This window comes from Teichococcus globiformis, assembly GCF_042646265.1.
Taxonomy (GTDB): Bacteria; Pseudomonadota; Alphaproteobacteria; order Acetobacterales; family Acetobacteraceae; genus Pseudoroseomonas; species Pseudoroseomonas globiformis.
Window position 1 is genome coordinate 360,361 of record NZ_JBHRTN010000008.1, and the last position, 112,210, is coordinate 472,570.

Sequence of the window (112,210 nt, forward strand, 5' to 3'; positions counted from 1 at the left end):
GCTCGGCCGCCAGGGTGCGGAGATAGGCCACCACGTCGGCGCGCTGCTGCGTGTCGCGAATACCGGCAAAGGCCATGCGGGTGCCGCGGATGGCGCGCGCGGGCGCCGCCAGGAAGTGGTTCAGCGCCTCGTAATCCCAGGGCTTGTCGGACAGGCCCTTCATGGCCGGCGAGTAGTTGAAGTTGTCGAGGTGCGCATGGTGGTTGCCCACCACGCCGTAGAGGTTGGGGCCAACCTTGTTGGCACCGCCCTGCTCGAAGGTGTGGCAGGCGGAGCAGAGACGGCCCGCCACCTGCCGCCCGGTATCCACATTGGCGGCGGCCAGCAGCGGCGTGATCTCCTCGATCTGCGGGCCGGCATCGGCCGGGGCGGCACCCGGCGTTTCGCCCACACCCTCGATGGTGATTGCGGTCTTCTCCAGCCGCTTTGGATGGATGATGGTCTCGCCCACGAAACCGGCAACCATGAAGACGACACCCGCCGTCAGGATGGCCGCGAAAGCCTTGTTGGTCTCCAAGCTCATGCAGCCGATTCCATCCCTGAACTCGTCCCGTTCCATCTGACATGCGGGTGAATTTGCACCCGAACTTGGCCTCGACTAGAAGCTCTGGGACCATAAGCGGTGGATGCCGCCGCATCAACCCGTCGCCACAGGGATGAACGGGGTCCGCACCGCTACACCAGGATGGAACACGAGAATCCCATGAGCGGTGTCATCGCCTTCCAGGGGGTGCCGGGCGCCTATTCGGACCTGGCCTGCCGCAGCGCCTATCCCGGCTGGACCACCCTGCCGTGCCCCAGCTTCGAGGCAGCGATGGAGGCGGTGAGTGAATCCCGCGCCGACCTTGCCATGCTGCCCTGCGAGAATTCCCTGGCAGGACGCGTGCCGGACATCCACCGGCTGCTGCCCGATTCGGGCCTGTTCGTGGTAGGCGAGCACTACCAGCGCGTTGAGCACTGCCTGCTGGCCCACAAGGGCGCGACGCTGGAGGGGCTGAAGCGCGCCCACAGCCACCCCGTGGCGCTGGGCCAGGTGCTGAAGCTGCTGCGCGAGCGGAAGCTGACGCCGGTGATCGAAGCCGACACGGCCGGCGCCGCCAAGTTGCTGGCCGAGGCGCACAGCCTGGAAGACGCGGCCATCGCCTCGTCCCTGGCGGGCGAGATCTACGGGCTGGAGGTGCTGCTGCGCAACGTCGAGGACGAGGCGCACAACACCACCCGCTTCTACGTCATGGCCCGCGCGCCGCAGCAGCCCGATGCCGCGGCGCCGGACACGGTCACCACTTTTGTTTTCCGCGTCCGCAACATCCCGGCGGCGCTGTACAAGGCGCTGGGCGGCTTCGCGACGAATGGCGTGAACATGACCAAACTCGAGAGCTACATGCTCGACGGCCATTTCACCGCCACGCAGTTCCTGTGCGACGTGGATGGCCATCCCGACCACCCGCCGGTGAAGCGGGCGCTGGAGGAACTGGCCTTTTTCTCGCGCGAGTTGCGGGTGCTGGGCGCCTATCCGGCGCATCCTTACCGGCTGGGCCAGGCGGCAGCGCAAGGCGCGGATTGAGGCGCGGCGAGAGCGGCTCCGCCCGCCTCCCGCACCAACCCCGCTAGGGAGCGGAGGCCCCCCCCCTGCACCCAACTGCTGGCACGATGCTTCGCAAGCTTGGCGAGTCGTTCCGGCAGGAGGTTGCTGATCGTCTTGTTGCCTGCACCGACTGCCTGCACCGGGCGGCGCTGATCCTGGAGGCGGCACCGCACCGATCGCGGGTGCGGGGGATCATATCTCCTGTTAGCGGGAGTGGGGGACTGCGTCCCCCTTTGGAGGAAGCAGCTTACGCCGGCTCCTTCTCCCGCTCCGCCATCATCTCCTTGAAGGCTGCCCGCGACTGGCAAGCAGCGATCCAGGCCGCGATCGCCGGGAATTTGCCGAACAAAGCCGTGTCACCCTGGGCGTAGCGCAGCACCTCGGCCGTGTTGAGGTCGGCCACGGTGAAGCGGCTGCCCACCAGGAAGCCGCCCCCGGCGCTCAGCGCGCCCTCCAGCACCGTGAACGGCCTTTCGAGGGCCTGCGCCGCCGCCTCGGCACGGGCAGGGTCATGCTTCGGCCCCGGCCCCCGATGCGTCAGGATCGCCAGGCTCTGCGCCTCAACCTCGGTCGCGGCCCACAGCGCCCACTGCTCCATCAGCGCATCCTCGGCCCCGTCGCGCGGCGCCAGAGGGCCGCCATTCTTGCGCGCCAGGTACAGGTTGATGGCCAGCGACTCGTAGAGCACAAAACCGTCATCCACGATGGCCGGCACACGGCCGTTCGGATTCAGCTTCAGGAACTCGGGCGAGGCGGTGTTGAACGGCGCATCAGCCGCCTGCGGATCGGGCAGGCGGTAGGACTGGATGACCGGCACATGCTCAAAGGCGAGGCCCAGCTCCTTCGCCAGCCAAACGTTGCGCGTGGCGCGGGAGCGCAGCACGCCGTAGATCGTCAAAGCCATTGCGGGGTTCCTCCGTCATCCAGACGCCGTGCAGCCTGCCGCCGGCCCGGCCGGGCGGCAAGCCCGGCACCTCGCGCCGCACGCCGGTTTCTGGCAAGAGCGACAGCGATCCACAGCGGCTCAAGGAGACCCCATGGCCGACATCACCATCGACATCGGCGGCGAGATCTTCCACGCCTTCTTCGAGGACAAGGCCGCGCCCAGCACCTGCGCCCGGTTCCGCCAGCTTCTGCCCTACAAGGACCGCATCATCCATGTTCGCTGGTCTGGCGAGGCCTGCTGGATTCCCATGGGCGAGCGCGACCTGTCCATCGGCTACGAGAACGCCACCTCCTACCCGGCGCCGGGGCAGGTGATCGTGCATCCCGGACACCTGAACAACATGTCGGAAACCGAGATCCTGGTGGCCTACGGGCCCTGCTGCTTCGCCAGCAAGGCGGGCCAGCTCGCCGGCAACCACTTCCTGACGATCCGCGAAGGGCTGGACCGGCTGGCCGATACCTGCCGCTCCGTGCTGTGGGACGGCAACAAGCCGATCACCTTCTCGGCCGCGCCCTGAACGAGGCTCGCAGGGGAAAGGCGCCGCCCTCGCGAAGAACCGGGTGACCCGGGCCATCAGGCGTGATCCCGCATGGTTCCTCGACGGATCGCGATAGGCTCCGGCGAGGCATTGCCTCGCCGCTTCGGAAGCTCAGCCCGGGGAGAGTGGGCCGGGCCGCGCCTTGCGCATGAACCGGTGCGGGATCCCGGCGTCCGGAAATTCCTCCCCCTCGGCCACATAGCCCAGCTTCTCGTAGAAGCGCAGCGCATGGGTTTGCGCTTCCAGCACGAATTGCCGCACCCCGCCGAGCGAGGGCTCGGCTTCCACCGCCCGCATCAGCGCTGCGCCGAGGCCTGTTCCGCGCGCTTCCCGGATCACCGCGACGCGGCCGATCTTGGCCGTTGCGCCTCCATCCTTCAGCATCACCCGCAGCGTTGCCGCCGGTGCCCCACCGGCCAGCGCCAGCAGATGCAGGGCGGTGGCATCGTGTTCATCGTATTCCAGCTCGAGCGGGACGTTCTGCTCGCGGACGAACACGGCCTCGCGGATGGCGCGGCACGCGGCAAACTCTTCGTCGCCGGTGACGCGGCGGATCTCGGTCTGGTTCATGGGGCGGGAGGGATGGCCCAGCCAAGCCCGGAAGGAAAGGGCCTGGCTCGATGTTTTGGACGAGGTGCCGGGCCTTACCTATGCTGTCCGCCTCGTCGCCAAGAACGAGAACGAAAACAGGGAGAGAACGATGCGACATGCCGGGATCGCGGCTGCTTTCGCTTGCCTTGTGGCGAGCCTGCAGCCTGCCGCCGCGCAAAATGCCGTCACCATGATCGTCGGCTATCCGCCGGGTGGAGCCTCGGACCTGATGGCCCGCATCCTGCAGCCCGAGCTGGCCACGGCGCTCGGGCGGCAGGTGGTGATCAAGAATGCGCCCGGCGCCAACGGCACGGTGGGGGCGATGGAACTGGCTCGCGCCAGGCCAGATGGGGAGACGGTGCTGTTCGCGCCGGGCGGATCGCTCGTGCTGACGCCGCACACGCGCGGCGCGCCGTTCCAGCAATCCGATTTCACCCCGGTGTGCCAGATCTCTGCCGCGCATGTGGTGATGATGACGCAGCAGGATTCCGGCCTGCGCACGCTGCGCGACGTTATCGCCCGCGCTCGCGAGAACCCCGGCGGCTTCGCCTATGCCAGTACCGGACCCGGCGGGACACCGCATATCAGCATGATTTCGCTGGAGCGGCTGGCCGGCATCGAGATGAACCACATCCCGTTCAAGGGTTCGGGCGAGGTGATGCAGGCCATGGCCGGCAAGCAGCTCTCTCTGTTCACCGATCAGGGCAACCTCGTCCGGCAGTACAACCTGCACCCGATCGCCCTCTTCAGCGAGCAGCGGGCCAGCGAGTTTCCGGACACGCCGACCATGCGCGAACTGGGATTCGACATGACCTTCACCATCTGGTCCGGCCTTTACGCCCCTGCCGGCACCCCCGAGCCGGTGCTCGACCGGCTGGAGGAGGCCTGTGCCAAGAGCGTGGCGACAGCCTCCGTGATCGAGGGCTTCCGGCGCATGGACATGCCTCTGCAGCTGCGCCGCCGGGTTGAGTTCACCGCCTACAACAAGGCGGAGTACGATCGCTTTGGCGAGCTGGTACGGTCCTACAATCTGCAAGTGCAGTAACGAAGGCTAGGCCGGGCATGGTGCCCGGCCCTTTCAGCGCGGAAACAACGGTGCCAGTCGGGCGCGGATGCGCTCCAGCACCGTTTCGCCATCCAGATCGGGGGTGAAGCTCTGCCCGGTGATGGTCTCGAAGGCTTCGATGTACACCGCCGCCGTGTCGAGGATGAGTTGCTCCGGGATCTCCGGGATGGCGTCCTTGTAGGGATCGCAGCGCGCCGCAACCCAGGAGCGGACGAAATCCTTGTCGAAGCTTTCGGGCTTCTCTCCGGCGGCGAAACGGGCGTCGAAGCTGGCCGCCTTCCAGTAGCGGCTGCTGTCGGGGGTGTGGATTTCGTCGGCCAGCACGATGCGGCCCGTCTCATCCGTGCCGAACTCGTACTTCGTGTCGGCCAGGATCAGCCCGCGCTCCGCTGCCAGCTTCTGCCCGCGTGCAAACAGCGCCAGGGCATAGGCGCTGAGCTGATCCCACTGGTCCGGTGTCAGCAGCTTGCGCTCGAGGATCTCGGCCGGTGTCAGCGGCGCATCATGGCCGCCGTCGAATTCCTTGCTGGTGGGGGTGATGATCGGCGCCATCAGCTTCTGGTTGTCGCGCATGCCGTCCGGCAGGATGTGGCCGTACATCTCCCGCTGGCCCTTCTTGTAGAGCGTCAGCACGGAGGTGCCGGTGGTGCCCGCCAGGTAGCCGCGGACCACGATCTCCACCGGCAGGATGGTCAGACGCTTTGCCACCACCACGTTGGGGTCCGGATAGTCCAGCACATGGTTGGGGCAGATGTCGCGCGTCTGCTCGAAGCAGTAGCGCGAGGTCTGGGTCAGCACATGGCCCTTGAAGGGGATGGCGCAGAGGATGCGGTCGAAGGCGCTGAGCCGGTCGGTCGCGACAATCACGCGGCGCCCGTCGGGAAGGTCGTAATTCTCCCGTACCTTGCCGCTGTAATGGTTGGGCAGTTCCGGGATGGCGGCATCGCGGAGGATGCGGTGCGCCTGAGCGCGGAGGGTGGCGGGGTCCATGGGCGGAGGTCCGTGTCGGAAGGCGGTGCCTATTCAGCGCATGCTCTAGAGCATCGCCATCCCTGAGGGAACTGCGTGGAACCCGAAGGGGGGCCTCGACGCTTGTTGCGGGAAGCCACCGATCGCCAGGGATCCTTGATGACAGCACCGGAGGCGCTGGGCGCCATCCTGGCCAGGGCGGAAATGCTGATGCGCAGCCGTGGCTATGCCGCCTTCAGCATGGACGACCTTGCCGCACCGGAAGGGCTTGGCAGCTTCCTTTCGAGCCAGGAAGCCCTGGGCCTGGCGGTGGTCCGTAGGTACCGGGAGGGTTTCACCGCGACGCTGCGGCGGATCGAGGTCACCGTACCCGCCGCGCCCGCCCGGCTCCGCGCCTATGCCCATGCCTTCACCGATCGGGCGGGAGACGGGCTGATGCCGCTGTGCTGTGCGCTTTTGGCCGAGCGTTCCGCCTTGCCGGCCAGCCTGCAGGAAGAAGTGGCCGATTTCTTTCGAGAGCAGCTGGGCTGGCTGGCCGGCATTGTTGCCGAAGGTTTACGGGCCGGCACCCTGCGCCACCCCGACCCGCCGGAAGAGGTTTCCCTGACGCTGCTCGACCAACTGGAGGGCGGCAGCCTGATCGGCTGGGCCCTGCGCGATCCGGCCCCCGTGCTGCGCGCCTTTGAGAGCTACCTCGCGGCCCTGCAAGGCTGAGCGTTCCGGTCATGCCCGCCCATCGCCTAGCGCGACGATTTCGCGATCACCGACAGGGCGGCCGCGCTGATGGAAAGCTGCCCCAGGGTTTGCGTCAGGTCACGGATGAAGCCCCATGTTTCGTAGGGCGAGGGATCCTGCGGCACCACCACGAGGCTGCCAGGTGGAATGGGCGGCCCGCCGGCCTGCCAGGCACCCAGGCCCGCCGGGACGCTTTGCCCGTTCGGCAGCACCACGAAGGCGCGCCCGCCATCGGCGAAGCGTTGCTGCCCGCCGGAGGCGCGCACGTATTCCACCGCCTTCCAGCCGGTGGAGAATTGCAGGCTGCCGGGGTTCAGCACCGCGCCCACCACCGTGACCTCGTTCGGTCGCTTGGGGATCGCGATCAGGTCTCCCGGCTCCAGCAGCACGTCGAGCTCAGGGCGGGCGGCCAGGATCACCGGATTGGCCTCCACCACCATGCGCCCGGCGGCGCGGCCCTCCCGCAGGGCGTTGGCCATCTCGCGCCCGGCCGTGATGGCATTGCCGAGGTCGAGTCCGCCCGCCTTGGAGCCGGCCACCGCCTGTCCGGAAGCGACCTGGATCAGACTCTGCTCCAGTTCGCGCGCGGTGCGGGCGAAGCCTTCCTGCTGCTTCTGCCGAACGCTTTCCCGCGTGAACACGGCGCCATAGGGATAAGCCTGAGGCGACAGGCCGCCTGCGCGGGCGATCAGCTCCGACAGGCGCTCACCGCGCCGGATGTCGTAGATGCCGGGGCGCAGGAACTCGCCGGTCAGCACCACGGGTCCGCTGTCGCGGTCGCCGAAGCCGCGGGGAATCCGGATGCCGTCGCGCGGCGACAGCCGAACTGCGGCGAAATTGCCCGAGCGCAGATCCAGCAGAGTGCGTTGCAGGGCGATGGCGCCCGCCTGCTCCAGCGGCTCGCGCGAAAGCTCCACCGCCGAAAGGTCGGCCGTGTCGGTCACGCCTCCCGCCGCCGCCAGCACCTGGTCGAGCCCCGTATCGTCCAGAATGGGGTACAGGCCGGGCAGACGGGCCTCGCCCGAGATGAGCACCGCCTGATCCAGCAGGAAGGGCAGCAGGGCGGGGTAGTCCAAGAAGACCTGTGGGCAGGGCGGCGCGCCCAGGTCTGGAAACCCCGCGCCGCGCACATGGGCGAAGCGTACGGGGGAAGATCGCGCGGCGATCGCCAGCGACTGGAGCGCCGGGCATTCGCCGCCCACGGCCACGGCATGGCCCGCTCCCTGGGGCGCGGCGGCGGGAATGGCGAGAGCCGCTGGTGCCTCGCCGCGCAGGGCGCGCTGCACCGGCGGGCTGGCCAGCCACAGGATGTCCGACTGCGACAGCAGGATGACCTCGTCATCCTCATGCAGCGGCAGCTCGGCCTGGCGCTGCAGCACCCGGCCCAGGTCAAAGGCAAGGAAGCGTCGCACGCGGGTCGAGGGATCGACGCGCCAGACCACCCCCAGCCGGACATAGGGATCGGGCCGCACCAGGCGGGAATCCGTCAGCACGCCGCGTAGCCCGGACCGGCCGGCTGGGCGCAACAGCGGCTGCACCACATGGCCGACCACCCGAACCTGCCCCGAAACGACATCCAGCCCCGGCTGCACCACCACCGCATCACCGCGCCGGAGCCGTGACTGCGGCCCGATCTCGGACAGGGCGCGGCGGCCGGTGCCATCCGTGCCGTGCAGCAGGAAGCGGTTACCCGCCGGGCGCAGCGCTTCTCCGGCCAGGCGCAGCAGCGCCGCCAGCGGCAGCGCGGCGGTGCCGGCCGGAAGCTCGTAGATGCCGGGCCGCGTCACCTCGCCCGCGACGGCGACGGTCGGGCCCAGCGGCGGCACCACCACCCGTTCCCCTTCGCGCAGCCGCAGGTCGGGCTGACCGGGCTCGGAGCCGATCACCGAATACAGGTCGATGACGCGGCTGCCGCGCGGTCCCTCGACGCGGATGGCGCGCAGCGAGCCGCTTTTGCGGACACCCCCGGCCTGGGCCAGGACGTCCAGCACGGAGGCCATGGCCGGCAGGGATTGCAGCCCTGGCCGCATCACCTCGCCCGCCACGAACACGCCGATTTGCCGGAGTTGCCCGATGGAAACAAAGGCTTCCGATCCGCCCAGCTCGCGCGCCACCCGTTCCGTGATCTCGGCGCGCAGCTCGCGCAGCGTACGCCCGGCGGCGGAAAAGGGGGCGAGGTCGGGCAGCACCAGCGTGCCGTCGCGGGTGATGCGCAGGGTCTGGTTCTGCCGCGTGCGGCCGCGGATCGAGATCAGCACCTCGTCATCGCGGCCCAGCACGTAGTCGTCCGGCAGGGCGGCGGTGGCGGCCGGAGCGGGTGCCATGGCCTGCATGTCACGAAAGGTGTCGTAGCCGAATTGGCGTAGCAGCCCGCCGCTCACCGCCGGAGCCTCCAGCCGTGCGGCAAAGAAGTTCTCGATCTGCGAAGGCGGGTCTGCCTGGTGCGCGAGAGGCAGGGTCTGCGGCTGTCCCGCCGGCGGTGCGGCCGCTCGGGCGGGGGGAACGGCGATGGCCGGCAATTGCGGCGCCGGGGCGTTGTTTCCCGCCGCCTCCATGATCCGCTGCATGATGTCCTGCTGCAGGGCGGGGGGCAGGTTGGGCAGCGGCATTCCGCCCGGCAGGGTGGAAGGCAGCATGGGCGGTGACAGTAGCGGGCTCGGCACTTGTCCGCCGGGCGGCCCGCCGCCGAAGGTGCCACCGTATGCGCCACCGCCGGCGGGGGCAGGGGCCGGCTGAGCCAGAACAGGCCGGGGGGCCAGCGCCGGCAGGAGCTGCAGGGCCAGCAACAGCCCCGCCATGGCCATGCGGCCGGGATGAGGGGCAGACCGGAGCGGGCGGCCCAGGCGTCCACGCCGTTCTGGCGGGATGGCCCGGAGGGCTGGGCGGTACACTGTTTTTCGGCGCCACCAGAATGGTGCGGCGACCCCAAAGTCGCTCGCAAAAACGTGAAGATTGGATTAGCATGATCTGCGATGCCGATCCAAGGCCGCAATTCAGGACCCCCCCGAGTGCTACTGCTGGTCGATGCGGCTTGGCGGCTAGGCCCTCGTCCGCTGGCCTCCTACTTCGTCCACCGGTTGAGCCACGCTGCTGGCCTTCCGCGTCGTCGGCTGCGCCTGCGCGGACCGGAAGGGGCGCCGGTTCCCGGAGCAATCCTGGCGCCGCACCTGCCGGCACCGCCACGCCTGCCCTTCACGGACCTGGCGCGCCTGCGCGCGGTGCTGGCCAGCTTGCCTCCGGCCACTTGGCACGGCCCCTTCGACCCTGCCGCCGGCGCGCTGGGAATGGATCTGTTCCGCCCCGGCGATGTTCGCCCGGTGTGGGAAGCGAATCGCCTTTCATGGCTGCCATGGCTGGTCCAGGCCGCCCGCCTTTGGCCGGAGGAAGGGCATGGGGCGGAGTTGCAGTCCCGTCTGACCGAGTGGCAGGCCGCAAACCCACCTTTCCAGGGCCCCAACTGGGCCTGCGGCCAGGAAGCCGCGCTGCGCGCCTTGCACATGGCGCTGGCCCTGGTGCTTGCCGGCCAGGCGCGGGAGCCATCGCTGCCGGCCCAGGGCTTTCTGGCGCTGCATGCCCGCCGCATCGGCGCCACGCGCTCCTATGCGCGTGCACAGGACAACAACCACGGGATCAGCGAGCCTGCCGGGCTGCTGGTCTGCGCCTGGCTGCTGGGCGAGGAAGGCCGCGCCCGCCGTGCCGCGCGCGACCTTTCGGCCGCCGTGGCCCGGCTGGTGGCGCCCGATGGAGGCTTTGCGCAACTTTCCACCGGCTACCATCGCCTGCTGCTCGACACGCTTTCGGTGGTGGAGGTGCTGCGCCGCGCCCTGGGGCGGCCGCCTCTCCCTGCGCCTTTCGCCTCGCGCGCCGCCGCCGCGGCCACTTGGCTCGCGCGGCTGGTGGCGGAAAATGGCGCCATGCCGATGTTGGGCCACCAGGATGGCTCGACCCTGGCGGACCTGTCGGTCGGTGGTGCCGGCGACGCCCGCGGCAGCGTGGAGCGGGCCATGCGTCTCTTCGCCGGACGCTCAGCCGGGTTCGGCGAGGATGCGGGCTGCTGCTGGCTCGGCCTCGCCACCATGCCGGCGACCCCGCGCGAGCTCGTCTGGCGCGGTGGCGGCTGCCTGGGCTGGGAAAGCGCCGGGGCGCGCGGCTTGCTGCGCGCCGGGCCACTGCGCTTCCGGCCTGGCCAGGCGGACCTGCTGCATTTCGAACTATGGGACGGCTCGCGCCCGGTGCTCGCCGATGCCGGCACCGGTGCCTACAATCCGCCGGCCGAGAAGGCCTGGTGGCTGGATTATTTCCCCTCCGCCGCCGCGCACAACACGGTCACCTTTGACGGGCGGGAGCCGATGCCCCGCCTGTCGCGCTTTCTTCTGGCGCGCTGGCCGCGAATCCGCCCCCTGCCGTCCGGCGAAGCCACCGGCGCGGCGCTGCGCGATCACCATGGCAACCGCCATATGCGGCTGGTGCGGCCGGAAGGCCGCGAATGGCTGGTGGAAGACCGGGTCGCGGGGCGCTTTCACGAGCTGGTTCTGCGCTGGCGGCTAGGTTCCGGAAAATGGCGCCTGATGGACGGGGCAGTGGAGTCGGAGGGGGCGCGCATCGCCATCTCCGCCGATGCGCCGCTCACCCTGTCCCTGGAAACGGGCTGGGAAAGCCCGGCCTATGGCGAGGCACGCCCCTGTCCCGTGCTGGTGGCGCGTGCCGCCGCCCCAGTGCGCCGCCTGTTGACCCGGATCGCCTTGCGGTGAGTGCCGTCTGATGCCGCTGCACCTGCTGCTGCGCGGGGTGCTGGGGCTTTGGCGCTGGCTGCTGCCAGCGGCGCTGCTGCTGCTCGGCCTGGGCGCCGCGCTGATCCTGTCCATGCCGCGCGCCTACCTGGCGGAGATGGTGATTGCCCCGTCGGAAACCTCGGGTGTCGCCGTATCCAGCCTGATCTCGGCCAATGCGCTGGCGCCCGGGAGCCTGCTGGACACCCGCCCTGGCGGAAATTTCGCCGTCTACCTGTCCGCCCTCCGCAGTCCGGAGGCGGCAGCCATGCTGATGCGCGAGACCACCCTGCTGGCCGACCTGGCGGGGCAAAAGGATGAAGGAATGCTGGCCGCCCTGAAGCAGGCGCTGGATCTGGACCGACCGCCGGACGAGGACGATGTGGGGCGCTGGCTGGACCGCAACCTGGCCGTGACGCAGTCCCTGGCCTCCGTCACCTGGACGCTGCAACTGGCGCATCCGCGGCGCGAGGCGGCGCTGGATGCCCTGGCAAGGTTGCATGGCTTTGCCGAGTCGCGGGTGCGGCAGGATCTGCTGAGCATGGCCGAGCGTCGCATCGCCGCGCTGGAAGCGCGGCTGGGCCAGGAACGCGACATCTACCTGCGCACCCCGCTGTTCGAGCTTCTGGCGCAGCACCAGCGCGTCGCCCTGGTGTTGCGGGCGGATCAGGCGGTGGCGGCACGGCTGGTATCCGGCCCCGGTGCCGGGCTGCGCCCCGCCCTGCCGAACCGCCCCTTGCTGCTGGCCATGCTGCTGTTCACGGTGCCCATGACCTGCCTGTTCCTGGCGGCCTGCCTGGTGCTGTTGCGCGGGCCCGGGTGGGTTGCGGCCCGCTCGGCACCGCGCCCAGCCATTGCGCCATCCTCGCCTGTGGGGAACGTTCGCTGAACGCCACCGCCGCCATGGCACGTTTCGGCGCGCTGCGGGTGGATGCCGCGGCGCTGGGCAGCCTGGCCGGAGCCGCCGCCGCAGCGCTGCATTTTGCCGGGGCGCTGAAATCCACGCCGCCTGGTGCGGCCCTGCCGGTGGACCTGACACTGCTCGCCGCCGCCGCCCTGGTGCCCTTGCTGGCGCTGCTGCTGCTGACGCGGCGCTGGTGGCTGCACCCGATGCTCGCCCTGCCGCTGGGCACTGCCGCGCTGCTGTGGCTGTGGCTGGTGCTGGCGGGAGGCTGGAGCCGATCCGCCACGATCCTGGCGCAGAAACTGCCGGAGATCGTGCTGCTCGGCCCGGTGATGCTGCTGGCTGGCCTGGCTGTGGGTGCCGATGGCGCGGCGCGACGCTGGCTGGTGGCGGTGACGCTGGCATCGGGCCCGCTGGTCGCCGTTTCCGTGGCCTGGGGTCTGGCCAACGGCAAAATCGTGCTGGGCGGCGCGGTGGGCGCCAATCCTGACCTGTTGCGCGTGCAGTATCAGCTTGCCGGTCTGGCCATCGCCTGCGCCGCGGGACTGGGCGCCGTGCGCGTGGTGGAAGCCGATGGCTGGCCGGCGCGGCTGTTCTGGTCCGGCTTCACCCTGGCGCTGGCCGCATCGGCACTGCTGCCCGGCGGGCGCATGGGGCTGATCTCGCTGGCGTTGTCCGTCCTGCTGGTACCCGCCCTGCGCTGCTGGTCGGCCGGCTCTCCCCGCGCCGCGCTCCGCTGGCTGGGGCTGGCTGCCTTGGCCGGACTGCTGGGGGCAGTGCTGCTGCTGTTGCAGGCCGAGGCGATGGAGGGGCTCCGCACGCTGGAGCGTCTGACGCAGGGCGGCATGGAGGCCTCTGCCCGCCCGGCCTTGTGGCGCGCGGCGCTGGATTGGGCCGGGGCCACCATGCCCTGGGGCCTCGGAACCGGCGGCTTCACCATCGCGGCCGGGCATGGCGAGCGGCGTGGGCTGTACCCACACAACCATGCGCTCGAAGCCTTGGCCGAAGGCGGCCCGATCGGTCTGGCACTCTGGCTCGGCTGCTTCGGCGGCGGCGCGGCGATGCTGCTGCTGCGGGCGCGGCACGTGGCACCGGGGCGGATGGCGCGGATGGCGGCGCTGGCCCTGCCGGTGGGCATGGCGGCAATGGTTTCAACCGACCTCGGCAACCGGATGGTCTGGTTCGCCCTGGGGCTGGTGCTTTCCGTGGGAGCGGTGGCGAAACGTGGCTGACTGGTATGCGCGATGGGGCAAAAGGGTCCTGGACGTGGCGGGGGCAGGGCTTGGCCTGCTGCTTCTCTCGCCCCTGCTGGGAGGCACCGCGCTGGCGGTGCTGCTGTGCCTGGGACGGCCGATCCTGTTCCGCCAGGAACGCGCCGGGCATGGTGGCGTGCCCTTCACCCTGCTGAAGTTCCGCTCCATGCGCGACGGACCGGGCGACGATGCCGAGCGCCTGACGCCTTTTGGCCGACGTCTCCGCGCCAGCGCCCTGGACGAGTTGCCCCAGCTTCTGAACGTGTTGTGGGGCGAGATGAGCCTGGTCGGGCCGCGCCCCCTGCCGATGGCCTACAACGCACGCTACACACAGCGCCAGGCCCGGCGCCTGATGGCACGGCCCGGGCTGGCGGGCGTGGCACAGGCCGCCGGGCGCAACGCCCTGCCTTGGACGGAGCGGCTGGAAATGGATGCCCGGTATGCAGAGGCCATCCGCCTGCGCACCGATCTGCACGCCATCGCCGGCACGGCCCTGATCCTGTTGAGCGGCCGGGGCGTTTCCGCGCCGGGGCACGCGACCATGCCCCGTTTCGATCCCGCTATGGACACGGCATCAAAAGAGTCCAGCAGGATTTTGTAACTCTCGGTTGAATTATGGCCTTGCTTACGTCGCCTTCGCCTGTCTTGTTAACGTCATTCAACTAATTGTGAGGCGAGCGATGGCGGCCATCCCTCTCCGCGTCGGCGGCGAAGATGCCCAACGCGTCCTGGAAAGTCCTGGCATCCTGGTTTTTCCGAGCCGCGCGCCCGCCAGGGCGCCACGCCTTCGCCTGCACCTGTCACCGCCAAGCCTGGTGGGCGGAGAGTTGGCCGTCCTGAGCCGGACCCTGACCGATGGCTGGATTGCCCCCGCCGGTCCGGTGCCGGAACAGTTCGAGGAAGCGGTGGCCGAGGCCGCCGGCTTCCGCCACACCGCCGCCGTCGCCTCGGGCACCGCGGCGCTGCATCTCGGTTATCGCGTGCTGGGGGTGGAGCGCGGGGATGAGGTCTGGACCCAGAGCCTGACCTTTGTCGCCACCATCGCGCCAGCGGTGCAGATGGGCGCGCGCCCCCGCTTCCTGGACGTGGCGGCCGAGTCCTGGACCATGGACCCCAACATCCTGGAGGACCAGCTCCACAAGGCTGCGACCAAGGGCAAGTTGCCACGCGCCGTGGTACCGGTCGATCTCTACGGTCAGCCCTGCGACCTCGATGCCATCCTGGCGGTGTGCGGCCGCTGGGGCGTGCCGGTGCTGTGCGACAGCGCCGAGGCATTGGGCGCGCAATACCGCGATCGCCCGGTGGGGAAGGGCGCGGCGCTGGCTGCCTTCTCCTTTAACGGCAACAAGATCATCACGGCGGGTGGCGGCGGCGCCCTGGTTTCGGACGACCCTGCCTTGATCGCGCGGGCCCGGCACCTGGCCACCCAAGCCAAGGAAACCGCGCCGCACTACCAGCACGAGACAACCGGCTACTCCTACGGCATGTCCTCGGTTCTGGCGGCGGTGGGGCTGGCGCAGATCGGCGCCCTGCCGGCCCGGGTCGATGAGCGGCGCGCCATTTTCGATCGCTACGCCGCGGCGCTGTCCGATCTTCCCGGCCTGTCGCTGATGCCGGAGCCGGCCTGGGCCCGGTCCTCGCGCTGGCTGTCGGTGATCCAGATCGATCCCAAGGCTTTCGGTGCCACGCGGGAGGCGGTGCGCCGCGCGCTGGATGCCGCGCAGATCGAGAGCCGCCCGGTATGGAAGCCGCTGCACATGCAGCCGGCCTTCCGTGGCGCGCGCTTCCACGGCAGCGGCGTGTCCGGCCAGCTTTTCGAGCGCGGCCTCTGCCTGCCCAGCGGCAGCATGACGGCCGAGGAACAGGGCCGCGTCACCGACGTGATCCGCCAGTGCTGCAGGGGATGAAGCCGATGCGGCTGCTCTACCTGCACCAGCATTATTCCGGCCCCGAGGGCACCACCGCCACCCGCAGCCATGCCCTGGCCACCGCGCTGGCGGCGCGCGGTCACGAGGTGACGCTGGCCTGCGGGCGCTATGATGGCGCCGTGACCGGGTTGGACGGCGTCTTCCGCCAAGGTCGTCGCGAGGGGCGGGTGCGCGGCTTCCGCGTGGTGGAGCACGACATCCGCTGCGGCAACGCCATGGGCTTCGCCGCCCGCAGCGCCGCCTTTCTGCGCTTCGCCGGCCGCGCCACGCATCTGGCCCTGGCCGAGCCCTTCGACCTGGTGATCGCCTCCTCGACCCCGCTGACGGTGGTGCTCCCGGCGCTGGCGGCGCGGCGGCTGCGCGGCACGCCCTTTCTGTTCGAGATCCGCGACCCATGGCCCGAGTTGCCGCGCGCCATGGGTGGAGTGCCTGCGCCGGCCCTGGCCGCCATGGCGGGCATGGCCAACGCCGCCTGCCGCCAGGCCGCCGCCGTGGTGGCGCTGAGTGAAGGCATGGCGCAGACGGCGCTCGTCCGTGGCGCGGCGCGCGACCGGGTGCACGTGGTGCCCAATGGCTGCGACCTCGACCTCTTCGGTCCGCACATCCCCGCTTGGCGCCCGGCCGAGGCTGCACCATGGGAAATGCTGGCCGTTTATGCCGGCGCGCACGGCCGCGCCAACGGCCTGGACCAGCTGCTGGACGCCGCGGCCCTGCTGCTGGCACGCGGCGAGGCGCGCATTCGACTGCTGCTGGTGGGCGAAGGATCGGAAAAGCAGCGGCTGCAGGAAGCCGCGGTGCAGCGCGGGCTGCACAACGTTTCCTTTCTGCCGCCACTGGGCAAGCGCAAGCTGGCGACCTTGCTGGCCGGCGCCCAGGCCGGTCTCCATTGCCTGGCGCCTGTGGGCGCCTTCGCAGAATGGACGGCCCCCAACAAGCTGATGGACTACCTAGCCGCCGGGTTGCCAGTGATCTCCAACCTGCCCGGCCATGGCGCCCGGCTGCTGTCCGGCGCCGAAGGGGCTGGCGCCTGCGGCATCCCCGTGCCGCCAGGCGACACGGCGGCACTGGCGGAAGCCCTGGGCTGGATGGCCACCAACCCTTCGCTGCGTCTGGCCATGGGCCGCGCGGCGCGGGAGCAGGCGGTGCGCCGCTGGGATCGCCGTCTGCTGGCCCATGATTTCGTCGGCATCGTCGAGTCCCTGGCCGAACCCGCCGCCGAGGAGGCGCTGCTCGCCGCATGACCCACTCTTTCTGCGGGTCTCCCATGGGGTCTTCCATGCCGCTCCCCGAGATTCATCTGGTGGCCGCCGCACGGCCCAATCTGCCCAAGCTCGCCGCCCTGTGGCACGCGCTGGCAGCGGGGCAGCCCTTTTTCTGCCGCCCCGTGCTGCTGCACACGGGCCAGCACCAGGACCCGGCGATGTTCGCCGCGCATCTGGCCGACCTGGCCTTGCCCGAGCCCGAGATCGGCCTCGGCGTGGCAGCCGGCGGCGGCCATGCGGCGCTGACGGGCCGCACCATGATGGCCTGTGCCGAGGTGTGGTCGGCCCGCCGCCCTGCCCTGGTGGTGGTGGCGGGCGATGTGGACGGCACGCTGGCGGCGGCGCTGGCGGCGCGCAAGCTAGGCATCCCGGTGGCACATCTGGAGGCCGGCCTCCGCTGCAACGACCGCGACATGCCGGAGGAGATCAACCGTCGCGCCGTGGATGCCGTCAGCGACCTTCTCTGGGCGCCCGACCACGGCACCGCCGAGCGGCTGCTCCAGGAAGGACATGACGCGCACGCGGTGCGCGCGGTGGGCAATGCGATGATCGACACGCTGCTGGCGCGGCTGCCGGTGGCCCTGTCGGAGGATCTGCCGCACGGCCTGGCCGCGCATGTGACGCCGGGCGGCTACGGGGTCGTTACCCTGCACCGCCCGGCCAATGTGGATGACCGGGCGCCGCTCGCCACGCTGCTCTCGTCGCTGACGCGCGTCACGGCGCAGTTGCCGCTGGTGTGGCCGATGCATCCGCGCACGGCGCAGCGGCTGCGCGAGTTCCGGCTGGACCTGCCTTCCGGCATCCATGTGCTGCCGCCGCTGGGATACCTCGACTTCGCCGGGCTGCTGGCCCGTGCCTCGCTGGTCGCCACCGACAGCGGCGGCGTGCAGGAAGAGGCTGCGGTGCTCGACATTCCCTGCCTGACGCTGCGCCCCTCCACCGAGCGTCCGGTGACGCTGGAATCGGGTGCCAACAGGCTTGTCGCCCCGTCCTGCCTGCCGCAGGCGGTGGCCGAGGTGCTGGCCGGCGCCTGGCCCCCCGCCCGCCCGATCCCCTTGTGGGACGGCATGGCCGGGGCACGCATGGCCGAACACCTGCGCGAGGTGATGGGCGGCGCCCCGGCGCGCAGCCCTGGCGGCTTCGCGGCCGTTGCGCCCGGCAACCTGATCGAGGCGGCGCGCGACGCGGCGCGCTATGCCACGGCGCTGGTGGGTGCCCATGGGCGGGCCAAGCCGAGCCGTGCTTCGGGCGGCGGCACGACGCGGGTGCTGGAACCGGCCGGTGCGGACCCTGAGCGGCAAGGCGCCGCCCGATGATCGATTCTGCCGGCTTGGGCGGGCGGGCTCCTCTGGTCTGCATGCTGTCCGCCGCGCATCCGCCGGCGGATGTGCGGGTCGTCGCCAAGGAAGGCGCCGCGCTGGCCGAGGCTGGCTGGCGCGTGATGCATCTTTGCCCGCAAGGCACCACCCCGGCCCCGACGGCGCATGCCGGGGTGTCGATCTGCACCTACCGGCGCGGCGGCGGCTGGCGAGGACGGGTGGCCAACATCCCCGTTCTGGCCCGGCGCGCCGCGGAAAGCGGTGCCGCCGTGCTGCATGCCAGCGAGCCGGATGCCTGGCTCGCCGCCATTCTTGCTGCCCGCCGAACCGGCGCCAGGGTGGTGCTGGACGTGCACGAGCATTATCCGTCTCGCCTGGATAACCGGCTGCCGGCGCCGCTGCGCCCGCTGGGCCGGACGCTGATACGCGCCGCCTGCCGTGCCATGTCGCGCCACGCCGACGCGGTGGTGGTGGCCAAGGACGGGCTGGACGGCGACTTCGCCGATCCGCTGCGCATCACCCCGGTGCGCAACTACGCCACGCCCGCAAAGGTCTCGCCGCGACGCCACGCGCCAGGGCCGCTGACCCTGGTGCATCTGGGCGCGCTGGGGCGGACGCGCGGCTCCGTGGAAATGCTGGAGGCGCTGGCGCTTTGCCCGCCCGGCACGCGGCTCGACCTTGTCGGCCGCTTCACGGATGGATCGGAGGATGCCTTTCGGGCCCACGCGGCAGTGCTGGGCCTGTCCCGCGCCGTGACACGGCCGGGCTGGATGCCGCACGAGGCGGCTCTGGCCCGCGCCGCGACGGCCGATATCGGCCTGGTGCTGTTCCAGCCGGGCATCGAGAACCATCGCCTTGCCCTGCCGCACAAGCTGTTCGACTGCATGCTGGCCGGGCTGCCTGTCATCGCTCCCGCCTTTGCCGAGGAGGTGGCCGCCGTGATCCGCGAGGCCGGCTGCGGCATCCTGGTGGATACCGCTGATCCGGCGGCGGTGGCGTCGGCGGTCTGCAGGCTGGCTGATCCGGTGCTACGGGCCGAGCTGGGCGCGGCAGGCCGCGCTGCGGCGCTGGGCCGCTTCGGCTGGGCCGCCGAGGCGGCGCGGCTGGTGGCGCTGTACCGGCGCCTCGCGCCGCTGCCGCCTGCTCGCGGCATCGTCAGCCACACGACTGCGGAAGCCCTGCCGGCGTGAGTGACGCCGGCGCCATCGCCTGTGCCGCCGCACAGCCTGCGGGAGGTGGCGCGCCGCGCCCCGCTTCACCCCGGAAGGGCAGGCGCTTATACGCGGCAATCATGGCCCTTCCCCGCATTCTGCTGAACCTTGGCCTCGACTCGGCGCTGGCCGCCCTGGCGTTGCCGCCCGCGATCTGGATGGCGTCGCCCGGCGCCTGGCCCACGCCCTCCTGGTGGCTGGGCGCCATTCCCGGCGCCGTGCTGGCCCTGCTGCTGGCCGGGCTGCCGGTGCGGCTGCCGCAGCAATACTGGCGCTTCGCCTCGCTCCGCGACCTGGTGGCCGTGGTCGGTGCCGGCATCGGCGGCGCGCTGCTCTTCGCCCTGGGCCTCTACGTCACCGGCGCCTGGCGGCCGGGCAACATGGCCTTTCCGCTGATCCACGCCTTCAGCCTCACCGCCTTTCTGCTCGCCCCGCGCATCCTGGCGCCGCTGAAGCAGGCGCACCGGGTGGGCGAGCCATCGGAGGCCCCGGCCCAGCCCGTGCTGCTGGTCGGTACGGGCGATGCCGCCGACCTGTTCATCCGTGCCCTGCAGCAGCAGCGCGCCCCCGCTTTCCGGGTGGTGGGCATCCTGGCGCGTTGGCCGCGCTCGGCCGGGCGGCGCATCCAGGGCCATCCAATCCTGGGCGGCATCGAGGAGGCGGCGGAAGTGCTGGAGCGGCTGCGGGGCGAGAACCGCATGCCCGGCGCCATCGTGCTGGCCGATCCCGACCTGCATGGTCCCGCGCTGGAGGAATTGCTGGACGTCGCCGACCGCGAGGGCGTGGCGGTGAAGCGCGCCCCGCGCCTGACGGCGCTGGATCCGGCGCGGCGCGATGGTCCCGTGCGTCGCTTCGACCTCCGCCCCGTGGCCATCGAGGACCTGCTGGACCGCCCGCAGGTGCCGCTGGACCGCGAGGGCATGGCCCGGCTGGTGCAGGGCCGGCGCGTGCTGGTGACGGGTGCCGGCGGCACCATCGGCGGCGAGTTGGCGCGGCAGGTGGCGGCGCTCGGGCCATCGCAGCTCGCGCTGCTGGACCATGGCGAATTCGCCCTCTACGGCATCGACCTGGAACTGGCCGAGACCCATCCCGGGGTGCCGCGGCGCGCCCTGCTGGCCGATGTGCGCGACGCAGCCCGTATCGCCCGGCTGATGGAGGAGATCCGCCCCGAGCTGATCTTCCACGCCGCGGCCCTCAAGCACGTGCCCATGGTCGAGAACGACCCTATGGAAGGGCTGCTGACCAACGCCCTGGGCACGCGCGTCGTGGCCGATGCGGCGCGCTCGATCGGCGCCAAGGCCATGGTCTTCATCTCCACCGACAAGGCGGTGAACCCGACCAGCGTGATGGGCGCGTCGAAGCGTCTGGCCGAAATGTACTGCCAGTCGCTCGACATGCAGGCGCGGCATGGGCAGGGCGGCATGCGCTGCGTCACGGTGCGTTTCGGCAACGTGCTGGGCTCGACCGGTTCGGTGGTGCCGCTGTTCCGCCGCCAGCTGGAGCGCGGCGGCCCGCTGACCGTCACCCATCCCGACATGCGCCGATACTTCATGACGGTGCGGGAAGCGGTGGGTCTGGTGCTGCAGGCCTCGGTGGTCGGCGCCGAGGATACCTATTCGCGCGACGGGGCCGCCCAGCCGCCGGAACTCGCCGATGGCGGCATCTTCGTGCTCGACATGGGCAACCCGGTGAAGATCGTGGACATGGCCAGGCGGATGATCCGCCTGGCCGGGCTGCGGCCCGACGAGGATGTGGAGATCCGCTTCACCGGCCTGCGCCCGGGCGAGAAGCTGTACGAGGAGCTGTTCCACGGGCAGGAGCCGCCGCGCCCGACGCAGTTTCCCGGGCTGCTGGTCGCGACCCCCCGCACGGCCGATGCCGCGCTGGTCGGCCGCGCCATCGACGAGATCGCCGCCGCCGCCCGGCAGGGCCACGGCAAGGCGGCGCTGGCGCAGCTGTCGCGCCTGGTTCCCGAATTCGACCACAACCCCGGCACGGCGCCGGCGGCGAAGGCATAAGCCATGCCTCTGCCGGCCTGCCTTGCCTCGATGAGAGTTGAGACATGGAAGGTCCGGCCCTGCCCGCACGCTGGTGGGGGCGCGCCCGCGCCCTCGACCCCGCCGCCCCGCTCGCGCCCGCCCTGATCGAGCGGATCGCCGCCCGCACGGCGCGGATCGGCGTGGTCGGCCTCGGCTATGCCGGCCTGCCGCTGGCGCTGCGCTTCGCCGAGCTGGGCTTTGCCGTGTCGGGCTTCGACATCGATCCGGCCAAGCGCCGGGCGATCGGCGCCGGGCGCTCGCCCGTGCATGGCATCGACGATGCGCGCGTTGCCGCCGCCGGCATCGTGGCCGAGGTGGACATGGGCGCGGCGGCGGATTGCGACGCCATCCTGATCTGCGTGCCGACCCCGGTGGGGCCGCACAAGGAACCCGACCTCGGCCCGGTGCGCGACACGGTGGCCGCCCTGGCACCGCACCTGCGCCCCGGCCAGGCCATCGCGCTGGAAAGCACCACCTATCCCGGCACCACCGAGGAATTCCTGATCCCCGCGATGCAGGCGGCCGGGCTCACGGTCGGGCGCGACGCCTTCGCCCTCTACAGCCCCGAGCGCGAGGACCCGGGCAACCCCGAGGGAACGGTGGGCCGCGTTCCCAAGCTGATTGCCGGCCACACGCCTGACTGCCTGGCGGTGGCCGAGGCGCTGTACGGCCCTGTCGCGGGCACGCTGGTGCCGGTCTCCTCGCTGAAGGCGGCCGAGCTGGTGAAGCTCTACGAGAACGTCTTCCGCGCGGTGAACATCGGGCTGGTGAACGAGCTGAAGCGGATCAGCCACGCCCTCGGCCTCGACGTGCACGAGGTGATCGACGCCGCCTCCACCAAGCCCTTCGGCTTCATGCCCTTCCGCCCCGGACCCGGGCTGGGCGGCCACTGCATCCCCGTCGACCCCTACTACCTGGCCTGGAAGGCACGCGAGCTCGGTGTCCCCAGCGATTTCGTGGAGCTGGCGGGGCGGGTGAACGACGCGCAGCCGGGCTATGTGGTGGGCCGCCTGCGCGATGCGCTGGATAGCCGCGGCAAGGCGTTGCGCGGCGCCCGCATCCTGCTGATCGGGCTGGCCTACAAATCCGGCGTGCCGGACACGCGGGAAAGTCCGGCCTCGGAGATCTTCCGCCTGCTGGATGAGCGCGGCGCCGCAGTTGCATATCACGATCCGCTGGTCCCCCGCTTTCCCGTGACGCGTCGCCTGGGTGGCGCCGCTCCTGCGCTGGAGAGCCAGGCGCTGACGGAGGATTTCGTTGCCGCGCAGGACGCCGTTCTGGTGGTGACACCGCAGCCCGGCGTGGATTTCGCGCTGCTGCGCCAGCATGCACGGCTGATCATCGACACGCGCGGCGTCTACCGCGATGCGCTGGTGGAGACAGGCGTCACATTGCCCTTTGAAATGCAGGGTGATTTCCCACATCCGGCCGAACCGGCCTATCACGCCGTCATCCAGGCCTGACCCGCGGCACGCGCTGCGGGCCGGGCCGCAGCCTTGAACCACCGCCGGGGCGGCGAACTGCCCCGGCTGCCCGGAGCGATCCGCCGACCATGACCGAAGCCAACCAGTCGCCCATCAACCTGTTCGACATGAAAGCGCAGCAGGCGTTGATCCGCCCCGAGATCGACCGCCGCATCGCCGCCATCTTGGACAGTGGTGCCTTCATCAACGGCCCGGATGTGCGGGAACTGGAAGAGAAGCTGGCCGAGTTCGCCGGCTGTGGCCACGCGGTGGGCGTGTCCTCCGGCACGGATGCGCTGCAGATCGCGATGATGGCCGAGGGAATCGGTCGTGGCGACGCGGTGTTCCTGCCCGCCTTCACCTACACCGCGACGGCCGAGGTGCCGCTGGTGCTCGGCGCCACGCCGGTCTTCGTGGATGTTGAGCCGGACAGCTTCAACATCGATCTCGAAGACCTGAAGCGCCGTATCGCCCTGGTAAAGGAAGAAGGCCGGTTGCGCCCGCGCGCCGTGGTAGGCGTCGACCTGTTCGGCCGCCCGGCGGATTGGCCCGCCATCCAGGAGATCTGCCGTGCCGAGGGCATGTTCGCGCTCGACGACGCCGCCCAGGCGTTTGGCGCGGCGCTGGATGGCAAGCGGCTCGGCCAGTGGGGCGACGCGGCGGCGCTGAGCTTCTATCCGACCAAGACGCTGGGCTGCTACGGCGATGGCGGCGCCATCCTGACCAACGACGCCGGGCGGGCTGAGCTTTACCGCTCGCTCCGCACCCATGGCGAGGGCAAGACCCGCTATGCCGTGGAGCGCACGGGCATGAATGGCCGGCTGGACTCCCTTCAGGCGGCCATCCTGCTTTGCAAGCTGCCGCTGCTGGAGGATGAGCTGAAAAGCCGCGCCCGCATCGCCGGCTGGTATGCCGCACGGCTCTCCGGCCATGTGGTGGTGCCGGGCGAGCAGGCGGGCGCCACCAGCGCCTGGGGCCTCTATTCAGTGCTGCTGCCCGATGCCTCGACGCGCGAGCGCGTCCAGGCCACCATGCGCGATCGCGGCGTGCCCAGTGCGATCTACTACCCGAAGCCGCTGCATCACCAGCCCGCCTATGCCGCCGCCCATGCGGAAGGACTGCGCGCGGCGCCGCCCTTGCCGGTCAGCGAGGCGCTCTGCGATCGCATCCTGGCCCTGCCGATGCACCCTTATCTGGACAAGGCACAGGCGGCCCGGGTGGCGGAAGCGCTGACCGCCGGCCTCTGATCAGGCCATCCCAGGAAAACGGAAGGACCCCATTTCATGGCCTATGCGTTGCTTGGGTCCAGCTGGGCCGACCGGGTGATCTCCTGGTCCTTCGCGGCGCCCGGTGCGGGCGCCGGTGCCCGACCGGCGGTGACAGGCGCGCCTTCCGATGCCGCCGGGCTGCGCATGACGCAGGATGCGCTTGACCAGTGGGCTTCGGTATCAGGGCTCAGCTTCGTGCAGGTGCCTGACGACACCGGCGCGTACGCGCCCGATCTCCGTATCGGCTTTGCCGATTTCACCCGGGGCGGAGCCGAGCCGCGCAGCGTTACCCTCGGCATGGCGTATAATGAGTGGATCGGCGATGATTTCGTCCCTGGCTCGCTGGCCGCCATCCAGGACCCTGCGCTGCGGCCTCTGGACAGCGATCCGGAAGGTGCGGCGGTGTATCGCGGCACCTGGACCACCCCGGCCCAGACCCTGCTGCACGAGGTCGGCCATACCCTCGGCCTCGCGCATTCCGACTCGGCCGACGACGTGATGTATTCCTGGATCGGCATCGAGAACCGGGTCTTCTCCGCCGATGACGTGGCCGGCATCCAGGCCCTGTATGGCGGGCCGCGCATGCCCGAATGGGTCGAGGGTTCGGCAGGGCTGGGGGGTGTGGGCGACGGCGCCCTGCAATTCGCCTCGGCCGGCTACCTGATGGCCAACCCGGACGTGGCGGCGGCCGGGCAGAACCCCCGGCTGCACTATGCCGAACATGGCTGGCGGGAAGGACGCGATCCTTCGGCCGATTTCGACACGGCCTATTATCTCCGCATGAACCCTGACATTCGGGCCAGCGGGGCCGACCCCTTCGATCATTATCTGGTCCATGGGCAGGCAGAGGGGCGGATGATCGCCGCTGCCGTGGTGTCGCCTGACGCGCGCGGCTTCGATGCCGGATACTATTATCTGGCCAACCCGGATGTGGCGCGCGCCGGGGCTGACGCCTGGACGCATTACAACAGCTTTGGGTGGCGCGAGGGGCGCGACCCGAACGGCTATTTCGACGGCGCGCGCTACCTGGCGCGAAACCCCGACGTCGCGGCCGCCGGCCTTGACCCCCTGAACCACTACATGCTCCACGGTGCCGCCGAGGGCCGCCCGATGGGCAACGACTTCAACGGGGTTGCCTATCTGGCGGCCAATCCGGATGTGGCGGCCGCAGGGCTGAACCCGCTGATGCACTTCCTGGAATGGGGATTGCTGGAAGGCCGCTCGCCACAATCCGAATGGCTGGCCTGATCAGTTCTCCAGGGCAGCGCTCCAGGCGAAACGCCGCTGTCCGCCGGGCGGCAGCACCACCAGGCCCGGCTTCTCGGCAAAAGGCCCATCCCAGCCGGCCGGGCTGGCGGTGCCTTGCCAGGGCTCGATGCACAGGAAATCCGCGCCCTCGGGCTTGGACCACAGTCCCAGATCCGGATAGCCGTCCCAGCGCACCCGCAAGGCTGGCCCGCCCGGCCCCTCGTAGCGGACGGAACGGCTGGCGACGTCCTTCAGGATCACGGCGTCGCGCGCGAACAGCGCCGGCGACAGCGGCCATTCCCGAGCGAGGCAGGGCGCCGGCTCGGCCGGGCCGAGCAATCCGCCACAGAGGTAATGCGCCTCGCCTTGCTCGTCCGCTTCGAAGACCAGCCGGTGCGCCTTCTTGTCGGTTCCCGGTCGCAGCGGCCAGCGAAAGGCCGGATGGGCACCCAGGCTGAACGGCAGCGGCGCCGTGCCCGGATTGGACACGGTGGTGACGACGGAAAGTCCTGCCGGTTCCGCCGCATAGGCCACTTCCAGCCGGAAGGGGAAGGGAAAGCGCGCCCGGCTTTCCGCATCTTCGGCGAGGGCCAGCACCGCCCGGCCTGCGTCGCGTGCCACCCAGCCGAAGCGACGGTCGCGGGCGAAGCCGTGCTGGGTCATGCGATACTCCGCCCCGGCATGACGCAGGGTGTCGTCCGCCAGGCGCCCGACGATGGGAAACAGCACCGGTGCGTGGCGCGGCCACGCCGCACCGCCATCCCACAGCAGATCGGCGCCATCCGGCCCGCGCAGCCGCACCAGCTCCGCCCCATCGGCGCTGATCGTCGCGGAGAGCCCGCCGCCGCTGATCTCGTGCCGCTCTCCGCTCATGCCGCCTGTTCCCGGGCCAGTTCCTCTGCCCGCCGCTCCTCATAGGTTCTGGCGTGCAGCCAGGCCAGGGCGTGCAGGGTCGTGTCCACGCCGGCCTCGCGGCCCAGGCGCAGCAGCGTGCCCAGGATGGCCTGCGACTCGATGCGCCCGCCTGCCTCCAGGTCGCGCAGCATGGAGGCGGTGTAGCGCCCGGTGCGATCCGACAGCAGCGTATGGTATTCGGCCAGGAACTCCGGCGTCACCGGATGGCCGTGATGCGCCGCAATGGCGGCGTTGCGTTCCAGCAGGGTCAGCATGAAATCGGTGCCGCCTTCGGCGCGGGCGATCTGCCCGGTGGAGCCGCGCAGCAGCACCGTGCCCGCCGCGACCGTGCCCAGATGCACCAGCTTGGCCCACATCGCGCCCTGGATGTCGGGCACCGCCTTGGCCTCGATGCCGCCCCGCCGCGCCAGGGCGGCGAAGCGTTCGCACCGTTCCGAGGTTCCGCCGCGCCACTCACCAAGGGTGATGGAGCGCCAGTCCGACAGGTTGTGCACGACGCCGTCGGCGCCCAGCGTGGCGCGGATCTTCGCCGTGCCCCCCAGCACCGCCGCTTCCCCAAAGGCCGCCTGCAGCCGGCCGATGTGATCCAGGCCGTTCAGTACCGGAAGGATCGCTGCCCCCACTGCCGCAGGCCGCAGCGCCTCGATCGCCGCTTCCAGGTCATAGGCCTTGCAGCTCAGCAGGATAAGGTCCCAGCCCGGCCGGGCTTCTTCCGGCAGCAAGGCGGTGACCGGCTGCCGCCACCCCCCGAAAACCGGGCATTCCACCGACAGCCCGTGGCGGGCCAGATGCTCCTGCCGCTGCGGCCGGACCAGAAAGGCAAGGTCGGCCCCCGCCTCGATCAGCCGCGCGCCGAAATAGCCGCCCAGCGCACCTGCGCCGAGAACCAGGATCCGCATTGTTCCTCCGAAGGGTGCCGTTGCGCGATTTTGCCGGCACCCGCCCGCCCTGCCGAGACGTTTTGTGCCAAGCGCACCCGCAGGGTTGCGTCAGGGTGAAGCGAAACCAGATTTGGCCATGGCTGGGCCGGAATGTGCCAGCCGGAGAATGGATGGCGGTGCGGGCGGATCAATGAGCGAATCGGAAAAGCCCGACCAGATGGCGGCGCGTGACGCCGCTTCCATCGACAAGCGGCCGGTGCGGCGCGGCACCCCGCCGCGTGTCGATCCTGCACAAGGCTATCATCACGGCTCCCTGGGCGCGCAGCAGAGCGACATCTTTTTCGCCGCCGTCGAGACGACGCGGATGCCGATGATCGTCACCGATGCCCGCGCCGAGAACCAGCCCATCATTTTTGCCAACCGGGCCTTCCTGGAGATGACAGGCTATTCGATGGAGGAAATCCTCGGCACGAACTGCCGCTTCCTCCAGGGACCGGACACGGACCGCGACACGGTGGCCGGCGTCCGCGCCGCCATCAACCAGCGGCGCGAGATCGCCACCGAGATCCTGAACTACCGCAAGGACGGCTCCAGCTTCTGGAACGCGCTGTTCATCTCGCCCGTGTACACGGCCGATGGCGAGCTGATGTACTTTTTCGGCTCGCAACTCGATGTCAGCCGGCGTCGGGATGCCGAGGACGCACTGCGCCAGGCGCAGAAGATGGAGGCGCTGGGACAGCTCACCGGCGGCATCGCGCACGACTTCAACAACCTTCTGCAGGTGATGGTCGGCTATCTGGATATTGCCCAGTTCGACCTGGAAAGCCCGCGGCCGGATCTGGGCCGGCTGCGCCGGTCCCTCGGATCGGTGCAATCGGCGGCGGGACGCGCCACCACCCTGACGCAGCAATTGCTCGCCTTCGCCCGCAAGCAGCGGCTGGAAGGGCGGACGCTGAACCTGAACCAGCTGCTCGAAAGCGTGCGGGACCTGGCCTACCGCACCCTGGGCGAGGAGATCGCCGTGGAGATGCGGCTGGACCCGGCCCTGCCGAATTGCCGCCTGGACCCCAACCAGGCCGAGGTCGCGTTGCTCAATATCCTGATCAACGCGCGCGATGCCATCCAGGAGCACCGGAAGCGGCTTGGCGGCGGGCGGCTCACCCTGGCCACAGCCCGGCGGGAGCTGGACGAGACGGCGGCGGCCGAGATCGGCAATCTGCGCCCAGGCCCCTATGTGGAATTGTCGGTTGCCGACAATGGCGGCGGCATGCCGCCCGAGATCCTGGCCCGCGTGATGGACCCCTTCTTCACCACCAAGGAGGAAGGCAAGGGGACCGGGCTCGGGCTGTCCATGGTTTATGGCTTCGCCAAGCAGTCCGGGGGGTCGCTGCGCCTCGAATCGGAGGAAGGGGTGGGCACCACCGTGCGCTTCTTCTTTCCGGTCCATGCCGAGGAGGACCGGCCACAGCCGAGCCGCTCGACTCGTGCCATCGATCGTCAAGGCAGCGAGACCATCCTGGTGGTGGATGACCGTGCCGACGTGGCCGAGCTCGCGCGCACCATTCTGGAGGATTTCGGCTACCGCATCCTGACCGCCGGGAACGGCCAGGAGGCGCTGGCCCTGCTGGATGGGGCGGAGCAGGTGGATCTGCTGTTCTCAGACCTGATCATGCCCGGAGGCATGAACGGGGTGATGCTGGCACGCGAGGCCCGGCGCCGCCGGCCGCACCTGCGCGTGCTGCTGACCACGGGTTACGCAGAAGCCTCGCTGGAGCGCAGCGAGGCCGGCGGCAGCGAGTTCGAAATGGTTGGCAAGCCTTACGGCAGGCTGGAGCTGAGCCGCCGGGTACGCATGGTGCTGGACGGCCCGACAGGCGTCGCCTGAGGCGGGACTGTCATGCCGCCTCTTGCACTGCGGCATGACGTCATCCTACTCCTTGCCGCCGGCATCCTTATGGCATGGCAGTGACCGCTGACCCCCAAAAGAAACAGGCCCTCAGCGCCGGGCTTCTGCTCGGCGTGCTGGGGGTAGTCTATGGCGACATCGGCACCAGCCCGCTCTACGCGCTGCGCGCCTCCTTGCTGCATTTCTCCGAGGACGGGCTGGAGCGCTGGGAGATCCTGGGCGTGCTCAGCCTGATCTTCTGGTCGCTCATCCTCGTTGTCACGGTGAAGTACGTGCTGCTGGTGCTGCGCGCCGATAACCGTGGCGAGGGCGGCATCCTGGCGCTGATGGCGCTGGCCCAGCGGGTCGGGCGCGGCACCACGGGGCGGCGGCTGATCGTGCTGGTGGGCATCGCCGGCGCCTCGCTGTTCTTCGGCGACGGCATCATCACCCCCGCCATTTCCGTGCTCTCGGCGGTGGAGGGGCTGAAAATCATCTCGCCGGCCTTCACCGACGCGGTGATCCCGATCTCGCTGGCAGTCCTGCTGGCGCTGTTCATGGTGCAGTACAAGGGCACCCACACCATTGGCCGGGTGTTCGGCCCGGTCACCGCCCTTTGGTTCGGCAGCCTGGGCATCCTGGGCCTGATCGAGGTGGTGCGTGAGCCCGAGGTGCTGGTCGCCCTGTCGCCGCACTTCGCCATCCAGTTCTGCCTCGAATACCACCTGGCTGCTTTTATCGCGCTGGGCTCGGTGGTGCTCGCGGTGACCGGGGCGGAGGCGCTCTACGCCGATATGGGGCATTTCGGTGCCCGTCCCATCCGGCTGGTTTGGCTCTGGGCGGTGCTGCCGTCGCTGACGCTGAACTATCTCGGTCAGGGCGCGCTGATCCTGAGCGACCGCTCGGCGCTGGAGAACCCGTTCTACCTGCTGGCACCGGAATGGCTGCGCCTGCCCATGGTGCTGCTGGCCACCTGCGCCACCGTGATCGCCAGCCAAGCCATGATCTCGGGCGCCTTCTCCATCGCTCGGCAGTGCGTGCAGCTCGGTTTCCTGCCGCGCATGACTATCCGCCACACCTCGGAAACCGAGGAAGGGCAGATCTACATGCCCCAGGTGAACGTCACGCTGCTGGTGGGCGTGATCATCCTGGTCCTGTCCTTCCATGACTCCGACAGCCTGGCGGCGGCCTACGGCATCTCCGTGACAGGCACCTTCCTGTGCACAACCTGCCTCGCCGGGCTGGTTTTTCGTCGGCAGTTCGGCTGGCCGCGCGCGGCGGTGGCGGCGGTGGTGACGCCGCTGCTGATCCTCGACGCCAGCTACTTCATCGCCAACGTGCTCAAGGTGCCGGATGGCGGCTGGGTGCCGCTGCTGCTGGGCGGCTGGCTGTTCGCCGTGATGCTGACCTGGCGCAAGGGCCGGGAGTTGCTCTTCGCGCGCTTCCGCCAGGACAGCCTGCCGCTGAAATCCTTTCTGGCCCGGCTGCCGCAGTCCCGCACCACCCGCGTCCCGGGCATCGCCGTGTTCATGACCGGCCAGGCCGACTATGTGCCCAATGCCCTGCTGCACAACCTCAAGCACAACAAGGTGCTGCACGAGCGCGTGCTGTTCGTCACGGTGGAGAACCTCGACGTCCCTCAGGCCCAGCAGCGGCGCGAGGTGACGGAGCTGGCCCCGGGCATCCACCGCGTCATGCTGCGCTACGGCTTTCAGGAAACACCCAATATCCCGCGCGAGCTGGAGGCGCTGCGCGAGCACGGCGTTGCATTCGAGCCGATGCAGGCCAGCTACTTCCTGGGGCGCGAAACGGTGGTGGCCGCCGCCGTGCCGAAGATGGCGCGCTGGCAGCAATGGCTGTTCGGCGCCATGAGTCGCAATGCCATGCCCGCGACGGAATTCTTCCGGATCCCGAGCGACCGGGTGGTGGAGCTGGGCGTCCGTGTCGCCATCTGAGGGCGCGCCGCCGCGCCTGCTGCTGATCGGCGCGGGCGGGCACGGGCGGGCCGTGCTGTCGGCGCTGCGCGATGCCGGCTGGCCCGAGCCGATCGGGGTGCTGGACGATGGTGGCGCCGCCCTGCCGGGGGTGCCCTGCCTCGGCCCTGTTTCCCATGCGGCGGCGCTGCGGCCGGAAGCGGCGGCGGCGCATGTGGCACTGGGCTCCAACGCTTTGCGGATGCGGCTGGGGGCGGAGCTGCTGGCACTGGGCTTCGCCCTGCCGGTGATCCGCCACCCTTCCGCGGTGATTGCCGCCGATGCCGTGCTCGGCCCCGGCACGGTGGCCATGCCGCGCGTGGTGGTGGGGGCGGCGGCGCGCATTGGCGCCCATGTGATCCTGAACACTGCCTGCATCGCCGAGCATGACTGCGCGGTAGAGGATGGCTGCCACATTGCTCCCGGCGCCGTGCTGGGCGGCGGCGTTTTTGTGGGCGAGGGGGCGCTGGTGGGCATCCAGGCCGGGCTGCGGCCCGGCACCCGGGTCGGCGCCGGCGCGGTGGTGGCGCTGGGGGCGGCCGTGGTGGCGGATGTGCCGCCGCGCGCCACCGTGGCCGGTGTCCCGGCCCGCATGGCAGCTGCCTCCAGGCCGGCTTGAGCCGGCACAGGATCGTCCCTGACAGGCGACAGGAGGAAGCGCCACGGAAGCGGGACAGGGCCGGCGCGCCGGTGCCTCGCCTATTCCTCTCTCCCCCTGGCGCATCCGCCGTGGAATGCTCGCGCCACCGGCCAAAAGAGCCGGCCAAGGGGAGAACCAGCAGCCAATGAACCGCAGACAGCTTGCCCAGGGCATGATCGCAGCCACCGCCTGGGGAGTGGCCGGCAGCGCCACCGCCGCAACACCCGGCGTTGCATCGGCCGCACCCTCGGCCGACGAGGCATGGGCCACCTCCTGGGCCGCCTCGGTGCAGGGCCCCTACCCGGTCGGCAATCCGTCCGCCCAGCCGGACCAGTCCTTCGCCTTTCCCGATGCGGCGGAGGGCGCGCGCGACCAGACCTTCCGCCTTGTGCTGCGGCCCACCCTCTGGGGCAGGCGGGCGCGCCTTCGCTTCAGCAACGCTTTCGGCACCAGGCCGCTGGAACTTTCGGCGGTGCATGCCGGCCTGCAATCCGGTGGCGCGGCGCTGCTGCCGGGCAGCAACCGCCCTGTGCGCTTCGGCGGCGCCGAGCAAATTGCCATCCCGCCCGGCGGCCAGGCATGGTCCGACCCGGTGGAACTGCCCTTCGCCGCCGAGCCCGACGCGGCGCTGCTGATCGGCCGAAAGCTGGCGGTGTCCTTCCATATCGGCGGCGCCTCCGGCCCGTCCTCCGGACCCATGACCTGGCATGCCAAGGCGCTGCAGACCTCCTATGTCTCGCCGCCCGGCAGCGGGGCGCATGCGGCGGAGGAAGGCGAGGCCGCCTTCCCCTTTTCCACCGCCTCCTGGTTCTTTCTGGATGCGGTGGACATGGCAGCGCCCGCCGGAACGCCCGTGGTGCTGTGCTTCGGCGACTCCATCACCGATGGCACCGCCTCCACCATGAATGGCGACGATCGCTGGCCCGACGCGCTGGCGCGCCGCCTGCAGGCGCTGCATGGCAACCGCGTGGCGGTGGTGAACGCCGGGATCGGCGGCAACCAGGTGGTGGGGCCGCGCGAGTACGGACCGGACAAGCCCTTTCCAGGCGGGCCCTCGGCTCTGGCGCGGATGGAGCGGGACATCATCGGCCTGTCCGGCATTCGCACCGTGATCTGGCTGGAAGGCATCAATGATTTCAGCCGCAACGGCAATGCCAGCTTCGACGCGGTGCGGGACGGGATGCAGGCCGGGGTGCGGCGCCTGCGCGAAGCTATTCCTGGCGTGCGGGTGCTGGGGGCGACGGTGGTGTCCGCGCTCGGCAGCACCAGCGCCGCGCATGGCCATGCCGAGCAGGATGCGAAGCGACGCTCGCTGAACGACTTCATCCGCCAGTCCGGCCTGTTCGATGCGGTGGCGGATTTCGACTCCGCGACGCTGGACCCGGCCACTGGCGGGCTGCGGCCGGAAATGGTGCCGGACTCGACCATTGGCGGCAAAGGCGACCGGCTGCACCCCAACCGTGCCGGCTATCTGGCGATGGCCATGGCGATCGATCCGGCAGACGTGCTGCCGCGCGGATAGGGCGCTTGATGCGGTTCTGACCGGCGCCATCTGTTACGGATGCAACAGGACCGCCGCACCACCCTTTTCGCACTGCACTTCCTGGGCGGCAGCGCCCGCACATGGGAAGCGGCGGCGCCGCATCTGGACCCCTCCGTCACCCTGGCGGCGCTGGACCTGCCAGGCTTCGGCGATGCGGCGGAGCATGCGCCGGATGCAGAGTTCGACGTCGCTTCCATGACAACGCATGTGGCGGGGCTGATCCGCGCCCGCGCGCCAGCGCGCTGGATGCTGGCTGGCCACAGCATGGGCGCCAAGGTGGCCATGGCGCTGGCCCGGCGCGTGGAGGACGGGGCGCCGGGCCTTGCCGGCCTCGCAGGGATCATCACCCTGGCTGGCTCGCCGCCTTCGCCCGAGCCGATGGCGGAGGAGCGGCGCCAGCGCATGCTCGGCTGGTTCGCCGGACCATTGGAACGCTCGCTGGCTGAGGCCGAAGGCTTTATCGATGCCAACACCGCTCATCCCTTGCCCGATCCGTGGCGCGCGCTGGCGGTATCCGACGTAATGCGCGCGAACCGGGCTGCCTGGACCGCCTGGCTGGAGCGCGGCTCACGCGAGGACGGTTCGCGCCGCATCGGGCTGCTGAACACGCCGGGCCTGATCCTGGCAGGGGGAAACGATGGCGATCTGGGACCGGAAGCGCAGCGCAGCCTGATGGCGCCGCATTTCCGCACGTCAAAGCTCGCGGCTATTGCCGGTGTCGCGCACCTTCTGCCGCTGGAGGCTCCCGGCGAGGTCGCCGCGATGATCAACCGGTTCGCCCGCGGCTGATTCGAGGGGGCGGAGGCACCCTCGGATCAGGCGGCCATTCGCGCGGCAGGTGGGCCTCGTGTTCGGCCCGGACCGGGCTCAGCGTCCGGCCATAGCCCGGTTCTCCAGCCGCGAGATCAGCCGAACCACGGGCCAGAGCAGCAGGAAGTACGCCACAGCCGCCGCCACGATGGGCGTCGCGTTGTAGGTCACGTTCTGCGCCTGCCGCGCCTGGAACAGCAATTCCGGCAGGGCGACGACGCTGGCGATGGAGGTGAGCTTGACCACTTCCAGCGTGTTGCTCACCAGGTCAGGCAGCACGTTGCGCACCGCCTGCGGCAGGATCACGTGACGCAGCGCCTGGGCGCGGGACAGCCCGGTGGAGCGCGCCGCCTCCATCTGCCCCTTCGGCACGCTCTCGATGCCGGCGCGCAGCACCTCGCCGTAATAGCTGCCGGTGTTGAGGAAGAAGCCAATGGCGACCGCTCCCCAGGCGCCGACATCGACGCCCGCGAAGGGTAGCCCGGCATACAGGAACACCAGCAGCACCAGGGGTGGAATGGCGCGAAAAAAATCAGTCCAGCCGGCAGCGGCCAGCCGCACGGCGCGGGGGCCCGAGGTCGCCAGCAGCGCCAGGATCACGCCACCCGCCAGCCCCAGCGGCACAGTGATGGCCGACAGTGCGAGGGTGTAGGTGAAGCCCTGCCACAGGATCGGCCAGGCCTGTGTGATGATGTCCCAGTTCAGGAAGGCGAAGGCGAAATCTTCCATGGAAATCGTTCCTTCAGCGCTTCCAGGCGAACCGCGTCTCGATCCAGCGGCCGAGCGCGACGACGGGGATGAACAGGACCAGATAGGCAATGGCGCCGAGCGTCAGCGGCGACGGATTGGCCGAGAAGGACATTGCGCTCTGCGCCGCGCCCAGGATCTCGGACACGCCGACCACCGAAGCCAGCGCCGTGCCCTTGGTGATGGCGATGGTGCGGTTGGTCAGCGGCGGGATGGTCATGCGCAGCGCCTGCGGCAGCACCACCATGCGCAGCGTCTGCAGAAAGGTGAGGCCGGTGGAGCGCGATGCCTCCCACTGCCCCTTGGGCACGGCGGTGATGCCGGCCCAGAAGATTTCCTCGGCAAAGGCGGCCAGCACCAGCGTCAGCGACAGCCAGGTGGCGGCGAAGCCCGAGATCGACATCCCCGCCGCCGGCAGGCCGAAGAACAGCAGCACGATGATGACCAGCGGCGGCAGGGCGCGGAAAACGTCCACCACGAAGATGATCAGCCAGTTCAGCGGCCGCACGCCGAAGGAGCGGATCACCGCCAGCGCCAGCCCCAGCACCAGCCCGCACACCACGATCAGCAGCGCCAGCACCACCGTGAGCCCGAGCCCCTGCAGCACCAGCGGCAGGTACTGCGTCATGACCTTCAGGTTGAAGAAGGAGAAGAGGAAGTTCTGTAGCCCGTCCATGATCTGTCTGCCCTGGGGCTCAGTGACGGTCGATCTGGCGGATAAAGGCGCGGGTGCGCTCATGCTCCGGCGCGCCGAAGATCTGGGCGGGCGGCCCTTCCTCCAGCTTCTCGCCATCGGCCATGAACACCACCTGGTCGGCTGCGGCGCGGGCGAAGGCCATTTCGTGGCTCACCACCACCATGGTCATGCCATCCTGCCGCAATTCCCGCATGACGTTCAGCACGCCACCCACCAGCTCGGGGTCCAGCGCGCTGGTCGGCTCGTCAAACAGCATGACGCGCGGCTCCAGCGCGATGGCACGGGCGATTGCCACGCGCTGCTGCTGCCCGCCCGAGAGCTGCGCCGGGAAGTGGTCCATCCGCTCTCCGAGGCCCACGCGGTCGAGTGCCTTCGCCGCGATCTGCGCCGCCTCGTCCTTTCCTTTGCCCAGCACCTTGCGCAGGGCCAGCATCACGTTCTGCCGCGCCGTCATGTGCGGGTAGAGGTTGAAGCTCTGAAACACCATGCCGATGCGGCGGCGCGCGGCGTTGATGTCGGTCTTCGGGCTCAGCAGCTCGATCCCGTCCACCTGAATGGAGCCGTCATCCGGCTCCTCCAGCCGGTTGAGGCAGCGCAGCAGGGTGGATTTGCCGGAGCCGGAGGGGCCGATGATGAACACCAGCTCGCGCTCCGCGACACTCAGATCGACGCCCTTCAGCACGGCCAGCGGACCGAACTTCTTCCACAGGCCACGGGCATCGATGATGGGGGTGGCGTTGCTCATCGGAACTCCTGCGGCGGCGAAGCGGTGGCTATAGCGGAGCAGGGGCACGAGGCGAACCCCTCCCCGGGCTTTCAGCGGAATCCGGCAGGTCAGTCGTAGGTGATGCGCCCCTCGGCTCCGGCACGGGCCGCGCCACCGGCCGCAATGTGCGCAGCCACCACATCCTCCAGCGGCGCGCCGTTGTCGTAGGATTCGAGCGCCTTGTCGCGGAAAGGCACATAGCCATCGCCGCCGCGACGGTTGAAGCTGTTGGTCACCACCTTGTAGGCGCGTGCGTCGTCCAGCGGCACGAAGCCATCGCCCTGCCGCAGCCGCACCTCGCGCAGTCGGTCCCCCTGCGGTGCGCGGGGATCGAAGCGGTAGGCCATGCCGGCCACCTGGGGAAAGCCACCGCCATTCTCCTCATGACGGGAGAGGCCGATCTCCAGTGCCGCGCGCAGGTCGCCGCCGCGGATCGTCAAGGTCGCCAGCGTGTTGCCGAAGGGCAGAACCTCCAGCACGTCCCCCAATGAGATGGCGCCCGCCGGCAATCCCGCCCGCAACCCGCCGCTGTTGGTGACCGCGACCTCGGCCCCCGGCACGGCAGCCAGCATGGCATCCGCGACCAGATTGCCCAGGCCGCACTCCGCCTTTCGGCAACCGGCATTCGGCAATGCTTCCGGGCCATGGCCCACCGTGCGGGCCCGCAGCGCGGCCAGCGGTACGCCATAGGCCGCCACCAGCGCCGCCGTGGTCGGATCTTCCGCCAGCTCGGACGTGACCGGCAGCACCCGGCCGCCATGCGCCACCACCCGCCCATCGGCTCCGAGGTCCAGATCCAGCCGCCCCAGCCAACGCCCGTTCGAACCGGCCTGGACGATGCGCACCAACCGGTCGGGCCCGTCCACCAAGGTCGGCGCCGGCCCTTCCGCCCCCGGTAGCCCATCCGCCAGCAAGGTGTGCGAATGACCGCCAACGATCACGTCGACCCCCGGCACCGCGGCTGCCAGCGCCATGTCCGGCGCCAGCCCCAGATGCGACAACAGCACGATCGTGGCCGGCCCATCGGCACGGATGGCGGCGATAGCGCGCGCGGCCGCTTCGCGCGCGTCGGTGAAGCGGAGGGTAGGGCCGGGGGAGGACGCTTCAGGCGTGGTTTCGGTGGTCAGGCCCACCAGGCCGACGCGCCGCTCGCCGTGGCGGAGCACGACGTGGCTGCTGATCCTGCCCTGCAGTGCCGGCTCGCGCGTCACGTCCAGATTGGCCGAGAGCAGCGCGAAATCCACTAGCGCCGCGTATGCGGCCAGCCGGCCCGGGCCGCCATCGAACTCATGGTTGCCGAGTGCCATTGCATGGATGCGGCTCGCACGCTGCACGGCGGCTTCGGCCCGGCCTTCATGGGCCGTGTGGTACAGGCTTCCGGTGAACTGGTCGCCTGCATCGAGCCGCAGCACGCCGCGTGCAGCCGCCCTGGCCTCGGCTTCCAGTGTTATCCAGCCGGTGGCCAGCCGGGCGGAGCCGCCGCCTTCCGACCGTTGCCCGTCATGCTTCGAATGGAAATCGTTGAGGTGCAGCAGGCTGAGGCGGCCAGTCGCCTCTTCCGCCCGGCCGCGCAGTGCCGGCATGGCGAGAGAAGCGGCAAGGCCTGTGGCCAGAACGGCACGACGGGAGAGCAAGGGGGGCGACATCATAAATTCCCGGTTGAGGGGCCGGAACTCGTGCTTCATGCATGCTTTAGCCTAAGACTTGCCGCATTCGGAATGTCCCTTATGCGAACATGAACCGGCAGGCGCTCGCCCGTCCGGTGGCTTTGACGTTGGCTCAGACTGGAACGCCCCATGCAGGTCTACCTGCCGATCGCCGAGATGTCGGTCGATGCGATGCTGCTTCTCGGCATCGGCTTCGGTGTGGGATGGCTGTCCGGACTGTTCGGCGTGGGAGGTGGCTTCCTTCTAACGCCGCTGCTGCTGCTGATCGGCATTCCCGCGCCGGTGGCGGTTGCCTCGGGCGCCAACCAGACCCTGGGAGCCTCGGTCTCCGGGCTGATCGCGCAGTGGCGGCGCGGCAATGTCGATCCCCGCATGGGCGCGGTGCTGCTGGTGGGCGGCTTCATCGGCTCGGCCCTCGGGGTGCAGCTCTTTGCCTGGCTGCGGCGGCAGGGGCAGGTCGATCTGGCGGTGTCGATCTTCTACATCGTCGTGCTGGGCAGCGTGGGCGCGCTGATGGTGCGCGAGAGCGTGCGCGCCATCTGGCGGCGGCGCCGCAAGCAGGGCGGACCGGCCCGGCTGCACGCGCACATGTGGATGCACGGCCTGCCCTTTAAGCTGCGCTTCCGCAAGTCGCGCCTCTACATCTCGGTGATCCCGCCCATGATGGTGGGCCTCGGCATCGGCGTTCTCTCGGCGGTGATGGGAGTGGGCGGAGGCTTCATGCTGGTGCCGGCGATGATCTACCTGCTTGGCATGCCGACGGCAGTGGTGATCGGCACCTCCCTGTTCCAGGTGGTGTTCGTGGCCGCCAACGTCACCTTTCTGCAGGCGGTCACCACGGGCAGCGTGGATATTGTGCTGACCCTGCTGCTGCTGCTGGGCGGGGTCGCCGGCGCGCAGTTCGGCGCCGCCATGGGCACGCGGCTGCGCGGCGAGGAAACCCGTGCGCTGCTGGGCCTTCTGGTGCTGGGCGTAGCGCTCAGCCTGCTCTGGGGCATCGTCGCCACGCCCGACAACCTCTTCGCCATCGGGCCGATCCCGTCATGAAGCGGGGAATGGAACGATGGGCGGCCGGCCTCCTGGCGGTGCTGCTCGGCGTTGGGGTGTCGCCGGCGCTGGGCCAGCCGGTGCCGCAGGCGCCCGTGCCAGCCGCGCCTGCCCCTTCGGTTCTGCCGCTGCCGCCGCCTCCCAATCCCGGCAATCCCGCCGCCGCGCGCCCGCCGCTGGTGGCCGAGCTGTCGCAGGAGCGGGTGGACATCACCACCGGCTTCAGCGGCACCGACCTGCTGGTGTTCGGCGCCACCGAGCGGCTGCTCGGCGACCAGGGCGTGGTGGGCGGCGACGACGTGCTGGTGGTGGCGCAGAGCGCGCCGGAGCCGATGATCGTGCGCCGCAAGATCAACGTGCTGGGCTTCTGGATCAACGGCCCCTCGGCCCGCTTCCGGCAGGTGCCGGGCTTCTACCTGCTGACCGGCACGCGCCCCCTGCGGGACGTGCTGGAGCCGGAAGAGCGGGAAGCGAAGCGGCTGGGCCTTGACCAGCTGCCACTGCAGGCCTTCGGCATCCAGGACGAGGATTACCGTGAAGCCCTGATGAAGCTGAAGCAGGATGCGCGGCTCTGGCACGAGGAGGACGAGCCGATCCAGATCTCGGGCGCCCGGCTGTTTCGGGCCCGGCTGCCCCTGCCGGCCACCACCGGCACGGGAGACTACCAGGTGCAGGTGCTGCTGGTGCGCGGCGGGCGCGTGGTGGCGCGTCAGGAGCTGGGTTTCAGGGTTGAGCGGGTGGGCACGGCCGCCCGGATCGCCGATGTCGCCACCGAGCAGCCGATGGTGTACGGAGCGATCTGCATCCTGCTGGCGGCCTTCGCGGGCTGGCTCGGCAGCGTGCTATTCCGGAGGGGATGAATGCCCGAAGCCGCACGCCGCGACCGTGTTTTCCTGGTGATGGTGGACAACAGCCCGGAACGGCGGGTGGCCCTGCTGCGCGTGATCGAACCGGAGGGCACGGTGGAATGGGCCGGAGTCGGCGCCATGCTGCAGGAGGAGCGCCGTGACGAGGCGGAGAAGCTGCTGTCGGCGCTGGCCGCCGAGGTGCAGGATATTACCGGCGGCCTGCCCATTCTGCTGATCCGCGAGGGCGAGGCGCGCGATGAGCTGCTGGCCCTGCTGGAGGAAGATCCGCGCCTGTCGATCCTGATCCTGGCTTCCGGCGTCAATGGCGGCGGCCCGGGTCCGCTGATCACCGCGCTGACCGGCCGTTACGCCCCGCAGCTGCGGGTTCCCATGACCATCGTGCCAGGCAATCTGGACGATGCCGAGCTGGCACGGGTGACCTGAGCCGGGGGTGCGAGCCATGTGGTGGGTGCGGGGCATTTCCGGTTGCAGCTGGCCGCCCGATAGCCCACATGCGGGGAACGCGGATACCCGACCTCATTGCACGGAATAGCGCACCATGTTCATCGAAACGGAATCCACCCCGAACCCGGCCACGCTGAAGTTCCTTCCGGGACAGGATGTGCTGGGCGCGCGGGGCACCGCCGATTTCACCAGTGTCGCAGCTGCCGCCCCATCGCCGCTGGCCGAGCGCCTGTTCACGCTGGATGGCGTGGCGCGGGTCTTCCTGGGCGCCGACTTCGTCACCGTCACCAAGGATGAGGGGACGGATTGGGACGCCCTGAAGCCCCAGGTGCTGGGCGCGCTGATGGAGCACCTGATGGCTGGGCGTCCGATCCTGCTGGCCGAGGCTGGCGGTGCCGATGACGAGCTGGAAGACAGCGATCCCGCCGATGCCGAGGTGGTGGCACAGATCAAGGAACTGCTCGACACCCGCGTCCGTCCCGCCGTGGCCGGCGATGGCGGCGACATCGTGTTCCGCGGGTTCCGCGACGGCATCGTGAAGCTGCATCTGCAAGGCGCCTGCTCGGGGTGCCCTTCCTCCCGCGCCACGCTGAAGCACGGCGTCGAGAACATGCTGCGGCACTACGTTCCCGAGGTTCTGTCGGTGGAGCAGGTGGACGCCTAAAGCGTTCCCGCCCGCGGGTCATGCCTGCATCAGCCGCGCCAGGGCTTCTGCCTGGCGCGGCGCAGGGCTGTTGAAGTGCAGCCGCAGCACGCCACCGGCATGCTGAACCACCAGCGCCCCCAGGGCGCCCACGCCGGCGATGTCGATCGTCACGCGCTCTCCTGCCAGCAGAACCGGATCCGCCAGCCGCAGCGCCGCGCCGCCTTGCGACAGGTTGAAGACCAGGGCGGGCAGCGGCGCCTCGCCCGAAGGCGTCAGCGTCGCCTGAAGCCGCACCTCGCTCCGTTGTCCATCCCGCAGGCCGCCGCGCCGGCGGGTCCACAGGCGCAGGCCGATGGTGCCCAGACCCAGCACCACGGCCACCCCCGCTCCGGAGGTGGCCAGCAATCCCGCTGTTTCCGGCCCCCGGGGCAGGGCTGCGGTGCCGCTCCACAAGGGTGGCAGCGCCGCGTCTCCGGCGCTGCGCCGCCGCGCGATCGGGGCGGGCAGGCTGCCGGGCGTGGCTTCATCACCCTGCACGTAATGCCGCAGCGCCGCCATGGCTCCGATCATGCCCTGCTGCGCCTGCCTCCATTCCCCCGGCCCAGGAGCCAGGGCGGCGGAGTTTGCTGCCACATGGTCAATGCGGCGGCGGAGCGCCTGTCGGGCTGCCTCCGCCGCGAGAACGACCTTGATCCTGGCGGCCAGCGCGGCCTCATCCGGCAGTGATGCATCGCCGCCCAGAATGGCAAGCAGCCGGCCCCGCGCTTGCCCGGTTGCCCGCCGGGCCGCCGCCATCTCTTCCCAGCTCGCGGTTCTCGCAGCGGAGGGTTGTGTCAGCAGGGCCAGGGTCAGCCTGTCCTCCAGGGTGCGCGCCGCTTCCTCGGCCTCGAAGGCTGACAAGGCGGCGGCCGAGATTCGTCGGGTGGCCGCTGGTACTGCCCGTGGGTTGGCCACCAGCAGCCCGGCACCGCCCAGGAGCAGCAGGCCCCTTCGCGGGAGCCAAGTGAGGCGGGGCAAGGCGGGCATCCATCCAGACTCGATCTGTTCACGGGCAGGGTGACGGCATGTCTTTGCGAAAGAATGAAAGTGGCACCTTCGGACAGTGCGCCGCTCTTTTGCGCAAGGTTGAATTTCCGCACGCAACAAATCCTGCCGGGTGATTTCGTCCTGCAGCGTATTGCTCTAGGAAGCGCCCATGCAGACCGTGCCCCGCACCGCCGAGATCCAACGCAGCACCAGCGAGACGGAGATCCGCCTTTCCATCGGCCTCGACGGGGCGGGCGAGAGCCAGGTCGCCACGGGCATCGGCTTCCTCGACCACATGCTGACCGCCCTGTCCCGCCACAGCCTGATCGACCTGACGGTGGAGGCGAAGGGCGACCTGCATATCGACTTCCACCACACCACCGAGGATGTGGGCATCGTGCTCGGGCAGGCACTGCGTCACGCCTTGGGCGAGAAGCGCGGCATCCGCCGCTACGGCGCGGCGGCCGTGCCGATGGATGAGGCACTGGTGGAAGCCGCCCTTGATATTTCCGGCCGCCCTTTCCTGGCGTGGAGCGTTGTGTTTCCACGCGACAAGGTGGGCGAGATGGACACGGAGTTGTTCGAGGAATTCTTTCGCGCCTTCGCCATGAATGCCGGTCTCACCCTGCATGTGACCCAGAAAGCCGGAACGAACGCTCACCACATCGCCGAAGCCTGCTTCAAGGCCGTGGCCCGCGCACTGCGACAGGCGGTTGAGCCCGATCCACGCATGCCCGGCGCCATCCCGTCCACGAAGGGATCGCTGGCGGGATGACCCGCGCCTGGACAGTGCATCCCCCCGCGGATGACGCACGGCCAGGGCTGGTCCTGGTGCCGGAGCGCTTCTCCTGGTTCGCCGCCACCCTTCCGCCGGTGTGGATGCTGGTCAACCGGCTGTGGTGGCCGCTGCTCGGCTTTGCGATTTTCGCGATGGCCGCCGCACTGTTGCTGCCGGCCGGCATCGCCGGCTTTGCCGGGTTGTCGGCGCAGGTGCTGATTGGGCTGCACGCGCAGGATCTGCGGCGGTGGAAGCTGGCGCGGCAGGGTCGCCCGGCCGCCGCCGTGGTGCTGGCGCGCGACGAATCCGCCGCGTTGCTTCGGGCGCTGGATGGACGGCCGGATTGGGCGGCGGCGGAAGCAGGGGGGCGCGCGGCATGAGGGTGGCGGTGGTCGATCCCGGTTCGGGCAACCTGGCGTCGGTGCTGCGGGCGCTGCACCGAGCGGCACGGGATGCTGGCGTCGAGGCCAGCATCCAGGTGGAAACGGATGCGGAGGCCGTGTCCCGCGCCGATGCGGTGGTGCTGCCCGGCCAGGGCGCGTTCGCCGCCTGCCGCCATGGGCTCGACGCGATGCCCGGCATGGTGGAGGCGGTGCAGGAAGCGGCCATCCGCCGCGCCGTTCCCTTTCTGGGCATCTGCGTTGGCATGCAGCTGATGGTGGAGCGAGGGCTGGAACATGGGCTGACGCCCGGTCTGGGCTGGATCGGTGGTGAAATGGCCGCGATGGACCCGCGGGGCGCCGGCGGCATACCCTTGCCCCTGCCGCAAATGGGCTGGAACGCGCTGTGCTTCGCCCCTGGCTCGCACCCTCTGCTGGATGGGGTGCAGCCCGGCGACCACGCCTATTTCGTGCACTCCTACGCCCTGGCCGGAGGGCGGCCGGAAGAGGTGCTGGCCACCGCGGATTACGGTGGCCCCGTCGCCGCCATCATCGGGCGGGACAACCTGTTCGGCACCCAGTTCCATGTGGAGAAGAGCCAGCACACCGGATTGCGCATGCTGGCCAATTTCCTGCGGTGGCGGCCCTGACGGTGGCTGCGCTGGATCATGAGTTGCGCGTCGAGCGGGTCGATCAGCTTTCCGACGCTGACCTCGCCGATCTGTGCGAGGCCACGGACGCCGCCATCATCGAGGGCGGCGGCTTTGGCTGGGTGGAGCCGCAAGGGCGCGAGGCGCTGACGCGGCATTTCCGCGGCGTGCTGCTGGTGCCGGCGATCGAGCTGTTCATTGCACGCCTCGACGGCGTCCCGGTGGGTTCGGCACAGCTGATCCGGCCGCCACGCAACAATGAGGCCCAGGCCTTCGGCGCCCAGCTTACCCACGCCTATATCGCTCCCTATGCCCGCGGCCACGGTTTGGCGCGCCTGCTGGTGAGCCGGGTGGAGGAACGGGCGGCGGCGCTCGGCCACCGCGTGCTGAACCTGGATGTGCGGGAAACCCAGCATACCGCCATCACCCTGTTCGAGGTGATGGGTTATACGCGTTGGGGCACCCACCCGGCCTATGCCCGTGTGCGCGGGCGCACCGTGGCGGGACACTACTACCACAAGCTGCTGGAGCCGCCGCATGGCCGCACCCTCGACATCAGCGGCAATGGCTGAAGGCCGGAAAGGCACCCGATGAGCTTCACCCTCTTTCCCGCCATCGACCTCAAGGCCGGGCAGGTCGTGCGCCTGAAGCGCGGCGACATGGAGCAGGCCACCGTGTACGGCGACCCCGCCGAGCAGGCACGGCTGTTCGACGAGGCGGGTTTTGAGTGGCTGCATGTGGTGGATCTGGACGGTGCCTTCGCCGGTCGCCCTGCCAATGCCGAGGCAGTGGCCGCCATCCTGGCCAGCACAAGGCGCCCGGTGCAGCTCGGCGGCGGCATCCGCGACATGCCGACGGTGGAGGCCTGGCTGGCGCGCGGAATTGCCCGCGTCATCCTGGGCTCTGCGGCCGTGAAGGACCCCGGCTTCGCCCGCGCCGCCTGCCGTGCCTTCCCCGGCAAGGTGGCGGTCGGCATTGATGCCAAGGAAGGCATGGTGGCGACCGAGGGCTGGGCCGAGGTCAGCTCCATATCCGCCCTCGACCTCGCGCTGCGGTTCGAGGACGCCGGCGCGGCCGCCATCATCCACACGGATATCGACCGCGATGGCATGCTGGGCGGCGTCAATGTGGCGGCCACGGCGGAAATCGCGCGCCGTGTCTCGACGCCTGTGGTCGCCTCCGGCGGGGTGGCTGGGGTGGCTGACATTACCGCGCTGCGCGCGGCGGGAAGCGTGGCCGGTACCATCATCGGCCGTGCGCTCTATGATGGGCGTCTGGCGCCAGACGAAGCGATGGCGGCGGCCCGCGGGTAGGGCGAAACCGCTCCCGCTTCTTCGGGACGGGCGATGCCCCTCCCGAAGATCGGCCGTGAAATCCCGTCAGGCGAGTGTCGCGGCCTCATCGAAGGGCAGGCGAGGCAGGCGGCCGAACAGCCCGCTCTCATCGCCATGGCCCAGATTGATCAGGAAGTTCGACTTGGCGCTGCCGTCGGGAAAGAAGGCGGCATCGACCTTTGCGTTGTCGAAGCCGCTCATTGGTCCGGTGTCGAGGCCGAGCGCGCGCGCCGCCATGATCAGATAGGCGCCTTGCAGCGACGAATTGCGGAAGGCGGTCGCCTCGGCGAAGGCCGGGCTGGAGGTGAACCACGACTTGGCGTCGGCATGCGGGAACAGCACCGGCAGCTTGTCGTAGAACTTCACGTCCCAGGCCACGATGACGACCACGGGCGCGCTCAGCGTCTTCTCCAGATTGCCGGACGACAGGGCGGGGCGCAGCTTCTCCTTGCCTTCGGGCGTGCGGATGAAGACGTAGCGGGCCGGTTCGCAATTTGCGCTGGTGGGGCCGAGTGCCACCAACTCGTAGAGCTGCTTCAGCGTCTCGTCAGAAACGGGCTTGTCCTGCCACTTGTAGTGCGTGCGGGCGGTGCGGAAGAGTTGGTCGAGCGCCGCAGCTCCGAGGGGTTCAGCCATGAATAATCGCTCCTGTGCGTTGCAGCGCAGAATGCGGCTCCTGGCCGGACATGCCAATCCCGGCCGCGGATTTCCAACATTCGGCGCGTGAATGAAAACGCCCCGGATGGCGGACCATCCGGGGCGCGTCTGCTTCGGCAAAGAGACGAAGATTACTCGTCGGCCAGCTGGTTGCGGCGGCGGATGGCCGCACCCAGGATGTCGCCAAGCGAGGCACCGGAGTCGGTGGTGCCGTACTCCTTCATCGCCTCGCGCTCCTCCTCCACTTCCTTGCCCTTGATGGTCAGGGCCAGGCGGCGGGCAGCGCGGTCCACGGCGGTGACCTTCGCATCGACCTTCTCGCCCACGGCGAACTTGTCGGGGCGCTGGTCGCCACGGTCACGTGCCAGTTCGGCGCGGCGGATGAAGCCGGTCAGCACGTCGTCGACCTTCACCTCGATGCCGTTCGCCTCCACCTTCGTCACGATGCAGGTGACGATGTCGTTCTTGCGAACGCGGTCCAGCACCTCGGCGGCGGGGTCGGCGGCCAGCTGCTTGATGCCGAGGGAGATGCGCTCCTTCTCGACGTCAACATCCAGCACCTTGGCCTTGACGGTGTCGCCCTTCTTGTACTCGGCCATCGCCTGCTCGCCGGCGACGTCCCAGGACAGGTCGGACATGTGCACCATGCCGTCGATCTCCGGCGCCAGACCCACGAACAGACCGAACTCGGTGATGTTGCGGATCTCGCCCTCGACGATGGAACCGGGGGCATGCGCTTCCAGGAACAGCTCCCAGGGGTTGCCCTGAGCCTGCTTCAGGCCGAGCGAGATGCGGCGCTTCGGCTCGTCCACGTCCAGGATCATTACGTCCACTTCCTGCGAAGTGGCGACGATCTTGCCCGGGTGGACGTTCTTCTTGGTCCAGCTCATCTCGGAAACGTGGACCAGGCCCTCGACGCCCGGCTCCAGCTCCACGAAGGCGCCGTAGTCGGTGATGTTGGTCACGCGGCCCGAGAACTTGGCGCCCACCGGGTACTTGATGGACACGCCCTCCCACGGGTCGGACATCAGCTGCTTCATGCCGAGGCTGATACGCTGCGTCTCGGAGTTGAAGCGGATGACCTGCACGCGGACCTGCTGACCGATGGTCAGGGCCTCGGAGGGGTGGTTGATGCGGCGCCAGGCGATGTCGGTGACGTGCAGCAGGCCGTCCACGCCGCCGAGGTCCACGAACGCACCGTAGTCGGTGATGTTCTTGACCACGCCGTCGAGGATCATGCCTTCCTTCAGGCCCTGGATCAGCTCGGAGCGCTGTTCCGCACGGGTCTCTTCGAGGACGGCACGGCGCGACACGACGATGTTGCCGCGGGCGCGATCCATCTTCAGGATCTGGAACGGCTGCGGGCTGCCCATCAGGGGTCCGACATCGCGCACGGGGCGGATATCGACCTGCGAGCCGGGGAGGAAGGCCACGGCGCCGCCGAGATCGACGGTGAAGCCACCCTTGACGCGGCCGAAGATCACGCCGTTCACGCGCTGCTGCGCGTTGAAGGCCTTCTCCAGGTTGGTCCACGCCTCTTCGCGGCGGGCCTTCTCGCGCGACAGCACGATGGAACCGTCACGGTCCTCGTAGCGCTCGACGAACAGCTCGATCACGTCGCCGGGCTGAACCTCAGCCCGCTGCCCCTGGGGGGCGAATTCCTTGAGGGGCACGCGCCCCTCGGACTTCAGTCCGACATCCACGACCGCGAAATCGTCGTCGACGCGGATGACCTTACCCGTGACGACGGAGCCGGCGAAACCGGTGTCGGCGCCGAGCGTGGCGTCGAGCAGGGCCGCGAAGTCTTCGCCGCCGGTCATGGAAAGGGTGTCGGCATTTGCCATGAAGTACGGTGTTCCTAAGTCCATCCCGAGCTTCGAACGCCCGGGCGGATTCCTGCGCCCCCACTGTGTGGGCACGGCTTGACCGGGCGCGCATCGGGGCGGCGCCGTTCGGCCCTGTTGCTGCAAGCGGCGTATCGGCCCGCCCATTCCGGTTCGGCCGTAAGCCGAACGCCCTGAGGCCACAGGGGCGACAGGGTGCGGTTTTCGCCTATTCCAATGTGGCCACAGGGTCAAGCGGAATCGTCGGGCTCCGGCTTCACGCCGGCAGGGAGATGTCCGCAGGCTGAGCGGAGCGGCCGATCTGACCGAAAACCGCCTCAACAATGGTCTGCGCCTGCCGATCCCAGCCATAGTCGGCGCGCACCTGCGTCGAAGCGGCCTCGGCGATCGCGGCGTAGCGGTCGGTATCCTCCACCAGCGCCACAGCCTCCTGCAACGCCGCGTCCCAGCCATAGGCCGGGACTAGATAGCCGGTTTCGCCATGCCGGATGCTGTTGCGGAAGGTGAAGGTGGGGGTCGCCAGGGTCAGCGTGCCGCAGATGGCGGCCTCGAAGAACTTCAACTCCGACTTGCAGTTGGTGAAGGTGTTGTCCTGCAGCGGCGCGATGTTGATCTCCACCTCGGCGATCAGGCGCTGCAGGTTCATGAAGTCCTGCAGCGGATGGAACTCGATGCGGTCGCGGAAGCGCATCAGCTCCTGGCTCGGATCGAGAAAGCCGACGATGCGGAGGATGATGCGCGGATCGCGCTCCATCAACCGCAGGATGGCGGGGGCGGCAACGGCGAAGTCCCGGGCGTGCGAAGGGGAGCCGCTGAAGTAACCCACATGGATGTGGCCATCCCGGCGCCAGCCGCCGTCGCGTTTGATCTGGTGCAGCCCTTCCGACAGCTCCTGCTGCCCCTGGAACAGGTAGTTCGGCATCACCGCCGTGCTGAGCTGCGGCATGTACTCTCGGGCACGGGCGGCCAGGAACGCGTTTGTCGTGATGAAGCCGTCGCACAGTCGCAGCGTCGCGCCGATCCGACCGATACTGGCGAACCAGTCGTTCCAGACCGTTTCGCTGTGCGGATCCTGATTCAGGGAATCCACCAGCAGGTGCAGGCGGCGGGTGTCGAACACCAGATCATCGCAGTCGAACAGCACTGGCAGCCGCCGGGCCCGCGCGCGCGCGATCATGCTCGCCACCGCCGCATTGTAGCGGGTGCGGCAGATCACCAGCGCATCGGCAGAGTCGAGAAAACTGTCGTCCGTCGCCAGGTCCTGATGGTCGAACCAGGCGCCGGAGACGCCACATCCGGGGTTCGCGGCCAGGGTCAGGCCCGGATTCATGGCACGGTAGCGGAAGGTGCTGGTATCGGGCCTTTCGTAGAAATAGGCGATCCGCCGGTCCTGAGCCAGAAGCTGGCGCATCCGCTGTTCCTGGCCGATGGACCACGGATCCGTGTAGCGAAGCGGCGAAGGGATGTTCAGGAACATGCGCTCACGCCCGTCCTTCCATCATCCAGTCAAGAACATCCCGCAGTTGCGGCTCCCATTCCGAAGGAATCCGGCTGGCGGCATGATTGCTGGTCCGGCGTTCATGATCCTGTGCCAGGGCAGCACCGTCCCGCAGCGCCCGGCAAAGACTGGCAACATCGGGCGGAGCAGTCAGGATGTTGGGCGACCAGCTTTCCAGCGATGTCTTCAGGCCGTGCTGGTTGGTCACCACCACTGCACCTGCCGCCGCGAGGTCGAGCGGTGGATAGGACGGATGCGGCGTGTCCATGAGGCACAGGCCGAGATCCATCTCGGCAACCAGCGCAGCATAGTTCGTCCACGGCATACTGGCCGCCACGATCGGCCTTACCCCTCCGGACAGTTGCAGGGGAGGCAGGTCGCGTCCAACGAAGTGGATGTTCCACCGATCGGCATCCAGGATGCCCTGGCGAATGGCGCTGTCGATCACTTCCAGGCCGCGCCAGAACAGGTTCCGGTGGTTGTTGGGCCGTGCATAGAAGAAGAAATTGCGCTTCTCATTGGGGCCGGGCGACCTCACCCCGCGCGGAATGGCAGGAAAGGCCGGCTCGAATGATCGGCCACGTTCCGCCAGGCCCGGCACCGCATCCGGCCCCTGGGTCAAGTGGTCAAAAAGCAGGCTGGTGTTCACCAGGGTGCGAAGGCGCGGCTCCGCCAGTGTTTCGCCGCAGAGCAGTCGCTCGTCGCCGAACGGATAGAACATCCGCTCGTCCTCCTGCAGCAGATAGACGACGCGACGAACATCGACCGAGGCCAGCATGGCGCGTGTGGACCACCAGGAGGTGGTCAGTATCAGATCCTGCTGGCCGACCGGTATGGCACGCGTGCCGCCAACAGGGACCTGCACAAAGTCTGTTGCGCCGTCCCACTGGATCTTGTGGGCACGCAGCACCGCATCGAGTGCAGCCGCGTCCGGCGGCGCCGTTCGCGTCACCAGCCGCAGCCGCGCCTGCATCCGCTTCGACAGCAGCGCCCCGATCACGAGCGCGGTGCCCACGCCGCCGAAAAGGCTGTTGGGCGCGATGCTGTCCGTCAGGATCGTCAGCGTGGGCGGAGCGTTCGGATCCTCGTAAACCGGGATTGTGCTCCAATTGAGGCCCTGCTGCCGGATCATGGACCGGGCTGTTGGCGGGTAGCCGGCCGGAGAACCCAGCTCCTGCTGGGCGGGCAAGCGCAGCGGCGCCGCGGTCTGCCCATCCAGCAGGGGCACCCGGCCTTCCTGGCGCCCGAAGCGGATGTAGTGCAGCAGCGGGTTCATCCCCGAGGCCGCGACATCCGGATATTGCTGCAGGTAGAAGGCGGAATCGAAGCCTGGCGAAGGACGGCGCCCTTCCCGGCCGCCAAAGGCAGTGAAATGCGCCAGCGCATCCATGCCGGACATCACGAGGTCCGGGTTGTGCTCGCGGTAATACCCGGCATCGAACAGGCCGGAGCCACGGATTTCTGCCATGGCACGGGCATGGCGGCGCCACATCTTCAACCGCGCCGGCAGTTGCATGGTGCCGGTCCACCAGAGCAGCTTGGCGGTCCGTCGCAGCACCGGCAGGCGCTTCGCCCGCTGCTTCAGCGACTGCATCCAGAGCTCGCCGCGCGAGGACGGCGCCACCGTCAGCTGCATCGGTGCTGCGGCGGGCGAGGGCAGGCTGAGCCTGGATCCCTGCACATCATGCCGCGGCTGCTGCGACAGGGTCGCCACCGCCTGGTTCAACCCGTGCACCGCCTCTTCCAGGCGGCGCAGTTCCGCCCGGCTGCGGTTCAGCTCCGCATCGCGCAGGTCGATCAAGCGCCGATGCTCGGCCTGCACCGCGGCCAGGTTCTGCCGCATCGTTTCCTGGGTCGCCGCCGCCTCGCGCTGCTGCGATACCAGCGCGGCCTCGGCCTTCTGCAACTCGGTGGCCATCTGCTCGCGCAGTTCGCCCTGACTCCGCTCCAGGGCGGCACGCGCTTTGGCCGATGCCTGCCGCGCCTCCGCTAGCTTCACGCGCTGCCGAACGATTTCGGCAAAGGCAGCAAGGGATTGGGGATCACGCCCCTGCTCCGAACGCTGCAGCAGCATGGCATGCGGACAAAGGAAAGTGGCGTCAAAGGTCGGAACCGGTGCAAAGCCGACTTCCGCGAAGCGCTCCAGCCAGTAGCGGGTGGGGCGCACATTGACATGCGTGGCTTCCTCCAGATCGGTGGGGGAAGAGGAGAACAGGATGCGGGGCGCCACGGCGGTGATGTTGCGGATCGCTGCCAGGGCCTCGGCCTCCGGCATATGCTCCAGGACCTCGATGCAAAGCACGAGGTCGTATTCGCCCTCGATCGGCTCGGCGATGGAGCCGACCGTGCACCAGGAGCGCACATCGGCGCGCACCTCGGAAATGGCGAATTGCGAGATGTCGCGGCCATGCGTTTCGACGCCACGGTCCCACAGCATCTCCACCAGGAAGCCGACGGCGCAGCCCGCGTCGAACACCTTGCGCGGGGCCAGCCCCAGCACGATGGCGTCAGCGACGGGGCGGAAGAAATCGTGCCATTGCGGCGTGGAGCGCAGGTAAGGAAGGTCGCCGCAATGAGACTGGTAGTATTCCCGGCCAAAGGTCTCGCCGTGCTTCTCAGAAATACTCATCCAGTCCTTGATCTCCTCAACGCGGAGTGGCGAAGCCGAGGGCTTTCTTCATCCCACGGCTCTGACGACACCAATGCCCGAGCCTGGCCGATACTGTCTCGGCGGCGGACGTCACGCAACGGTGCAGCGGAGTTGCAACATGATGGCGCGCAGCCCAGGGCAGGCCAGCCCGGTCCGCGCAGCCTCAGGCCGGGACCCGTGCGCCCCGCACCGCTTCCGACAATTCCCGCACCTGGTCCAGCACGCGGCGCAGCGTGTCCGGCCGGGCACGGCCCTTCTCGTCCAGCGACTTCGCCAGCGTGTCGATCAGCGCGGAGGCCACCACCGCACCATCCGCGATGCGCACTGCTTCCGCCGCCTGCTGCGGCGTGCGTACGCCGAAGCCTATGGCGATGGGCAGGTCGGTATGGGCGCGCAGCTTCGGGATGGCGGTGGCCAGGGCTTCCTGTGTCGCGCTGCGCGTGCCGGTCACGCCGGCGATGGCGATGTAGTAGATGAAGCCGCTTGTGCCTTCGAGCACCTGAGGCAGGCGTTTTTCATCCGTGGTCGGCGCCACAAGCCGGATCAGGTCCAGCCCTTGCTCGCGCGCGGGACGCGCGACCTCATCGGCTTCCTCCGGCGGCAGATCGACGATGATGAGGCCATCGACGCCGGAGCAGGCGGCCTCGGTGCAGAAGCTTTCCACGCCATAGGACAGGATGGGGTTGAAATAGCCCATCAGCACGATGGGCGTGTCGTCATCCTCGCGGCGGAAGTCGCGCACCATGGCGAGGGCGCCGGCGAGACTGCCGCCCGCCTTCAGCGCCCGCTGCCCCGCAAGCTGCACGGTAGGGCCATCGGCCATTGGATCGGAGAAGGGCACGCCGACCTCGATCAGGTCCGCCCCCGCACCGGGTAGGCCGCGCAGCAGCGCCATGGAAGTCGCGGGATCGGGATCATAGGCTTCCAGGAACGGCATCAACGCGCCGCGCCCTTCGGCCCTGAGCTGCGCGAAGCGCGCGGCGATGCGGCCCTTCCGGTCGAAACACTCCTGGGTCACAGCGTCTCTCCCAGATGCTTGGCCACGGTGAAGATGTCCTTGTCGCCGCGTCCCGACAGGTTGAGCACGATGATCTTGTCGCCGCCCATGGTTGGCGCGAGCTTCAGCACATGCGCGAGCCCATGCGCCGATTCCAGCGCCGGGATGATGCCCTCCAGTCGGGAGCAGATCTGGAACGCTTCCAGCGCCTCGTCATCGGTGACGCCGACATAGGTGACGCGGCCAATCTCGTGCAGCCAGGAATGCTCCGGTCCAATGCCAGGGTAATCCAGCCCGGCCGAGATGGAATGCGCCTCCTGGATCTGCCCGTCGCCATTCTGCAGCAGGTAGGTCTTGTTGCCGTGCAGAACGCCCGGACGGCCACGGTTCAGCGAAGCGGCATGCTCGGGCGTGTCCATGCCGCGGCCCGCGGCCTCGACGCCGAAGATCGCCACGTCCTTGTCGTCCAGGAAAGGGTGGAACAGCCCCATGGCGGAGGAACCGCCGCCCACCGCGCAGACCAGCGCGTCGGGCAGGCGCCCCTCGGCGGCCAGGATCTGCTGGCGGGTTTCCTCGCCGATCACGCACTGGAAGTCGCGCACCATCTGCGGAAAGGGCGCGGGGCCGGCCACGGTGCCGATGCAGTAGTAGGTGTCGGCGACATTGGCGACCCAGTCGCGCATCGCCTCGTTCATCGCATCCTTCAGCGTGCCGGCGCCGGCGGTGACGGGAATCACCTCCGCGCCCAGCAGCTTCATGCGGAACACGTTGGGCTGCTGCCGCTCCACATCCGTCGCGCCCATGTAGACGATGCACTTCAGGCCGAACAGGGCGCAGGCCGTGGCGGTGGCGACACCGTGCTGCCCCGCGCCCGTCTCGGCGATGATGCGCGGCTTGCCCATGCGCTTGGCCAGCAGGATCTGGCCCAGCACGGCGTTGATCTTGTGGGCGCCGGTGTGGTTCAGCTCCTCGCGCTTGAAGTAGATCTTGGCGCCCTGGTACTTCTCGGTCAGGCGCTCGCACAGCCAGAGCGGGCTGGGGCGGCCGACGTAATCCTTCAGCAGCCGCCGCCATTCCGCCATGAAGGCCGGGTCGTTGCGCGCGGCGTTGTAGGCCTTCTCGACCTCCTGAATCACCGGCATCAGCGTTTCGGCGACGTAGCGGCCGCCGAAATCGCCGAAGCGGCCGCGATTGTCCGGGCCCTGGCGGAGCGAATTGGGCAGGGGCTGCTGGTTCACGGTGGCCTCCGTTCTTGGAGGCCAGTGTTAGCGCGGGCCGGCCGCTGGGGGTAGGGGTATGGGCCCGTCATCGCCGTCCCTGCCAGGCGGCGGGGCCGGTTCCGCCTGGCACATGCCGGTCCTGCCAGTTCGCCGCCTGCCTAGCTCGCGCCGGTGTGGATCGCGAATAGCGACCGCCGAGGGTCCGGAACAGCTGTCCTCAGGACCCTCGCATCCGGCGCAAAAAGGGCCCGGGAGGCAGATCTCCCGGGCCCCTGGCCGCTTAGCTCCGGCGTGGCCGGAGGATCAGTAGCGGTATTCCTCGTGCTTGAACGGGCCGTTCACCGGCACGCCGATATACTCGGCCTGCTGCTGGGTCAGCTTGGTGAGCTGCGCACCGACCTTGGCGAGGTGCAGCGACGCCACCTTCTCGTCCAGCTTCTTGGGCAGGGTGTAGACCTTGCACTCATAGGCCTTGTGGTTGGTCCAGAGCTCGATCTGCGCCAGCGTCTGGTTGGAGAAGCTGGCCGACATCACGAAGGACGGGTGGCCGGTGGCGTTGCCGAGGTTCACCAGACGGCCTTCCGACAGCACGATCAGCCGCTTGTTGTCGGGAAAGATCACCTCGTCCACCTGGGGCTTGACGTTGTCCCACTGGAAGTTGCGCAGCGCACCGATCTGGATCTCGCTGTCGAAGTGGCCGATGTTGCAGACGATGGCGCGGTGCTTCATCGCGCGCATGTGGTCCAGCGTGATAACATCGACATTGCCGGTGGCGGTGACGAAGATGTCGCCCTTGGGCGCGGCATCCTCCATCGTCACGACCTCGTAGCCTTCCATGGATGCCTGCAGGGCGCAGATCGGGTCGGCCTCGGTCACCAGCACGCGGCAGCCGGCATTGCGCAGCGACGCCGCCGAGCCCTTGCCCACATCGCCATAGCCGGCGACCACGGCGACCTTGCCGGCCATCATCACGTCGGTGCCGCGGCGGATGGCGTCGACCAGCGACTCGCGGCAACCGTAAAGGTTGTCGAACTTCGACTTGGTCACGCTGTCGTTGACGTTGATGGCCGGCACCTTCAGCGTGCCCTTCTTGGCCATCTCCCACAGGCGGTGCACGCCGGTGGTGGTCTCCTCCGACAGGCCGCGGACATTCTTCAGCAGCTCGGGGTACTTGTCGTGCATCAGCACGGTCAGGTCGCCGCCGTCATCGAGGATCATGTTGATGTCCCAGCCATTCGGGCCGCGGACGGTCTGCTCGATGCACCACCAGAACTCTTCCTCGTCCATGCCCTTCCAGGCGAAGACGGGGATGCCGGCGGCGGCGATGGCGGCCGCGGCATGGTCCTGGGTGGAGAAGATGTTGCAGGACGACCAGCGCACCTCGGCGCCGAGCGCGGTCAACGTCTCGATCAGCACGGCGGTCTGAATGGTCATGTGCAGGCAGCCGGCGATGCGGGCGCCCTTCAGCGGCTGGGAGGGGCCGTACTCCTCGCGGATCGCCATCAGGCCGGGCATCTCGTCCTCGGCCATGGAAATCTCCTTGCGGCCCCATTCGGCCAGGGAGATGTCCTTCACCTTGTAGTCGCTGAAACCGTTCATCGGGCTTTTCTCCACAGATCGCCCGCCCGATAGCATGCTCCAGCGGGGCTCGGGAACCCACATAAGGATATCTTTATGGGTGTGGGGCGCCGTCCGTGAACTCCATCACCAGCTCCTGGATGCGGCGCGGATCGCCCTGCTCCATGACGCGGCGGGCGAAGCGGGCGCAATCGTCGATCTTCAACGTGCGCACCACCTGCTTCACGCGCGGAATGGCACTGGCATTCATCGACAGGGTGCGGATGCCCAGGCCCAGCAGCAGCGGCACAAGCCGCGGGTTGCCCGCCATTTCGCCGCAGACCGAGACCGGCATGCGCAGCCTGAGCGCGGCTTCGGTGGCGAACTGCACCAGTCGCAGCACGGCCGGGTGCAGCGGGTCGTAAAGGTGCGCCACTTCCGTCTCGGCTCGGTCCACGGCCAGCGTGTACATCGCCAGGTCGTTGGTGCCGATGGCAAAGAAATCGGCCTCCAACGCGATGGCATCGGCAGCCAGCGCCGCGCCCGGCGTCTCGATCATGGCGCCCAGCGGCGGCAGCTTCTCGGGCAGGGCCACGCCCCGGCGGCGCAGCCGCCGCACCACGCGCTCGAAGATCTCGCGTGCCTGCGCCACTTCCGCAGGCACCGTCACCATGGGCAGCAGGATGCGCACCGGGCCCAGAACGGCCACGCGCAGAATGGCCGCGAACTGCGCCTCCAGCAGCTCGGGGCGCTTCAGCAGCATGCGGATGCCGCGCAGCCCCAGAGCGGGGTTGGGGCCGGAATGATAAGGCACAATGCCCTCGGCCAGCGCCTCGATGTCCTTCTCGCCGCCCCAGTCCAGCACGCGGATGGTCACGACATCGCCGGCCATGGGCCCGACGATCTGCGAATAGGCCTCGAACTGCGCGTCCTCGTCAGGGAGGTCCTCGCGGTTCATGAACAGGAACTCGGTTCGCAGCAGGCCGATGCCCTGGGCGCCGGCCTGGGCGATCAGCGGCAGCTCGGCCGGGATCTCCAGATTGGCCTGAAGCTCCACCTCCTCGGCATCCACGGTGACGGAGGGCAGGCGGCGCAGCTTGGCCAGCCGGGTCTTTTCCTTGGCATAGGCAGCCAGGGAGGCCCGGCCCGCCTGAAGCGCCACGGCGCCGGGGCGCAGCACAATGGTGCCCGCCGCGCCGTCCAGCACCGCCTCATCGCCGCGCCTGGCCGCCTCGGTGAGCCCGGTGGCGCCCAGCACGGAGGGGATGCCCAGGGCCCGCAGCATGATGGCCGTGTGCCCGTCCGCGCCGCCTTCTTCCGTCGCGACGCCCGCGATGCGCGTGGGGTCCAGCAGCGCGGCATCGGCTGGCGTCAGCTCCTCGGCGATCAGGATGGCGCCCTGAGGCACGTTCTTGAGGCTGCGGAAGGGAGTGGCTGTCAGGTTGCGGGTCAGGCGGCGGGCAATCTCCCGCACCTCCCCGGCGCGGCGCTTCAGCCCGGCCTTGTCATCATCCTTGGCCGCGAGGATGGCTGCGGCGATGGCCTCTGCCTCGTCCCCCACCGCCGTCTCGGCCGAGAGCAGCTCCTCCGCCATGCGGCGGCGGGCACCGCGCAGCAGTCGGCTCTCGCCCAGCATCATGACATAGGCGTCAAGCAGCGGCTCCAGCTCCTCCTGCGCTTCCTCGGGCAGCACGGACAGCCGGGCCTTGAGCTTGCTGACCTGCTTGCGGCTGGCCGAAACGGCCGCGGCGAGCCTGGCCTTCTCCGCCTCCACCTGCGCGGCGTCGATGGCACGGCGCGGGGCGACGGTTGGTTCCTCGCTGGTGTCGAACAGGCTGCCGATGGCGACGCCAGGACTGATCGGAATGCCTGCGATGGTGATTTCGCGCGTCTTGCGGCCGCGGCGCGGCGGAGCGATCTCGGAAAGGTCGGTCTTCTCGCGCTTGTCAGTCTTCATGGAAACCGGCCTCGATCAGGCCGGCCACAGCATCGAGCGCTTCCCTGGCGTCCCATCCCTCGGCTTCCACCACGACTTCGCTCCCCTTTCCGGCACCCAGCATCATCAGCCCCATGATGGAGCATGCGGGCACCTTCTGGCCATCGCGTCCGACGGTCAGGCAGGCAGAAAATCGCTCGGCCAGAGACACAAGCTTGGCGGCCGCCCGCGCATGCAGGCCACGGCTGTTGGTGATCCGCACCACGCGGCGCAGCAGCAGGGGATTGCTTTCTTCCGGCGCGGCGGAAGCGGCACGGTCCATATCCGACGGAGCACGGGCCGGCGCGGAGCGAAAAGGGGAAAGGTGCAAGGCGGAGCCTCCGCTCAGTCGCCGCCGGATGCGGCAGGGGCGCAGGTGGGCCCGTTGCAGAAGACGGGCGGCGGCACGCACCGGGCCGGAGTGGCGCAGGCGATGTACTTGCGCCCCGCCATCATGGCGTGCTCGATCGCGGGACCAATGGTTTCCACGCCCCGCAGCTTGGCCAGCTTCACCAGCAGCGGCAGGTTGAGCCCGGCGATCACCTCGACATTGGTGCCCGGATGGCCATCCCCTTGCGCCACGGCCATGGCCAGGTTGGACGGCGTGCCGCCGAACATGTCGGTCAGGATCACCACGCCATCGCCCTGATCCACGGCGGCGACGCGGCCGAGGATGTCGCGCGCGCGGCTCTCCATGTCGTCCTCGGGCCCGATGCAGACCGTTTCGACCAGCGGTTGCGGGCCCACGACATGCTCCATGGCCAGCCGGAATTCCTCGGCCAGCCGGCCATGGCTCACCAGAACCATGCCGATCATGAGTGAAACGCCATCACAGTTTGCAAGAAGAAGGGGCCTCCCGACCCGGTAATGCGTGCGGCCCTGCCCCATGATGGGGGGCGGCATCCTGCCCGCCGCGTTGCGCCGCCGCTGCGGCCGCATGCGCGGCAAGCTCGCGGTGCGTCAAATCGATACGCCAGCCCTGCCGTGCAAGATGCGCGGAAAGCAACTCGGCCAGAAACACGGAGCGGTGCTTGCCCCCTGTGCAGCCCAGCGCGACGGTCAGGTATTTCTTGCCCTCCGCGGCGTAGCGGGGCAACAGCGGGTCCAGCAACGCGGACATGCGGTCCCAGAATGGGGCGAAATCAGGGTCCTCGCGGATGAAGTCCGCCACCGGCGCGTCCTGTCCGGTCATCGGTCGCAGCGTCGGGTCATAATGCGGGTTTCGTAGGAAACGCAGGTCGAAGACCAGATCTGCCTCCCGCGGCAGGCCGCGCGGAAAGGCGAAGGACATCACCGCGACAGCCATGCCGGGCGGGCCATCGCCGCGGAACCGCCGCTCCACCAGCCGGCGCAGATCGGGCAACGGGCGCTCCGTGGTGTCGATCACCCAGTCGGCCCCGTCCCGCAGGGCAGCCAACATCGCTCCTTCCCGCGCAATCCCGTCCGCCACCGAACCGCCCAGGGAGCCGCCGGGCGCCAGAGGGTGGCGCCGCCGCGTCTCGGAATAGCGGCGCAGCAGCACTGTCTCTTCCGCCGTCACATAGAGAAGCTGCGGGGCGATGCCGGGCGTTGCGAGCAGCCGGCGCATGAGCGACAGCACCTCGGTGCTGTCGAAGCCGCGCGTGCGGGCATCAATGCCAATGGCGAGCGGAACTGCGCCGCCTTCCCGCACCACTTCCTCGACCACAGAGAGAGGCGGGTTGTCGATGCTCTCGAAACCCAGATCCTCCAGCATCCGCAGGATGGAGGATTTCCCCGCGCCGGACAGGCCGGTGACCACAACAACGGGGCGGCCGCCCCCTGCCACCGGGACATTCATGCCGCAAAGGCCCCCGCGCATTGCTGGAGCCTTGCTTCGGCGGCGGCCAGCGCCAGGCTCAGCTTGGCGGCCGCCGAAGCTTCGAAGGCGTTCAGGCGGAGGCGGGGCAGGTTTCCGCCGGGCAGGGCGAAGCTGTCAGGGAGCGGCAAGCGGGGAATCGAGTTCTGCGGCCCCAGTTCCACCACCAGTCGCAGCGGCGCCGGGCCATGCGGCAGGTTCCGGAAAATGCCGACACCCCGCACTTCCAACATCCCGGCCAGGGATGGCGGTGCGTCGGCCATCGGGCCGTTCCCGTCCCGCAGCAACACCTGATCATCGGCCACGAGTTGCCAGCCCTCTTGCATCAGGCGCAGCACCAGATCCGACTTGCCGGAGCCCGAGGGCCCCAGGAACAGGACGCCGGCGCCTTGAAAGGCCGCGCAACTCCCATGCAGCAACATCTCGACTTCCGGCTCCGCTCGGGGGTGAGGACGCTGAAATCTGATGAAATATGGCACTCAAAAGGCAGATGTGAAAGCTTAACTAATTTCGCTCTCTGGTTGTGTCCTTGGGTATCATAAGAATTCCAAGTGGACTGCGCAGTAGAGGTGCCGGCGGTAGGAAGTGATGCAGGACATCCTTCCCTCCCCAGGATCATCGGACGATAACAAACCCGAGATCAATAAATGTATAATTACCTGGCTATCAAACGATAATACTGTTCAATCCCAAGTTTTTGCGTCAACTTCCAGAAGGATGCGGATCGTGCTGCTAATCTTCGGGCTCCGGCAGGCCGTCATCTCAAGTTGTCACCAGTCCTCGGTGTGGCGCTTTTCTGTGAAGCTCAAGCTTCGTTGCTGAGGAAAGCGCCCTGGTGATTCTCACGCTACGGTTTCAGAATTATCTCGACTCGCACGCGAGGAGTTGATTAAAACTGAATTGCCACTCTTCAGAGGCATTCAGGAACCGATAAGCAATCCCTGATTGAGATCGTGAGGCTTGGAGGTCTGGTAGCGACGGCTGTCAGTCCCGAAGAAGCTTCGCCTTCTTGTCCATGACTGCTGCTCGAGCTTCAGCGCCCGATAGCGATGAAGTCATGCCGGCATGGACTTCAGGGGCGTCTTGAAGCGCTGGAGGCAGGAGTGCACGCCATTTCGTATTGATTTGTTATCAAAGGATCTCATCATGGCTGTGGTTAATGTTGCCGCCGGCGCCACCAGAAACGTCACGCAGGACACGAACTTTGCGGACGGCATCAAGCTGAATGGCACTCTTGGCTTCCCGTCGACGCTGAACGTGAACGGCGCCGATGTCGTCACAGGCAACCTGGCGAATGCCGGCGTCCTCGGCGCCAACTTCGTCAACATTTCCAATGGCGGATCGCTCACCACCAATGGCCTGGTCGGCCTCAGCGCCCTCAGCACCACGACCTACAACCTGAATGGCGGCTCTCTGAACTTCGGACCGCAGGTGGATGTCGGGCTGCTGAGCGCCACCACCATCAACATGGGGACCGGCGCCAACTCGCTGAACTTCGGCAGCCTGGATGTCGGCGTCCTGAGCAGCCTCAGGATCAATGGCTTCAGCCAGGACGACAGCATCAACGTGGAGGGTGCCACTGCCGCGGTCTACGATGCGCGAAGCGGCTTCATCCAGTTCAGCAATGCCGCAGGCTTGCCCGTTGGCGTGGTGAATGTCGGCACCGGTCTGCCGGCTGACAAGATCGTCTATACCAATGGCCAGATGGTCTATACCTGCTTCGCCACCGGCACCCGCCTGCGCACCCCCGGCCGCCCCGTGGCGGTGGAGGACCTGAAGGTCGGTGACGAGGTGATGACGCTGCGTCAGGGCCGCACACGAGTGAAGTGGGTCGGCAAGCGCACGGTTGATCCCGCCAAGGTGCGTGACACGAAGAAGGCCTTCCCCATCCGCATCACGAAGGGCGCGCTGGGTCAAAACCTGCCGCACCGCGACCTGGTTGTTTCGCCCGATCACTGCCTGTTCTTCGAGGACCGCCTCTTCACCGCCGCGCTGCTGGTGAACGGTACCTCCATCGTTCAGGAGCAGCCGACCGGGCCCTTCACCTACTATCACGTCGAGTTCGAGCAGCATGACGTGGTCTTCGCCGAGGGCGTCGCCGCCGAGAGCTACCTCGACACCGGCAATCGCGCTTCGCTCTATGGCGGCGGCGTGGTGACCTTCCGCTCCGAGGCCCCGAAGAAGTGGGACGATACCTGCTTCCCCATGACCTTCGGCGGCCCCGTGCTGGCGAAGCTTCGCGCCACGATCGCCGAGCGTGCCGTGGCCCTTGGCGTGGCCGAGGCCGAGGCCCAGATGGCCCTGGCTTCCTGAAGCTGTCCGGCCCGGGCGACCGGGCCGGCTCGGACATCAAGCGGCCTGCCCGCCCGGTTCCCGGGCCGGCGGGCCGTTTTCGCTTCGAGGCCGCCGCTTCCAGGCTGGGTCGCCGGCCAGACGAAGCGGGCTCAGGCCAGCGGCAGCCGCACCACGAAGCGCGCGCCGATCACCTTGCCGCCCTCATCCCGCCGGTTCTCCGCGGCGATGCGCCCGCCCAGCCCTTCGACGATCTGCCGGCTGATCGACAGGCCGAGCCCGGAATGCTTCCCGAACTGCTCGCCTTCCGGCCGTTCGGAATAGAAGCGGGCAAAGATGCCATCCAACTTGGCCTCGGGGATGCCGGGACCCTCATCCTCCACCATGAACTCGAAGATGGCGCCGGTTGGTCGTGCCCGCATCCAGACCCGGCCGTTGGGCGGCGAGAAGGAGAGGGCGTTGCCAAGCAGGTTGCGGAACACCTGCACCAGCCGTCCCTCGACGCCGCGCGCGGCCAGCGGGCCCGGCGCCAGCTCCAGCACCACCACCGGGTCGTTGGGCTTGCGGGTGGTGTTGTGCAGCTCCGTCAAGGCGGCCAGGATCGGCCCCACCTCCACCGGTTCCGAGGCGGTGCGCGACAACTCGGCATCCACCTTGGAGCTGTCGGCGATGTCGGTGATCAGCCGGTCCATCCGCACCGCATCGTCGGCGATGATGGCCAGCAGCCGCAGCTGGTGCTCGGGGTTCTCGATCCGCTTCAGCGTCTCGATGGCCGAGCGGACGGAGGTCAGCGGGTTGCGCAGCTCATGCGCCACATCGGCGGCGAAGCGCTCATTCTGGTCGATGCGGGCCCAGAGTGCCGTGGCCGAGGATTGCAGGTCGCGCGACAGGATGCCGATCTCATCTGTGCGGGCCAGCAGCGGCACCGGCACCGAGCCGGCGCGGCCCTTGCCCTGCCGCATGGCGGCGGCGGCACCGGCCAAGGCCAGAATGGGCGAGGCGATGGTGCGTGCCAGGTAGACCGAGGCCGCGACCGTCAGCAGCAGCGCCAGCAGGAACAGCCCCAGCACGGAGGAGCGGATTTCCAGCAGCCGCTCATCCACCTGTCGCGCTTCCCGCGTCAGCAGCACGATGCCGACGCTCTGGTTGCCGCGCTTCGCCGGTTCCGCGACCGAAACCAGCAGCTGCCCGTCGCTGGTGCGCCTGATGTAAGGCCGGACCCCGCCTTCCAGCGCCAGCCGCAACTCTTGCTGGCGATCCGGCCCCAGCGCCGGCTGCCAGTCGAAGGATGGCGCGCCAGGCGTCACATCCACCACCACGTCGCTGCCGCCAAAGCCTATGTTGCGCGGCAGCCAGGACAGGATGCGGTCATACACCGTGGCGAGCCAGCCCTCGAACGCCCCCTGCGGCTCGGGCGGCGAAAGCGGCTCGGTGACGATGGCGCCGCCCTGCCCCTCCCGCACCCGGCTGTCGGCCACCAGCAGGCCGGTGGTGTCGAACAGCTTGGCCTGGGTATTGGGGGAAGGCTCCACCAACCGTCGCAGCAGGGGGCGGGCAACGTCGGGCACCAGCACGGCGCGATCGTCCTGCACCCGCGCCGCCGCCTCCGCAATGCCGCCGGCATAGATGCGGGCCTGGGTGCGCAGACTTTCCACCTCGGCCGAGAGCAGCCCGTTCTGGTATTGGTCCAGATACAGCAGCGAGGCGGCCAGCAGCGCCGGCGCCACCGCGTTCAGCAGCAGGATGCGCCGCAGCAGCGGCGAGGCGCGCAGCCGGGTCTTTTCTCCCTGGCTGACCGGGGCTGCGGCCTCGGCCGGGCGTCCGCTGGCGTCGGGCATCAACCCTCTCCTGGCATCAGGCTTCCTTGTAGCGGTAGCCGATCCCGTAAAGCGTCTCGATCATGGAGAAGTCGTCATCCACCTGGCGGAACTTCTTGCGCACGCGCTTCACATGGCTGTCGATGGTGCGGTCATCGACATAGATGGCCTCGCCATAGGCGGCGTCGATCAGCTGGTCGCGGTTCTTCACCATGCCGGGGCGCTGCGCCAGCGTCTTCACCAGCAGGAACTCGGTAACGGTGAGCTGCACCGGCAGCCCCTTCCAGGTGCAGGTGTGCTTGGTTTCGTCCAGCACCAGCTCCCCACGGGTGATCACGCCGGTGGGCGGCGCGCCGGAGCCCTCGGCGCGGCTGGCCTCGTTGCGCCGCAGCAGGGCCCGGATGCGCTCCAGCAGCAGCCGCTGGGAGAAGGGCTTGGTGATGTAGTCGTCGGCTCCCAGCCGCAGCCCCATCAGCTGATCCAGCTCCTCGTCCTTGGAGGTGAGAAAGATCACCGGGATGGAGGAGCGCTGGCGCAGCCGCTGCAGCAGCTCCATGCCATCCATGCGCGGCATCTTCACGTCCAGCACGGCCAGGTCGGCGGGGCGGGAAAGCAGGCCCTGCAGCGCGCTTTCCCCATCGGTGTAGGTGCGCACCTGAAAGCCTTCCTGTTCCAGCGTCATGGAGACGGAGGTCAGGATGTTGCGGTCGTCATCGACCAGGGCGATGGTGGCTGGCATCTTCTCGTGCGGGCTCCTGGACCTCTCAGGGGGCGTGCCACGGGGCATTCCCCGGGGAGCGCTTGAACGGTTGCGGCTCTTCTGCTCCGCAATTGTGGCGCGAATGGCGCCGGAAAGGCGACCCGCATCAGTGTGGATTAGGGGTTGAGGCAGATGATGGACAAGACCGGCGCCGCTTGGCAGGCGCGGGCATTGCTGCGGCGGGCAGGGACGGCAACCTTGGCGACGCAGCGCGACGGGCAGCCTTTCGCCAGCCTCGTCACCCCGGCTGCGGCACCGGACCTTTCACCGCTCCTGTGGCTGTCCAGCTTGTCGGAGCACACGCGGCAATTGCGGAATGAGCCGCGTTGCGCCCTGTTGATCCAGGATGAGCCGACGGATTCCAACCCCCAGACGGCGCCTCGCGTAACAGTGACCGGTGTTGCAGAGCCGGTTGAGGCCGATCACATTCCTGCGCTGAAGGCCCGCTGGCTCGCCCTGCACCCCTACGCGGCAGCCTATGCCAACTTTGCCGATTTCACCTTGTGGCGGATACGGATCGGCGGCGCCCTGCTGGTGGGTGGCTTTGCCGCGGCACACCGGTTGCGCCCCGCCGACCTGCTGCCCAGCCCTGCTTCGGTGGCTGCCATTGCCGCCGCAGAGCCTTCCATCCTTGGCCACATGAACGAAGAGCATGAGGATGTGCTTGAAAACATGGCAATCGCGCTTGGTCGTCAGCGGCCAGGAGCTTGGCGCATGGTCGCCGCCGACGTGGATGGCTGCGATCTGATGGGACCAGAGGCACGCCGCTGCCGGATCGCCTTCGCCTTGCCCGTGGTGGATGCGGCCAGCATGCGTGACGCCCTTGTGGCAGCAGCGGAGGAAGCTCGGCGGCTTCTTGAAAAGTGAAAATACTTAAGGAAGCGAGGCTATCTTGTCGGACAATATGACCTTTACACAAACGTTGACCGAGGAAGCTGCGGTAGCATAGGGTCCGGCCGTTCCCAGGACTGGCGCCGGTGCGGCACGTTTGCGTGCGAGATCAGGGCCGTCCGGGGACATTTCAATGGCTACTACCCCGGCGATCGCCGCCGGAGGCACAGCGCCTTGATCGGAGATGACCCGCTGATGAACACGCCGCAGACCGTTCCCGCCCAGACGCTTCTCGCAGGGACGGGCGTGAGTTCTTCCTTTGCCGTGCATGGCAACCTGACCGCCTCCGGACTTTATGCCCACGCGCTGCGCCGCGGCGAGGGCCGTCTGTCCGCCGACGGCGCCTTCATGGCCACCACCGGCATCCACACCGGCCGTTCGGTCGCCGACAAGTTCACCGTGGACGATGCCGCCATCTCCGACCAGATCTGGTGGGGCAAGACCAACCAGAAGCTGGACCCGGCCAAGTTCGAGCTCTTCGTCAACGATGCCCGCAAGTGGCTCGGTGAGCGCAAGGAGCTGTTCACCGAGGACCTTTATGCCGGCGCCGATCCGGAGCACCGTATCAAGGTCCGGCTGGTGACCACCAATGCGTGGCACGCGCTGTTTGCCCGCAACATGTTCATCCGCCCGGCGGCCGAGGAGCTCGCCTCTTTCACCCCGGACTACGTGATCCTGCACGCGCCCGAGATGGAGGCGAAGCCGGAACATGGCGGGCGCCCGAACTCCACCACGCTGATCGGCGTCTCCTACGCGCAGAAGATCATCTGCATCGCCGGCACCTCCTATGCTGGCGAAATCAAGAAGAGCATCTTCGGCGTGATGAACTGGCTGCTGCCGGCCAAGGGCGTGCTGCCGATGCACTGCTCGGCCAATGTCGGCAAGGCCGGCGACACCGCCCTGTTCTTCGGCCTGTCGGGCACCGGCAAGACAACGCTGTCTTCCGACCCCGAGCGCGCCCTGATCGGCGATGATGAGCATGGCTGGTCGGAAAAGGGCGTCTTCAACTTCGAGGGCGGCTGCTACGCCAAGGTCATCAAGCTCAGCCAGGACGCCGAGCCGCAGATCTGGAACGCGTCGCACCGCTTCGGCGCCGTGCTGGAGAACGTGGTCGCCGATGAGCGCGGCAACCTCGACCTCGACGACGGCTCGCTGACGGAGAACACCCGCTCCTGCTACCCGATCGAGTTCATCCCGGGCACTCAGCCGGGCGGCCAGGCGGGCCTGCCGAAGAACGTGGTGATGCTGACGGCCGACGCCTTCGGCGTGCTGCCGCCGATCGCCAAGCTGACGCCGGCCCAGGCGATGTACCACTTCATGTCGGGCTACACTGCCAAGGTGGCGGGGACCGAGAAGGGCCTGGGCAAGGAGCCGCAGGCCACCTTCTCCACCTGCTTCGGCGCCCCCTTCCTGCCGCGTCACCCCGAGGTGTATGGCAAGATGCTGGCCGACCTCATCGCCAAGCACGGCGCTCAGGTGTGGCTGGTGAACACGGGTTGGACCGGCGGCGCCTACGGCACCGGCCACCGCATGTCCATCAAGCATACCCGCGCCCTGCTGCGCGCCGCTCTGGACGGGTCGCTCGCCCAGGCGGAGTTTGCCACCGACCCGTTCTTCGGCCTCGCCGTGCCGCAGAACGTGCCGGGCATCCCGGCCGAGGTGCTGAACCCGCGCGACTCCTGGGCCGACAAGGCCGCCTATGACAAGCAGGCCGCCCACCTGGTCTCGCTGTTCGAGAAGAACTTCGAGACCTTTGCCGGCGCGGTCAGCGACGAGGTGAAGGCCGCGGCGCTGAAGAGCGCGGCCTGATCTGCCAGCCAAGACGTTGAAGGGTGGGGGCGGGGCTGGGAGGCTCCGCCCCCTTTTTCATTCGGGGACCGCCTGGCATGGCGCACAAGAAGCCGAACCTGCCGCAGAAGACGTGCCTTGCCTGCGGCAGGCCCTTCAGCTGGCGCCGCAAGTGGGCGCGGGACTGGGACCAGGTTCGCTACTGCTCGGAAGCTTGCCGCGAGGGCCGGCATCCCCGCTCCGGGCCGGCAAAGGAAAAGCGCGGCTAGGCTCACGCCAGGCTCCCAACCCTTTCCAAGTTTTCCGTAGCGTCCCCCGGCCTGACCGTTCATAACGCCGCGCGGGCTGCCCCTCACCGGGCGGCCTGGACCCGCTGGCGAGCGGGAGCACGAGGCTGCACCGGGCGCGCCCCCTGTTGAGGCGGGGCTGCGTGGCGGCGTTTCCGGCCACATGGTGCGTTCGCGACCATCCTCGCGGCCACCCCATGCCGCCCGAGACGCCGGTCCGTCCCCATCCGGGGACGGTGTTTACCCGGTAAGGCGTCGCTGTTCTTCCCGTTTTCGCCCGACGCAGACAGCCCCGCACGGCGTGGGGCCGCGGCGGCACAGGCCTTGAACAAGGCGCGCCCCGCGAGACCAAGGACGATCAATGTTCGAGAACTACTTCCGCAAGGATATCGACTGGGCCGGCAAGACCCTGACGCTGGAGACCGGCAAGGTCGCCCGCCAGGCTGACGGCGCGGTGATGGCGCGCCTTGGCGACACCATCGTGCTCTGCACCGTGGTCGGTGCCCGCTCGGTGAAGCCGGGGCAGGATTTCTTCCCCCTCACCGTGAACTACCAGGAAAAGGCTTTCGCTGCCGGCAAGATCCCCGGTGGCTTCTTCAAGCGTGAGGGCCGGCCGAGCGAGAGCGAGACGCTGATCTCCCGCCTGATCGACCGGCCGATCCGCCCGCTCTTCCCGGAGGGCTTCCGCAACGAGGTGCAGGTCATCGCGACGGTGCTGTCGCATGACATGGAGAACAGCCCTGACATCGTGGCGATGGTTGGCTGCTCCGCCGCGCTGACGATCTCCGGCATTCCCTTCTTCGGGCCCGTCGGCGCCGCACGCGTTGGCCTGATCGAGGGCGCCTTCGTGCTCAACCCGACGCTCGAGCAGATGAAGACCTCCAAGCTCGACCTGGTGCTCGCCGGCACTGCCGAGGGCGTGCTGATGGTCGAGTCCGAGGCCAGCGAGCTGTCCGAGGACGACATGCTCGGCGCGGTGACCTTCGGCCACAAGGGCTTCCAGCCCGTGATCGAGGGCATCATCGAGCTGGCCGAGCGCGCCGCCAAGGAGCCCTGGGACCTGCCCGAGGAATCGGCCGAGACCGCCGCGCTGAAGAAGAAGCTGGCCGAGCTGGGCTCCGCCTCCATCGGCGAGGCCTACAAGGAGACCCAGAAGCTTCTCCGCCAGAAGAAGGTGGGCGAGGCCAAGAAGGCGATCCTGGCGCAGCTGTCGCCCGAGGAGGCCGAGGCCGCCAAGGGCCTGCTGAAGGAGCTGGAGGCGGACGTGGTGCGCAACGCCATCCTCGACACCGGCATCCGCATCGACGGCCGCGACACCAAGACCGTGCGCCCGATCGTGGCCGAGGTCGGCGTGCTGCCGCGCTCCCACGGCTCGGCGCTGTTCACCCGTGGCGAGACCCAGGCCTTCTGCGTGGCCACGCTGGGCACCGGCCAGGATGAGCAGATCATCGACCAGCTCGCGGGCGAGTACCGCGAGAACTTCATGCTGCACTACAACTTCCCGCCCTACTCGGTGAACGAGACGGGCCGGATGGGCAGCCCCGGGCGGCGCGAGATCGGCCATGGCAAGCTGGCCTGGCGCGCCATCAAGCGCCTGCTGCCCGAGAAGACGGTGTTCCCCTACACGATGCGCGTCGTGTCCGAGATCACGGAATCGAACGGCTCCTCCTCCATGGCCACCGTTTGCGGCACCTCGCTGTCGCTGATGGATGCGGGCGTGCCGCTGAAGCGCCCCTGCGCCGGCATCGCCATGGGCCTGATCAAGGAGGAGAAGGGCTTCGCCGTTCTGTCCGACATCCTGGGCGACGAGGACCATCTCGGCGACATGGACTTCAAGGTGGCCGGCACGGAGGAGGGCATCACCTCCCTCCAGATGGACATCAAGATCACCTCCATCACGCCGGACATCATGAAGATCGCCCTGGAACAGGCCAAGGGCGGCCGCATGCACATCCTGGGCGAGATGGCCAAGGGCCTGTCGGGCGCCCGCTCCGATGTTGCCGGCAACGCGCCCAAGGTCACGATCATCAACGTGCCCAAGGACAAGATCCGCGACGTCATCGGCACCGGCGGCAAGGTGATCCGCGACATCGTCGAGACCACCGGCACCAAGATCGACATCGAGGATGACGGCACGATCAAGATCGCGGCCACCTCGCCCGAGGCGACGCAGGCGGCGATCGACCGCATCCGCGGCATCACCGCCGAGCCCGAGATCGGCACGATCTACAACGGCACCGTGGTGAAGACCGCCGATTTCGGCGCCTTCGTGAACTTCCTCGGTGCCAAGGACGGTCTGGTCCACATCTCCGAACTGTCGAACGAGCGCGTCAACCGCACCACCGACATCGTCAAGCAGGGCGACAAGGTGAAGGTGAAGGTGCTGGGCTTCGATGACCGCGGCAAGGTGAAGCTGTCCATGCGGGTCGTGGACCAGTCCACCGGCGCCGACATCACTGAGCAGGTCGGCGCCCGCCGCCCGCGCGAGGAAGGTGAAGGCGGCGAGCGTGAGCCGCGTGGCGACCGTGAACCCCGCGGCGAGCGCCGTGAGCGCCGCCCGCGCCGCGACTTCGACTGAGGCATAACGACGCGGCGGGCTCTGTTCCGCCGCGTTACCTCACGGCAAGTTTCTGAAAATTTCAGCCACCCCCCTGAGAAAACGTGCGGGGCGGCTTAAGTGACGCTATCGTGAAATCGATTCAGGGACGGTAGGATTTCGGTGAAGGCAATCAACGCGATCCGGATGGGCGGTGTGGATGTTCTTCCGCTGGTTGAAGGCGGAAAGGGCGTCGCTGTCTCGACGGGGGCTTCCTGCGGCGAATGGGCCGGGGCCGGTGGCGTCGGCACCTTTTCCGGCGTCAATGCCGACAGCTACGATGCCAGTGGGCGGGTGATCCGACAGGTTTACCACGGGCGCACCCGCGTCCAGCGGCACGAAGAACTGGTGGCCTACGGCATCTCCGGCGGCATCACCCAGGCGCGCGAAGCGTATGAGCGCTCGGGCGGCCAGGGTCGCATCCACATCAATGTGCTGTGGGAGATGGGCGGCGCGGAGCGCATCCTGCGTGGCGTGCTGGAGGGTGCCAAGGGCTTGATCAACGGCGTCACCTGCGGCGCCGGGATGCCCTACAAGCTCGCCGAAATCTCACGTGAATTCAACGTCTTCTACTATCCCATCGTTTCCTCCGGCCGCGCCTTCACGGCGCTGTGGAAGCGCTCCTATTCCAAGGTGGCCGAGCTGCTGGGGGGCGTGGTCTACGAGGATCCTTGGCTGGCGGGCGGTCACAACGGCCTGTCCAACTCCGAGGACCCGAACAAGCCCGAGGCTCCCTATGCGCGCGTGCTGAAGCTGCGCGAGCAGATGCGCGCCTTTGGCCTGGGCGAGGTGCCGATCATCATGGCCGGCGGCGTCTGGTGGCTGGAGGAATGGGAGGACTGGATCGACAATCCCGAACTCGGTCCTATCGCCTTCCAGTTCGGCACCCGCCCGCTGGTGACCCAGGAATCGCCGATCAGCGAGGCCTGGAAGCAGAAGCTGCTGACGCTTCAGCCCGGTGACGTGCTGCTGCAGCCCTTCTCCCCGACGGGCTTCTATTCCTCCGCGGTGCGCAACGAGTTCCTGCGGGATCTTGAGCATCGCAACGAGCGCCAGGTGGCCATCAGCCCCGAGCCGGTGGGCGAGCACACCGCCGAGTACGGCGTGGGCCCGCGCAAGCGCCTGGTCTGGCTGGCGCCGGGTGACCTGCAGCGAGTCCATGGCTGGGAAGCGCAGGGCTACACCGAGGCTCTGCGCACCCCGGACAGCACGCTGGTCTTCGTCACGCCCGAGAACGCCCGCGAAATCCTGAAGGACCAGACGGACTGCATGGGTTGCCTGTCCCATTGCCGGTTCTCCAACTGGACCCAGCACGGCCCGGACTACAGCAATGGCAAGAAGGCCGATCCGCGATCCTTCTGCATCCAGAAGACGCTGCAGGACATCGCGCATGATGGCGACATCGACCACAACCTGATGTTCGCCGGCCACAACGCCTACCGCTTCGGGGCGGACCCGTTCTACTCGAACGGCTTTATCCCTTCGGTGAAGCAGCTGGTTGAGCGGATCATGTCGGGCCGCTGATCCGGCGGGCCGCCGCCAGATGACACGCCCCGGCCGGGGCGTGTTTCATTTCGGTGGCAGCCTCTTCCCTTTCGCGTTCCAAACGGGCAGCCTGCGCTCGGCTGTTTGTGCAGAGGCGCGGGTCGGGCCCGCCGGCTTCCGGATGGCTCGACCCGAAACGCTTGGCAGGAACGCCTGACATGCTGCTACTGATTCCCGGCCCCGTGCAGACCCGCCCCGAAGTGCGGTCCGCCATGGCAGTCGACATTGCCCCGTGGGACCGTGACTTCTTCCCTGAATCGATCGCCATCCGTGAAAAGGTCCGCGACGTCGCGGGGGGCCTGCCCGACCGCCACGTTGCCCTGCCGCTGCAAGGCGCCGGCCACTTCATCGTCGAGGCGGCGATCCGCACCTTTGTTCCCGCCGCTGCCGGCAAGCTGCTGGTGGTATCCAACGGCGCCTATGCCGACCGCATGGAGCGGCTGGCGCGTGAGGCCGGGCGCGACGTCGCCATCCTGCGCATCCCCGATACGCGCGGCGTGACACCGGGCGAGGTCGCCGCCGCCTTGGCCGCCGACTCCGCCGTCACCCACCTCGGCATCGTCTACTCCGAGACCGGCAGCGGCATCGTCAACGACGTGGTGGCGGTGGGCGAGGTGGTGCGCGCCGCCGGCCGGCGCATGATCGTGGACGGCGTTTCCGCCTTTGGCGCTCTGCCGTTCGACCTGAAGGCGCAGCCCGAGGTGGACGCGATGGTCTTCACCTCCAACAAATGCATCGAAGGGCTGCCGGGCATGGGCTTCGCCGTGTGCCCGATCGAGCGTGTTGAGGCTTCGGCCGGCAACGCCGCCTCCTGGTCCTTCGACCTGTCCGATGTTTACGCCACCGGCCGGCGGGCCGGCTTCGGGAGCTTCCGCTTCACGCCGCCGGTGCAGGCCCTGCATGCCTTCGGCGTCGCGCTCGACATCTTCATCGCGGAGGGCGGGCAGCCTGCCCGGCTGGCCCGCTACTGCGAGAATTGCCGCATCCTCTACGAAGGCTGCGTGAAGCTCGGCCTCGTGCCCTATCTGGACTGGAAGGAGCAGGGACCCATCATCGCCCTGTTCCACCAGCCGAAGCATCCGGGTTTCAAGCTGCTGGAATTCGTGGAAGCCCTGAAGCGCCGCGGCGTGCTGATCAGCAACTTCCACAACACGGTGGAGCCCACCTTCCGGATCGGCTGTATCGGCCATGTCGGGCCGGACGAGATCCGCTTCGCGGTGGGAGCCATCCGCGGTGCGCTGGAAGATCTGGGCGTGCGGCAAAAGAACGCGGCATAGGGGAAAGACAAGGTTCCGGGGTGGTGAACCACCCCGGACACCAACGTCCCTGAAGGCGCCGCCTGCGCCATGCCGCCACAACAGAAGGCGGGGTCCGGGGTGACATTGCCACCCTGGCGGAGGGTTCAGGGAAGCGGCGCCTCCCTGGCCCGGTCCCTCAGTGCCGGAAATGCCGCATTCCGGTGAACACCATGGCCAGTCCAGCCTCGTCGGCCGCCGCGATCACCTCGTTGTCGCGCATCGAGCCGCCCGGCTGGATCACCGCCGTGGCACCCGCCGCGGCGGCTGCCTGCAGCCCGTCGGCGAAGGGGAAGAAGGCGTCGGAGGCCACCACCGACCCGTGGGCCAACGGCGCATCCAACCCTGCGGCCTTGGCCGCCTCGGCCGATTTCCAGGCGGCGATGCGGGCGCTGTCCACCCGGCTCATCTGCCCGGCGCCGACGCCCACCGTGGCGCCGCCCTTGGCGTAGACGATGGCGTTGGACTTAATGTGCTTGCCGACGCGGAAAGCGAAGATCAGATCGGCCATCTCCTGGGGCGTGGGCGCGCGCTTGGTCACCACCTTCAGGCCTTCCTCGGCGACGCGTCCGGCATCGCGCCCCTGTGCCAGGAAGCCGCCGGAAACGGAGCGGATGATGCGCCCAGGCGCCGCCGGGTCCGGCAGGCCGCCGGTCAGCAGCAGGCGCAGGTTCTTCTTACGGGCGAAGATGGCGCGCGCGGCCTCATCCGCATCCGGTGCTACCACCACCTCGGTGAAGATGGCGGTGATGCGCTCGGCGGCGACGGCGTCCAGCGTGCGGTTGGCGGCGACAATGCCGCCAAACGCCGAAACCGGATCGCAGCGCAGCGCCAGATCCCAGGCAACGCCGAGATCCGCTCCCTGCGCCACGCCGCAGGGGTTGGCGTGCTTGACGATGACGATGGCCGGCCGGTCGAACTCGGCCACGCATTCAAAGGCCGCATCCGTGTCGTTCAGGTTGTTGAAGGACAACTCCTTGCCCTGTACCTGCTCGGCGGTGGCGATGCCGGGCCGGTTCGAGCCATCGGTGTAGAAAGCCGCCTGCTGGTGCGGATTCTCCCCATAGCGCAGCGTCTGCTTCAGCACGCCGGCCATGGCGAGGCTGGGCGGGAAGTCCTGCTCCAGCTTCTGCGCGAACCAGGTGGAAATGGCCGTGTCGTAGGCGGCGGTACGGGCAAAGGCGGCGGCGGCCAGCACCTTCCGCGTGGCGAGGCTGGTGCCGCCGGCTGCCTTCATTTCCGCCTCCACCGTGGCCATCTGGGCTGGGTCGGTGATCACTGCGACATCGGCATGGTTCTTGGCCGCCGCGCGAGTCAGGGCAGGGCCGCCGATGTCAATTTCCTCCACCGTCTCCTCATAAGACGCGCCTTTGGCCACCGTGGCCTCGAAGGGGTAGAGGTTGGACACCAGCAGGTCGATCGGCGCGATCTTGTGCGCCTCCATCTGCGCCACATGCTCCGGCAGGTCACGGCGGCCCAGCAGCCCGCCATGGATCTGCGGCACCAGTGTCTTCACCCGGCCGTCCAGGATTTCGGGGAAGCCGGTATGGTCCGACACCTCGACCACGGCGAGGCCGTTCTCGCGCAGCAGGCGGGCGGTGCCGCCGGTGGACAGGATCTCGACACCCTTCGAGGCCAGGAAGCGGGCAAAATCCAGCAGCCCGGTCTTGTCATAGACCGAGATCAGGGCACGGCGGATGGTCACGATGTCGGCCATGGCGGAGGGGAACCTTCTCACGCAGTCTCAATCGGGCGCGGGATAGACCGTCGCGGCGAAAGCCTCAACCGGAGACGGCGCGGGGCTGTGCTGCATTCGGCCACCCGCGGGGCAGAACCCGGATCGCCGGCGGAAATGGTTCGGGGCAAGGCAGCCGCCGGACAGCGTGGGGTCCGGCCGTGCCCTCAGCTTTCCACCTCGATATGCGCGGCGTCAATCACGCCCTTCCACAAGTTGATTTCGCCGGCCAGGTAGGGCCTGAAATCCGCTTCGGGCAGGGCGGCGGCGGTGAAGCCGGAGGTGGCATAGGCGTCCCGCACCCTGGGCAGTTCCAGCGCGTTGGCCGCCTCGGCCTGCAGCCTCGCCAGGATCGGCGCCGGCAGTCCCGGCGGTGCCACCAGCCCGTACCAGTTGTTGACCCTGAACTCGCCGGCCCGGCCGTCCAGCACCGGCGTCTGCGGGCTTCGCGCCCAGGCTCCGGCGGTTGAAACCCCCAGCAGCTTCAGCGTGCCCTGTTCCAGCATCGGCCACACCGCGGCGTCGCTGAAGCCGACATCGACGTTGCCGGCCACCAGGTCGGTCAGCAGCGGCGCCGTGCCGCGGTACGGAACGTGCAGCATGTCGGTGCCCAGGCGGATGTTCAGCAGCGCCAGCGACAGATGCGTCGAGGAGCCGATGCCGCCCGAGCCGAAGCGCACCTCTTCCGGTCGGGTCCGCGCCCAGGTCAGGAAAGCGCCGAGGTCGGCCGCCGGCAGGTCCTTGCGCGCCACCAGCAGCAGCGGGCTGGTGGTCAGGCGGCTCACATGCACCATGGCCATCGGGTCGTAGGGCGTCTTGCGCAGCAGCGGCCCGATGGTGATGTTGCCGGCACTGGTGATGCCCAGCGTGTGGCCGTCTGGCGCCGCGTGGAACACCTGCTCGATGCCCAGCGCTCCCGCTGCGCCGGCCCGGTTCTCCACCACCACCGGCTGGCCCAGGGTGCGGTTCCAGACATCGGCCAGCACCCGCCCCACCAGATCCAGCCCACCCCCGGCAGGGAAAGGCACGATGATGCGCACCGGCCGCTCGGGCTTCCACGATTCCAAGGGCGCGGCGGCGCGTGCGGCGGAAAGCAGGGCGGGCGCGGCCAGCAGGCCCAGCGCCGCGCGGCGGCTCAAGACGGTCATGGGCGGTGTTCCTGTGTTCTAAGCGTGGGGCAGCGCGACCTGGCCGCGCGGAAGATGCAAGGGCCGCGCCAGCCCGAGATGCTCACGCAGCGTCCGGCCGCTGTATTCAGTGCGAAACAGGCCGCGCCGCTGCAGTTCCGGCACAACCAACTGGCAGAAATCGCGAAAGCCTTCGGGGAAGGTGGGGGGCATGACGTTGAAGCCGTCCGCCGCACCGCCCTCGAACCAGTCCTGCATGCGGTCAGCCACATCCGCCGCGCTGCCCACCACCATGTGGTGCCCGCGCGACACGGCGATGCGCTCGTAAAGCTGGCGGATGGACAGGTTCTCGCGCTTCGCCAGATCCGCGATGACCTTGAGGCGTGCCTTGCCTACATCCGTGTCCGGCAACTCCGGCAGTGGCCCGTCCACGTCATAGGGTGTGAAGTCGAAGCCTCCGGTCAGGAAGGACAGCAGCGACAGCCCCACATCCGGGTGCAGCAGACGCTGCAACTCGGCCATGCGGTCCTCCGCCTCGGCCCGGGTGCGGCCGACCACGGGAAACAGGCCGGGCATCACCTTCACCGCCTCGGCGTCCCGACCATGGGCGATCAGCCGCGCCTTGATGTCGGCGTAGAAGGCCTGCGCGTCCGGCAGCGCCTGGTTCACGGCGAAGATCACCTCCGCCAGTCGCGCCGCCAGATCCCGCCCGGCCTCCGACCCGCCGGCCTGCACCAGCACCGGATGGCCCTGGGGCGGCCGCGCCAGGTTGAGCGGCCCACGCACCGAGAAATGCTCGCCTTTGTGGTTCAGCACACCCAGCTTCGTCGCGTCGAAATAGATGCCGCTCTCCGTGTCGCGCGGAAAAGCGTCATCGGTGAAGCTGTCCCACAGCCCCTTGGTCACCTCGACGAACTCGCCGGCGCGCTTGTAGCGGTCGGCATGGGCGGGATGGCTTTCCCGTCCAAAATTCCACGCTTCGTTGCTGTTGGATGTGGTGACGATGTTCCAGCCCGCGCGCCCACCCGAAAGGTGGTCCAGCGTGCCGAAGGCGCGGGCGGTGTGATAAGGCTCGGAATAGGTGGTGGAGCCGGTGGCCACCAGCCCGATCCGGTCCGTCACCATCGACAGTGCCGAAAGCAGCGCGATCGGCTCAAACAGATTGGCGCGGGAGGTGCGGCGCACCGCCGGCCAGTCGGTCTGCGGAACGCAGTTGTTGTCGGCCAGGAACAGCATGTCGAAGCAGGCGGCCTCGGCCATGCGGGCGATTTCCGCGTAGCGTGCGATGCTGACCGGCATGTCGGCGGCCGAGCCCGGATGCCGCCAGCCGGCGATGTGGTGCCCGGTTGAAAGCAGAAACAGGCCCAGGCGCATCTGGCGCGCCCCAGCGGGGGCAATGGCGGCAGGGGCGGTGGCGGACATCGCAGGCAAAGCTCCGTGGCGGTGGAGGCCCCTCCATAACCGGTCTGCGCCGGCTCTCTAATTCCTCATGGCATATGGTAGTTTTTCTTATTTGACAACAGAGACCGATGGAATCCACCTGCGGAAGCGTCGCCTCGCTGATCCGGTGTTCCTGAGCAGCCTCCGCAGCCAACATCGTCGCGCCGAGCCCGGCCCTTGATAAACGGAGGGTTCCTCCGTATATGCCCGTGCACAGGGTTCCTCCGTATGTGACCTGGCCGGGCGCACATCCTGGCGAAGCCGATGCAGGAGATGTCATGACTGTTTTCAACAGCACAGCGGAACAGCTCAATCACCTGCGCCGAGCCGGGTTGGGGAAGCAGGTGAATGATCTTCTGGACCGCGTCGCCATCGCCGACCTGGTGAAGCGATACGGGCAGGGCATCGGCGCGCACGACCTCCGGCTGCTCGGAACCTGTTGCGGAGACGGGATCGAAGTCGACCACAGCCCAACCAGCAGGATGGGCCGCCCGCGCGTTTCAGCCGAAGGTTGGCGCCAACAGGCCGAGGAATTCGGCGCTCATGCGGCTGGCGACGAGCACATCCTTCTTCCGCAAACCATCGTCATCCACGGTGACACGGCGTCCTGCCGCGTCCTCCTGCATCCCGGCCACTTCTTTCAACGGACGACCGGATTGCCCCACCAGACGCTGGTCGGGACCTATGAGCTGCGATTCGTGCTGCAGGAGGATGGCTGGAAGATTGTCGGGTCTGCTCAGGGCCTGAGCTGGCAGGAGGTCGACTGGCAATTTCCTGCTGCCTTCAGGAACACCCTGGATGGCAGAATCACGGCCTGAGCGGCGCATCCCTCGCAATCCGGCAGGCCGGACCGTTCCTCGCCACCAGCCCGCAATCCTGCCTGCCATAGCCGATGGTTGTCGGGATCCAGGGTGATCCAACTGGCCCAGCAGTGCCCGGAGGCAACGCTCCGGAAGAGCGGTGTTTAATGCGCCACGCCCCAGTTCGGCCCGTGCCCGATTTCGGCCTTCAGCGGCACACGCAGCTCGGCAACGCTTTCCATCACCTGCCGCACCACCTCGGACGTCGCTTCGATCTCGCTATCCGGCACTTCGAACAGCAGCTCGTCATGCACCTGCAGCAGCATTCGCGCGGACAGGCCGGCTTCGCGCAGCGCCAGGGGCATGCGCACCATGGCGCGCTTGATGATCTCGGCGGCGCCGCCCTGGAACGGGGCGTTGATGGCGGCGCGCTCCGCATTGCCGCGCCGCGCCTGTTCCTTGGCCTGGATGCCATCGATCCATAGCTTGCGGCCGAAGGGCGTCATCACATAACCCTTCTCCCGCGCCTCGGATTTCAGCCGCTCCATCTCTTCCAGGATGCCGGGGTAGCGGCTGAAATAGGCATCGATGATGGCCCGTGCTTCCGCCGCCGGAATGCCCAGGCGCGAGGCGAGGCCAAAGGAGGACATGCCGTAGATGATGCCGAAATTCACTGTCTTGGCGCGGCGCCGCGCTTCCTTGTCCACCTTGTCCGGCGCCAGGCCGAAGATGTCGGAGGCGGTCCGGCTGTGGATGTCCTCACCCTTCTCGAAAGCTTCCCGCAGCGACGGCACATCGGCGAGGTGCGCGAGCAGCCTGAGCTCAATCTGCGAGTAGTCGGCCGCCAGCAGCACATGCCCCGGCTCGGCGATAAAGGCGCGGCGGATGCGCGCGCCTTCCTCCGAACGGATCGGGATGTTCTGCAGGTTCGGCTCGGAGGAGGACAGGCGCCCGGTCGAGGTGATCGCCATGGCGAAATCCGTGTGCACGCGCCGGTCGCGCGGGTCGATCTGCGCCGAAAGCGCCTCGACATAAGTGGATTTCAGCTTGGCCAGCTGGCGCCAATCCAGCACCTTGCGCGGCAATTCGTGCCCGCGCGAGGCGAGATCCTCCAGCACCGCCGCGTCCGTGCCCCAGGCACCGGCCTTGCCGCGCTTGCCGCCCGGCAGCTTCATCTCATCGAACAGGATCTCGCCCAGCTGCTTGGGCGAGCCGACATTGAAGGGGCGCCCCGCCAGATCTTGCGCCTCCTTCTCCAGCACCACCATGCGACCGGAAAAATCCTCGCCGATGCGGGCCAGCTCGGCGCCATCGACCTTGATGCCGGCCAGCTCCATCTCGCGCAGCACGCCGACCATGCGGCGCTCCACCTGCTCATAAAGCGCCAGCGCCTGGTTGGGCCGGAGCCGCGGCTTCAGCGCGTGCCAGAGCCTGAGGGTCACATCCGCATCCTCGGCGGCATAGGCCGTGGCCTTGTCCAGCGCCACCTGGGTGAAGGGGATGCGCGCGCGGCCGGTGCCCGTCACCTCGTCGAAGCTGATCGGCTTATGGCCCAGATGACGCAACGACAGCTCGTCCATGCCGTGCCCGTGCCGCCCGGCATCCATGCTGTAGGAGATCAGCATGGTGTCATCCACGGGGCTGACCAGGATGCCGCCATGCTCGGGGCGCCCCAGCACCTCCAGATCGTATTTGGCGTTGTGGAGCACCTTCATCACCGAAGGGTCCTCCAGCAGCGGCTTCAGCAGGGCCACGGCCTCGTCCTGGCTCATCTGCGGGGGCGCGGCGGGCGCTTCCTGCAGCATATCGCCATTGCCCGGCAGCGGGCCATGCCGGAGCGGGATGTAGCAGGCACGCCCCGGGCCCACGGCCAGGGAGATGCCCACCAGATTGGCCCGCAGCGCGTCCAGCGCGTCCGTTTCGGTGTCCAGCCCCATCGCGCCGGCTTCCCGGGCGGCGGCGATAAAGGGCGCCAGCGCCTCGGCGCTCACCACCGTCTCGTAGGGACCGAACGCCGCTTCATCGGCGGCGGGAGTGATCTCGGTGGTGGTGCCCGGGGCGGACTCGGGCAGCTGCGGCACAAAGCGCGGGCGGCTGGTGGGGGCGGTGTCCGGCGTTGCGTCGCCATCGAGGCCCATGCGGTGCAGCAGCGAGCGGAAGCCCTGCTCGCGCAGAAAGCCGGCCAGCCGCCCCGGCTCCGGCGGACGGGCCAGCAGCGCGTCGATCGGCTGCGGCACCGGCGTGTCGCAATCCAGGGTCACCAGCTTCTTGCTGATCCGCGCCAACTCGGCATTGGCGATCAACGCCTCGCGCCGCTTCGGCTGCTTGATCTGCTCGGCGGCCGTCAGCAGCCCTTCCAGGTCGCCATACTCATTGATGAGCTGGGCGGCGGTCTTGATGCCGATGCCCGGCACGCCCGGCACGTTGTCGGTGCTGTCGCCGGCCAGCGCCTGCACGTCGATCACCTTGTCCGGCGTCACGCCGAACTTCTCGAACACCTCGGCCTCGCGGATCGGCTTCTGCTTGATCGGGTCCAGCAGCTGGATGCCGGGGCGCACCAGCTGCATCAGGTCCTTGTCGGAGGAAACAATGGTGACCTGCCCACCATTGGCGGCAAAGGCGCAGGCATAAGCCGCGATCAGGTCGTCCGCCTCGTACTGGTCCAGCTCGACGCTGGCGACGCCAAAGGCGGCGGTGGCCTCGCGGATCAGCGCGAACTGCGGCACCAGCTCGGGCGGCGCTTCCGGGCGGTGCGCCTTGTACTGGTCGTAGATCTGGTTGCGGAAGGTGGAGCGCGACGCATCAAACACCACCGCCATATGCGTGCCGGCATGCTTGGTCAGGAACTGGCCCAGCATGTTGGTGAAGCCGAACACGGCATTGACCGGCACGCCATCCGGCCGCGTCATCGGCGGCAGGGCGTGGAAGGCCCGGAAGATGTAGCCCGAGCCATCCACCAGGATCAGGTGCGGCTCGGCTTCCTTTGCCGGTTCGGCCAGGATGTCGGGGGAGACGGCCGATCCGGACATGGGCGGGCTTCCTTCAGTGATGCGCGTCGTCGCCGGCACCTTCGGCCAGCACAAAGGTGCGGGAGCAATAAGGGCAGGTCACTTCCTTGTCCTCGATACGCATGTAGATGGTGGGGTGGCCCATCGCGCCGCCGCCATTGTTGCAGGCCACCTTGCGGCTGTGCACCACGGTCTTCTCCTCCGGCGTCACGCCAGGGGTCAGCTTCGGGGTATAGCCGGTCAGCTTCAGGTCACGCATCGGGTCCGTTCCGTCACAGGCAGGGCGGGCCGGAAGATAGGGCGAAGCGCCGCCGGAGGCCAGCATGGGCGGGGCCGTCCCGCGGAACTACTCCGTCTGCTCCAGCACGAAGCGCAGCCGTTCCGCCACCGGGGCACGTGGCAGCTCCACCAGGCGATACCCCATCGTGGCATAAACCTCGCGCATCACGGCATGGGTGCGAACTGCCTCCTCCCAGCCCTGCCGCCGCTCGGCATCGGGGCCGAAGATGGCTTCCCAGGGTGGTGCAATGAAAACCGGCTGCGCATAGCGGAACCGCTCCGCCGCGCGCTGCGTGGCCGGCGGCACCGGCAACCCGCAGAGCCGGAGGTACCCCACCACATCCGGCACCCCCCGGTCGAGGAAAACGCGCCCGCCCGCCGCCAGCGCCTCCGCGTGGGAGCGCATCTCCCAACCCAGCATCTGCTCCGCGAAGGCCGGGCGGTCGGCCCAGGGCAGGGCATGGCCGCCAATGGCCTGCTGTGCCCGGATCACGCCGCGTCCGGCTTCCGCCATGGTGCGGTGGCCGGCTTCGGCCAGCGCCCCGATCAGCGTGGACTTGCCTGAGCCGGGGCCGCCGGTCAGCACGAAAAGGCGATGTGGGGCGGACTGTGTCATCGGGACTCCTCTGGCGTCCGGGCGCCGGCTCTGCTCGACTTGGTGCAAACAAGGATCGGGAGCGAAACATGAGCGGGACCCGCGACGTCGAATTCATGGGGCTGGCGCTGGCGCAGTCGGAACTGGCGGCGTCGCGCGGGCAAACGCCCTTCGGTGCGGTGGTGGTGGATGAAGGCGGTCAGGTGGTGGGCGAAGGCCACAACCAGGTCCGCGCCGACCGCGACCCCACCGCGCATGGCGAGATGACCGCGTTGCGCGCGGCCTGGAAGCGCCTGGGCAGCGCCGCGGCGCTGAAGCGCTGCACCCTCTACACCAGCTGCGAGCCCTGCCTGATGTGCAGCACGGCGATCGCGCAATTCGCCATTCCCCGCGTGGTGATCGCGGCGCGGGCGACGGACGTGCCGGGCTCCCGCCCGGTTCTCGGCACCGGGATGCCCGGCGTCGCCGAATGGGTGAACCGACAGAAAGGTTGGGCGCCGATCGAGGTCGTCATGGATTTCCGGCGGGAAGAGGCGGCGCGCATCCTCAAGGCGTTTCCGTGGGATGCGCCCTGGGACGGGGCCTGAGGCATCCAGGCCGGCCTCCCCGGACTTTCCCGGCGGAGGGAAGCGGAGGACCCGTTCGCCGGGCAGCCGGCATGCGGGGCTACGCGTCCGCCAACCTTCTGATCGCGGCCACGATGTGGTCGGCCATGCCGGGATCGCGGGCATCGTGCCCGGCTTCGTCAACCACAACCAGTTCGCTCCCCTGCCAGGCCTGCGCGAGGTGCCAGGCTGTAGCCAGAGGGCTGCCGAAATCCAGGCGGCCATGGATCAGTGTTCCGCGAAGCATCGCCAGTTCAGGCATCCGGCGCAGGAGGATGCCGTCCTCCAGCCACGCAGCGTGGCGCCAGTAATGGGTCACCAGCCGCGCAAAGGCGAGCCGGAAGGCGGGATCGGCATATCGGGGATGTGGCTTGTGGCTCGCCGTGACATCCACGATCGCGGTTTCCCAGTCGCACCAGTCCTGTGCCGCCTTCATCCGGACAGCAGGATCGGGATCCATCAGCAGGCGATGATAAGCCTCCGCGAGGCAGCCATTCCCATGCACATCCCGCGCTCCTTTGCGGAAGCGCTCCCATTCCCGAGGGAAAAAGGTGCCCACCCCCCGGGTGATCCAGTCAACCTCCCGGCGCGTCGTTGTGGCGACGTTATGGAGCACCATGGCCCTGACCCGCTCCGGGTGCTGCTGCGCATAGGCCAAGGCCAGGGTGGACCCCCATGAACCCCCCAAAAGGAGCCAGTCCGCCACATTCAGATGCTTCCGAAGGCGCTCGATGTCCGCGACCAGATGGGCGGTGGTGTTGGTTCTCAGGTCTGCGTCCGCGGCACCGGCATGCGGGATGCTCCGGCCACAGCCGCGCTGATCGAAAAGAACGATGTTGAAGACGGCAGGATCGAAATAGCGCCGGGCCGTGGCAGAGCGCCCGGAGCCTGGCCCGCCGTGCAGGACAAGCGCGGGTCTGCCCTCAGGATGACCACATGCTTCCCAGGAAAGGCTGTGGCCGTCTCCCACCGGAAGGTCGCCGGAGGCATAGGGTTCGAGAACAGGGTACAAGTTGACCACCCCCGTGAAATCAACCGGCGGCGTTTAGCGGCTGGTTGTGCAGCCCGACAAATGAAGCTTTGCGATCCACCCGGAACCGACCAGGCCAACCGGCGCCGTGCAGGGCCCGAACAGCCGCGCTCTTGACGCCGTCCCGCCCCTGCCGAACCCTTCTTCCGGAAATCGCTGGAGGAACGAGCCTTGCCGCAACGCACCCTGATTCGCGCATCCCACATCATCGGCTTCCAGAATGGCGGCCACCGCCACCTGCGCGATGGCGTGGTGGTGATCGAGGACGACAAGATCCTCCATGTCGGCCGCGATTTCGACGGCACGGTGGACACCACGATCGATGCCACGAACAAGGTGGTGACGCCGGGCTTCATCAACACCCACGCTCACCTTTCCGAATCGCCACTCGACAAGAGCTTCGTCGAGGATCGCGGCCCGCGGCAATTCTACCTGTCCGGCCTGTTCGAGTTCCTTTCGGCGCGCGACGGCGCCATCACCGAGGCCGCCCGCCGCGCCTCCATCGCCTATTCCATGCCCGAGCTCCTGCGCACCGGCACCACCACCATCATGGAGATCGGCTGGCACGGCGACGTGGTGGCCGAGCACGCCGCGCGCTGCGGCCTGCGCGCCTATATCGGCCAGGGCTACCGCTCCGGCCGCTGGTACACGGACAATGGTCGCACCGTGGACTACGAATGGTCCGAGGATGACGGCGTCGGCGCCATGGACGCGGCCGTCGATTTCATCGAGCGCGTGGACGGGCGCGAGAATGGCCGCATCAAGGGCTTCCTGACGCCCATGCAGATCGACACCTGTTCCGAGGCGCTGCTGCGCCGCTCGGCCGAGGCGTCCAAGGCCATGAACGTGCCCCTGGCCCTGCACGTCTCGCAATCGGTGCCGGAATTCCACGAGATGACGCGCCGCCACGGCTGCACGCCCATCGAGTGGCTGCACAAGATCGGCTTCCTGTCGGAGCGTTGCATCCTCGGCCACTGCATCATCCCGGGCGAGAGTTCCTGGGCCAACTACCAGGCCGACGACATCGGCCTCCTGGCCGATAGCGGCGCCAACGTGGCCCATGCCGTGTGGGTGTTCGCGCGGCGCGGCATCGCCATGGAAAGCTTTGCCCGCTACCTGAAGCGCGGCGTCAACATGACCATCGCCACCGACACCTGCCCGCAAAGCATGATCGAGGCGATGCGCTGGACCTCGGTGGTCAGCAAGATCCAGGACCGGCAGACCCAGGTGGCCACCGCCGCCGACGTGTTCAACGCCGCCACCCTCAACGGCGCCAAGGCGCTGGGCCGTGACGATCTCGGCCGCATCGCCGCCGGCGCCAAGGCCGACCTGCTGATCTGGCAGGCGGATTCCATGTTCATGACGCCGCTGCGCGACCCGATCCGCAACCTGGTCTTCTCGGCGACCGCCGAGGACCTGCAGAGCTCCATCATCGACGGCAAGGTGGTCATGCAGGATCGCGTGGTGCCGGGCTACGACCCGGTGGAGCTGGGCCGTGCGGTGCAGGAAGGCGCCCAGGCGATGTGGGATGGCATGAAGGCCCGCGACTGGGCCGGGCGCGACATCGAGCAGCTCTCGCCCTCATCCTTCCCGGCCTTTCAGGGCTGACCGGCGGAGGCGGGCCGTTCCCGCCTCCGCCACACCTCAACGCGGCGCCGCGTTGAACTTGTCGAGCAGCCCGTTGGCGGCGGCGACGCATTCGCCCAGCGGCTGCCGGTCGGAGCAATGGATCTTCACCATCGTGTCGCCACGGCGAAAGGCAAAGCTGGAGCCGGGGGGGTGGCGGCGGGCGGTGCATGCCGTGCATCATGCCGTGTGGCCCGCGCAGGCCGCGCGGTCCCTCGGCCCGGTCGCCAGGGCCGCGATCCGGGCGTGGCGGAGCCTCGGCCGCCTGGTCCTGGGGTGGTGGGGTCGGCGGGGCCGGCTGCGCGACCGCCAGACCACCGAGGCCCAGCGCGATCACACCCGTACCCGGCATCAGCATCTTGCGCATCGAACATTGTCCTTTCGTTGCATCCGGCGCCGCCTGAAGGCCGGCGCTGCAACACCAGGACGATAACGCGGCAGCTCGTGACCGTGCTGCGCGCTTTGGCAACCAATTGTCTCCCAAAGAAGCCCGCAAGGAGGCGCCGAAACTCACAAATCAGCCCCAATCCGGCTGCTGAACCGCGAATGGCGGCGGAAGGAGCGGGGGCTTCAGGTTCCCCACGCTGTCGTCACTTCTCCACGAAGGCCTTCTCGATGACGTAGTGCCCCGGCCGGCTGTTGGCGCCTTCCTCGAAGCCCATGCTTTCCAGGATGCCTTTGGTCTCGGCCAGCATCTCCGGGCTGCCGCAGAGCATGATCCGATCGCTTTCGGGCGAAAAGGCCGGCAGCCCCAGATCGCCGAACAGCTTGCCCGAGCGGATCAGGTCGGTCACCCGCCCCTGGTTGCGGAAAGGCTCGCGCGTGACAGTGGGATAATAGGCCAGCTTGCCACCGATCAACTCGCCCAGCACCTCGTCCTGCGCCAGCCCCTCGATCATGTCGGCATAGGCCAGTTCCTTGACCTCCCTCACGCCGTGCAGCAGCACCACGCGCTCGTAGCGGTCATACACATCCGGCTCGCGGATCAGGGACAGAAAGGGCGCAAGGCCAGTGCCGGTGCCGTACAGCCACAGGGTCTTGCCCGGCAACAGCGCGTCGGTCACCAGCGTACCCACCGACTTCTTGCCGACCAGGATCTCGTCGCCGGCGCGGATATGCTGCAGCCGGCTGGTCAGCGGGCCGTCCTGCACTTTGATGGACAGGAATTCCAGCCCCTCGTCATAGGGCGGGGAGGCAACGGAATAGGCGCGCACCAGCGGCTTACCCTCATTCATCAGGCCGATCATGACGAACTGCCCGGCGGTGAAGCGCAGTCCGGTGTTGCGGGTGCAGCGGAAGCTGAACAGCCGGTCGGTCCAGTGATGCACGCTCTGCACCGTTTCGGTGAAGTAGGCGGGGTGTGCGGCCTTCAGGGCCGGGCGGGTATTGGCGTTCATCGGCGGAAAGATGGCCTTTTCGTTGCGCCGGGCAAGTCTTTGGGGCGGGCAGGACCGGGCTTCGGCTTGCATGCGGCCGCAGTTGCGGTGAGCCTTCGCCTATCATGAGCACACCCCCCAGCGCCACACCCCCCAGCCCCGCCTCTCCGCCGGTCGGACCGGCGGTGGATGCAACCCCCCGCCCGCTGCCGGCGCGCATCGCCCATCGCGGCGCATCGGTGACGCTGGAGCCGCTGGGCATCCGGCATGCCGAAGAGTTGTGGGAGGCGGTCCAGGGCGCCGACAACAGCTGGGCCTATATGGGCTACGGCCCGTTCACCGATGCCGCGGCCTTCCGCAAGTTCCTCGGCGGCTTCTGCACCACGCATGACCCGATCGCCTGGGCGGTGCGGCCGCATATTTCCGGCCGTGCACAGGGCTGGCTGACGCTGATGGAGATCCAGCCCGCCCATGCCGCGATCGAGCTGGGCAACATCTGGTTCTCGCCCCGCATGCAGCGCTCCCGAGCCGCCACCGAGGCGATGTTCCTGCTGATGCGCCACGCCATGGACGATCTCGGCTACCGCCGGCTGGTGTGGAAATGCAACGCGCTGAACGCTCCCTCCCGCCGCGCCGCGGACCGGCTGGGCTTCGCATTCGAGGGCGAGCACCGGGCGCATCTGGTGATCAAGGGCCGGCGGCGCGACACCGCGTGGTTCTCCATTCTGGAGGATGAATGGCCCGCGCGGCGCGATGCCATCGCAGCCTGGCTGGATGAGGCGAATTTCGACCATCGCGGCACGGCGCGCAGCAGCCTCCGCGCCAGTGGCTGAGCCGGGGCTGGGAACCATGGCGCTTGATGATCGTTGAGGCTGCGGGCGGGACGCCGCGTCACGCCCGAGATCATATGCTCCCCGGAAGCCGCAAAACGCGAGACCCCAGGAATTGCCCATGCCTCAGGCCGACAAGCTGCAACAGGTGCGCGCCTCCATCCTTGAGGCCAACGGCACCCTGCCGGAGCCGCCCCCGCCCGAGCCGCAACGCCGCAGCGAGCGGCCGGGAACCGGCGGCTGGGGCCGCAATGCCACGCGGCCGTCGCAGATCCCCGCCCGCGGCTGGTGGAGCATTCTGAAGCGCGCCGTGATCGAGGCCAACAACGACCGCATCATGACCGAGGCGGCGGGCATCACCTTCTACACCCTGCTCTCCATCTTCCCGGCGGTCACGGCGCTGGTGTCGCTCTACGGCCTGGTGGCCGATCCGGTGGTGGTGGGGCAGCACCTCGCGCTGCTGGCCGGCTTCGTGCCCGCAAGCGGCATGGCCCTGATCAACGAGCAATTACAGCGCCTGACCACGGGCCAGACCGGCGCCCTGTCCTTTGGCGCCATCACCGGCCTGCTGGTGGCCCTTTGGTCGGCCAACCAGGGCACCAAGGCGATGTTCGACGCGCTGAACATCGTCTACGAGGAACAAGAGAAGCGCAGCTTCGTGTGGCGCACCGTGATCACGCTCTGCTTCACCTTCGGCACGCTGATCTTCATGATCCTGGCCATGTTGTCGGTCATCGTGCTGCCGGTGGTGCTGGCGTTCGTCGGGCTGGGATCCGCCACCGACCTGCTGCTGCGGCTGGCCCGCTGGCCGATCCTGCTGGTGATCATCACCGCCCTGCTGGCCGTGCTTTATCGCTTCGGCCCCAGCCGGGAGGCGGCGCGCTGGCGCTGGGTCAGCTGGGGCGGGGTTTTCGCCGCCATCCTGTGGGCCATCATCTCCGCCGGCTTCTCGCTCTATGTCAGCTATTTCGCCAATTTCGACGCGACCTACGGGTCGCTGGGCGCGGTGATCGGCTTCATGACCTGGATCTGGCTTTCGGCCATGGTGGTGCTGCTGGGCGCCGAGGTGAATGCCGAGGCCGAGCATCAGACCATGCGCGACAGCACCACGGGGCCGGAGCGGAGACTGGGCACGCGGGGCGCGCAGATGGCGGACACCGTGGCGCGCCCGTCCTGAGGCGCCGCCACGCTTCTGCTGCCGCCATTTCGTCATCGGTTTGTCAAGCGCCCGCAATCTCCACGCCTTAACAGCGCGCCCAACGGCACCTGGTGGAGATTGAACACATGCGCGCATTCCTGCTGGCGGCGAGCGCCCTGATCGGCCTGGCGGCGCCCGCCCTGGCCCAGCGGCCCGGCCCCGCCGCCACCGACCAGAAGGTTGAGGCGCGGCTCGCCGGCCATGCCATCCTGCCCGCCTTCACCATGGCCGTGCCTCCGGCGGATGCGCCGCGTGACGCGCTGGTGTCGGGCAAGTTCACCACCGCGGCGCGGCGCGACCAGCCCGGCAGTATCCCCGGAACCACGGGGCCCGCCCCCACCGGCCGCCCCACCGGCATCGCCCTGCCGTTCATCGGCCAGCCGGTGCAGGGCTTTTCCGGCATCAAGCCGGTGACCGGCGACGCCGGCGCCTATTGGGTACTGACCGACAACGGCTTCGGCAACAAACGCAACAGCGGCGATGCGCTGCTGATGTTCCACAGGCTCCGGCCGGATTTCGCCACCGGCCAGGTCGCAGTGGAGCAGACCGTCTTCCTGTCCGACCCCGATCGCCGCATTCCGTTCCGCATTGCCCATGAGGCCACCGCCGAGCGCTATCTGACCGGCGCCGATTTCGACCCGGAAAGCATTCAGCCCATCCCCGGCGATGGCGGCTTCTGGATCGGCGAGGAATTCGGCCCCTTCCTGATCCGCGTGGACATGCAGGGGCGGGTGCGGCAGGTGGTGGAAACCCGGCTGGACGGCACCGTGCTGCGCAGCCCCGACCATCCGTCCCTGAGCGTGGGCGCGACACCCGTCGCCGGCGCCGATTTCCGCGTCCGCCGCTCCGGCGGGTTCGAGGGCATGGCGATGCTGCCCGACGGCTCGCGCCTCTGGGCTCTGCTGGAGCAGCCGCTCTTCGTTTCCGGCACCGACCGGGCCGAGGGCGAGTTCCTGCGCATGCTGGAGTTCGATACGGCCAAGGGCGACTGGACCGGCCGCAGCCTGAAGTTCCGCCTGACCCCGGGTGCCGTCGCCATTGGCGACTTCAACATGATCGACGATCGACGCGCCCTCGTGATCGAGCGCGACAATGGCGAGGGCGATGCTTCCCTGGCTTGCGGGGGCGAGCGGAACCCGCCTGCTTGCTTCAGCAGCCCGGCCAAGGTGAAGCGGATCTCGCTGATCGACCTCGGCGCCGTGGATGCCGACGGCTTTGTCGCCAAGCTGGCGCATATCGACCTGCTGGACATCCGGGACGCGGAAGGGCTTTCGCGCGGGAACGGCGACCGCGCGGCCGATATTCCCCGCGACCGCTTCACCTTCCCCTTCATCACCATCGAGAATGTGGCGGCGGTGGATGGGGAGCACATCATCGTGGGCAACGACAACAACCTTCCCTTCAGCGCCGGCCGGCACCTCGCCCGCGCGGACAACAACGAACTGATCCTGCTGCACGTCCCGGAGCTGCTGCGCGCGCGCTGAGCGGCTTGGCGGGCAGGGGCGGTGGCGGGGTGGCCCTTGCCGTCCGCCGCCGCCACCCTTACCCCTGGGGGCCAGGATCTGGGTGAAGAGAGATTGCATGCCGCTGCGTGACGCGACCCCCGCCGACCTGCCGGCCATCACCGCGATCTACGCCCATCACGTCGCGACGGGCACCGGCACCTTCGAGGAGGTGCCGCCGGGCGAGGCCGAGATGGCGGCACGCTTCCGCCGCGTGCTGGAATCCGGCTGCGCCTGGCTGGTCGCCGAGGAAGCCGGCGAAGTTCTAGGCTTCGCCTTCTTTGCGCCGTATCGCAGCCACTCGGCCTATCGCCATTCGGCCGAGGATTCGATCTATGTGCGGCACGACGTGCATGGCCAGGGCCTGGGCAAGAGCCTGGTGGCTGCCCTGCTGGAGCGGGCCGAGCAGGCGGGCTACCGCCAGATCTTCGCCATCATCGGCGATTCGGAGAATGTCGGCTCCATCGGGCTTCACCTGTCCCTGGGGTTCCGCCAGGTGGGCATGCTGCGCGCGGCGGGGCTGAAATTCGGCCGCTGGCTGGACGTGGTGCAGATGCAGCGGGGCCTCGGCGCCGGGGATCGAACACTGCCCCGCTGATCCCGCCGCACGCACGCTGTGCGGCGCCCCTGGTTCGAAAAATTGCGCTTTCGCGGTGCAAACTTCCACCTCCCGACCCATTTGGCCCTGAACGAGGTGCATTGGCGAAGGGGGAGAGGGGCTTTTGCTCGACCAGTTCGACGAAACCGCGCGTGAGATCGTGGCCTCGGCCAGCTGGGCGCCAGACTGGGCCGTCAGCCTAGCCGTGCTGGCCATTTCGCTGCTGCCGGCGCTCCTGGCGCACCGGATCATCTTCCGCATCATGAACCGGCTGGTCGCCGACCGGGACCTGTTCTGGCGCTCGCTCGTGCAGCGCACGGAGGGGCCGGTCCGGCTGGGGCTGATCGTGGTGGCGCTCAGCATCGGTGCCACCATCGCGCCGCTCACGCCCGGCGAGGCGGGTGTGGTGCGGCATGCGCTGGCCATTTGCTTCATCTGCCTGGTGGGCTGGGTGGCTCTGACAGCGCTGCGCATCTGGACCACGGTCTATCTCCGACGCTTCAAGCTCGACGCCGAGGACAACCTCCTTGCCCGCAAGCACGCCACCCAGTCGCGCATCCTGCAGCGGGTGGCGGCGACGCTGATCGTCGTGGTCACTGTTTCGGTGGCGCTGATGACCTTCGACGGGGTACGGCAATATGGCGTGTCGCTGCTGGCATCGGCCGGCGCCGCCGGCCTGGTGGTGGGCCTGGCGCTGCAACCGCTGCTGAAGAACCTCGTGGCCGGCATACAGCTCGCCGTGACCCAGCCGATCCGGCTGGAGGATGCGGTGATCGTCGAGGGCGAGTGGGGCAATGTGGAGGAGATCACCTCCACCTATGTGGTGGTCCGCGTCTGGGACTGGCGCCGCATCGTGCTGCCGCTTTCCTACTTCATCGAGCAACCGTTCCAGAACTGGACCCGCGAGGGCGCCGCCCTGATCGGCAATGTGATGCTCTTCGTCGACTATTCCGCGCCGGTGGCCGAGATGCGGCGCCAGCTGGAGCGGATCGCGCGTGAATCGCCCCTGTGGGACAAGCAGGTGATCAACCTGTCGGTGGTGGATTTCACCCAGCACACCATGCAGGTCCGCATGCTCGTCTCCGCCAGCAATGCCGGCCGGACCTTTGATCTGCGCTGCGAGGTGCGGGAGAAGATGATCGCGTGGCTGCAGGCCGAGTACCCGCACGCCCTGCCGCGCCAGCGCGCCGAGATCGACCGCCTGCCCAAGGGGGCCGCCTGGATGGACAAGGTGGCGGCGGAATGAACCCGGACCTCCTCGAGGTCCAGCGGAAGTGTTTCCGCTGCGCGTGCGGGTGAGCCTGGGCTGTCTGGCCGGCTTCGTAGCCAAAGGATGGGCGCGGGCCGGCGAGTGGCCGGTGCGCTGCCTTGCCGAAAACGTGCTCTCCCGCCCTGGTGAACGCTACGCGTCCATGGTCCGGTCCGTGATCAAGAAGCACGCGATCGGGGTGCAGCCGGGCTGAACATCCCTCACGCCACCAGCAGACCGCCGCCAATCTCGCGTCGCAGCTTGCGCCGGATCGCCGCGGCGAAGTCCGCGTAATCGGCACAGCTCATGGCAAAGGCGCCGGGGCCGCCGATCACCTCCGCCTCGTAATGGCCGAGCAGGTCCGGCTCCTCGTTCAGCACCGCCAGGGCGTTGAGAGTGACGCCGGCGGCAACGCCGATGTCGCGCACCGGCCCCGGGGGGCGCCCCTGGTTGTGCGCACCGTCGCCGCTGACATCCAGCACCAGCCGGCTGGCCTCCGCCGTGAAACGGCCCAGCAGCCCCAGCCCCGCCGCCATGCCGGGGCCCAGCGCCGTGGCGCCGGGGCCGGGAAGGCGGGGAGCGTTGTCGATGGCATCCGCCAGCCCTGCCGCCGCCTCGGCCCCGTCGATGCGCAGCCAGGGCACCGCCACCTCCTGCGCCGACGACCAGAACAACACCGAAACCGCCACCGCCCCGCGCGGCCCGGCGGCGCAGGCGGCTGCGATGTCGGCCTCGCGGAAGGCACCGGCCAGCCCGCCGATCATCAGGCCGAACTCGCCGAAGTCCACGCTGGCCGAAACATCCACGGCCAGGCAGAGCGCCAGATCCACCGGTTGCATGCCGGGCCCTCCCATTTACCCTCCGCGGCTCTGCCGGAGAAGTGAAGACGCTGCAAGCACCCGCGCCGGGCCCAAGGGCCGGGCAAGTTGTGGCGGGAAAGCCGCGTGCGGCAGGTTGAAGCGGCAGGCCGGGATCATCACTTGCCCTTGGAACCTGTCTTTTTGGTAAGGTCGCAGCACGCCGGGTGCGGCGTCCCGGTGACGCGATGAGGATGGATGATGGATGGACGATCCGGCGCCGCAGCGCCGGCCGCCGCGACAGGCCGCTTTTTTCCCGCCCATGATCGAGAGGAACCCGGTCACCGGCCATCCGGCCACGATCCGCACGGGCATGACGGGGCGCCGATCACCCGGATCATCACCGAGGTGGCGGCGACCTTTCCGGGCGAGCGCATCAGCCTGGGCGAAATGGCGGAGGCCTTTGGCGAGCGCGCCTTCGGGCTGTTGATCCTGCTGCTCTGCCTGCCCAGCCTGCTGCCTGGCATGGCCAGTGTGTTCGGCCTGCCCATGCTGATCCTGGGGGTCCAGATGGGCATGGGCCGCACCCGCCCGGCCCTGCCGAGATTCCTGGCCCGCCAGACAGTGAAGCGGACCGACCTGCTTCGCCTGGCCTCGGCCTCGACGCGCGGGCTGAGCTTCGTCGAACGCTTCGTGCGTCCACGTCCCGGCTGGTTCATCCAGCCGGCAGGGGAGCGGCTGGTCGGCTGGCTCACCGTGCTGTCGGCGGTGATGCTGATCCTGCCCGGCCCCGGCACCAACGGCCCGCCCGCCTTCGGCACCATCATCATGGCATTGGGCGTGGTGGAGCAGGATAGCCGCGTCACCGGCTGGGGCGTCGCCGCGACGGCCGCAGGCTGCCTGTTCGCCCTGGGCGTGCTGGCGGCGCTGTGCTGGTTCGGCCTGCAGGCGGTCGGCCTGCTGTTCTGAGGCTGCGCTGCCGCGCTGGCTCATTCCGCCATCCGCCCTTCCAGCAGATCCAGCAGCGCCCGCGCCGCCGGCGCCGGCGAAGCCCCGCGCCGCAGCGCCACCCCGGTCGCCCGCTCGATCACCGGATCGGTCAGCGTCCGTGCCACCAGCACCGGATGCGGCCCGCGCGGCAGGGCCAGGCGCGGGACCACCGCGACGCCCAGTCCGGCCTCCACCAGGCCAAGGCTGGTTGAGAGGTGCTCCGCCTCGTAATGCCAGTTCGGCTGGATGCCCCGCGGCAGAAGCGCCCGGTCCAGGATCAGCCGGTTGCCCGAGCGGCGTGAAACGCCGACCAGCACCTCCCCGGCCAGATCGGCCCAGCCCAGCGCTTCGCGCCCTGCCAGCCTGTGGTCACGCCGGCAGGCCAGCACGAAGGGGTCGCGGCGCAAGGCGCGGAACTCCACGTCGGGATGCCCCGCCCCCTCCATGCCGATGCCGAACTCCACCGCACCGGTGGCCACCGCATCCACCACCCCATCGGCAGACAGGTCCATGACCCGCACCCGCACGGCGGGAAAGCGCGCGGCGAAATCGGCCAGTGTCGCCGGCAGGAAGTAATAGGCGGCGGTGGGGATGCAGGCGATCGTCACCAGCCCGCGCCGCCGCGCCGCCGTTTCCCGGATGCCGAGCAGGCTTTCCTCCAGCTCGTCCAGCAGACGCCGCGCCCGCGGCAGGAATTCGCGCCCCATCTGCGTCAGCGCCACCCGCCGCGTGGAACGGGCCAGCAAGGCGACGCCTAGCTCCTCCTCCAGGGCTGAGAGCCTGCGCGACACGGCCGGCAACGACAGGTGCAGCACTTCGGTGGCCCGGGTCAGGCTTTCCGCCTCGGCCACGGCGACAAAGGTGCGAAGCTGGTCGAGGTCGATCGGCATGAGGCGCATTGTTGCACAGGACGCAGCAATTCTGCCGATCTTTGCACTTCAGTAACAAGCCCGGTCGGCGCAGAAAAGGCGGCAAGAGCAAACGCCCCTGGATGCGCCCCATGCCCCTCCGCCTTCCCTGCGTGCTGATGCGCGCTGGCACCAGCCGCGGCCCCTTCTTCCTGTCCGGCCATCTTCCCGCCGACCCCGCGCGCCGCGACGCGATGCTGCTGGCTGCGCTAGGCTCGCCGCACCCGCTGCAGATCGACGGCATCGGCGGCGGCAACAGCCTCACGAGCAAGGTCGCCATGATCGGCCCCTCCGCCTCGGTGGATACCGACGTGGACTACCTCTTCGCCCAGGTTTCGGTGGAGCGCGGGCTTGTGGATACCGGGCCCAACTGCGGCAACATGCTGGCCGGCGTGGGACCCTTCGCCATTGAGGCCGGGCTGGTGCCGCCGCAGGGCGAGGAAACGGTGGTGCGCATTCTGAACCGCAACACCGGGGCAAGGGTGGAGGCGGTGGTGCAAACCCCCGGCGGCCAGGTGACCTATGAGGGTGAGGCCCGCATTCCCGGCGTTCCGGGCTCGGCCGCCCCCATCGCCCTGCGCTTCCGCGACGTGTCCGGCAGCCAGACCGGCCGGCTCTTCCCGACCGGCGCCCGCACGGAGACCATCGGCGACATTCCCGTCACGTTGATCGACGGTGCCATGCCGATGCTGCTGTTGGAGGCCGCGCGCCTGGGCACCGATGCCAGCTTGCCACCCGAGGCTATCGAGGCTGATCCCGCGTTGCTGGCGCGGATCGAGGCGCTGAGGCTGGAAGCCGGGCGCCGCATGGGCCTGGGCGACGTTTCCGGCAGCGTGATCCCCAAACCGGCCCTGCTGGGGCCGGGGCGGGACGCGGCGGGCCTGGTCGCGCGCTACCTGACGCCGCACGCCGTGCATCGCGCCATGGCGGTGACCGGCGGCATCACCCTGGCCGTGGCGGCGCACACCCCCGGCACTGTTGCAGCGGCACTGGCCCGCCCGGATGGAGACGGTCTGCGCATCGCGCATCCCGCCGGGCTGCTGGAGATCGGCCTCGGCTTCGCCGACGGCGCCGTGGCCTGGGCCAGCGTCCTGCGCACCGCCCGCCGCATCTTCGAGGGGCACCTGCTGCTGCCCGAGCCCGTCACAACCGCGGCCCCGCCGCTGGCCGCTCCACCCCTGGCCGCCGAATAAGCAACCACAACAAGGAAACCTCCGCCATGCAACGCCGCCTCCTGCTGCAGACCCTGGCCGCCGCACCGATCCTGGCCGCCCCGCGCATCCTGCGGGCGGCGCCCTCCTGGCCCGCGCGGCCCATCCGCCTGCTGGTCGCGTATGCGCCGGGCGGCGGCACGGACAACGTCGCCCGCGTGGTGGCGGCGCGGTTGCAGGGCGTGCTGGGCCAGCCGGTGGTGGTGGAAAACAAGCCCGGTGCCGGCGGCAACCTGGCCACCGATGAAGTGTCGGGCGCGAGGCCCGACGGCTATACGCTGCTCGTCGGCAATCAGGGGCCGATGACGGTGAACCAGTCCCTGTTCCCTAAAATGCGCAACGACCCGCTGAAGACGCTGGACCCGGTGGCGCTGCTCGCCGACGCGCCGCTGGTCGCGGTGGCCGGACAAGGCAGCAAGGCCCGCGACCTGAAGGGGCTGCTGGAGGAGGCGCGGGCGGCGCGCGGAAACTTTGCCTACGCGTCGGCTTCCAATGGCTCGGCGAGCCACCTGGCCGCGGCGCTGATGTTCCAGATGGCGGGCATCGAGGCGGAGCACCTGCCCTTCCGCGGCGCCGGTCCGGCGCTGAACGACGTGGTGGCGGGCCATGTCCCCTTCATGATCACGACCCTGCCTTCCGTGATCGCGCTGATCCAGGGCGAGATGGTGCGGCCGCTGGCGGTGACGGGGGAGTCGCACATTGCCGCGTTGCCCGATGTGCCCACCGTGGCCGAGGCGGCGCTGCCCGGCTACCGCTCCTCCGCCTGGTACGGCATCCTGGCGCCGCGCGGCACGCCCGAACCCATCCGCGCGCGGCTGGAAGCGGCCGTAGCCGACAGCCTGACCGCCGAGGAGGTGACCAGGCGCCTGCGCGAGGAAGGGGCCGAGCCGTCCCGCATGGGAGGCGCCGCGCTGGCGCGCTTCATGGCCGATGAGCGCATGCGTTGGGCCCGGCTGGTGAGCGAGGCCAAGATCGCGGTGGAATAAGCGCCCTCCGCCCGAACTCGGGGGGAGCGGACGGGCTTGCCTGGGCCGCTCAGCCGGCGGCTTCCACCGTGACATGCGCCAGGGCGTGGATCGGCCGCAGTCTTTCGCGGATCTCCGCCCCGCTCGCCGCGCCGGTGACGCTCACGATTGCCGCATGCGCCTCTGGGCCGACGCGCCACACATGCAGGTCGGTGATGCGGACGTCCCCCCGCCCTTCGACCCGCTCGCGGATCGCCGCCTCCAGCGCCGGATCGCTCACATCCAGCAGAATACCTGCCGTGTCGCGCATCAGGCCCCAGGACCAGCGGGCGATCACCGCGCCACCGACGATCCCCATGAGCGGGTCGAGCCACACCCAGCCAAGATAGCGTCCCGCCACCAGCGCGACGATGGCCAGCACCGAGGTCAGCGCATCGGCCAGCACGTGCAGGTAAGCCGAGCGCAGGTTGTTGTCGCCATGCCCATGAGGGTGCCCATGGTCATGGTGATACCCATGGGCATGGTGATGATCGTGGCCGTGGGCGTGCCCGCCCGAAAGCAGCGCCGCGCTCGCCAGATTGACCCCGAGGCCGATGGTCGCCACCAGGGCCGCCTGGCCAAAGGCCACCTCGGCGGGGTTCATCAGCCGCGCGGCCGATTCCGCGGCGATGCCGATGGCGAAGATCCCCAGAACCACCGCCGAGGCGAAGCCCGCCAGGTCCCCCACCTTGCCGGTGCCGAAGGAGAAGCGGCGGTCATGCGCGTGGCGGCGGGCGAAGCGGTAGGCGAGGGCCGCTACCGCCAGCGCTCCCGCATGGGTTGCCATGTGCACCCCGTCCGCCAACAGGGCCATGGAGCCGAAGGCAAGGCCGGCGGCGATCTCCGCCACCATCATGACCGCCGTCAGCACCACCACCCACACGGTGCGCCGCGCGTTCCGGTCATGCCCGGAGCCGAGGAAGACATGCTCATGCGGCTCGGCCATGGCGCTGTTTCCTTATCTCGAGTAGCGGCGGATCACGGCAACCAGCTCCTCGGCACCCCGGGTTCGGTCGGCATCGGACAGGCCGGGATGGGCCACATGCTCGCGCAGATGATTCTCGACGATCTCGTCGAGCAGCCCGGCCACGGCGCCGCGCACGGCGGCCACCCGCTGCAGCGTGGTGGCACAGTCCGCGTCTTCCAGCAGGGCCCGCTCGACAGCCTCGAGCTGCCCCTTGATGCGACGGACCCGGTTCAGCAGCGGCTGGCGCTTCTCGGAGAGGTGCATAATACCATACTGGGGTAGGGTATCGGCCGGATCAAGCACCCGCGCGGTCCGGCTGCGGGCCGAGCCTCAGCGCGGCAATCGCTTGAACATGAAGCGCGTGGCCGCCGTGGCGGTGGCGCCCTCGGCCCCATTGTCCTGCGGCACCAGGGCGTAGTCCGGCACGATCCCCGCATCCTGCCAGCCCAGGCTGCGGTACATTGCCTGGCCCGCATCGCCATCCAGCGTGTCCAGCACCAGCAGCCAGCGTCCTTCCCGGGCCGCCATCGTCTCCAGCGCCGACATCAGCGCGGCGCCGATCCCTTGCCGCCGGGCGGCGGGATGCACCATCAGCTTGGAAATCTCGGCCCTGTGCCGACCGTTGGGCAAGGTTGCGGGCAGCAGCGCGCCCGTCCCCACCAGCCGCCCCTGTTGGCGCGCCACCAGCATCCGCCGGCTGCCATCCGCCAGCCCCGGCACGAGGCCGCGCCAGAACGCTTCCGCAGCCTCAACAGCCAGTGGCGGCAGGAAGCCGATGCTGGCTCCTTGCGCGACGCAGGCTACCAGCATGGCCGAGAGCCCGGGCAGGAAGTCCGGCAGGGCGTCGGCGGACAGCTGCTCGATGGTGATCTCGCTCATCCGTGCTCCTTTCGAGACGAGCCTCAGGGCGGGCAAAGCGCGAGCACGTACCGCGCGGCGGAACCGCCGGCGGGACAGTGGAAGCGGCTTGGCCCGAACAGGCGGTAGCGTAGGCAGTCGCCGGCGGAGAGGCTGTGGGTGCGTCCCTCCGCCGTCAGGTCCAGCGCGCCCTCCAGCAGCCACAAGTGATGTTCCAGCCCTGGCTGGGGCGAGGACGCGTAGGCGATGCTGGCACCCGCCGGCAGCCGTCCTTCCAGCATCTCCAGCCGCAACCCGCCGCCGGGGGGCGAAATCAGCCGCCGCCGGAATCCGCTCTCGGGATCGGTCCACACTGTCTGGGCGCCGGCAAGGATCAACTCGGCAGAGGTGTCCTCCACCTCGGCCATCAGCCGCGAAAGGCTGCGGCCATAGGTGGTGCAGAGCCGCCCCAGCATGGTGGCGCTGGGGCTGGTTTCCCCGCGCTCCAGCCGGGACAGGGTGGCGCGGCTGATGCCGGTGCGATCCGACAGGGTGTCAAGCGACAGGCCGTGTTCCGCTCGCAGCAGCGCCAAGCGTCTGGCGATGCGGACATCCAGCGAATCAGTCTCTGTTTCTCTCACATGAGAATATTTCTCGTTTGTGAACCGAAGGTCAAGCCACTGATCGCACTGCCATGGCCGAACTTGTGGATCCCTCGCGCCGTACCCGTTGGGTTCCTATCATGGCGGCACGTTCTCCGGAGTCGCGCATGCCCGAATGGCTGCTGCCCCTGTCTCTCGCGGCCGCACCCGTGGCCCTGCTGTTGCTGGTTCTGGCCCTGCGCCGTCCGGCGGTTCCCGACGGTTTCGCGCTGCTCGCCGGCAAGCTTGAGGCGCTGGCAGGCACGCAGGAACGTCTCGCCGCCCTGACTGCCGATCGCCTGGCACAGCAGGACCACGCCCTGGCGGAGCGGTTGGACCTGTCCTCCCGCCGCCTCGATGCCGCGTTGCGCACCCAGAATGACCGGCTGGCGGCGCAGGAGCGCGCCATGGCCGATCGCCTGGCGCGCTCCAGCCAGGGCATCAGCGACAGCATCGGCCATGCCATGGCCAAGCAGAACGACCGCATCGCCGCCTCGCAGCTGGCGCTGAACGGGGCCATCGCGGCCCAGAACGTGCGGCTGGACGCCGCTCTGGCGCAGCAACAGGAGCGGCTGGCGCAGAGCCTCGCCGATTCCGCCCTCCGCGCCCAGGAAAGCGCCGGGCAGATCCAGGAGCGGCTGGCGGTGATCGACGCCGCGCGCGCCAACATGGAGGCGCTGGGCGGGCAGGTCACCAACCTTGCCGCCATCCTGGGCAACAAGCAGAGCCGCGGCGCCTTCGGCGAGATGCAGCTGCGGCAGCTGGTGGAAGACCGGCTGCCGCCGGACGGCTTCTCCTGGCAGCACACCCTGTCCACCGGCACACGCTGCGACTGCCTGATCCGGCTGCCCTACCCGCCCGGCCCTGTGGCGGTGGACAGCAAGTTCCCGCTGGAAGCCTGGCAGAGCTGGCGCGACGCCGCCGAGGATGTTGGCGCCCGCACCGCCGCCGGCCGGCAATTCGCCGCCGACATGCGCCGCCACATCGACGACATCGCCCGCAAATACCTGATCCCCGGTGAAACGGCCGAGGCCGCCATCCTGTTCGTCCCGTCCGAGGCCATCTTCGCCGAGCTGCACACCGGTTTCACGCCCGTGGTGGACGAGGCGCAGCGCAAGCGCGTCTACATCGCCTCGCCCACAACGCTGTGGGCCATGCTCTCGGCCATGCGCTCGCTGATGCAGGATGTGCGGATGCGCGCCCAGGCCGGCCGCATCCGCGAGGAAGTGGCACGGCTGATGGCCGACCTGCACCGCCTGAACGAGCGCGTTGGCAAGCTGAAGACCCACTTCAACCAGGCGCAGGACGACATCCGCACCATCGACATCAGCACCGACAAGATCCTGCGCGCCGGCGCCCGGATCGAGGCGGTGGAAACGGATGACGAGCCGCCCGAGCCCCTGCGGATCGCCGGGGAATAGCGGCGCATGAGCTGGCTGCAGGTGCAATCGGCCCTTGGATTGCTGGGGCTGGCCGCGCTGGCCTGGGCCTGTGGCGGCTTCCGCCGGCCGGTCCCCTGGCGCATCGTCTGGGCCGGGCTCGGGCTGCAGGTCGTGCTGGCCGCGTTGTTGCTTCAGCTGCCGCTGCTGCGGGCGGCGTTCAACTGGCTGGGGCAGGGGGTCGACGCGCTGTCGGCGGCGACCCGCGCCGGCACCTCCCTGGTCTTCGGCTATCTGGGCGGTGGGCCGCTGCCCTTCGCCGAGACGGTGCCGGGCGGCGGCTTCATCCTGTTCTTCCAGGCGCTGCCGCTGCTGCTGGTGGTGGGCGCGCTGTCGGCGCTGCTGTACCACTGGCGCATCCTTCCCGCGGTGGTGAGCGGCCTTTCGGGCCTGCTGCGCCGCGCCTTCGGCATTTCCGGCGCCGCCGGATTCTCGGTGGCGGCCAACGTGTTCCTGGGCATGGTGGAGGCACCGCTTCTGATCCGGCCCTGGCTGGCCCGGCTGAGCCAGGCAGAGCTGTTCATGGTGATGGTGGCGGGCCTCGCCACCATCGCCGGCAACATGCTGGTGATCTACGCGACCCTGCTCGCGCCGGTTGTGCCGGGTGCCGCGGGGCAGTTGCTGACAGCCAGCCTGATCTGTGCCCCCGCCAGCGTGCTGGTGGCCGCCCTGATGCGCCCGCCGCTCGCCGAACCGGTCCTGCCCCAGGTTGAGACGGCCGCGCCGCCCCTCTATGGCAGCGCCATGGAAGCCATCGTCCAGGGCACGCAGGACGGGCTGCAATTGCTGCTGGGCGTGATGGCGACCCTGATTGTCTTCGTGGCACTCGCCGCGCTGGTCAACATGGTGCTGGAGCCGCTCACCGGCTGGACGCTGCAATCCGGGCTGGGATTGGCGTTCCAGCCGCTGGCCTGGCTGATGGGCGTGCCGGCTGAGCACCTTTCCACCGTGGGCGCCAGCCTCGGCACCAAGGTCGTGCTGAACGAGTTCGTCGCCTATCTGAGCTTCGCCAATGGTGGAGGCCTCGGATTGGACGAGCGCTCCCGCCTGATCCTGACCTACGCGCTCTGCGGCTTCAGCAACCTGGGCTCGGTGGGCATCATGCTGGGTGGGATGAGCACCCTGTGCCCCGAGCGCCGCGCCGACGTGGTGCGGCTGGGCTGGCCGGCGTTGGTGGCGGCCAACATCGCCTGCTGCATGACCGGTGCGGTGGCGGGGCTGCTCACCCCGCCCTGAGGCGGCATCCGCTCTAGGCGGATCGCCCTGCTCCCGTCACACTCGCCGGCACGCCCGGCACATGCACGGACCGGGCGAGCAATCAGGGTGGAACCGTTCCTTGACAGTGCCTTTGTGGGTCAGCGCCCTTGCCGCGACCCTGCTCGTTCAGACCGTCAGTTCCTTCGCCTCCCTCGCCGTTCCACTGTTGGGCCCGCCGCTGATGGCCCGGGCCGGCTTGCCGCCGGAAGGCATCGGCGTGGTGTCGGCCCTGACCTCGGCCGGCATCTGCTGGTGCCTGGCCTGCGGCGGGCCGATGCTCGGACATTACGGGCCGGTCCGCACCCTGCAGATCGCCCTGGCCTGCATCGCCCTCGGCCTCGTGGCGCTGTCGCAGCCGGTGGCGGCGCTGGGCCTGCTGGGCGCGCTCGCCATCGGCTTCGGCACCGGCCACAACACCCCGGCCGGCAGCCAGATCCTGATCCGCGCCGCTCCGCCCCGGCACCGCACGCTCATCTTCTCGATCAAGCAGGCCGGGGTGCCGGCGGGCGGCGCCCTGGCGGGGCTGGTGCTCGCGCCGCTGGTGATGTGGCTGGGACTTTCCGCCACGCTGTGGGCGGTGATCGGCGTCACCCTGCTCACCATCCTGCTGGTGCAGCCCTTCCGGCCACGGCTCGACCAGGATCGCGGGGCAGGGCAGGCCGGCTGGGCCCGTGCCCTGCTCTCGGTCGCCATGCTGGCCCGTTCGACCCGCATCCTCGGCGAGCATCCCACCCTTCCCCTGCTGACCGCGCTCGGCGCATCCTTCTCCGTGCTGCAATCCTGCCTGATGGCCTTCACCGCCACCTACGCCGTCACCCGCCACGGCGCCTCCCTGGCCGAGGCAGGGCTGATCGTCGCGGTGATGCAGGGCGCCAGCATGGTCGGGCGCATCGCCCTCGGCTGGCTCGCTGATCGCATGGGGCAGGCCCTGCGCCACCTCGTCATCCAGGCCTTTATCTCCGCCCTGGCGGTGGCGATGCTGGTCACGCTGGGCGGGGAAAGCCGCTGGGCGCTGCATGGCTGCGCCGCGCTGGTGGGCATCACCGCCATCGGCTGGAACGGCGTGCACATCGCCGAGCTGGCCCGCGTGGCCCCGCTGCACCTGGTGGGCGACGTCACCTCCGCCGCCAGCCTGTTCGGCTTCGCGGGATCGATCTGCGGGCCGCTGGTTTTCACCGCGCTGGTCGCCTGGAGCGGCAGCTACGAGCTGGCCTTTCTCGTCATGGCGGCGCAGCTCGCGGCCTTTGGGGCAGCGGGCCTGCTGATGATGCGCCGCTTCGGCTGAACCCGGCTCAGCCGGGGCGGAACCGCGCCTGCGTGACGCTGTCTCCCTCCAGCGCCGCGGCGATGGCGGCACGCCCGGCCTCGGTGCGCACAATGGCCACGACCTCGGTGAACCAGGGCGCCTCGCCACGGGTCCGGGCCAGGAACAACCGGTCCAGCGCAATGGATACGGGGTTCCGGGGCTGACAGCATGCGCAGCCCACCGGGTGAGCGGTGAGAGGCGGCGCCGCGAAGGGCTCGACCCGTGCAGGAGCGTCGGGCAGGACGGCACCATCTTCGGCCAGCAGCACTGAACCCGGTGGTGCATCGGTGGCCTTCAGCAGGCGGACAGGGGTGCGGGCATCGAGGGACCAAGCCATGACGCTGGACATAAGGATATCCTTATGTCATTCGCAACCCCATGGAGCCTCTGCTGGCGCAACTTCGCGCTGCCGCCGAACCGACCCGCCTGCGCCTGCTGGCCCTCTGCGCCCGCGGTGCCTACTGCGTGTCCGAGCTGTGCGCCATCCTCGGCCAGTCCCAGCCGCGCCTGTCGCGCCACCTGAAGCTGCTGGTGGAGGCGCGCCTGCTGGAACGCCTGCCGGAAGGCGCCAACGTGTATTTCCAGCTGCCTCCCGGCGCCGAGATCGCCCGTCAGATCCTCGCCCGCCTGCCGGAGGACGACCCGACCGTCGCTGCCGACCGCCGGGCCGCCGCCCGCATCGCCGCCGAGCGCGCCCGGGCCGCCTCCGAATCCTTCCGCCGCGACGGCGCCGACTGGGACGAGATGCGCGCCCTGGGCCTGCCCGCCGCCGCCATCGAGGCCGCGTTGCTGGAGGTGCTGCCCGAGCGCCTGGGCCGCGTCGCCGATATCGGCACCGGCACCGGCCGGCTGCTGGAGGTGATGGCGCCGCGCGCCGCCTCGGTGCTCGGCCTCGATGCCAGCCGCGAGATGCTGGCGCTGGCCCGGGCGCGGCTGGGCGAGCGGGACCTGCCCAACGCCACCGTGCGGCTGGCCGACATGTACCGCCTGCCGCTGCCCGATGCCGGATTCGACGCCGCCACCCTGCAGATGGTGCTGCATTACGCCGACGACCCGGCGGCGGCCTTGGCCGAGGCGGCACGGCTGCTGAAGCCCGACGGGCTGCTGGTGGTCATCGACCTCGCCGCCCATGGGCGAACCGATCTGCTGAACACCCTGGCGCATCGCTGGCCCGGCTTCGACGATGCGGCCATGGCCGGATGGTTCGGCCAGGCCGGCTGCGCCCCGCTTCCATCCGTCGGGATCGGCGGCCCGATCCCGGTGCGGCTCTGGCCGGCACGGCGTCTGTCCGTTCCGGTCGGCGCCACGCCCGAACCCGTTCTGAATCTCTGAAAGAGAGGCCCCTCCCATGGCCCGTCCGCCTCTGCTGGAAGCCCTGCGCGACCGCGTCCTGCTCTGCGATGGTGGCATGGGCAGCCGTGTCCAGGCGCTGACGCTCGACGTCGAGAAGGATTACTGGGGCAAGGAGAACTGCACCGAGGTGCTTTGCCTGTCCCGTCCCGACCTCGTGCGCGAGATCCATCGCGGCTATTACGAGGCCGGGTCGGACATGGTGCTGACCAACTCCTTCGGCGGCTCGCCCATCACGCTGGAAGAGTTCGAGCTGGGCGCCCGCGCCTTCGAGATCAACAAGCTTTCCGTCGAGCTGGCGCGCGAGGCGGCGGAAACCTTTGCCGATGGCCGCGACCGCTGGGTGATCGGCGATATCGGCCCAGGCACCAAGCTGCCGTCCCTCGGCCACATCGATTACGACACGCTGGAAGCAGCCCTGACCGAGCAGTGCCGCGGCCTCATCGCCGGCGGCGCCGACGCGCTGCTGACCGAAACCAACCAGGACACGCTGTTCATCAAGGCGGCGGTGAACGCCGCCAAGATCGCCCTGCGCGAGGCCGGGCGCGACATCCCCATCTTCGTGCAGGTGACGGTGGAAACCACCGGTACGCTGCTGGTCGGCGCCGACATCGCCGCCGCCACCACGGTGATCCAGGCGCTGGACGTGCCGCTGATCGGCCTGAACTGCGCCACTGGCCCGCAGGAAATGGCCGAGCATGTGCGCTACCTGGCGCAGAACTGGCCCGGCCTGATCTCCTGCCAGCCCAACGCCGGCCTGCCCGAGCTGGTGGATGGCAAGACCCACTATCCGCTGGGCGCTGCCGAAATGGCCTCCTGGATGGAGCGCTTCGTTTCCGAGGACGGCGTTAACCTGATCGGCGGCTGCTGCGGCACGTCGGTTCCGCACATCCAGGCGCTGGACGCCATGCTGCGCCGGGTGGATGGCGGCCGCTTCCGCCCCGCGCCGGTTGCGCGCCGCGTCCACTGGGTGCCGCAGGTGGCGAGCCTGTACGGCGCGACCACGCTCCGGCAGGAGAACAGCTACTTCTCCATCGGCGAGCGCTGCAACGCCAACGGCTCCAAGGCATGGCGCGAGCGGCAGGCGGCGCATGACTGGGATGCCTGCGTTTCCATCGGGCGCGAACAGGTGGGCGAGGGCTCCAACTCCCTCGACATCTGCACCGCCTTCGTCGGCCGCGACGAGATGGCGGAGATGAACGAGGTGGTCCGCCGCTTCACCGGCTCGGTCAACGCGCCGCTGGTGATCGACAGCACCGAGACGCCGGTGATCGAGGCGGCGTTGAAGCTGCATGGCGGCAAGCCGATCATCAACTCGATCAACTTCGAGGATGGCGAGGGCCACGCGACGGACCGCCTGAAGCTCGCCAAGAAGTTCGGCGCCGCGGTGATCGCGCTGACCATTGACGAGGTCGGCATGGCGAAGACGCCCGAAGACAAGCTGCGCATCGCCGAGCGCCTGGTGGACTTCGCCTGCAACAAGCACGGCCTGCCGCAAAGCGACCTGCTGATCGACCCGCTGACCTTCACCATCGCCACCGGCAACGAGGATGACCGCAAGCTCGGCCTGTGGACGCTGGAAGGCATCCGCATGATCCGTGACAAGTTCCCGGACATCCAGATCATCCTCGGCCTGTCCAACATCTCCTTCGGCCTGAATCCCGCCTCGCGCCACGTGCTGAACAGCGTGTTCCTGGATCACGCGGTGAAGGCGGGCATGACCGGCGCCATCGTCCACGTCTCCAAGATCAAGCCGCTGCACTCCATCCCGCCGGAAGAGGTGAAGGTCGCGGAAGACCTGATCTTCGACCGCCGCGAGGAAGGCTACGACCCGCTGCAGAAGCTGCTGGAGATGTTCGCCGGCCGCAAGGCGGCGGATTCCGCCAAGAAGGTGAAGGCCGAGACGGTGGAGGGCCGCCTCAAGGACCGCATCGTCGATGGCGACCGCAAGGGGCTGGACGACGAGCTGGCCGACGCCCTGGCCAAGGGCATCGCGCCGCTCGACATCATCAACGGCATCCTCCTCGACGGCATGAAGGTGGTGGGCGAGCTGTTCGGCGCGGGCAAGATGCAGCTCCCCTTCGTGCTGCAATCGGCCGAGACGATGAAGTCCGCCGTCGCCTATCTCGAGCCGCACATGGAGAAGATCGAGGGGCAGGAGAAGGGCACTATCGTGCTCGCCACGGTGAAGGGCGATGTGCATGACATCGGCAAGAACCTGGTCGACATCATCCTCACCAACAACGGCTACAAGGTCGTCAATCTCGGCATCAAGGTGCCGCTGAACGACATGGTGGCCGCGGTGCGCGAGCACCGGGCGCATGCCATCGGCATGTCCGGCCTCCTCGTGAAGTCGACGGTGGTGATGAAGGAGAACCTGGAGGAGATGTCGCGCCAGGGCGTCGAGGTGCCGGTGCTGCTCGGCGGCGCCGCGCTGACGCGCAACTTCGTCGAGGATGATTGCGTCCGCGCCTATGCCAACGGCAAGGTCGCCTATGCCCGCGATGCCTTTGACGGCCTGCACCTGATGGACAAGGTGATGGGCAACGGCTTCGAGGACTATCTGGCCGCGCTGCAATCCAAGCGCTCCGGCAAGTCCAAGAACAGCACGCGCACGCTGGGCACCGCCGATCCGCGCGGCTTCGCGCCCGTGGATCTGGGCTATGCCGCCGAGCGGCGCCGCCGCCTGACGGCGGAGGAGGCCGTGCCGGTGCCGCCCTTCTGGGGCTCCCGCATCGTGCAGGCCGATCCGCGCGCCATCGTGCCCTTCGTCAATGAGCGCTCGCTCTACCAGTTCCAGTGGGGATTCCGGAAGCAGGGCCGCAGCCTGGAAGACTTCATCGGCTGGGCGAAGCAGGAGCTGCGCCCTGTGCTGAAGCGCATGCTGGCGCTTTCGGAGGCGGAGCAGATCCTCACGCCGCAGGCCATCTACGGCTATTGGAAATGCGCCGGCCAAGGCAACGACGTCATCCTGTTCGAGGAGGATGGCGAAACAGAAGTCGGCCGCTTCACCCTGCCGCGCCAGCCGAAGCAGGATGGCGACTGCATCGCCGATTTCGTGCGCGACATCGGCGACGGGCCCGCGAACCGCGATGTCATCGGCCTGCAGGTCGTCACCGTTGGCCAGAAGGCCAGCGACATCGCGCGCGACTGGTTCGAGAACAATCGCTACCAGGACTATCTCTACCTGCACGGCCTGTCTGTGGAGATGGCCGAGGCAATGGCCGAGTACGTCCACAAGCGCATCCGGGCCGAGCTCGGCTATGCCGGGGAGGATGACCGCGACATGGAGAAGATGCTGTCGCAATCCTATCGCGGCGGCCGCTATTCCTTCGGCTATCCCGCCTGCCCGCGGCTGGAGGACCAGGAGCCCCTGCTGAAGCTGCTCGGCGCGGAGCGCATCGGCGTTTCCATCAGCGACGAGTGGCAGCTCCATCCGGAGCAATCCACCAGCGCCATCGTGCTGCACCACCCGCGGGCGAAGTACTTTTCCGTCTGAACGATGGCTGGGGCGCGCAGGCCCCGGCCGGGCCTGCCGCTACCGCTTCGGCCCGATCTGCTCCGCCTGCGCGCCAGAGGTGGGCCGGGCCGGGCCCAGCACCGGCTCCTCACCCAGCGGCATGGACTGGATGGTGGAGAACTGGGCCTTTCCGTCCATGGAACGGCCGGTGTTGAAGCGGCCGGTCGGCGGCGGTGCGCCATTCACCTCCGTGCCCATGTAGACATAGCTGAACTCCTCCTTCTCCATCGCCTGGTCGAAGCTGTTGGGGATCGGCAGCGCGGCCGCGCCGCCCAGCTCCTCGATCGCCGCCAGCCATTGCTGCTGGTGCATGGTGTCGCGCGCGATCAGGAAGCTCAGCATGTCCTTCATGCCGGAATCGTGCGCGGCGTTGTAGAGGCGCACGGCCAGCGTCCGACCCGTCGCCTCGGCCGCGACATTGGCGTACATGTCACCGGCCAGGTTGCCGCTGGCATAGACGTGCGAGCAGTCGAAGGGCACGCCGTCGGAATTCACCGGCATGGCCGCCAGGCCGCTGGAGAGCAGGTGCCGCTGCAACATGCCCTCAACCACATGGCGCGGCCGCTCGCCTCCCATCACCGCGTTCACCACCGGATTGGCCTCCGCCGCGCTCTCCTGCAGGCTGAGCGGCGCCTCCTCCAGGTTCATCGCAACGGCCGTGGCCAGCATCTCGATATGGCCGATCTCCTCCGTCGCGGTGTGCAACAGCATGTCGCGCCACTTGTTGTTCGGTCCGCGCGCGCCCCAGGCCTGGAAGAAGTACTGGAGGCAGACGCGGATCTCGCCCTCCACGCCGCCGATCGCCTGCTGCAGCTGACGCGCGAAGAGCGGATCGGGCGCCTCAACACGAACCGGATACTGAAGACGCTTGTCGTGGAAATACATAGGCGTGTTCTCCTCGTGGAAGGCCCGCCATCCGAAGCCGCGCCGATGGCGCAAAGTTGCCGCGCGGCAAAAGGCAGATCTGCCGCGAGGGGCGGCTGCTGCTTGGCATTTAACGGTTGCGCGGCTCTTGCGGGGATGGTTTTCAGACGCCGCAGTGGCGGCGGGAAAAACGGATTGTGATCGGACGCGCGGCGAAGCTGGCGATGGGCAGTCTGGCGGTCGCCATGGTCGTTCTGGCCATCAAGGGGGCGGCCTGGTGGGTGACGGGAAGCGTCGCGCTGCTGGCCGACGCGCTGGAATCCATCGTCAACGTGGCGGCGGCCTGCGCTGCCCTGGTGGCGGTGCATCTGTCCGCGACGCCGCCCGATGCCAACCATCCCTATGGCCATGCCAAGGCGGAGTATTTTTCCGCCGTGCTCGAAGGGGTGCTGATCGTTGTCGCCGCCCTGCTGATCCTGCGGGAAGCGTGGGGCGCCATCTGGGCGCCCTCCGCGCCGGACATGCCGGGGCCGGGCCTCGCCCTGTCGGTGCTGGCCACAACGATCAACGGTGTCTGGGCCTGGTGGCTGCTGCGCGAGGGGCGCCGCCTGCGCTCTCCCGCCCTGGTCGCCGACGGGCGCCACCTGGTGTCCGACGTCGTGACCTCGGTGGGCGTGGTGGCCGGCGTCGGCGCGGTGGCGCTTACCGGCGTGCTGTGGCTCGACCCGCTGTTGGCGGCGTTGACGGCGGTGAACATCCTTGTCTCCGGCGGCCGCCTGCTGCGGGAAAGCGTTGGCGGGCTGATGGACGAGGCGGTGGAGCCCGCGCTGCTGGCCCGCATCCGCTGCCTGGTCAGCCAGGAAGCGGCCGGCGCGCTGGAAGCGCACGACCTGCGCACGCGTCATTCCGGCCGCACCACCTTTGTCGAGTTCCACCTCGTGGTGCCCGGGGAGATGCGCGTGGCTGAGGCGCACGACATCTGCGACCGCATCGAGGTCGCGCTGAAGGCCGAGCTGGAAACCGCCGTCATCACCATCCATGTGGAGCCGGAGATGAAGGCCAAGCACCAGGGCGTGCTGGTGCTGTGAAGGAGGGCGCATGGTCCGGCTCGATGTGATCACCACGCGCGGCGGCGACGCCGGGCAGACCTCGCTCGGCGACGGCACGCGCGTGGCCAAGGATTCCCTGCGGGTCGAGGCCATCGGCATGGTGGACGAGGCCAATGCCGCGCTCGGCCTGCTCCGCCTGCACACGGCCGGCGATCCGCGGGACGCGATGCTGGCGCGCATCCAGAACGACCTGTTCGACCTTGGCGCAGATCTGTGTGTGCCGGGCACGGAGGCGGAGGGCAGGCTGCGCGTTTCCGACACCCATTGCGCCCGGCTGGAAGCCGAGATCGCCGCACTGAACGCGAAGCTGCCGCCGCTGCGCTCCTTTGTGCTGCCCGGCGGCACGCCCGCCGCGGCGCATGCCCACCTGGCCCGCACCACGGCACGCCGGGCCGAGCGCGTGGTGGTGGCCCTGGCCGCCGCGGAGGCGGTGAACCCGGCGGCGATCCGGTACCTGAACCGCCTGTCCGACCACCTCTTCGTGCTGTCACGGGCGCTGAATGCAGGTGGCGACGTGCTCTGGGTGCCGGGCGGCGGAGGCTAAACGAAGCGGTCCTTCCAGGCCGGCATCGCGTCCGGCCAGGGCAGGGCGGTGGCCTCGAACACGCCGCGCGCCACGGCCCGGGCCACCGCCAGCGTCGCGGCATGGCCGATCTCCGTCAGCTCCGCCACCGCGTTGCCCAGCGCCCGCGCTCCGGTGCTGGCGGCGAACATCGTGTCGCCGTCCAGCGGCGCGTGGGCCGGCAGGATGGCGCGGGCGATGCCGTCATCCGCCATGCGTGCCAGGCGATGCAACTGCGCCTTGTCCAGCGCCGCATCCGTCGCCACCAGTCCGATGGTGGTGGCCGTCCCGCTCAGGCCCTTCAACCGCGGCGCCCGGTGCTCCGGCAACATCGGAATGGGCAGGCCAAGCCCGCCGAACTCTGCTCCTTCCTCGAACGGCGCGGCCCAGAAATGCGGCCCCTCCCCCACCAGCGCCGAGCCCAGGGCGTTCACCGCGACAATGGCCGCCACGCGGTGCCCCGCCCGCGTCAACGCGCTGGCCGAGCCGATCCCGCCCTTGGCGGTTGCCGTGGTGGCCCCGGTCCCAACGCCCACCGAGCCCAGCGCGAAGTTCCCCGGCCGTGCCGCGCGCGCTGCCTCGTAGCCCAGCTCGCGGTAGGGGCTGAACCGCCCCCAATCCTTGTTGCCGCCATTCAGCAGGTCGAACAGGATGGCCTGCGGCGCCAGGGGGATGCGCATCCGGCCGAAGGCAAGGCCACGCCCATCCTCGCGCAGCGCCGCCTGCACGCCCCCCGCCGCATCCAGCCCGAAGGTCGATCCCCCGGAGAGCACGAAGCCATTCACCTGCCCCACGCTCATCTCCGGGCGCAGCAGCTCCGTGTCGCGCCCGCCCGGCGCGCCGCCGCCGATCACGCCCGAGGCCGTGGCCGGCGTGTCGAACAGGATGGCGGTGACGCCCGAGCCGAGCGCCAGGTCGGTGGCGTGTCCGACGCGCAGGCCGGGAATGTCGGTCAGCAGGTTCAGCATGCGATCCTGGCCTCCTCAAGGGGTGAGCAGCCTGTCGCGCCGCGCAGCGACGATCAACCGTTCCGCCGCAAGCGGGGACAGGGTAGGACAGGGCAGGCAGCAGGAGCCTCGCCATGCGGATGATTGGCCTGATCGGCGGCATGAGCTGGGAAAGCTCCGCCGAGTACTACCGGATCCTGAACCGGGGTGTGCGCGACCGGCTGGGGCCGACCGCTTCCGCGCGCTGTCTGCTATGGTCCTTCGATTTCTCCGAGATCGAGGCGCTGCAACATCGTGGCGACTGGCCCGCGCTGGCGGACCGCATGGTCGATGCCGCCCGCCGGCTGGAAGCGGCCGGCGCCGGGGTGCTGCTGATCTGCACCAACACCATGCACCGCATGGCGCCCGAGGTGCAGGCCGCGGTGGGCGTGCCGCTGCTCCACATCGCCGATCCCACAGCGGAGCGCATCCGCGAAGCAGGCTTCCGCCGGGTGGGCCTGCTCGGCACCGCCTTCACCATGGAACAGGATTTCTACAAGGGCCGCCTGGCCACGCGCCATGGGCTGGAGGTGCTGGTGCCCGGCGAGGCCGACCGCGCCACCGTCCACCGCATCATCTACGAGGAACTGGTGGCCGGCGAGGTCCGGCCCGAATCGCGGGAGGCCTACCGCGCCGTCATCGGCCGGCTGGTGGAGCAGGGCGCGGAGGCGGTGATCCTGGGTTGCACCGAGATCATGCTGCTGTTGGGGCCCGGGGACAGCCCGGTGCCGCTGTTCGACACCACGGCCCTGCATGCGGAAGCCGCGGTGGCGGCGGCCCTCGCCGGCTGAGGCATCGGCGCCGCGCTCAGGCGGAGAGCCCCAGCTCGTCCTGCCGCCGCTTGTCCAGCTCCTCGCTGTAGCGGCGCAGCAGATAGCTCGCCTTCACCAGCCCCAGCACGCGCGACGTGTCGCGCTGGTCCACCACCGCCAGCGCCTCGGCATCCGCCGCGTCGAACAGCGCCATGGCCTGCTTTGCGTTCTGCGCCGGCAGCAGCACCTGGTCCGCGAGGTGGATCAGTTCCTCCACGGTTTCGGCCTCGTCGGCCTCCTGGCTGTGCGCCTCGGCCACGTGGATCAGGCCGGCGTAGCGGTCCGCCCGGTCCAGCGCGATCACGTATTCCGTGGCGCCCAGCGGAAAGTCGCGGCGGAAGGAGGAAAGGCGGG

Annotated in this window: 100 protein-coding genes (1 of these 100 cut by a window edge); 56 read left to right on the forward strand and 44 right to left on the reverse strand. The window is 69.0% G+C overall.

The window, feature by feature from the left end; all coding sequences use genetic code 11:
• Window positions 1-523: c-type cytochrome (locus ACFOD4_RS09025; RefSeq protein ID WP_379595730.1), on the reverse strand; the 523-nt coding region annotated here is incomplete at its 3' end.
• Window positions 524-703: 180 nt separating this feature from the next.
• Between ACFOD4_RS09025 and ACFOD4_RS09030 the strand changes: the two genes are divergently transcribed.
• The gene (locus ACFOD4_RS09030; RefSeq protein ID WP_379595732.1) at window positions 704-1,564 is read left to right on the forward strand and encodes a prephenate dehydratase; all 861 of its coding nucleotides are present in this window, start codon (window positions 704-706) and stop codon (window positions 1,562-1,564) included.
• 268 nt (window positions 1,565-1,832) lie between these two features.
• On the opposite strand, the gene ACFOD4_RS09035 is transcribed toward ACFOD4_RS09030, so the two are convergent.
• Entirely contained in the window at window positions 1,833-2,489 is a 657-nt protein-coding gene (locus tag ACFOD4_RS09035; RefSeq protein ID WP_379595733.1) for a glutathione S-transferase family protein, read from the reverse strand.
• 133 nt (window positions 2,490-2,622) lie between these two features.
• On the opposite strand from ACFOD4_RS09035, the gene ACFOD4_RS09040 reads away from it, so the two are divergent.
• Window positions 2,623-3,048, forward strand: coding sequence for a DUF3830 family protein (locus ACFOD4_RS09040; RefSeq protein ID WP_379595734.1), 426 nt, complete (start codon window positions 2,623-2,625; stop codon window positions 3,046-3,048).
• A 132-nt stretch (window positions 3,049-3,180) separates the two neighbouring features.
• Here ACFOD4_RS09040 and ACFOD4_RS09045 read toward each other — a convergent pair whose 3' ends face one another.
• Complete coding sequence (locus ACFOD4_RS09045) at window positions 3,181-3,639, reverse strand: GNAT family N-acetyltransferase (protein WP_379595735.1); 459 nt, start codon at window positions 3,637-3,639, stop codon at window positions 3,181-3,183.
• Window positions 3,640-3,769: 130 nt separating this feature from the next.
• Here ACFOD4_RS09045 and ACFOD4_RS09050 point away from each other — a divergent pair, with 130 nt between their 5' ends.
• Window positions 3,770-4,705, forward strand: a complete 936-nt coding sequence (locus ACFOD4_RS09050) for a Bug family tripartite tricarboxylate transporter substrate binding protein (protein WP_379595737.1) — start codon at window positions 3,770-3,772, stop codon at window positions 4,703-4,705.
• 33 nt (window positions 4,706-4,738) lie between these two features.
• Here the strand turns inward: ACFOD4_RS09050 and ACFOD4_RS09055 are convergent, their stop codons facing one another.
• Window positions 4,739-5,716 carry a phosphoribosylaminoimidazolesuccinocarboxamide synthase gene (locus ACFOD4_RS09055; RefSeq protein WP_379595739.1) on the reverse strand — a complete coding sequence of 326 codons (978 nt, stop codon included), beginning with the start codon at window positions 5,714-5,716 and terminating at the stop codon, window positions 4,739-4,741.
• A 138-nt stretch (window positions 5,717-5,854) separates the two neighbouring features.
• On the opposite strand from ACFOD4_RS09055, the gene ACFOD4_RS09060 reads away from it, so the two are divergent.
• Window positions 5,855-6,409 carry a TetR/AcrR family transcriptional regulator gene (locus ACFOD4_RS09060; RefSeq protein ID WP_379595740.1) on the forward strand — a complete coding sequence of 185 codons (555 nt, stop codon included), beginning with the start codon at window positions 5,855-5,857 and terminating at the stop codon, window positions 6,407-6,409.
• A 26-nt stretch (window positions 6,410-6,435) separates the two neighbouring features.
• Here ACFOD4_RS09060 and ACFOD4_RS09065 read toward each other — a convergent pair whose 3' ends face one another.
• Window positions 6,436-9,228: a polysaccharide biosynthesis/export family protein gene (locus ACFOD4_RS09065; protein ID WP_379595742.1), complete on the reverse strand. Its 2,793-nt coding sequence runs from the start codon at window positions 9,226-9,228 to the stop codon at window positions 6,436-6,438.
• Window positions 9,229-9,402: 174 nt separating this feature from the next.
• On the opposite strand from ACFOD4_RS09065, the gene ACFOD4_RS09070 reads away from it, so the two are divergent.
• The 12 genes from ACFOD4_RS09070 (at window position 9,403) to ACFOD4_RS09125 (ending at window position 25,094) form a co-directional block, all read left to right on the forward strand.
• Complete coding sequence (locus tag ACFOD4_RS09070; RefSeq protein WP_379595744.1) at window positions 9,403-11,181, forward strand: heparinase II/III family protein; 1,779 nt, start codon at window positions 9,403-9,405, stop codon at window positions 11,179-11,181.
• A 10-nt stretch (window positions 11,182-11,191) separates the two neighbouring features.
• Window positions 11,192-12,088: a hypothetical protein gene (locus tag ACFOD4_RS09075; protein ID WP_379595745.1), complete on the forward strand. Its 897-nt coding sequence runs from the start codon at window positions 11,192-11,194 to the stop codon at window positions 12,086-12,088.
• Between the two features lie 14 nt (window positions 12,089-12,102).
• On the forward strand, window positions 12,103-13,335 hold the full coding sequence (locus ACFOD4_RS09080; protein WP_379595747.1) for an O-antigen ligase family protein: 1,233 nt from the start codon (window positions 12,103-12,105) through the stop codon (window positions 13,333-13,335).
• A complete protein-coding gene (locus ACFOD4_RS09085) occupies window positions 13,328-13,957 on the forward strand; it encodes a sugar transferase (RefSeq protein WP_379595749.1) in 630 nt (209 codons plus the stop codon). The genes ACFOD4_RS09080 and ACFOD4_RS09085 overlap by 8 nt, the downstream gene beginning before the upstream one ends.
• A 79-nt stretch (window positions 13,958-14,036) precedes the next feature.
• Entirely contained in the window at window positions 14,037-15,263 is a 1,227-nt protein-coding gene (locus tag ACFOD4_RS09090; RefSeq protein ID WP_379595751.1) for a DegT/DnrJ/EryC1/StrS family aminotransferase, read from the forward strand.
• Between the two features lie 5 nt (window positions 15,264-15,268).
• A complete protein-coding gene (locus ACFOD4_RS09095; RefSeq protein WP_379595753.1) occupies window positions 15,269-16,525 on the forward strand; it encodes a glycosyltransferase family 4 protein in 1,257 nt (418 codons plus the stop codon).
• A 35-nt stretch (window positions 16,526-16,560) separates the two neighbouring features.
• Window positions 16,561-17,862 carry a non-hydrolyzing UDP-N-acetylglucosamine 2-epimerase gene (wecB, locus tag ACFOD4_RS09100; protein WP_379595754.1) on the forward strand — a complete coding sequence of 434 codons (1,302 nt, stop codon included), beginning with the start codon at window positions 16,561-16,563 and terminating at the stop codon, window positions 17,860-17,862.
• Entirely contained in the window at window positions 17,859-19,055 is a 1,197-nt protein-coding gene (locus tag ACFOD4_RS09105) for a glycosyltransferase (RefSeq protein ID WP_379595756.1), read from the forward strand. Before wecB ends, ACFOD4_RS09105 begins: the two co-directional genes overlap by 4 nt.
• A 101-nt stretch (window positions 19,056-19,156) precedes the next feature.
• Window positions 19,157-21,094, forward strand: coding sequence for a polysaccharide biosynthesis protein (locus ACFOD4_RS09110; RefSeq protein WP_379595758.1), 1,938 nt, complete (start codon window positions 19,157-19,159; stop codon window positions 21,092-21,094).
• Between the two features lie 44 nt (window positions 21,095-21,138).
• Window positions 21,139-22,578, forward strand: a complete 1,440-nt coding sequence (locus tag ACFOD4_RS09115) for a nucleotide sugar dehydrogenase (RefSeq protein ID WP_379595760.1) — start codon at window positions 21,139-21,141, stop codon at window positions 22,576-22,578.
• A gap of 89 nt (window positions 22,579-22,667) precedes the next feature.
• Window positions 22,668-23,825 (forward strand): DegT/DnrJ/EryC1/StrS family aminotransferase, encoded by a 1,158-nt coding sequence (locus ACFOD4_RS09120; protein WP_379595762.1) that lies wholly within the window; start codon window positions 22,668-22,670, stop codon window positions 23,823-23,825.
• A 36-nt stretch (window positions 23,826-23,861) separates the two neighbouring features.
• Window positions 23,862-25,094 (forward strand): matrixin family metalloprotease, encoded by a 1,233-nt coding sequence (locus ACFOD4_RS09125; RefSeq protein ID WP_379595764.1) that lies wholly within the window; start codon window positions 23,862-23,864, stop codon window positions 25,092-25,094.
• Here the strand turns inward: ACFOD4_RS09125 and ACFOD4_RS09130 are convergent, their stop codons facing one another.
• Together ACFOD4_RS09130 and ACFOD4_RS09135 are read right to left on the reverse strand one after the other, a co-directional pair.
• Window positions 25,095-25,967: an aldose 1-epimerase family protein gene (locus ACFOD4_RS09130; protein ID WP_379595766.1), complete on the reverse strand. Its 873-nt coding sequence runs from the start codon at window positions 25,965-25,967 to the stop codon at window positions 25,095-25,097.
• A complete protein-coding gene (locus ACFOD4_RS09135; RefSeq protein ID WP_379595767.1) occupies window positions 25,964-26,908 on the reverse strand; it encodes a ketopantoate reductase family protein in 945 nt (314 codons plus the stop codon). Before ACFOD4_RS09135 ends, ACFOD4_RS09130 begins: the two co-directional genes overlap by 4 nt.
• 172 nt (window positions 26,909-27,080) lie before the next feature.
• Here ACFOD4_RS09135 and ACFOD4_RS09140 point away from each other — a divergent pair, with 172 nt between their 5' ends.
• The 5 genes from ACFOD4_RS09140 (at window position 27,081) to ACFOD4_RS09160 (ending at window position 33,720) form a co-directional block, all read left to right on the forward strand.
• Entirely contained in the window at window positions 27,081-28,775 is a 1,695-nt protein-coding gene (locus ACFOD4_RS09140) for a histidine kinase famiy protein (RefSeq protein WP_379595769.1), read from the forward strand.
• A 74-nt stretch (window positions 28,776-28,849) separates the two neighbouring features.
• The gene (locus tag ACFOD4_RS09145; RefSeq protein WP_379595770.1) at window positions 28,850-30,730 is read left to right on the forward strand and encodes a potassium transporter Kup; all 1,881 of its coding nucleotides are present in this window, start codon (window positions 28,850-28,852) and stop codon (window positions 30,728-30,730) included.
• Window positions 30,717-31,367, forward strand: a complete 651-nt coding sequence (locus ACFOD4_RS09150) for a NeuD/PglB/VioB family sugar acetyltransferase (RefSeq protein ID WP_379595771.1) — start codon at window positions 30,717-30,719, stop codon at window positions 31,365-31,367. The genes ACFOD4_RS09145 and ACFOD4_RS09150 overlap by 14 nt, the downstream gene beginning before the upstream one ends.
• 166 nt (window positions 31,368-31,533) lie before the next feature.
• Window positions 31,534-32,910, forward strand: coding sequence for a GDSL-type esterase/lipase family protein (locus ACFOD4_RS09155; RefSeq protein WP_379595772.1), 1,377 nt, complete (start codon window positions 31,534-31,536; stop codon window positions 32,908-32,910).
• Window positions 32,911-32,949: 39 nt separating this feature from the next.
• Entirely contained in the window at window positions 32,950-33,720 is a 771-nt protein-coding gene (locus ACFOD4_RS09160) for an alpha/beta fold hydrolase (RefSeq protein WP_379595773.1), read from the forward strand.
• A gap of 78 nt (window positions 33,721-33,798) precedes the next feature.
• On the opposite strand, the gene ACFOD4_RS09165 is transcribed toward ACFOD4_RS09160, so the two are convergent.
• The 4 genes from ACFOD4_RS09165 to ACFOD4_RS09180 all read right to left on the reverse strand — a co-directional run bounded on the left by ACFOD4_RS09165 (window position 33,799) and on the right by ACFOD4_RS09180 (window position 37,597).
• Entirely contained in the window at window positions 33,799-34,470 is a 672-nt protein-coding gene (locus tag ACFOD4_RS09165; protein WP_379595774.1) for an amino acid ABC transporter permease, read from the reverse strand.
• Window positions 34,471-34,483: 13 nt separating this feature from the next.
• Window positions 34,484-35,164 carry an amino acid ABC transporter permease gene (locus ACFOD4_RS09170; protein ID WP_379595775.1) on the reverse strand — a complete coding sequence of 227 codons (681 nt, stop codon included), beginning with the start codon at window positions 35,162-35,164 and terminating at the stop codon, window positions 34,484-34,486.
• Between the two features lie 19 nt (window positions 35,165-35,183).
• The gene (locus ACFOD4_RS09175) at window positions 35,184-35,930 is read right to left on the reverse strand and encodes an amino acid ABC transporter ATP-binding protein (protein ID WP_379595776.1); all 747 of its coding nucleotides are present in this window, start codon (window positions 35,928-35,930) and stop codon (window positions 35,184-35,186) included.
• 89 nt (window positions 35,931-36,019) lie between these two features.
• Entirely contained in the window at window positions 36,020-37,597 is a 1,578-nt protein-coding gene (locus ACFOD4_RS09180; protein WP_379595778.1) for a bifunctional metallophosphatase/5'-nucleotidase, read from the reverse strand.
• Between the two features lie 150 nt (window positions 37,598-37,747).
• On the opposite strand from ACFOD4_RS09180, the gene ACFOD4_RS09185 reads away from it, so the two are divergent.
• The 4 genes from ACFOD4_RS09185 to ACFOD4_RS09200 all read left to right on the forward strand — a co-directional run bounded on the left by ACFOD4_RS09185 (window position 37,748) and on the right by ACFOD4_RS09200 (window position 40,642).
• Window positions 37,748-38,665 carry a sulfite exporter TauE/SafE family protein gene (locus ACFOD4_RS09185; protein WP_379595780.1) on the forward strand — a complete coding sequence of 306 codons (918 nt, stop codon included), beginning with the start codon at window positions 37,748-37,750 and terminating at the stop codon, window positions 38,663-38,665.
• An 8-nt stretch (window positions 38,666-38,673) separates the two neighbouring features.
• Complete coding sequence (locus tag ACFOD4_RS09190) at window positions 38,674-39,525, forward strand: TIGR02186 family protein (protein ID WP_379595782.1); 852 nt, start codon at window positions 38,674-38,676, stop codon at window positions 39,523-39,525.
• Window positions 39,526-39,957, forward strand: coding sequence for an adenine nucleotide alpha hydrolase family protein (locus ACFOD4_RS09195; protein WP_379595784.1), 432 nt, complete (start codon window positions 39,526-39,528; stop codon window positions 39,955-39,957).
• A 115-nt stretch (window positions 39,958-40,072) separates the two neighbouring features.
• The gene (locus ACFOD4_RS09200) at window positions 40,073-40,642 is read left to right on the forward strand and encodes a NifU family protein (protein WP_379595786.1); all 570 of its coding nucleotides are present in this window, start codon (window positions 40,073-40,075) and stop codon (window positions 40,640-40,642) included.
• 18 nt (window positions 40,643-40,660) lie between these two features.
• Here the strand turns inward: ACFOD4_RS09200 and ACFOD4_RS09205 are convergent, their stop codons facing one another.
• On the reverse strand, window positions 40,661-41,641 hold the full coding sequence (locus ACFOD4_RS09205; RefSeq protein ID WP_379595788.1) for a PilZ domain-containing protein: 981 nt from the start codon (window positions 41,639-41,641) through the stop codon (window positions 40,661-40,663).
• Window positions 41,642-41,819: 178 nt separating this feature from the next.
• On the opposite strand from ACFOD4_RS09205, the gene hisB reads away from it, so the two are divergent.
• From hisB to hisA, 5 genes are read left to right on the forward strand one after another with little or no spacing between them, the layout of a single operon-like run.
• On the forward strand, window positions 41,820-42,425 hold the full coding sequence (gene hisB / locus ACFOD4_RS09210) for an imidazoleglycerol-phosphate dehydratase HisB (protein WP_379595790.1): 606 nt from the start codon (window positions 41,820-41,822) through the stop codon (window positions 42,423-42,425).
• A complete protein-coding gene (locus ACFOD4_RS09215) occupies window positions 42,422-42,808 on the forward strand; it encodes a DUF2628 domain-containing protein (protein ID WP_379595792.1) in 387 nt (128 codons plus the stop codon). Before hisB ends, ACFOD4_RS09215 begins: the two co-directional genes overlap by 4 nt.
• Entirely contained in the window at window positions 42,805-43,458 is a 654-nt protein-coding gene (hisH, locus tag ACFOD4_RS09220) for an imidazole glycerol phosphate synthase subunit HisH (protein WP_379595794.1), read from the forward strand. Before ACFOD4_RS09215 ends, hisH begins: the two co-directional genes overlap by 4 nt.
• Window positions 43,459-43,469: 11 nt before the next feature.
• Window positions 43,470-44,030 carry a GNAT family N-acetyltransferase gene (locus tag ACFOD4_RS09225; protein ID WP_379596068.1) on the forward strand — a complete coding sequence of 187 codons (561 nt, stop codon included), beginning with the start codon at window positions 43,470-43,472 and terminating at the stop codon, window positions 44,028-44,030.
• 18 nt (window positions 44,031-44,048) lie between these two features.
• Complete coding sequence (hisA, locus tag ACFOD4_RS09230) at window positions 44,049-44,771, forward strand: 1-(5-phosphoribosyl)-5-[(5-phosphoribosylamino)methylideneamino]imidazole-4-carboxamide isomerase (RefSeq protein WP_379595796.1); 723 nt, start codon at window positions 44,049-44,051, stop codon at window positions 44,769-44,771.
• Window positions 44,772-44,837: 66 nt separating this feature from the next.
• On the opposite strand, the gene ACFOD4_RS09235 is transcribed toward hisA, so the two are convergent.
• The 12 genes from ACFOD4_RS09235 to ACFOD4_RS09290 all read right to left on the reverse strand — a co-directional run bounded on the left by ACFOD4_RS09235 (window position 44,838) and on the right by ACFOD4_RS09290 (window position 59,449).
• The gene (locus ACFOD4_RS09235) at window positions 44,838-45,428 is read right to left on the reverse strand and encodes a malonic semialdehyde reductase (protein ID WP_379595798.1); all 591 of its coding nucleotides are present in this window, start codon (window positions 45,426-45,428) and stop codon (window positions 44,838-44,840) included.
• A 152-nt stretch (window positions 45,429-45,580) separates the two neighbouring features.
• Window positions 45,581-47,293, reverse strand: a complete 1,713-nt coding sequence (gene rpsA / locus ACFOD4_RS09240; RefSeq protein ID WP_379596069.1) for a 30S ribosomal protein S1 — start codon at window positions 47,291-47,293, stop codon at window positions 45,581-45,583.
• Between the two features lie 256 nt (window positions 47,294-47,549).
• The gene (locus tag ACFOD4_RS09245) at window positions 47,550-48,770 is read right to left on the reverse strand and encodes a glycosyltransferase (RefSeq protein WP_379595800.1); all 1,221 of its coding nucleotides are present in this window, start codon (window positions 48,768-48,770) and stop codon (window positions 47,550-47,552) included.
• Window positions 48,771-48,774: 4 nt separating this feature from the next.
• Entirely contained in the window at window positions 48,775-51,420 is a 2,646-nt protein-coding gene (locus tag ACFOD4_RS09250; RefSeq protein ID WP_379595802.1) for a rhamnosyltransferase WsaF family glycosyltransferase, read from the reverse strand.
• 184 nt (window positions 51,421-51,604) lie between these two features.
• Complete coding sequence (trpA, locus tag ACFOD4_RS09255) at window positions 51,605-52,459, reverse strand: tryptophan synthase subunit alpha (RefSeq protein ID WP_379595804.1); 855 nt, start codon at window positions 52,457-52,459, stop codon at window positions 51,605-51,607.
• Window positions 52,456-53,676, reverse strand: coding sequence for a tryptophan synthase subunit beta (trpB, locus tag ACFOD4_RS09260; RefSeq protein WP_379595806.1), 1,221 nt, complete (start codon window positions 53,674-53,676; stop codon window positions 52,456-52,458). The genes trpA and trpB overlap by 4 nt, the downstream gene beginning before the upstream one ends.
• A gap of 285 nt (window positions 53,677-53,961) precedes the next feature.
• Entirely contained in the window at window positions 53,962-55,257 is a 1,296-nt protein-coding gene (ahcY, locus tag ACFOD4_RS09265; protein ID WP_379595808.1) for an adenosylhomocysteinase, read from the reverse strand.
• Between the two features lie 73 nt (window positions 55,258-55,330).
• Window positions 55,331-57,172, reverse strand: coding sequence for a phosphoenolpyruvate--protein phosphotransferase (ptsP, locus tag ACFOD4_RS09270; protein ID WP_379595810.1), 1,842 nt, complete (start codon window positions 57,170-57,172; stop codon window positions 55,331-55,333).
• Window positions 57,162-57,521: an HPr family phosphocarrier protein gene (locus ACFOD4_RS09275; RefSeq protein ID WP_379595812.1), complete on the reverse strand. Its 360-nt coding sequence runs from the start codon at window positions 57,519-57,521 to the stop codon at window positions 57,162-57,164. The genes ptsP and ACFOD4_RS09275 overlap by 11 nt, the downstream gene beginning before the upstream one ends.
• Window positions 57,522-57,535: 14 nt before the next feature.
• Window positions 57,536-58,006, reverse strand: coding sequence for a PTS sugar transporter subunit IIA (locus ACFOD4_RS09280; protein WP_379595814.1), 471 nt, complete (start codon window positions 58,004-58,006; stop codon window positions 57,536-57,538).
• A 13-nt stretch (window positions 58,007-58,019) separates the two neighbouring features.
• On the reverse strand, window positions 58,020-59,009 hold the full coding sequence (gene rapZ, locus ACFOD4_RS09285) for an RNase adapter RapZ (protein ID WP_379595816.1): 990 nt from the start codon (window positions 59,007-59,009) through the stop codon (window positions 58,020-58,022).
• The gene (locus ACFOD4_RS09290; protein WP_379595818.1) at window positions 59,006-59,449 is read right to left on the reverse strand and encodes an HPr kinase/phosphorylase; all 444 of its coding nucleotides are present in this window, start codon (window positions 59,447-59,449) and stop codon (window positions 59,006-59,008) included. The genes rapZ and ACFOD4_RS09290 overlap by 4 nt, the downstream gene beginning before the upstream one ends.
• Window positions 59,450-60,173: 724 nt before the next feature.
• Between ACFOD4_RS09290 and ACFOD4_RS09295 the strand changes: the two genes are divergently transcribed.
• Entirely contained in the window at window positions 60,174-61,340 is a 1,167-nt protein-coding gene (locus ACFOD4_RS09295; RefSeq protein WP_379595820.1) for a Hint domain-containing protein, read from the forward strand.
• A 131-nt stretch (window positions 61,341-61,471) separates the two neighbouring features.
• Here ACFOD4_RS09295 and ACFOD4_RS09300 read toward each other — a convergent pair whose 3' ends face one another.
• Entirely contained in the window at window positions 61,472-63,157 is a 1,686-nt protein-coding gene (locus ACFOD4_RS09300) for a sensor histidine kinase (RefSeq protein WP_379595822.1), read from the reverse strand.
• A gap of 16 nt (window positions 63,158-63,173) precedes the next feature.
• Entirely contained in the window at window positions 63,174-63,875 is a 702-nt protein-coding gene (locus tag ACFOD4_RS09305) for a response regulator transcription factor (protein ID WP_379595824.1), read from the reverse strand.
• A 153-nt stretch (window positions 63,876-64,028) separates the two neighbouring features.
• On the opposite strand from ACFOD4_RS09305, the gene ACFOD4_RS09310 reads away from it, so the two are divergent.
• From ACFOD4_RS09310 to ACFOD4_RS09335, 6 genes are all read left to right on the forward strand, one after another.
• Complete coding sequence (locus ACFOD4_RS09310) at window positions 64,029-64,763, forward strand: HugZ family pyridoxamine 5'-phosphate oxidase (protein WP_379595825.1); 735 nt, start codon at window positions 64,029-64,031, stop codon at window positions 64,761-64,763.
• Between the two features lie 219 nt (window positions 64,764-64,982).
• Window positions 64,983-66,596: a phosphoenolpyruvate carboxykinase gene (locus tag ACFOD4_RS09315; RefSeq protein WP_379596070.1), complete on the forward strand. Its 1,614-nt coding sequence runs from the start codon at window positions 64,983-64,985 to the stop codon at window positions 66,594-66,596.
• 77 nt (window positions 66,597-66,673) lie between these two features.
• Complete coding sequence (locus tag ACFOD4_RS09320; protein ID WP_379595827.1) at window positions 66,674-66,844, forward strand: DUF2256 domain-containing protein; 171 nt, start codon at window positions 66,674-66,676, stop codon at window positions 66,842-66,844.
• A 379-nt stretch (window positions 66,845-67,223) separates the two neighbouring features.
• The gene (gene pnp, locus ACFOD4_RS09325) at window positions 67,224-69,440 is read left to right on the forward strand and encodes a polyribonucleotide nucleotidyltransferase (RefSeq protein WP_379595829.1); all 2,217 of its coding nucleotides are present in this window, start codon (window positions 67,224-67,226) and stop codon (window positions 69,438-69,440) included.
• A gap of 141 nt (window positions 69,441-69,581) precedes the next feature.
• Entirely contained in the window at window positions 69,582-70,982 is a 1,401-nt protein-coding gene (locus ACFOD4_RS09330) for an NAD(P)H-dependent flavin oxidoreductase (protein WP_379595830.1), read from the forward strand.
• A 179-nt stretch (window positions 70,983-71,161) separates the two neighbouring features.
• On the forward strand, window positions 71,162-72,280 hold the full coding sequence (locus ACFOD4_RS09335) for a 2-aminoethylphosphonate--pyruvate transaminase (RefSeq protein WP_379595833.1): 1,119 nt from the start codon (window positions 71,162-71,164) through the stop codon (window positions 72,278-72,280).
• A gap of 157 nt (window positions 72,281-72,437) precedes the next feature.
• On the opposite strand, the gene purH is transcribed toward ACFOD4_RS09335, so the two are convergent.
• The 3 genes from purH to ACFOD4_RS09350 all read right to left on the reverse strand — a co-directional run bounded on the left by purH (window position 72,438) and on the right by ACFOD4_RS09350 (window position 76,582).
• A complete protein-coding gene (gene purH / locus ACFOD4_RS09340; RefSeq protein ID WP_379595835.1) occupies window positions 72,438-74,015 on the reverse strand; it encodes a bifunctional phosphoribosylaminoimidazolecarboxamide formyltransferase/IMP cyclohydrolase in 1,578 nt (525 codons plus the stop codon).
• 185 nt (window positions 74,016-74,200) lie between these two features.
• On the reverse strand, window positions 74,201-75,181 hold the full coding sequence (locus tag ACFOD4_RS09345; protein WP_379595837.1) for a Bug family tripartite tricarboxylate transporter substrate binding protein: 981 nt from the start codon (window positions 75,179-75,181) through the stop codon (window positions 74,201-74,203).
• A gap of 18 nt (window positions 75,182-75,199) precedes the next feature.
• Complete coding sequence (locus tag ACFOD4_RS09350; RefSeq protein ID WP_379595839.1) at window positions 75,200-76,582, reverse strand: LLM class flavin-dependent oxidoreductase; 1,383 nt, start codon at window positions 76,580-76,582, stop codon at window positions 75,200-75,202.
• A 248-nt stretch (window positions 76,583-76,830) separates the two neighbouring features.
• Here ACFOD4_RS09350 and ACFOD4_RS09355 point away from each other — a divergent pair, with 248 nt between their 5' ends.
• On the forward strand, window positions 76,831-77,418 hold the full coding sequence (locus tag ACFOD4_RS09355; protein ID WP_379595840.1) for a nuclear transport factor 2 family protein: 588 nt from the start codon (window positions 76,831-76,833) through the stop codon (window positions 77,416-77,418).
• Window positions 77,419-77,564: 146 nt separating this feature from the next.
• On the opposite strand, the gene polA is transcribed toward ACFOD4_RS09355, so the two are convergent.
• Genes polA through ACFOD4_RS09370 form a run of 3 tightly spaced genes read right to left on the reverse strand, consistent with a single transcriptional unit; the run spans window position 77,565 to window position 81,303 of the window.
• Complete coding sequence (gene polA, locus ACFOD4_RS09360; RefSeq protein WP_379595842.1) at window positions 77,565-80,429, reverse strand: DNA polymerase I; 2,865 nt, start codon at window positions 80,427-80,429, stop codon at window positions 77,565-77,567.
• Window positions 80,430-80,442: 13 nt separating this feature from the next.
• The gene (locus ACFOD4_RS09365) at window positions 80,443-80,733 is read right to left on the reverse strand and encodes a zinc-finger domain-containing protein (RefSeq protein ID WP_379595844.1); all 291 of its coding nucleotides are present in this window, start codon (window positions 80,731-80,733) and stop codon (window positions 80,443-80,445) included.
• Between the two features lie 21 nt (window positions 80,734-80,754).
• Window positions 80,755-81,303, reverse strand: a complete 549-nt coding sequence (locus ACFOD4_RS09370; RefSeq protein WP_379595845.1) for an AAA family ATPase — start codon at window positions 81,301-81,303, stop codon at window positions 80,755-80,757.
• 68 nt (window positions 81,304-81,371) lie between these two features.
• Here ACFOD4_RS09370 and ACFOD4_RS09375 point away from each other — a divergent pair, with 68 nt between their 5' ends.
• A complete protein-coding gene (locus ACFOD4_RS09375; RefSeq protein ID WP_379595846.1) occupies window positions 81,372-81,869 on the forward strand; it encodes a nucleoside deaminase in 498 nt (165 codons plus the stop codon).
• A gap of 79 nt (window positions 81,870-81,948) precedes the next feature.
• Here the strand turns inward: ACFOD4_RS09375 and pip are convergent, their stop codons facing one another.
• Window positions 81,949-82,899, reverse strand: a complete 951-nt coding sequence (gene pip, locus ACFOD4_RS09380; protein ID WP_379595848.1) for a prolyl aminopeptidase — start codon at window positions 82,897-82,899, stop codon at window positions 81,949-81,951.
• A gap of 189 nt (window positions 82,900-83,088) precedes the next feature.
• Between pip and ACFOD4_RS09385 the strand changes: the two genes are divergently transcribed.
• Window positions 83,089-84,525, forward strand: coding sequence for a chlorohydrolase family protein (locus ACFOD4_RS09385; RefSeq protein ID WP_379595850.1), 1,437 nt, complete (start codon window positions 83,089-83,091; stop codon window positions 84,523-84,525).
• 608 nt (window positions 84,526-85,133) lie between these two features.
• Here the strand turns inward: ACFOD4_RS09385 and ACFOD4_RS09390 are convergent.
• Entirely contained in the window at window positions 85,134-85,940 is an 807-nt protein-coding gene (locus tag ACFOD4_RS09390) for a ferredoxin--NADP reductase (RefSeq protein WP_379595851.1), read from the reverse strand.
• Between the two features lie 104 nt (window positions 85,941-86,044).
• Here ACFOD4_RS09390 and ACFOD4_RS09395 point away from each other — a divergent pair, with 104 nt between their 5' ends.
• From ACFOD4_RS09395 to ACFOD4_RS09415, 5 genes are all read left to right on the forward strand, one after another.
• On the forward strand, window positions 86,045-86,752 hold the full coding sequence (locus tag ACFOD4_RS09395) for a GNAT family N-acetyltransferase (protein WP_379595853.1): 708 nt from the start codon (window positions 86,045-86,047) through the stop codon (window positions 86,750-86,752).
• Between the two features lie 118 nt (window positions 86,753-86,870).
• A complete protein-coding gene (locus ACFOD4_RS09400; RefSeq protein ID WP_379595855.1) occupies window positions 86,871-87,926 on the forward strand; it encodes a YihY/virulence factor BrkB family protein in 1,056 nt (351 codons plus the stop codon).
• Between the two features lie 107 nt (window positions 87,927-88,033).
• Window positions 88,034-89,431: an esterase-like activity of phytase family protein gene (locus tag ACFOD4_RS09405; RefSeq protein WP_379595857.1), complete on the forward strand. Its 1,398-nt coding sequence runs from the start codon at window positions 88,034-88,036 to the stop codon at window positions 89,429-89,431.
• Between the two features lie 97 nt (window positions 89,432-89,528).
• Window positions 89,529-90,047, forward strand: coding sequence for a GNAT family N-acetyltransferase (locus ACFOD4_RS09410; RefSeq protein WP_379595859.1), 519 nt, complete (start codon window positions 89,529-89,531; stop codon window positions 90,045-90,047).
• A gap of 124 nt (window positions 90,048-90,171) precedes the next feature.
• Window positions 90,172-91,293, forward strand: a complete 1,122-nt coding sequence (locus ACFOD4_RS09415; RefSeq protein ID WP_379595861.1) for a mechanosensitive ion channel family protein — start codon at window positions 90,172-90,174, stop codon at window positions 91,291-91,293.
• A gap of 224 nt (window positions 91,294-91,517) precedes the next feature.
• Here ACFOD4_RS09415 and ACFOD4_RS09420 read toward each other — a convergent pair whose 3' ends face one another.
• A complete protein-coding gene (locus ACFOD4_RS09420) occupies window positions 91,518-92,135 on the reverse strand; it encodes a DUF1194 domain-containing protein (protein ID WP_379595863.1) in 618 nt (205 codons plus the stop codon).
• Between the two features lie 219 nt (window positions 92,136-92,354).
• Here ACFOD4_RS09420 and ACFOD4_RS09425 point away from each other — a divergent pair, with 219 nt between their 5' ends.
• Window positions 92,355-93,062 carry an exopolysaccharide biosynthesis protein gene (locus ACFOD4_RS09425; protein WP_379595865.1) on the forward strand — a complete coding sequence of 236 codons (708 nt, stop codon included), beginning with the start codon at window positions 92,355-92,357 and terminating at the stop codon, window positions 93,060-93,062.
• Between the two features lie 20 nt (window positions 93,063-93,082).
• Here the strand turns inward: ACFOD4_RS09425 and ACFOD4_RS09430 are convergent, their stop codons facing one another.
• Window positions 93,083-93,973 (reverse strand): LysR family transcriptional regulator, encoded by an 891-nt coding sequence (locus ACFOD4_RS09430; protein WP_379595867.1) that lies wholly within the window; start codon window positions 93,971-93,973, stop codon window positions 93,083-93,085.
• A gap of 110 nt (window positions 93,974-94,083) precedes the next feature.
• Between ACFOD4_RS09430 and ACFOD4_RS09435 the strand changes: the two genes are divergently transcribed.
• Both ACFOD4_RS09435 and ACFOD4_RS09440 read left to right on the forward strand, forming a co-directional pair.
• Window positions 94,084-95,184: a 4-oxalomesaconate tautomerase gene (locus tag ACFOD4_RS09435; protein ID WP_379595869.1), complete on the forward strand. Its 1,101-nt coding sequence runs from the start codon at window positions 94,084-94,086 to the stop codon at window positions 95,182-95,184.
• A gap of 26 nt (window positions 95,185-95,210) precedes the next feature.
• Window positions 95,211-96,188, forward strand: a complete 978-nt coding sequence (locus ACFOD4_RS09440) for a Bug family tripartite tricarboxylate transporter substrate binding protein (RefSeq protein WP_379595871.1) — start codon at window positions 95,211-95,213, stop codon at window positions 96,186-96,188.
• Window positions 96,189-96,237: 49 nt separating this feature from the next.
• Here the strand turns inward: ACFOD4_RS09440 and dmeF are convergent, their stop codons facing one another.
• The 4 genes from dmeF to ACFOD4_RS09460 form a co-directional block, all read right to left on the reverse strand.
• A complete protein-coding gene (gene dmeF / locus ACFOD4_RS09445) occupies window positions 96,238-97,152 on the reverse strand; it encodes a CDF family Co(II)/Ni(II) efflux transporter DmeF (protein WP_379595873.1) in 915 nt (304 codons plus the stop codon).
• A gap of 12 nt (window positions 97,153-97,164) precedes the next feature.
• Window positions 97,165-97,437 (reverse strand): metal/formaldehyde-sensitive transcriptional repressor, encoded by a 273-nt coding sequence (locus ACFOD4_RS09450; RefSeq protein WP_379595875.1) that lies wholly within the window; start codon window positions 97,435-97,437, stop codon window positions 97,165-97,167.
• Between the two features lie 66 nt (window positions 97,438-97,503).
• A complete protein-coding gene (locus ACFOD4_RS09455) occupies window positions 97,504-98,052 on the reverse strand; it encodes a GNAT family N-acetyltransferase (RefSeq protein ID WP_379595877.1) in 549 nt (182 codons plus the stop codon).
• A gap of 23 nt (window positions 98,053-98,075) precedes the next feature.
• Entirely contained in the window at window positions 98,076-98,651 is a 576-nt protein-coding gene (locus ACFOD4_RS09460; RefSeq protein WP_379595879.1) for a helix-turn-helix domain-containing protein, read from the reverse strand.
• A gap of 128 nt (window positions 98,652-98,779) precedes the next feature.
• On the opposite strand from ACFOD4_RS09460, the gene ACFOD4_RS09465 reads away from it, so the two are divergent.
• The 3 genes from ACFOD4_RS09465 (at window position 98,780) to ACFOD4_RS09475 (ending at window position 102,632) form a co-directional block, all read left to right on the forward strand.
• Window positions 98,780-100,072, forward strand: coding sequence for a DNA recombination protein RmuC (locus ACFOD4_RS09465; RefSeq protein WP_379595881.1), 1,293 nt, complete (start codon window positions 98,780-98,782; stop codon window positions 100,070-100,072).
• A 6-nt stretch (window positions 100,073-100,078) separates the two neighbouring features.
• Complete coding sequence (locus ACFOD4_RS09470) at window positions 100,079-101,326, forward strand: NupC/NupG family nucleoside CNT transporter (protein WP_379595883.1); 1,248 nt, start codon at window positions 100,079-100,081, stop codon at window positions 101,324-101,326.
• 106 nt (window positions 101,327-101,432) lie between these two features.
• Window positions 101,433-102,632, forward strand: coding sequence for an MFS transporter (locus ACFOD4_RS09475; RefSeq protein ID WP_379596072.1), 1,200 nt, complete (start codon window positions 101,433-101,435; stop codon window positions 102,630-102,632).
• A gap of 7 nt (window positions 102,633-102,639) precedes the next feature.
• Here ACFOD4_RS09475 and ACFOD4_RS09480 read toward each other — a convergent pair whose 3' ends face one another.
• Window positions 102,640-103,002, reverse strand: coding sequence for a hypothetical protein (locus ACFOD4_RS09480; protein WP_379595885.1), 363 nt, complete (start codon window positions 103,000-103,002; stop codon window positions 102,640-102,642).
• 29 nt (window positions 103,003-103,031) lie between these two features.
• On the opposite strand from ACFOD4_RS09480, the gene ACFOD4_RS09485 reads away from it, so the two are divergent.
• Together ACFOD4_RS09485 and metH are read left to right on the forward strand one after the other, a co-directional pair.
• Complete coding sequence (locus ACFOD4_RS09485) at window positions 103,032-103,985, forward strand: ArsR/SmtB family transcription factor (RefSeq protein ID WP_379595887.1); 954 nt, start codon at window positions 103,032-103,034, stop codon at window positions 103,983-103,985.
• Between the two features lie 16 nt (window positions 103,986-104,001).
• Window positions 104,002-107,502, forward strand: a complete 3,501-nt coding sequence (gene metH, locus ACFOD4_RS09490; protein ID WP_379595889.1) for a methionine synthase — start codon at window positions 104,002-104,004, stop codon at window positions 107,500-107,502.
• Between the two features lie 39 nt (window positions 107,503-107,541).
• Here the strand turns inward: metH and ACFOD4_RS09495 are convergent, their stop codons facing one another.
• Complete coding sequence (locus tag ACFOD4_RS09495) at window positions 107,542-108,408, reverse strand: manganese catalase family protein (protein ID WP_379595891.1); 867 nt, start codon at window positions 108,406-108,408, stop codon at window positions 107,542-107,544.
• 179 nt (window positions 108,409-108,587) lie between these two features.
• Here ACFOD4_RS09495 and ACFOD4_RS09500 point away from each other — a divergent pair, with 179 nt between their 5' ends.
• Both ACFOD4_RS09500 and ACFOD4_RS09505 read left to right on the forward strand, forming a co-directional pair.
• Window positions 108,588-109,475 (forward strand): cation diffusion facilitator family transporter, encoded by an 888-nt coding sequence (locus tag ACFOD4_RS09500; RefSeq protein ID WP_379596073.1) that lies wholly within the window; start codon window positions 108,588-108,590, stop codon window positions 109,473-109,475.
• 10 nt (window positions 109,476-109,485) lie between these two features.
• Window positions 109,486-110,040: a cob(I)yrinic acid a,c-diamide adenosyltransferase gene (locus ACFOD4_RS09505; RefSeq protein ID WP_379595893.1), complete on the forward strand. Its 555-nt coding sequence runs from the start codon at window positions 109,486-109,488 to the stop codon at window positions 110,038-110,040.
• Here ACFOD4_RS09505 and ACFOD4_RS09510 read toward each other — a convergent pair.
• Window positions 110,037-111,026: a P1 family peptidase gene (locus ACFOD4_RS09510; protein ID WP_379595894.1), complete on the reverse strand. Its 990-nt coding sequence runs from the start codon at window positions 111,024-111,026 to the stop codon at window positions 110,037-110,039. The two genes, ACFOD4_RS09505 and ACFOD4_RS09510, sit on opposite strands and share 4 nt — an antisense overlap.
• A gap of 113 nt (window positions 111,027-111,139) precedes the next feature.
• Here ACFOD4_RS09510 and ACFOD4_RS09515 point away from each other — a divergent pair, with 113 nt between their 5' ends.
• Complete coding sequence (locus tag ACFOD4_RS09515) at window positions 111,140-111,835, forward strand: aspartate/glutamate racemase family protein (protein WP_379595896.1); 696 nt, start codon at window positions 111,140-111,142, stop codon at window positions 111,833-111,835.
• A gap of 16 nt (window positions 111,836-111,851) precedes the next feature.
• Here ACFOD4_RS09515 and ACFOD4_RS09520 read toward each other — a convergent pair whose 3' ends face one another.
• On the reverse strand, window positions 111,852-112,210 hold the end of the coding sequence (locus ACFOD4_RS09520; protein WP_379595898.1) for a chloride channel protein. The gene runs 1,483 nt beyond the window's last position; the window shows 359 of its 1,842 coding nt (coding positions 1,484-1,842); its start codon lies beyond the right edge, outside the window — the gene reads right to left on this strand; the stop codon is at window positions 111,852-111,854.

Coding starts and splice junctions, on each gene's coding strand:
- ACFOD4_RS09320 (WP_379595827.1), top strand. CDS start 66,674: ATGGCGCACAAGAAGCCGAACCTGCCGCAGAAGACGTGCCTTGCCTGC.
- ACFOD4_RS09050 (WP_379595737.1), top strand. CDS start 3,770: ATGCGACATGCCGGGATCGCGGCTGCTTTCGCTTGCCTTGTGGCGAGC.
- polA (WP_379595842.1), bottom strand. CDS start 80,429: ATGTCCGGATCGGCCGTCTCCCCCGACATCCTGGCCGAACCGGCAAAG.
- ACFOD4_RS09435 (WP_379595869.1), top strand. CDS start 94,084: ATGCCCCTCCGCCTTCCCTGCGTGCTGATGCGCGCTGGCACCAGCCGC.
- ACFOD4_RS09400 (WP_379595855.1), top strand. CDS start 86,871: ATGCCTCAGGCCGACAAGCTGCAACAGGTGCGCGCCTCCATCCTTGAG.
- ACFOD4_RS09245 (WP_379595800.1), bottom strand. CDS start 48,770: ATGTTCCTGAACATCCCTTCGCCGCTTCGCTACACGGATCCGTGGTCC.
- ACFOD4_RS09375 (WP_379595846.1), top strand. CDS start 81,372: ATGAGCGGGACCCGCGACGTCGAATTCATGGGGCTGGCGCTGGCGCAG.
- ACFOD4_RS09440 (WP_379595871.1), top strand. CDS start 95,211: ATGCAACGCCGCCTCCTGCTGCAGACCCTGGCCGCCGCACCGATCCTG.
- ACFOD4_RS09450 (WP_379595875.1), bottom strand. CDS start 97,437: ATGCACCTCTCCGAGAAGCGCCAGCCGCTGCTGAACCGGGTCCGTCGC.
- hisB (WP_379595790.1), top strand. CDS start 41,820: ATGCAGACCGTGCCCCGCACCGCCGAGATCCAACGCAGCACCAGCGAG.
- ACFOD4_RS09080 (WP_379595747.1), top strand. CDS start 12,103: ATGGCACGTTTCGGCGCGCTGCGGGTGGATGCCGCGGCGCTGGGCAGC.
- ACFOD4_RS09195 (WP_379595784.1), top strand. CDS start 39,526: ATGCCCGAAGCCGCACGCCGCGACCGTGTTTTCCTGGTGATGGTGGAC.
- ACFOD4_RS09280 (WP_379595814.1), bottom strand. CDS start 58,006: ATGATCGGCATGGTTCTGGTGAGCCATGGCCGGCTGGCCGAGGAATTC.
- ptsP (WP_379595810.1), bottom strand. CDS start 57,172: ATGAAGACTGACAAGCGCGAGAAGACCGACCTTTCCGAGATCGCTCCG.
- ACFOD4_RS09370 (WP_379595845.1), bottom strand. CDS start 81,303: ATGACACAGTCCGCCCCACATCGCCTTTTCGTGCTGACCGGCGGCCCC.
- ACFOD4_RS09315 (WP_379596070.1), top strand. CDS start 64,983: ATGAACACGCCGCAGACCGTTCCCGCCCAGACGCTTCTCGCAGGGACG.
- ahcY (WP_379595808.1), bottom strand. CDS start 55,257: ATGAACGGTTTCAGCGACTACAAGGTGAAGGACATCTCCCTGGCCGAA.
- wecB (WP_379595754.1), top strand. CDS start 16,561: ATGCCGCTCCCCGAGATTCATCTGGTGGCCGCCGCACGGCCCAATCTG.
- ACFOD4_RS09070 (WP_379595744.1), top strand. CDS start 9,403: ATGCCGATCCAAGGCCGCAATTCAGGACCCCCCCGAGTGCTACTGCTG.
- ACFOD4_RS09145 (WP_379595770.1), top strand. CDS start 28,850: ATGGCAGTGACCGCTGACCCCCAAAAGAAACAGGCCCTCAGCGCCGGG.
- hisA (WP_379595796.1), top strand. CDS start 44,049: ATGAGCTTCACCCTCTTTCCCGCCATCGACCTCAAGGCCGGGCAGGTC.
- ACFOD4_RS09365 (WP_379595844.1), bottom strand. CDS start 80,733: ATGCTGGCCTCCGGCGGCGCTTCGCCCTATCTTCCGGCCCGCCCTGCC.
- ACFOD4_RS09465 (WP_379595881.1), top strand. CDS start 98,780: ATGCCCGAATGGCTGCTGCCCCTGTCTCTCGCGGCCGCACCCGTGGCC.
- ACFOD4_RS09125 (WP_379595764.1), top strand. CDS start 23,862: ATGGCCTATGCGTTGCTTGGGTCCAGCTGGGCCGACCGGGTGATCTCC.
- ACFOD4_RS09120 (WP_379595762.1), top strand. CDS start 22,668: ATGACCGAAGCCAACCAGTCGCCCATCAACCTGTTCGACATGAAAGCG.
- metH (WP_379595889.1), top strand. CDS start 104,002: ATGGCCCGTCCGCCTCTGCTGGAAGCCCTGCGCGACCGCGTCCTGCTC.
- ACFOD4_RS09135 (WP_379595767.1), bottom strand. CDS start 26,908: ATGCGGATCCTGGTTCTCGGCGCAGGTGCGCTGGGCGGCTATTTCGGC.
- ACFOD4_RS09455 (WP_379595877.1), bottom strand. CDS start 98,052: ATGAGCGAGATCACCATCGAGCAGCTGTCCGCCGACGCCCTGCCGGAC.
- ACFOD4_RS09160 (WP_379595773.1), top strand. CDS start 32,950: ATGCAACAGGACCGCCGCACCACCCTTTTCGCACTGCACTTCCTGGGC.
- ACFOD4_RS09335 (WP_379595833.1), top strand. CDS start 71,162: ATGCTGCTACTGATTCCCGGCCCCGTGCAGACCCGCCCCGAAGTGCGG.
- ACFOD4_RS09185 (WP_379595780.1), top strand. CDS start 37,748: ATGCAGGTCTACCTGCCGATCGCCGAGATGTCGGTCGATGCGATGCTG.
- ACFOD4_RS09290 (WP_379595818.1), bottom strand. CDS start 59,449: ATGTTGCTGCATGGGAGTTGCGCGGCCTTTCAAGGCGCCGGCGTCCTG.
- ACFOD4_RS09110 (WP_379595758.1), top strand. CDS start 19,157: ATGGCCCTTCCCCGCATTCTGCTGAACCTTGGCCTCGACTCGGCGCTG.
- ACFOD4_RS09200 (WP_379595786.1), top strand. CDS start 40,073: ATGTTCATCGAAACGGAATCCACCCCGAACCCGGCCACGCTGAAGTTC.
- ACFOD4_RS09090 (WP_379595751.1), top strand. CDS start 14,037: ATGGCGGCCATCCCTCTCCGCGTCGGCGGCGAAGATGCCCAACGCGTC.
- rapZ (WP_379595816.1), bottom strand. CDS start 59,009: ATGAATGTCCCGGTGGCAGGGGGCGGCCGCCCCGTTGTTGTGGTCACC.
- ACFOD4_RS09030 (WP_379595732.1), top strand. CDS start 704: ATGAGCGGTGTCATCGCCTTCCAGGGGGTGCCGGGCGCCTATTCGGAC.
- ACFOD4_RS09040 (WP_379595734.1), top strand. CDS start 2,623: ATGGCCGACATCACCATCGACATCGGCGGCGAGATCTTCCACGCCTTC.
- hisH (WP_379595794.1), top strand. CDS start 42,805: ATGAGGGTGGCGGTGGTCGATCCCGGTTCGGGCAACCTGGCGTCGGTG.
- pnp (WP_379595829.1), top strand. CDS start 67,224: ATGTTCGAGAACTACTTCCGCAAGGATATCGACTGGGCCGGCAAGACC.
- ACFOD4_RS09165 (WP_379595774.1), bottom strand. CDS start 34,470: ATGGAAGATTTCGCCTTCGCCTTCCTGAACTGGGACATCATCACACAG.
- ACFOD4_RS09115 (WP_379595760.1), top strand. CDS start 21,139: ATGGAAGGTCCGGCCCTGCCCGCACGCTGGTGGGGGCGCGCCCGCGCC.
- ACFOD4_RS09430 (WP_379595867.1), bottom strand. CDS start 93,973: ATGCCGATCGACCTCGACCAGCTTCGCACCTTTGTCGCCGTGGCCGAG.
- ACFOD4_RS09510 (WP_379595894.1), bottom strand. CDS start 111,026: ATGCTGAACCTGCTGACCGACATTCCCGGCCTGCGCGTCGGACACGCC.
- ACFOD4_RS09295 (WP_379595820.1), top strand. CDS start 60,174: ATGGCTGTGGTTAATGTTGCCGCCGGCGCCACCAGAAACGTCACGCAG.
- ACFOD4_RS09155 (WP_379595772.1), top strand. CDS start 31,534: ATGAACCGCAGACAGCTTGCCCAGGGCATGATCGCAGCCACCGCCTGG.
- ACFOD4_RS09495 (WP_379595891.1), bottom strand. CDS start 108,408: ATGTATTTCCACGACAAGCGTCTTCAGTATCCGGTTCGTGTTGAGGCG.
- ACFOD4_RS09395 (WP_379595853.1), top strand. CDS start 86,045: ATGAGCACACCCCCCAGCGCCACACCCCCCAGCCCCGCCTCTCCGCCG.
- ACFOD4_RS09425 (WP_379595865.1), top strand. CDS start 92,355: ATGGATGGACGATCCGGCGCCGCAGCGCCGGCCGCCGCGACAGGCCGC.
- ACFOD4_RS09345 (WP_379595837.1), bottom strand. CDS start 75,181: ATGACCGTCTTGAGCCGCCGCGCGGCGCTGGGCCTGCTGGCCGCGCCC.
- ACFOD4_RS09515 (WP_379595896.1), top strand. CDS start 111,140: ATGCGGATGATTGGCCTGATCGGCGGCATGAGCTGGGAAAGCTCCGCC.
- ACFOD4_RS09215 (WP_379595792.1), top strand. CDS start 42,422: ATGACCCGCGCCTGGACAGTGCATCCCCCCGCGGATGACGCACGGCCA.
- ACFOD4_RS09480 (WP_379595885.1), bottom strand. CDS start 103,002: ATGTCCAGCGTCATGGCTTGGTCCCTCGATGCCCGCACCCCTGTCCGC.
- ACFOD4_RS09410 (WP_379595859.1), top strand. CDS start 89,529: ATGCCGCTGCGTGACGCGACCCCCGCCGACCTGCCGGCCATCACCGCG.
- ACFOD4_RS09305 (WP_379595824.1), bottom strand. CDS start 63,875: ATGCCAGCCACCATCGCCCTGGTCGATGACGACCGCAACATCCTGACC.
- ACFOD4_RS09170 (WP_379595775.1), bottom strand. CDS start 35,164: ATGGACGGGCTACAGAACTTCCTCTTCTCCTTCTTCAACCTGAAGGTC.
- ACFOD4_RS09105 (WP_379595756.1), top strand. CDS start 17,859: ATGATCGATTCTGCCGGCTTGGGCGGGCGGGCTCCTCTGGTCTGCATG.
- ACFOD4_RS09095 (WP_379595753.1), top strand. CDS start 15,269: ATGCGGCTGCTCTACCTGCACCAGCATTATTCCGGCCCCGAGGGCACC.
- ACFOD4_RS09235 (WP_379595798.1), bottom strand. CDS start 45,428: ATGGCTGAACCCCTCGGAGCTGCGGCGCTCGACCAACTCTTCCGCACC.
- ACFOD4_RS09350 (WP_379595839.1), bottom strand. CDS start 76,582: ATGTCCGCCACCGCCCCTGCCGCCATTGCCCCCGCTGGGGCGCGCCAG.
- ACFOD4_RS09505 (WP_379595893.1), top strand. CDS start 109,486: ATGGTCCGGCTCGATGTGATCACCACGCGCGGCGGCGACGCCGGGCAG.
- ACFOD4_RS09405 (WP_379595857.1), top strand. CDS start 88,034: ATGCGCGCATTCCTGCTGGCGGCGAGCGCCCTGATCGGCCTGGCGGCG.
- rpsA (WP_379596069.1), bottom strand. CDS start 47,293: ATGGCAAATGCCGACACCCTTTCCATGACCGGCGGCGAAGACTTCGCG.
- ACFOD4_RS09065 (WP_379595742.1), bottom strand. CDS start 9,228: ATGGCGGGGCTGTTGCTGGCCCTGCAGCTCCTGCCGGCGCTGGCCCCC.
- ACFOD4_RS09310 (WP_379595825.1), top strand. CDS start 64,029: ATGATGGACAAGACCGGCGCCGCTTGGCAGGCGCGGGCATTGCTGCGG.
- ACFOD4_RS09140 (WP_379595769.1), top strand. CDS start 27,081: ATGAGCGAATCGGAAAAGCCCGACCAGATGGCGGCGCGTGACGCCGCT.
- ACFOD4_RS09075 (WP_379595745.1), top strand. CDS start 11,192: ATGCCGCTGCACCTGCTGCTGCGCGGGGTGCTGGGGCTTTGGCGCTGG.
- ACFOD4_RS09180 (WP_379595778.1), bottom strand. CDS start 37,597: ATGTCGCCCCCCTTGCTCTCCCGTCGTGCCGTTCTGGCCACAGGCCTT.
- ACFOD4_RS09300 (WP_379595822.1), bottom strand. CDS start 63,157: ATGCCCGACGCCAGCGGACGCCCGGCCGAGGCCGCAGCCCCGGTCAGC.
- ACFOD4_RS09485 (WP_379595887.1), top strand. CDS start 103,032: ATGGAGCCTCTGCTGGCGCAACTTCGCGCTGCCGCCGAACCGACCCGC.
- ACFOD4_RS09055 (WP_379595739.1), bottom strand. CDS start 5,716: ATGGACCCCGCCACCCTCCGCGCTCAGGCGCACCGCATCCTCCGCGAT.
- ACFOD4_RS09175 (WP_379595776.1), bottom strand. CDS start 35,930: ATGAGCAACGCCACCCCCATCATCGATGCCCGTGGCCTGTGGAAGAAG.
- ACFOD4_RS09190 (WP_379595782.1), top strand. CDS start 38,674: ATGGAACGATGGGCGGCCGGCCTCCTGGCGGTGCTGCTCGGCGTTGGG.
- ACFOD4_RS09390 (WP_379595851.1), bottom strand. CDS start 85,940: ATGAACGCCAATACCCGCCCGGCCCTGAAGGCCGCACACCCCGCCTAC.
- ACFOD4_RS09130 (WP_379595766.1), bottom strand. CDS start 25,967: ATGAGCGGAGAGCGGCACGAGATCAGCGGCGGCGGGCTCTCCGCGACG.
- ACFOD4_RS09420 (WP_379595863.1), bottom strand. CDS start 92,135: ATGCAACCGGTGGATCTGGCGCTCTGCCTGGCCGTGGATGTTTCGGCC.
- ACFOD4_RS09035 (WP_379595733.1), bottom strand. CDS start 2,489: ATGGCTTTGACGATCTACGGCGTGCTGCGCTCCCGCGCCACGCGCAAC.
- ACFOD4_RS09060 (WP_379595740.1), top strand. CDS start 5,855: ATGACAGCACCGGAGGCGCTGGGCGCCATCCTGGCCAGGGCGGAAATG.
- dmeF (WP_379595873.1), bottom strand. CDS start 97,152: ATGGCCGAGCCGCATGAGCATGTCTTCCTCGGCTCCGGGCATGACCGG.
- purH (WP_379595835.1), bottom strand. CDS start 74,015: ATGGCCGACATCGTGACCATCCGCCGTGCCCTGATCTCGGTCTATGAC.
- ACFOD4_RS09470 (WP_379595883.1), top strand. CDS start 100,079: ATGAGCTGGCTGCAGGTGCAATCGGCCCTTGGATTGCTGGGGCTGGCC.
- ACFOD4_RS09250 (WP_379595802.1), bottom strand. CDS start 51,420: ATGAGTATTTCTGAGAAGCACGGCGAGACCTTTGGCCGGGAATACTAC.
- ACFOD4_RS09045 (WP_379595735.1), bottom strand. CDS start 3,639: ATGAACCAGACCGAGATCCGCCGCGTCACCGGCGACGAAGAGTTTGCC.